The organism is Stenotrophomonas sp. Steno-Z1, assembly GCF_056393175.1.
On the sequence record NZ_JBWJPB010000008.1, the window covers coordinates 1 to 112109 of the forward strand.

The 112109-nt window shown below is 67.8% G+C and carries 103 protein-coding genes and 1 riboswitch (1 of these 104 running past the window's edge); of the genes, 42 read left to right on the forward strand and 61 right to left on the reverse strand.

All coding sequences use genetic code 11. The features are described 5' to 3' along the window. Nucleotides 1-222: 222 nt before the first annotated feature. From rfbD to rfbB, 4 genes are read right to left on the reverse strand one after another with little or no spacing between them, the layout of a single operon-like run. Complete coding sequence (rfbD, locus tag AC06FD_RS16945; protein WP_478078411.1) at nt 223-1116, reverse strand: dTDP-4-dehydrorhamnose reductase; 894 nt, start codon at nt 1114-1116, stop codon at nt 223-225. Further along, entirely contained in the window at nt 1113-1670 is a 558-nt protein-coding gene (gene rfbC, locus AC06FD_RS16950; protein WP_478078412.1) for a dTDP-4-dehydrorhamnose 3,5-epimerase, read from the reverse strand. The genes rfbD and rfbC overlap by 4 nt, the downstream gene beginning before the upstream one ends. Beyond that, on the reverse strand, nt 1667-2554 hold the full coding sequence (gene rfbA / locus AC06FD_RS16955; protein WP_394163806.1) for a glucose-1-phosphate thymidylyltransferase RfbA: 888 nt from the start codon (nt 2552-2554) through the stop codon (nt 1667-1669). Before rfbA ends, rfbC begins: the two co-directional genes overlap by 4 nt. A gap of 32 nt (nt 2555-2586) precedes the next feature. Next, nucleotides 2587-3642 (reverse strand): dTDP-glucose 4,6-dehydratase, encoded by a 1056-nt coding sequence (gene rfbB / locus AC06FD_RS16960; protein WP_478078413.1) that lies wholly within the window; start codon nt 3640-3642, stop codon nt 2587-2589. A 266-nt stretch (nt 3643-3908) separates the two neighbouring features. Between rfbB and AC06FD_RS16965 the strand changes: the two genes are divergently transcribed. From AC06FD_RS16965 to galE, 6 genes are all read left to right on the forward strand, one after another. Next, entirely contained in the window at nt 3909-4655 is a 747-nt protein-coding gene (locus AC06FD_RS16965; RefSeq protein ID WP_312236449.1) for an electron transfer flavoprotein subunit beta/FixA family protein, read from the forward strand. Then, complete coding sequence (locus AC06FD_RS16970) at nt 4655-5593, forward strand: electron transfer flavoprotein subunit alpha/FixB family protein (protein ID WP_394163803.1); 939 nt, start codon at nt 4655-4657, stop codon at nt 5591-5593. The genes AC06FD_RS16965 and AC06FD_RS16970 overlap by 1 nt, the downstream gene beginning before the upstream one ends. A gap of 82 nt (nt 5594-5675) precedes the next feature. Continuing rightward, nucleotides 5676-6065 (forward strand): GtrA family protein, encoded by a 390-nt coding sequence (locus AC06FD_RS16975; protein ID WP_478078414.1) that lies wholly within the window; start codon nt 5676-5678, stop codon nt 6063-6065. Between the two features lie 4 nt (nt 6066-6069). Continuing rightward, on the forward strand, nt 6070-6759 hold the full coding sequence (locus AC06FD_RS16980) for a glycosyltransferase family 2 protein (protein WP_478078415.1): 690 nt from the start codon (nt 6070-6072) through the stop codon (nt 6757-6759). A 2-nt stretch (nt 6760-6761) separates the two neighbouring features. Continuing rightward, a complete protein-coding gene (locus tag AC06FD_RS16985; RefSeq protein ID WP_478078416.1) occupies nt 6762-7130 on the forward strand; it encodes a DUF2304 family protein in 369 nt (122 codons plus the stop codon). Between the two features lie 26 nt (nt 7131-7156). After that, the gene (gene galE, locus AC06FD_RS16990; RefSeq protein WP_478078417.1) at nt 7157-8164 is read left to right on the forward strand and encodes a UDP-glucose 4-epimerase GalE; all 1008 of its coding nucleotides are present in this window, start codon (nt 7157-7159) and stop codon (nt 8162-8164) included. Nucleotides 8165-8229: 65 nt separating this feature from the next. Here galE and AC06FD_RS16995 read toward each other — a convergent pair whose 3' ends face one another. The 12 genes from AC06FD_RS16995 to AC06FD_RS17050 all read right to left on the reverse strand — a co-directional run bounded on the left by AC06FD_RS16995 (nt 8230) and on the right by AC06FD_RS17050 (nt 22178). After that, nucleotides 8230-9705 carry a hypothetical protein gene (locus AC06FD_RS16995; protein WP_478078418.1) on the reverse strand — a complete coding sequence of 492 codons (1476 nt, stop codon included), beginning with the start codon at nt 9703-9705 and terminating at the stop codon, nt 8230-8232. 5 nt (nt 9706-9710) lie between these two features. Next, the gene (locus tag AC06FD_RS17000) at nt 9711-10781 is read right to left on the reverse strand and encodes a glycosyltransferase (RefSeq protein WP_478078419.1); all 1071 of its coding nucleotides are present in this window, start codon (nt 10779-10781) and stop codon (nt 9711-9713) included. Beyond that, on the reverse strand, nt 10778-13531 hold the full coding sequence (locus tag AC06FD_RS17005) for a glycosyltransferase (protein ID WP_478078420.1): 2754 nt from the start codon (nt 13529-13531) through the stop codon (nt 10778-10780). Before AC06FD_RS17005 ends, AC06FD_RS17000 begins: the two co-directional genes overlap by 4 nt. A gap of 26 nt (nt 13532-13557) precedes the next feature. Then, nucleotides 13558-14595, reverse strand: coding sequence for a class I SAM-dependent methyltransferase (locus AC06FD_RS17010; protein ID WP_478078421.1), 1038 nt, complete (start codon nt 14593-14595; stop codon nt 13558-13560). 11 nt (nt 14596-14606) lie between these two features. Further along, nucleotides 14607-15188 carry a CatB-related O-acetyltransferase gene (locus tag AC06FD_RS17015; protein WP_478078422.1) on the reverse strand — a complete coding sequence of 194 codons (582 nt, stop codon included), beginning with the start codon at nt 15186-15188 and terminating at the stop codon, nt 14607-14609. Further along, complete coding sequence (locus AC06FD_RS17020; protein ID WP_478078423.1) at nt 15185-16543, reverse strand: ABC transporter ATP-binding protein; 1359 nt, start codon at nt 16541-16543, stop codon at nt 15185-15187. Before AC06FD_RS17020 ends, AC06FD_RS17015 begins: the two co-directional genes overlap by 4 nt. After that, nucleotides 16533-17363 carry an ABC transporter permease gene (locus AC06FD_RS17025; protein WP_478078424.1) on the reverse strand — a complete coding sequence of 277 codons (831 nt, stop codon included), beginning with the start codon at nt 17361-17363 and terminating at the stop codon, nt 16533-16535. Before AC06FD_RS17025 ends, AC06FD_RS17020 begins: the two co-directional genes overlap by 11 nt. Next, complete coding sequence (locus AC06FD_RS17030; protein WP_478078425.1) at nt 17360-18553, reverse strand: cystathionine gamma-synthase; 1194 nt, start codon at nt 18551-18553, stop codon at nt 17360-17362. Before AC06FD_RS17030 ends, AC06FD_RS17025 begins: the two co-directional genes overlap by 4 nt. Before the next feature lie 131 nt (nt 18554-18684). After that, a complete protein-coding gene (locus tag AC06FD_RS17035; RefSeq protein ID WP_394163782.1) occupies nt 18685-20055 on the reverse strand; it encodes a pyridoxal-phosphate dependent enzyme in 1371 nt (456 codons plus the stop codon). Between the two features lie 222 nt (nt 20056-20277). Beyond that, nucleotides 20278-20496 (reverse strand): HP1242/YdcH family protein, encoded by a 219-nt coding sequence (locus tag AC06FD_RS17040; RefSeq protein WP_259207122.1) that lies wholly within the window; start codon nt 20494-20496, stop codon nt 20278-20280. Nucleotides 20497-20865: 369 nt separating this feature from the next. Continuing rightward, entirely contained in the window at nt 20866-21750 is an 885-nt protein-coding gene (locus AC06FD_RS17045; RefSeq protein WP_259207416.1) for a hypothetical protein, read from the reverse strand. Between the two features lie 26 nt (nt 21751-21776). Further along, the gene (locus AC06FD_RS17050; protein WP_394163781.1) at nt 21777-22178 is read right to left on the reverse strand and encodes a DUF4398 domain-containing protein; all 402 of its coding nucleotides are present in this window, start codon (nt 22176-22178) and stop codon (nt 21777-21779) included. 97 nt (nt 22179-22275) lie between these two features. On the opposite strand from AC06FD_RS17050, the gene AC06FD_RS17055 reads away from it, so the two are divergent. Further along, nucleotides 22276-23409, forward strand: a complete 1134-nt coding sequence (locus tag AC06FD_RS17055; RefSeq protein WP_478078426.1) for a PilT/PilU family type 4a pilus ATPase — start codon at nt 22276-22278, stop codon at nt 23407-23409. Between the two features lie 104 nt (nt 23410-23513). On the opposite strand, the gene maiA is transcribed toward AC06FD_RS17055, so the two are convergent. Together maiA and AC06FD_RS17065 are read right to left on the reverse strand one after the other, a co-directional pair. Beyond that, entirely contained in the window at nt 23514-24191 is a 678-nt protein-coding gene (gene maiA / locus AC06FD_RS17060) for a maleylacetoacetate isomerase (RefSeq protein WP_478078518.1), read from the reverse strand. Further along, complete coding sequence (locus AC06FD_RS17065; protein ID WP_394163780.1) at nt 24188-25177, reverse strand: fumarylacetoacetate hydrolase family protein; 990 nt, start codon at nt 25175-25177, stop codon at nt 24188-24190. Before AC06FD_RS17065 ends, maiA begins: the two co-directional genes overlap by 4 nt. A 485-nt stretch (nt 25178-25662) precedes the next feature. Here AC06FD_RS17065 and AC06FD_RS17070 point away from each other — a divergent pair, with 485 nt between their 5' ends. Continuing rightward, nucleotides 25663-27063 (forward strand): DEAD/DEAH box helicase, encoded by a 1401-nt coding sequence (locus AC06FD_RS17070; protein ID WP_394163779.1) that lies wholly within the window; start codon nt 25663-25665, stop codon nt 27061-27063. A 232-nt stretch (nt 27064-27295) separates the two neighbouring features. Here the strand turns inward: AC06FD_RS17070 and AC06FD_RS17075 are convergent, their stop codons facing one another. Both AC06FD_RS17075 and AC06FD_RS17080 read right to left on the reverse strand, forming a co-directional pair. Next, nucleotides 27296-29878: a M14 family zinc carboxypeptidase gene (locus tag AC06FD_RS17075; protein WP_394163778.1), complete on the reverse strand. Its 2583-nt coding sequence runs from the start codon at nt 29876-29878 to the stop codon at nt 27296-27298. A gap of 59 nt (nt 29879-29937) precedes the next feature. Beyond that, nucleotides 29938-32589 (reverse strand): TonB-dependent receptor, encoded by a 2652-nt coding sequence (locus AC06FD_RS17080; RefSeq protein ID WP_478078427.1) that lies wholly within the window; start codon nt 32587-32589, stop codon nt 29938-29940. Nucleotides 32590-32776: 187 nt separating this feature from the next. On the opposite strand from AC06FD_RS17080, the gene queD reads away from it, so the two are divergent. Next, nucleotides 32777-33130: a 6-carboxytetrahydropterin synthase QueD gene (queD, locus tag AC06FD_RS17085; RefSeq protein WP_394163777.1), complete on the forward strand. Its 354-nt coding sequence runs from the start codon at nt 32777-32779 to the stop codon at nt 33128-33130. Nucleotides 33131-33332: 202 nt separating this feature from the next. Next, a complete protein-coding gene (locus AC06FD_RS17090) occupies nt 33333-33698 on the forward strand; it encodes a phasin family protein (protein ID WP_478078428.1) in 366 nt (121 codons plus the stop codon). A gap of 94 nt (nt 33699-33792) precedes the next feature. Here AC06FD_RS17090 and AC06FD_RS17095 read toward each other — a convergent pair whose 3' ends face one another. Together AC06FD_RS17095 and AC06FD_RS17100 are read right to left on the reverse strand one after the other, a co-directional pair. Further along, nucleotides 33793-35637 carry an asparagine synthetase B family protein gene (locus tag AC06FD_RS17095; RefSeq protein WP_478078429.1) on the reverse strand — a complete coding sequence of 615 codons (1845 nt, stop codon included), beginning with the start codon at nt 35635-35637 and terminating at the stop codon, nt 33793-33795. A 155-nt stretch (nt 35638-35792) separates the two neighbouring features. Then, nucleotides 35793-36398 carry a porin family protein gene (locus AC06FD_RS17100; RefSeq protein ID WP_259207143.1) on the reverse strand — a complete coding sequence of 202 codons (606 nt, stop codon included), beginning with the start codon at nt 36396-36398 and terminating at the stop codon, nt 35793-35795. Nucleotides 36399-36738: 340 nt separating this feature from the next. Between AC06FD_RS17100 and AC06FD_RS17105 the strand changes: the two genes are divergently transcribed. Both AC06FD_RS17105 and AC06FD_RS17110 read left to right on the forward strand, forming a co-directional pair. Beyond that, the gene (locus AC06FD_RS17105) at nt 36739-37428 is read left to right on the forward strand and encodes a winged helix-turn-helix domain-containing protein (RefSeq protein ID WP_478078430.1); all 690 of its coding nucleotides are present in this window, start codon (nt 36739-36741) and stop codon (nt 37426-37428) included. Nucleotides 37429-37433: 5 nt separating this feature from the next. Then, entirely contained in the window at nt 37434-38765 is a 1332-nt protein-coding gene (locus tag AC06FD_RS17110) for an ATP-binding protein (RefSeq protein WP_478078431.1), read from the forward strand. Nucleotides 38766-38780: 15 nt separating this feature from the next. Here AC06FD_RS17110 and AC06FD_RS17115 read toward each other — a convergent pair whose 3' ends face one another. Further along, entirely contained in the window at nt 38781-40247 is a 1467-nt protein-coding gene (locus AC06FD_RS17115) for a sensor histidine kinase (RefSeq protein WP_259207147.1), read from the reverse strand. Then, complete coding sequence (locus AC06FD_RS17120; protein ID WP_259207149.1) at nt 40244-40963, reverse strand: response regulator transcription factor; 720 nt, start codon at nt 40961-40963, stop codon at nt 40244-40246. The genes AC06FD_RS17115 and AC06FD_RS17120 overlap by 4 nt, the downstream gene beginning before the upstream one ends. Before the next feature lie 148 nt (nt 40964-41111). Between AC06FD_RS17120 and msrB (AC06FD_RS17125) the strand changes: the two genes are divergently transcribed. From msrB (AC06FD_RS17125) to AC06FD_RS17140, 4 genes are all read left to right on the forward strand, one after another. Then, nucleotides 41112-41618, forward strand: a complete 507-nt coding sequence (gene msrB / locus AC06FD_RS17125) for a peptide-methionine (R)-S-oxide reductase MsrB (RefSeq protein ID WP_259207151.1) — start codon at nt 41112-41114, stop codon at nt 41616-41618. Nucleotides 41619-41654: 36 nt separating this feature from the next. Beyond that, on the forward strand, nt 41655-43430 hold the full coding sequence (locus AC06FD_RS17130) for a cytochrome c biogenesis protein DipZ (protein ID WP_478078432.1): 1776 nt from the start codon (nt 41655-41657) through the stop codon (nt 43428-43430). Nucleotides 43431-43446: 16 nt separating this feature from the next. After that, on the forward strand, nt 43447-44187 hold the full coding sequence (gene msrA, locus AC06FD_RS17135) for a peptide-methionine (S)-S-oxide reductase MsrA (protein WP_478078433.1): 741 nt from the start codon (nt 43447-43449) through the stop codon (nt 44185-44187). Between the two features lie 602 nt (nt 44188-44789). After that, nucleotides 44790-46208 (forward strand): aminotransferase-like domain-containing protein, encoded by a 1419-nt coding sequence (locus AC06FD_RS17140; RefSeq protein ID WP_449336247.1) that lies wholly within the window; start codon nt 44790-44792, stop codon nt 46206-46208. A 203-nt stretch (nt 46209-46411) separates the two neighbouring features. On the opposite strand, the gene bioD is transcribed toward AC06FD_RS17140, so the two are convergent. Continuing rightward, nucleotides 46412-47098 (reverse strand): dethiobiotin synthase, encoded by a 687-nt coding sequence (gene bioD, locus AC06FD_RS17145; protein WP_478078519.1) that lies wholly within the window; start codon nt 47096-47098, stop codon nt 46412-46414. Between the two features lie 74 nt (nt 47099-47172). On the opposite strand from bioD, the gene AC06FD_RS17150 reads away from it, so the two are divergent. Together AC06FD_RS17150 and AC06FD_RS17155 are read left to right on the forward strand one after the other, a co-directional pair. Next, nucleotides 47173-47655 carry a GAF domain-containing protein gene (locus AC06FD_RS17150; protein ID WP_449336248.1) on the forward strand — a complete coding sequence of 161 codons (483 nt, stop codon included), beginning with the start codon at nt 47173-47175 and terminating at the stop codon, nt 47653-47655. Next, entirely contained in the window at nt 47652-48023 is a 372-nt protein-coding gene (locus tag AC06FD_RS17155; RefSeq protein ID WP_259207161.1) for a TfoX/Sxy family protein, read from the forward strand. The genes AC06FD_RS17150 and AC06FD_RS17155 overlap by 4 nt, the downstream gene beginning before the upstream one ends. Here the strand turns inward: AC06FD_RS17155 and AC06FD_RS17160 are convergent, their stop codons facing one another. Then, nucleotides 48024-48602 (reverse strand): histidine phosphatase family protein, encoded by a 579-nt coding sequence (locus AC06FD_RS17160; protein ID WP_478078434.1) that lies wholly within the window; start codon nt 48600-48602, stop codon nt 48024-48026. Between the two features lie 152 nt (nt 48603-48754). Further along, nucleotides 48755-48986, forward strand: a riboswitch (cobalamin riboswitch). A gap of 122 nt (nt 48987-49108) precedes the next feature. Here AC06FD_RS17160 and btuB point away from each other — a divergent pair. Further along, nucleotides 49109-50950: a TonB-dependent vitamin B12 receptor gene (btuB, locus tag AC06FD_RS17165; RefSeq protein ID WP_478078435.1), complete on the forward strand. Its 1842-nt coding sequence runs from the start codon at nt 49109-49111 to the stop codon at nt 50948-50950. Between the two features lie 254 nt (nt 50951-51204). Here btuB and gph read toward each other — a convergent pair whose 3' ends face one another. Together gph and AC06FD_RS17175 are read right to left on the reverse strand one after the other, a co-directional pair. Beyond that, nucleotides 51205-51855: a phosphoglycolate phosphatase gene (gph, locus tag AC06FD_RS17170; protein WP_478078436.1), complete on the reverse strand. Its 651-nt coding sequence runs from the start codon at nt 51853-51855 to the stop codon at nt 51205-51207. Nucleotides 51856-51965: 110 nt separating this feature from the next. Beyond that, nucleotides 51966-52868 (reverse strand): LysR family transcriptional regulator, encoded by a 903-nt coding sequence (locus AC06FD_RS17175; RefSeq protein ID WP_478078437.1) that lies wholly within the window; start codon nt 52866-52868, stop codon nt 51966-51968. A 97-nt stretch (nt 52869-52965) separates the two neighbouring features. Here AC06FD_RS17175 and AC06FD_RS17180 point away from each other — a divergent pair, with 97 nt between their 5' ends. Both AC06FD_RS17180 and AC06FD_RS17185 read left to right on the forward strand, forming a co-directional pair. Continuing rightward, the gene (locus AC06FD_RS17180) at nt 52966-53604 is read left to right on the forward strand and encodes an NAD(P)-dependent oxidoreductase (protein ID WP_259207171.1); all 639 of its coding nucleotides are present in this window, start codon (nt 52966-52968) and stop codon (nt 53602-53604) included. Nucleotides 53605-53967: 363 nt separating this feature from the next. Next, nucleotides 53968-54882, forward strand: a complete 915-nt coding sequence (locus AC06FD_RS17185) for an MBL fold metallo-hydrolase (protein ID WP_478078438.1) — start codon at nt 53968-53970, stop codon at nt 54880-54882. 588 nt (nt 54883-55470) lie between these two features. On the opposite strand, the gene dinB is transcribed toward AC06FD_RS17185, so the two are convergent. Continuing rightward, nucleotides 55471-56553: a DNA polymerase IV gene (gene dinB / locus AC06FD_RS17190; RefSeq protein WP_394164932.1), complete on the reverse strand. Its 1083-nt coding sequence runs from the start codon at nt 56551-56553 to the stop codon at nt 55471-55473. Nucleotides 56554-56796: 243 nt separating this feature from the next. On the opposite strand from dinB, the gene fabA reads away from it, so the two are divergent. Then, nucleotides 56797-57312, forward strand: a complete 516-nt coding sequence (gene fabA, locus AC06FD_RS17195; RefSeq protein ID WP_038690696.1) for a 3-hydroxyacyl-[acyl-carrier-protein] dehydratase FabA — start codon at nt 56797-56799, stop codon at nt 57310-57312. Next, entirely contained in the window at nt 57312-58520 is a 1209-nt protein-coding gene (fabB, locus tag AC06FD_RS17200; protein ID WP_259207179.1) for a beta-ketoacyl-ACP synthase I, read from the forward strand. Before fabA ends, fabB begins: the two co-directional genes overlap by 1 nt. A 176-nt stretch (nt 58521-58696) precedes the next feature. Here fabB and AC06FD_RS17205 read toward each other — a convergent pair whose 3' ends face one another. From AC06FD_RS17205 to AC06FD_RS17220, 4 genes are all read right to left on the reverse strand, one after another. After that, a complete protein-coding gene (locus AC06FD_RS17205; protein ID WP_478078439.1) occupies nt 58697-58936 on the reverse strand; it encodes a hypothetical protein in 240 nt (79 codons plus the stop codon). A 1173-nt stretch (nt 58937-60109) separates the two neighbouring features. Then, nucleotides 60110-60787 (reverse strand): HAD family hydrolase, encoded by a 678-nt coding sequence (locus tag AC06FD_RS17210; RefSeq protein WP_478078440.1) that lies wholly within the window; start codon nt 60785-60787, stop codon nt 60110-60112. Next, a complete protein-coding gene (locus AC06FD_RS17215; protein ID WP_259207186.1) occupies nt 60784-61488 on the reverse strand; it encodes a pseudouridine synthase in 705 nt (234 codons plus the stop codon). Before AC06FD_RS17215 ends, AC06FD_RS17210 begins: the two co-directional genes overlap by 4 nt. Next, complete coding sequence (locus tag AC06FD_RS17220; RefSeq protein WP_478078441.1) at nt 61485-62606, reverse strand: class I SAM-dependent methyltransferase; 1122 nt, start codon at nt 62604-62606, stop codon at nt 61485-61487. The genes AC06FD_RS17215 and AC06FD_RS17220 overlap by 4 nt, the downstream gene beginning before the upstream one ends. A 152-nt stretch (nt 62607-62758) precedes the next feature. On the opposite strand from AC06FD_RS17220, the gene AC06FD_RS17225 reads away from it, so the two are divergent. Next, a complete protein-coding gene (locus AC06FD_RS17225; protein WP_259207190.1) occupies nt 62759-63022 on the forward strand; it encodes a hypothetical protein in 264 nt (87 codons plus the stop codon). Nucleotides 63023-63072: 50 nt separating this feature from the next. Here the strand turns inward: AC06FD_RS17225 and AC06FD_RS17230 are convergent, their stop codons facing one another. Together AC06FD_RS17230 and AC06FD_RS17235 are read right to left on the reverse strand one after the other, a co-directional pair. Further along, nucleotides 63073-63363, reverse strand: coding sequence for a DUF3247 family protein (locus AC06FD_RS17230; RefSeq protein WP_259207191.1), 291 nt, complete (start codon nt 63361-63363; stop codon nt 63073-63075). A 78-nt stretch (nt 63364-63441) separates the two neighbouring features. Next, nucleotides 63442-65493, reverse strand: coding sequence for an ATP-binding protein (locus AC06FD_RS17235; protein ID WP_478078442.1), 2052 nt, complete (start codon nt 65491-65493; stop codon nt 63442-63444). A 164-nt stretch (nt 65494-65657) separates the two neighbouring features. Here AC06FD_RS17235 and AC06FD_RS17240 point away from each other — a divergent pair, with 164 nt between their 5' ends. Next, complete coding sequence (locus AC06FD_RS17240; protein WP_259207194.1) at nt 65658-66227, forward strand: DUF3016 domain-containing protein; 570 nt, start codon at nt 65658-65660, stop codon at nt 66225-66227. 96 nt (nt 66228-66323) lie between these two features. Here the strand turns inward: AC06FD_RS17240 and alr are convergent, their stop codons facing one another. Together alr and AC06FD_RS17250 are read right to left on the reverse strand one after the other, a co-directional pair. Continuing rightward, nucleotides 66324-67400: an alanine racemase gene (alr, locus tag AC06FD_RS17245; protein WP_259207197.1), complete on the reverse strand. Its 1077-nt coding sequence runs from the start codon at nt 67398-67400 to the stop codon at nt 66324-66326. Further along, nucleotides 67379-68689 (reverse strand): D-amino acid dehydrogenase, encoded by a 1311-nt coding sequence (locus AC06FD_RS17250; protein ID WP_259207198.1) that lies wholly within the window; start codon nt 68687-68689, stop codon nt 67379-67381. Before AC06FD_RS17250 ends, alr begins: the two co-directional genes overlap by 22 nt. A 149-nt stretch (nt 68690-68838) precedes the next feature. Here AC06FD_RS17250 and AC06FD_RS17255 point away from each other — a divergent pair, with 149 nt between their 5' ends. After that, nucleotides 68839-69318, forward strand: coding sequence for an Lrp/AsnC ligand binding domain-containing protein (locus AC06FD_RS17255; RefSeq protein ID WP_259207200.1), 480 nt, complete (start codon nt 68839-68841; stop codon nt 69316-69318). 60 nt (nt 69319-69378) lie between these two features. On the opposite strand, the gene AC06FD_RS17260 is transcribed toward AC06FD_RS17255, so the two are convergent. Together AC06FD_RS17260 and AC06FD_RS17265 are read right to left on the reverse strand one after the other, a co-directional pair. After that, nucleotides 69379-69651: a hypothetical protein gene (locus AC06FD_RS17260; protein ID WP_259207202.1), complete on the reverse strand. Its 273-nt coding sequence runs from the start codon at nt 69649-69651 to the stop codon at nt 69379-69381. 369 nt (nt 69652-70020) lie between these two features. Further along, nucleotides 70021-70443 (reverse strand): classical arabinogalactan protein 4, encoded by a 423-nt coding sequence (locus AC06FD_RS17265; RefSeq protein WP_478078443.1) that lies wholly within the window; start codon nt 70441-70443, stop codon nt 70021-70023. 138 nt (nt 70444-70581) lie between these two features. Between AC06FD_RS17265 and msrB (AC06FD_RS17270) the strand changes: the two genes are divergently transcribed. From msrB (AC06FD_RS17270) to AC06FD_RS17290, 5 genes are all read left to right on the forward strand, one after another. Continuing rightward, the gene (gene msrB / locus AC06FD_RS17270; protein WP_478078444.1) at nt 70582-71049 is read left to right on the forward strand and encodes a peptide-methionine (R)-S-oxide reductase MsrB; all 468 of its coding nucleotides are present in this window, start codon (nt 70582-70584) and stop codon (nt 71047-71049) included. A 163-nt stretch (nt 71050-71212) separates the two neighbouring features. Continuing rightward, nucleotides 71213-72067 carry a flagellar motor stator protein MotA gene (gene motA / locus AC06FD_RS17275; RefSeq protein ID WP_259207208.1) on the forward strand — a complete coding sequence of 285 codons (855 nt, stop codon included), beginning with the start codon at nt 71213-71215 and terminating at the stop codon, nt 72065-72067. A 9-nt stretch (nt 72068-72076) separates the two neighbouring features. Further along, the gene (motB, locus tag AC06FD_RS17280; protein ID WP_259207209.1) at nt 72077-73021 is read left to right on the forward strand and encodes a flagellar motor protein MotB; all 945 of its coding nucleotides are present in this window, start codon (nt 72077-72079) and stop codon (nt 73019-73021) included. Nucleotides 73022-73364: 343 nt separating this feature from the next. After that, nucleotides 73365-73874 (forward strand): hypothetical protein, encoded by a 510-nt coding sequence (locus AC06FD_RS17285; RefSeq protein WP_449335226.1) that lies wholly within the window; start codon nt 73365-73367, stop codon nt 73872-73874. A 14-nt stretch (nt 73875-73888) separates the two neighbouring features. Next, nucleotides 73889-74164, forward strand: a complete 276-nt coding sequence (locus AC06FD_RS17290; protein ID WP_312237700.1) for a DUF4031 domain-containing protein — start codon at nt 73889-73891, stop codon at nt 74162-74164. Between the two features lie 187 nt (nt 74165-74351). Here the strand turns inward: AC06FD_RS17290 and AC06FD_RS17295 are convergent, their stop codons facing one another. Further along, complete coding sequence (locus AC06FD_RS17295; protein ID WP_259207215.1) at nt 74352-74894, reverse strand: DUF6630 family protein; 543 nt, start codon at nt 74892-74894, stop codon at nt 74352-74354. A 138-nt stretch (nt 74895-75032) separates the two neighbouring features. On the opposite strand from AC06FD_RS17295, the gene AC06FD_RS17300 reads away from it, so the two are divergent. After that, nucleotides 75033-75284, forward strand: a complete 252-nt coding sequence (locus AC06FD_RS17300) for a DUF3297 family protein (protein ID WP_259207218.1) — start codon at nt 75033-75035, stop codon at nt 75282-75284. Nucleotides 75285-75434: 150 nt separating this feature from the next. On the opposite strand, the gene AC06FD_RS17305 is transcribed toward AC06FD_RS17300, so the two are convergent. The 4 genes from AC06FD_RS17305 to AC06FD_RS17320 all read right to left on the reverse strand — a co-directional run bounded on the left by AC06FD_RS17305 (nt 75435) and on the right by AC06FD_RS17320 (nt 79075). After that, on the reverse strand, nt 75435-77078 hold the full coding sequence (locus AC06FD_RS17305; protein ID WP_259207221.1) for a Na+/H+ antiporter: 1644 nt from the start codon (nt 77076-77078) through the stop codon (nt 75435-75437). Nucleotides 77079-77185: 107 nt separating this feature from the next. Continuing rightward, entirely contained in the window at nt 77186-77836 is a 651-nt protein-coding gene (locus AC06FD_RS17310; protein ID WP_478078445.1) for an alpha/beta hydrolase, read from the reverse strand. Beyond that, a complete protein-coding gene (locus AC06FD_RS17315) occupies nt 77833-78627 on the reverse strand; it encodes a dioxygenase family protein (RefSeq protein ID WP_478078446.1) in 795 nt (264 codons plus the stop codon). Before AC06FD_RS17315 ends, AC06FD_RS17310 begins: the two co-directional genes overlap by 4 nt. Before the next feature lie 37 nt (nt 78628-78664). Further along, nucleotides 78665-79075, reverse strand: a complete 411-nt coding sequence (locus AC06FD_RS17320; protein ID WP_478078447.1) for a DoxX family protein — start codon at nt 79073-79075, stop codon at nt 78665-78667. A gap of 96 nt (nt 79076-79171) precedes the next feature. On the opposite strand from AC06FD_RS17320, the gene AC06FD_RS17325 reads away from it, so the two are divergent. Next, nucleotides 79172-80053: a LysR family transcriptional regulator gene (locus AC06FD_RS17325; RefSeq protein WP_259207229.1), complete on the forward strand. Its 882-nt coding sequence runs from the start codon at nt 79172-79174 to the stop codon at nt 80051-80053. A gap of 22 nt (nt 80054-80075) precedes the next feature. On the opposite strand, the gene AC06FD_RS17330 is transcribed toward AC06FD_RS17325, so the two are convergent. Then, nucleotides 80076-83027 carry a bifunctional diguanylate cyclase/phosphodiesterase gene (locus AC06FD_RS17330; RefSeq protein ID WP_394164272.1) on the reverse strand — a complete coding sequence of 984 codons (2952 nt, stop codon included), beginning with the start codon at nt 83025-83027 and terminating at the stop codon, nt 80076-80078. 285 nt (nt 83028-83312) lie between these two features. On the opposite strand from AC06FD_RS17330, the gene AC06FD_RS17335 reads away from it, so the two are divergent. Beyond that, the gene (locus tag AC06FD_RS17335) at nt 83313-85433 is read left to right on the forward strand and encodes a M13 family metallopeptidase (protein ID WP_449335232.1); all 2121 of its coding nucleotides are present in this window, start codon (nt 83313-83315) and stop codon (nt 85431-85433) included. 500 nt (nt 85434-85933) lie between these two features. Here AC06FD_RS17335 and AC06FD_RS17340 read toward each other — a convergent pair whose 3' ends face one another. Then, complete coding sequence (locus AC06FD_RS17340) at nt 85934-86842, reverse strand: oxygenase MpaB family protein (protein WP_478078448.1); 909 nt, start codon at nt 86840-86842, stop codon at nt 85934-85936. A 319-nt stretch (nt 86843-87161) separates the two neighbouring features. Between AC06FD_RS17340 and AC06FD_RS17345 the strand changes: the two genes are divergently transcribed. Further along, a complete protein-coding gene (locus AC06FD_RS17345; protein WP_478078449.1) occupies nt 87162-87776 on the forward strand; it encodes a hypothetical protein in 615 nt (204 codons plus the stop codon). Between the two features lie 39 nt (nt 87777-87815). On the opposite strand, the gene AC06FD_RS17350 is transcribed toward AC06FD_RS17345, so the two are convergent. The 8 genes from AC06FD_RS17350 to AC06FD_RS17385 form a co-directional block, all read right to left on the reverse strand. Next, on the reverse strand, nt 87816-88160 hold the full coding sequence (locus tag AC06FD_RS17350; RefSeq protein WP_394164275.1) for a hypothetical protein: 345 nt from the start codon (nt 88158-88160) through the stop codon (nt 87816-87818). A 30-nt stretch (nt 88161-88190) separates the two neighbouring features. Beyond that, entirely contained in the window at nt 88191-88964 is a 774-nt protein-coding gene (locus tag AC06FD_RS17355) for a LytR/AlgR family response regulator transcription factor (protein WP_478078450.1), read from the reverse strand. Further along, nucleotides 88954-90216: a sensor histidine kinase gene (locus AC06FD_RS17360; RefSeq protein WP_478078451.1), complete on the reverse strand. Its 1263-nt coding sequence runs from the start codon at nt 90214-90216 to the stop codon at nt 88954-88956. Before AC06FD_RS17360 ends, AC06FD_RS17355 begins: the two co-directional genes overlap by 11 nt. Before the next feature lie 196 nt (nt 90217-90412). Next, a complete protein-coding gene (locus AC06FD_RS17365; RefSeq protein ID WP_478078452.1) occupies nt 90413-92062 on the reverse strand; it encodes a M28 family metallopeptidase in 1650 nt (549 codons plus the stop codon). Between the two features lie 69 nt (nt 92063-92131). Beyond that, nucleotides 92132-93385 carry an RNA polymerase sigma factor gene (locus AC06FD_RS17370; RefSeq protein ID WP_478078453.1) on the reverse strand — a complete coding sequence of 418 codons (1254 nt, stop codon included), beginning with the start codon at nt 93383-93385 and terminating at the stop codon, nt 92132-92134. Between the two features lie 60 nt (nt 93386-93445). Next, nucleotides 93446-93853 carry a VOC family protein gene (locus tag AC06FD_RS17375; protein WP_259207243.1) on the reverse strand — a complete coding sequence of 136 codons (408 nt, stop codon included), beginning with the start codon at nt 93851-93853 and terminating at the stop codon, nt 93446-93448. Between the two features lie 21 nt (nt 93854-93874). After that, a complete protein-coding gene (locus AC06FD_RS17380; RefSeq protein ID WP_259207245.1) occupies nt 93875-94297 on the reverse strand; it encodes a VOC family protein in 423 nt (140 codons plus the stop codon). A gap of 24 nt (nt 94298-94321) precedes the next feature. Then, a complete protein-coding gene (locus AC06FD_RS17385; RefSeq protein WP_259207246.1) occupies nt 94322-94741 on the reverse strand; it encodes a YciI family protein in 420 nt (139 codons plus the stop codon). A 214-nt stretch (nt 94742-94955) separates the two neighbouring features. Between AC06FD_RS17385 and AC06FD_RS17390 the strand changes: the two genes are divergently transcribed. Then, nucleotides 94956-95354, forward strand: a complete 399-nt coding sequence (locus AC06FD_RS17390) for a YciI family protein (protein WP_449335238.1) — start codon at nt 94956-94958, stop codon at nt 95352-95354. On the opposite strand, the gene AC06FD_RS17395 is transcribed toward AC06FD_RS17390, so the two are convergent. Beyond that, nucleotides 95338-97419: a gluconolaconase gene (locus tag AC06FD_RS17395; RefSeq protein WP_478078454.1), complete on the reverse strand. Its 2082-nt coding sequence runs from the start codon at nt 97417-97419 to the stop codon at nt 95338-95340. The genes AC06FD_RS17390 and AC06FD_RS17395 overlap by 17 nt on opposite strands. 124 nt (nt 97420-97543) lie before the next feature. Here AC06FD_RS17395 and AC06FD_RS17400 point away from each other — a divergent pair, with 124 nt between their 5' ends. Together AC06FD_RS17400 and AC06FD_RS17405 are read left to right on the forward strand one after the other, a co-directional pair. Then, complete coding sequence (locus AC06FD_RS17400) at nt 97544-99067, forward strand: tetratricopeptide repeat protein (RefSeq protein ID WP_478078455.1); 1524 nt, start codon at nt 97544-97546, stop codon at nt 99065-99067. Between the two features lie 77 nt (nt 99068-99144). Beyond that, on the forward strand, nt 99145-100671 hold the full coding sequence (locus tag AC06FD_RS17405) for a tetratricopeptide repeat protein (protein ID WP_478078456.1): 1527 nt from the start codon (nt 99145-99147) through the stop codon (nt 100669-100671). Nucleotides 100672-100689: 18 nt separating this feature from the next. Here AC06FD_RS17405 and AC06FD_RS17410 read toward each other — a convergent pair whose 3' ends face one another. Next, nucleotides 100690-101463: a lytic transglycosylase domain-containing protein gene (locus AC06FD_RS17410; RefSeq protein ID WP_259207254.1), complete on the reverse strand. Its 774-nt coding sequence runs from the start codon at nt 101461-101463 to the stop codon at nt 100690-100692. A gap of 104 nt (nt 101464-101567) precedes the next feature. Next, the gene (gene cycA / locus AC06FD_RS17415; RefSeq protein ID WP_259207255.1) at nt 101568-102947 is read right to left on the reverse strand and encodes a D-serine/D-alanine/glycine transporter; all 1380 of its coding nucleotides are present in this window, start codon (nt 102945-102947) and stop codon (nt 101568-101570) included. Nucleotides 102948-103205: 258 nt separating this feature from the next. Here cycA and AC06FD_RS17420 point away from each other — a divergent pair, with 258 nt between their 5' ends. Beyond that, nucleotides 103206-104807, forward strand: coding sequence for an EAL domain-containing protein (locus tag AC06FD_RS17420; protein ID WP_259207256.1), 1602 nt, complete (start codon nt 103206-103208; stop codon nt 104805-104807). Between the two features lie 12 nt (nt 104808-104819). On the opposite strand, the gene AC06FD_RS17425 is transcribed toward AC06FD_RS17420, so the two are convergent. The 3 genes from AC06FD_RS17425 to AC06FD_RS17435 all read right to left on the reverse strand — a co-directional run bounded on the left by AC06FD_RS17425 (nt 104820) and on the right by AC06FD_RS17435 (nt 108305). After that, the gene (locus AC06FD_RS17425) at nt 104820-105776 is read right to left on the reverse strand and encodes a polysaccharide deacetylase family protein (RefSeq protein WP_478078520.1); all 957 of its coding nucleotides are present in this window, start codon (nt 105774-105776) and stop codon (nt 104820-104822) included. A 121-nt stretch (nt 105777-105897) separates the two neighbouring features. After that, nucleotides 105898-107100 (reverse strand): MFS transporter, encoded by a 1203-nt coding sequence (locus AC06FD_RS17430; protein WP_478078457.1) that lies wholly within the window; start codon nt 107098-107100, stop codon nt 105898-105900. Between the two features lie 11 nt (nt 107101-107111). Then, nucleotides 107112-108305 carry a serine hydrolase domain-containing protein gene (locus AC06FD_RS17435; protein ID WP_478078458.1) on the reverse strand — a complete coding sequence of 398 codons (1194 nt, stop codon included), beginning with the start codon at nt 108303-108305 and terminating at the stop codon, nt 107112-107114. Between the two features lie 229 nt (nt 108306-108534). Here AC06FD_RS17435 and AC06FD_RS17440 point away from each other — a divergent pair, with 229 nt between their 5' ends. Both AC06FD_RS17440 and AC06FD_RS17445 read left to right on the forward strand, forming a co-directional pair. Continuing rightward, nucleotides 108535-109437: a LysR family transcriptional regulator gene (locus AC06FD_RS17440; protein WP_259207260.1), complete on the forward strand. Its 903-nt coding sequence runs from the start codon at nt 108535-108537 to the stop codon at nt 109435-109437. 171 nt (nt 109438-109608) lie between these two features. Continuing rightward, nucleotides 109609-111219: an ABC-F family ATP-binding cassette domain-containing protein gene (locus AC06FD_RS17445; RefSeq protein WP_478078459.1), complete on the forward strand. Its 1611-nt coding sequence runs from the start codon at nt 109609-109611 to the stop codon at nt 111217-111219. A 22-nt stretch (nt 111220-111241) separates the two neighbouring features. Here AC06FD_RS17445 and AC06FD_RS17450 read toward each other — a convergent pair whose 3' ends face one another. Further along, nucleotides 111242-111559 carry a hypothetical protein gene (locus tag AC06FD_RS17450; RefSeq protein WP_478078460.1) on the reverse strand — a complete coding sequence of 106 codons (318 nt, stop codon included), beginning with the start codon at nt 111557-111559 and terminating at the stop codon, nt 111242-111244. A 179-nt stretch (nt 111560-111738) separates the two neighbouring features. Here AC06FD_RS17450 and AC06FD_RS17455 point away from each other — a divergent pair, with 179 nt between their 5' ends. After that, nucleotides 111739-112109: the 5' portion of a MerC domain-containing protein gene (locus tag AC06FD_RS17455; protein ID WP_478078461.1), read on the forward strand. The gene runs 1 nt beyond the window's last position; 371 of the gene's 372 nt are visible here — the first part of the coding sequence; the start codon lies at nt 111739-111741; the stop codon is cut by the window's right edge — 2 of its three bases fall inside, at nt 112108-112109.

Genomic DNA, 112109 nt, shown 5'->3' on the forward strand with positions numbered 1-112109 from the left:
TCCGCGATATTCCAGTCGCTTCAGGCCTTCGATGAGGACCGGTACCACGTCGCGATCGGCGATCGCTCCTACGATTCCACACATGCGCGCTGTTCCATTCCAATCAAGAAAAAGAGATAACAATTTGCTTCAAGCGAACAGGGACCTCGGAATCGCGTGCCGGAGACACTTCCGCCGCATGGGCTTGTGCATCACGCAACAGGCCAATCGAGGCGAAGGCTGTCAGATCACGTCGGCAATAACACGCTCAAGCCCTTCCTGCCAGCTGGGTAGCATCAGCCCGAATTCACGCTCAAGCTTGCTCACATCCAAATGCGAATACGCCGGACGCCTGGCCGGGGTCGGGTAATCGGCGGTGGTGATCGCCTCTACCTTCGGCGCGCGCGCCAGCTTCCCAGCCGACACCGCCTCGGCGAAGATCGCTTCGGCAAACCCATGCCAGCTGGTTTCGCCCGTAGCGGTCAGGTGCCAGGTCCCCGACAGGCCACCGGCATGCTGCAAGGCCTGCGCGGTGACATCGGCAATCAGCGCCGCCGGGGTTGGCGTGCCGACCTGGTCGGCCACCACGCGCAGCACATCACGTTCGGCGCCCACGCGCAGCATGGTGCGCAGGAAGTTGGCGCTGTGCGAGGCATATACCCACGCGGTGCGGAAGATCAGGTGCCGGCCACCGGCGGCCCGGATCGCCTCTTCACCGGCCAGCTTGCTGGCGCCATACACGCCCAGCGGCGCGGTAGCGTCGTCCTCGCGGTACGGGCGGGTGCCCTGGCCGTCGAACACGTAATCGGTGGAGTAATGCACCAGCGGCACGCCCGCTGCCGCGCACCAGCGTGCGATCACGCCCGGTGCCTCGGCGTTGGCGCGCCAGGCCGCATCGCGGTCGTCCTCGGCGCGGTCCACCGCGGTGTAGGCGGCCGCGTTGACCACCACCTCCGGGCGCACGCGATCAAGCAGCGCTGCCAGCGACTCGGGCTGGTTGAAATCGGCCGTTTCGCAGGCGCTGCCATCGGGCAGGGTGCCACTGCGGGTGGTCGCCACGAGCGTCCCCAGCGGCGCCAGCGCGCGCTGCAGTTCCTGGCCGAGCTGGCCGTTGCCACCGAACAGCAGCACGGTCACGGCTGGTAGACCGGCAGGCGATCATCGGCGATGTCATCCAGGAGCGGCGCCGCCTCGTCCTTGCCCGACAGCGTCGGTGCGCTGATCGGCCAATCCACGGCGATGTCGGCATCGTTCCAGCGCACGCCGGCGTCGAAGTCCTTCAGGTACACCTCGGTGCACAGATAGCTGAAGACCGCTCGTTCGGAGAGCACCGCAAAGCCATGCGCGAAGCCTTCCGGGATCCAGAACTGCTTCTTGTTCTCCGCGCTCAGCACCACCGCCTCCCACTGGCCGAACGTCGGCGAACCACGGCGGATGTCCACCGCCACGTCATACACCTCGCCTTCCAGCACGCTGACCAGCTTGCCCTGCGGCCGCGGCCACTGGTAATGCAGGCCACGCAGCACGCCCTTGGCCGAGGTGGACACGTTGCTCTGCACGAACTTCGTCGGCAGCCCGTGCTGGCCAAAACGCTCGGCGTTCCAGGTCTCAAAGAAGAAGCCGCGCTCGTCGCCGAATACCGCCGGCTCGATCACCACGCAGCCCGGCAGCTTGGTCTCAATAATTTTCACGGCACCACTCCTCGTACAGCCAGTTTATGCAGGTACTGGCCGTAGCCATTCTTGATCAGCGGGGCGGCCAGCGCCTCCAGCTGCTCGGCGCTGATCCAGCCCTGGCCGAAGGCGATTTCCTCCGGGCAGCAGACCTGCAGGCCCTGGCGGGTCTGGATGGTCTCGATGAAGTTGGACGCTTCCAGCAACGACTGATGGGTGCCGGTATCCAGCCATGCATAACCGCGTCCCAGCGCTTCCAGATGCAGGTTGCCCTCGCGCAGGTAACGCTGGTTGAGATCGGTGATCTCCAGCTCGCCGCGCGGTGACGGCTTCAGCTCGGCCGCATGATGGCTGGCATTGCCATCGTAGAAATACAGCCCGGTCACCGCATAGTTGGACCGCGGGTTGGCCGGCTTCTCGACCAGGTCGATCACCTTGCCGGCCTTGTCGAACTCGGCCACGCCGTAACGCTCCGGATCGTTGACCCAGTAGCCGAACACGGTGGCGCCGGTATCGCGCTGGTCAGCATTGCGCAGCACTTCGCGCAGGCCGTGGCCGTGGAAGATGTTGTCGCCCAGTACCAGGCAGCTCGGCTTGCCGTCGATGAAGTCTTTGCCGATCAGGTACGCCTGCGCCAGCCCGTCCGGGCTCGGCTGCACCGCGTACTCGATGTTCATGCCCCACTGCGAGCCATCGCCCAGCAGGCTCTGGAACAGCGCCTGCTCGTGCGGCGTGTTGATGATCAGCACGTCGCGGATCCCGGCCAGCATCAGCACGCTGAGCGGGTAATAGATCATCGGCTTGTCGTACACCGGCAGCAGCTGCTTGCTGACGCCCTTGGTGATCGGATACAGGCGCGTGCCCGAACCGCCCGCGAGGATGATGCCCTTGCGTTGAGTCATGCGTTATTCCTCTGTCTGGTGATCACCGCCACTCAGGCGGTGTTGCCGATGCGCTGCAGGCGGTAGCTGCCGTCGAGCACGCCGTTGACCCATTCCTGGTTGTCCAGGTACCAGTCCACGGTGAAGCCGATGCCCTGCTCGAAGCTGTACTTCGGCTCCCAGCCCAGCTGGTCCTTGAGCTTGGAGGCATCGATCGCGTAGCGGCGGTCATGGCCGGGGCGGTCGGTGACGTACGTGATCTGGCTGCTGCGCGGCTGGCCGTCCTCGCGCGGGCGGCGCGCGTCGAGCAGCGCGCAGATGGCGTGCACCACCTCGATGTTCTGCTTTTCCGAGTTGCCGCCCACGTTGTAGGTCTCGCCGACCTGGCCCTTGGCCAGCACGGTGCGGATCGCTTCGCAGTGGTCGCTGACGAACAGCCAGTCGCGCACCTGCTTGCCGTCGCCATAGACCGGCAGCGGCTCGCCGGCCAGCGCCTTGGCGATCACCAGCGGAATGAGCTTCTCCGGGAAGTGGTACGGGCCGTAGTTGTTCGAGCAGTTGGTGGTCAGCACCGGCAACCCGTAGGTGTGGTGGAACGCACGCACCAGGTGGTCGGAGGCGGCCTTGGACGCCGAATACGGCGAATTGGGCGCGAACGGGGTGGTTTCAGTGAACTTGCCGGTCTCGCCCAGGGTGCCGTAGACCTCGTCGGTGGACACGTGCAGGAAACGGAACGCCGCGCCCTTGTCGGCCGGCAGCGCCTTCCAGTAATCGCGCACGGCCTCGAGCAGGGCCAGGGTGCCGACCACGTTGGTCTGGATGAAGGCACCCGGGCCATCGATGGAACGGTCCACGTGGCTCTCGGCGGCGAAGTTGAGCACCGCATCGGGCTGGTGTTCGGCCAGCAGGCGCGCCACCAGCGACGGGTCGCCGATGTCGCCGTGCACGAACACGTGGTCCGGGTTGCCGTCCAACGGCGCCAGGGTCTTCAGGTTGCCGGCATAGGTCAGCGCATCAAGGTTGACCACCTTGACGCCCTTGGCGACCGCTTCCAGGACAAAGTTTCCGCCGATGAATCCGGCTCCGCCGGTGACAAGCCATGTGGGCACTACCCGTTCTCCTGTTCGGTTCTAGAGTCTCCGGCCGCCAATGCAGCGCGCCGGATGAAGCGCTACAGGATACATGCGGGCCGTCTTCACGACTGCCTGCTGGACGTGAACGAAGACGACGGAATGCGCAGATTATGCCGCACCGCAGCATAACCATACGCATTCGCATGGTTGCCTCCGGCCAGTTAGAATCGCGGTCCCACCCCCGAACCGGTTGCTGTGAACAGAACCGGACGTTCCCCCGTTATTGAAGGATCCAGCACCAGATGAAAATCCTCGTCGCGTACAAGCGCGTGGTGGACTACAACGTCCGCATTCAGGTCAAGCCGGACGGTTCCGGCGTGGTCACCGACGGCGTCAAGCTGTCCCCCAACCCGTTCGATGAGATCGCCCTGGAAGAAGCGCTGCGTCTGCGCGACCAGGGCATCGCCACCGAAGTCGTGGTGGCCACCATCGCCCCCGCCGACGCCCAGGCCCACCTGCGCAACGGCCTGGCCATGGGCGCCAACCGCGCCATCCACGTGGTCACCGACCAGGCCATCCAGCCGCTGACCGCCGCGCGCACCCTGCTCAAGCTGGTCGAGAAGGAACAGCCGGACCTGGTCATCCTCGGCAAGCAGGCCATCGACGACGACGCCAACCAGACCGGCCAGATGCTGGCCACGCTGTGGGGCCGCCCGCAGGCGACCTTCGCCAGCAAGCTGCAGATCGAAGGCGGCAAGGCCACGGTCACCCGTGAAGTCGATGCCGGCCTGGAAACGCTGGAAGTGGACCTGCCGGCCGTGGTCACCACCGACCTGCGCCTGAACGAGCCGCGCTTCATCAAGCTGCCGGACATCATGAAGGCCAAAGCCAAGCCGATGGAAACCCTGCAGCTGGCCGACCTCGGCGTGGACGCCGCCGATACCTTCAAGACCACCCAGTACGCCGCGCCGGTCAAGCGCAGCAAGGGCGTAATGGTCAAGGACGCGGCCGAACTGGTCGCCGCACTCAAGCAGAAGGGGTTGCTGTAATGACCAAGATCCTCGTTGTCGCCGAGCACCACGACGGCAAGCTCAACGCCGCCACCGCCAAGACCGTCAGCGCCGCCGCCGCCATCAGCGGTGCCAGCATCGACGTGCTGGTGCTGGCTGCCGACCCGGCCGCCGCGGCCGCGGAAGCCGCCCAGCTGGCCGGCGTGGCCAAGGTGCTGACCGTGGCCAACCCCGCCAACGCGCAGGCGCTGGCCCAGGTGCTGGCCCCGCAGATCGCGCAGTTGGCCAAGGGCTACACCCACGTGTTCGGCCCGTCGACCACCTTCGGCAAGGACCTGATGCCGTGCGTGGCTGCCCTGCTGGGCGTCAACCAGGTCTCGGACCTGATGACAGTCGAAGGCAGCCACAGCTTCAAGCGCCCGATCTACGCCGGCAACGCCATCATCACCGTCGAGGTGCCGGCCGACCAGATCGTGGTCGCCACGGTGCGCGCGGCGTCCTGGCCGGAAGCGGCCAAGGGCGGCAGCGCCGCGGTGGAAGCGGCCAGCGTCGATGCGGCCCTGCCGACCCACACGCGTTTCGTCGGCCTGGCCGCCGGTGCGACCGACCGCCCCGACCTGCAGAGCGCCAAGCGCGTGGTCTCCGGTGGCCGTGGCGTGGGCTCGGAAGAGAACTTCAAGGTGATCTTCCAGCTCGCCGACAAGCTCGGTGCCGCCGTCGGTGCCTCGCGCGCCGCCGTGGACGCCGGCTATGTGCCCAGCGACCTGCAGGTCGGCCAGACCGGCAAGATCATCTCCCCGGAGCTGTATGTGGCCGTGGGCATCAGCGGCGCGATCCAGCACCTGACCGGGATCAAGGATGCCGGCACGATCGTGGCGATCAACAAGGACCCGGACTCGCCGATCTTCGAGATCGCCGATATCGGGTTGGTGGGTGATCTGTTCACATTGTTGCCGGAGCTGGAAGCGGCGCTGTAAGGGGCGCAACCTGCTGCAGACAACACCCAGACGGGGCGCCCATACTGGCGCCCCTTTCCTTTCCAATACCTGTGATCCCTACATGAGTGAACGTTTTCTCAGATTTCTGGTTTCGGGCGGCACTGCTGCTGTAGCGGAGTATCTGGTGTTCATCCTGTTGCAGGTGGCGCTGGGAGACCGCTGGTTGGTCCTCAGCCAGACGGCCAGCTTCGCCTGCGGTTTCCTTGCCAGCTTCCTTCTCAACCGCGGCTGGGTCTTCCGCAGCAGCGGCGCCGTGAAGACGGAACTGCTAAAGTACGGCCTGATCGCTGCGGTCAATCTCGTGGCGGGCAACGTTGCGATGCTGCTCTTGACCGGCCCTGCCGAACTGAACCAGTACGCATCCAAGCTGCTGGTGATGGTCTGTATCGCCGGCTGGAACTATCTGATTTTCTCAAAGCTGGTTTTCAAGCAGCGCACCGGCAAGGCGTGATCCCATGTCACTCGAATATACCAATGTCGCCATCGTGATCCCTGCCTATAACGAGGGCAGTGCGATCAAGGACACGATCCAGGCGATACCGCGCACCTTTCCGAATGTCATCGTCGTCGACGATGGCAGCCGTGACGACACGCGCGAGCGTGTGCTCGAAACGCGCGCGCGCCTGATCAAGCATCCCATCAACCTGGGCCAGGGTGCGGGACTGCAGACCGGCATCGACGCAGCGCTGCTTGATCCAACGATCGAGTACATCGTTACCTTCGACGCCGATGGCCAACACCGGATCGAGGACGTGCAGGACATGCTCGCTTATGCCGAGCAGCATCGGGTGCAGATCGTGATGGGCTCGCGCTTCCTCGGCAAGGCCATCAACATGCCAAAGATGAAGCGGGTGATCCTCAAGGCGGCCGTGTGGTTTTCCAACATCACCTCCGGTGTGCACCTCACCGATACCCACAATGGCTTGCGAGTGATCCACCGTTCGGCGGCGGAGCGCCTGAGGCTGGAACTTCCGGACTTCTCTCATGCGTCGGAGATCGTGGAGCGCATCGGCCAAGAGAAATTCAGCTATGCCGAGGTCCCGGTCACGATCATCTACAGTGAATACTCCCGCAGCAAGGGCCAGTCGATGATCAACGCCATCAATATCGCGTTCGATGCCATCCTCAGAAAAGTGATCAAATAACCATGCTCATTCGATTCCTGCTGATCGCATCGACAGTAACCATCGCCTGGCATTTCCTCTCCGCACGTGGCACGAGCCGGACGAATGCGTTCAAGAAGGTGCTGCTGATTGGATTCGTGGTAGCGGCGATCATCGCGATCCTGGTACCCGACAGTCTCACGACCCTGGCGCATCTGGTCGGTGTCGGCCGCGGTACCGACCTGCTGGTCTATGCCCTGGTGCAGGTGGTGGCGTTCCAGATGTTCAATACCTACGCCAAGGACAAACAGAACCAGCGGCAGATCGTGCACCTCGCCCGACGCATTGCCATCCTTGAGGAATTGAACGCGAAGCCCGGAGCAGTGGAAGCGATGCCCGATCGCGGCGAGTGAATTTACCTGCTTCAGGAGACAAAGCGTTGAGCAAGAAAATCCTGGTCACCGGTGGTGCCGGCTACATTGGTTCCCACACCTCGATTGCCTTGCTTGAAGCAGGGTACGAGGTAGTCATCGTGGACAACTTCAGCAACAGCGAGCGTTGGATTCCAGATCGAATCCGGCAGTTGTCCGGTAGCACAGTGCAGTGCATCGAACTGGATCTCAGGGACAGGGAAGCCACTTCCGCGTGTCTGCGCGAGATCGCCCCGAATGCGGTCATCCATTTCGGCGCGTTGAAATCGGTCGGCGAGAGCGTCGCCAATCCCCTGTCCTATTACCAGAACAACATCACCGGTACATTGAACCTCCTGCAGGCGATGCTCGCAGTCGAGTGTCATCGACTGGTCTTCAGTTCATCAGCCACGGTGTACGGCCATCCGGATCATTGCCCGATCCGTGAGGATGCGCCGCGCCACGCGATCAATCCGTACGGCCGCACCAAGCTGATGATGGAAGAGATCATTGCAGACGTAACCCATTCGGCCCCCGCCTTCCGCGCCGCGGTCCTGCGCTACTTCAATCCAGCCGGCGCTCATCCCAGTGGGCAGCTGGGTGAGCTCCCCAAAGGCGCCCCCAACAACCTCGTCCCGTTTATCGCCCAGGTTGCGGCAGGGTTGCGGCCGGAGGTCAGGATCTTCGGTAACGATTACGCTACCCGTGACGGCACCGGCGTGCGTGACTACATTCATGTGATGGACCTGGCTGCAGCGCATGTGTGCGCGGTCGACCGGCTGGAGCAGCATCCACAGGGAATCACGGTCAATCTGGGCACCGGAGCCGGCTACTCGGTCCTGGAGATCATCCACGCCTTCGCCGAGGCGTCCGGCGGCCCGATCCCGTATCAGTTCGTCGAGCGCCGTCCCGGCGATGCGGACGAATGCTATGCCGATCCAGAACTTGCACATCGGGTGCTCGGATGGGAAGCCCGGCATGGCCTTGCGCGCATTTGCGAGGATGCTTGGCGCTGGCAGCAGCACCAAGCGGGCTGAGCGCGGAAAGAAAGGCGGTTTCCGCCTCCCTTCCTGCAACTGCTTGGCAACGCAAAGCGGCTTACCTACGGTGCCGCCGCTGGCGGACTACCCCGCTCGTCAGCTGCTGCCGGCCGCCAGAAGCTGCTCCCCACCAGCAGGCGGCCCAACACCAGCATGACCAGCACCGCGCCCATCGGGGCGAGGAAGTAGTAGTAGCGGAAATCGTTGGCGACCGAGGTGGCGAATGGCAAGGCCATTTCCAGCAACAGGAGCATCGATACCACCCAGAGAGGGCGCATCGGCGGCGAGAACACCAGCACCAGCAGGATCAGCGCCAGCACCGGGATCAGATTCCACACCAGCAGGTTCTGCAGCGTCCCGCGCGTGTCCGACAGGCCGGTCACCACGGTCTTCTGCATCCGGGCAGTCCAGCTGGCCTTCTCGCCGGCTTCAAATGCGTCCAGCACCTGGCACTTGTCCGCATCCATTCCAAAGACCTTCGGGCAATCCTGCATCAGGCCGAGGTCGTAGAAGGTCATACCTCCGAAGTCTGTACTGGGCTGCAGCGTGGCCAGCATCATTTGCACCCTGTCCGAGCCGCATTGGGCGACATTGAGCAGGCAGAGCCGCACCGTCCGCCGGAGGATGGTCCGGTAGGCATCCTTGAGTTCATCCAGATCGGTCAGGATCACCTCATTCATCTGATAATCCGGCCGGTACTTGGCGGCATACTCCGGGCCAAACACATGATCGGCCAGGCGCCGATCAAAGCCGACATCGTTGGACGTGTAGCCACTACGGTTGCTGACCATGCCAAGGAAGGGATGCGACACGACACTGATCTTCAGTCGCATCATGTGCACGTCGTCATTTTTCATCAACGGACTTGACGCGACCGCAGACAAGCCAATGAAGCCAAGCAGCGCGAACAGGTAGGCACGCTTCAACAAGCGCGCGGCCCACAGCCGCCGAACACCGAACGCGAGTGGTACCAGCAGGAAGTTGATCGACATGCCATGACGGGTACCGACCAGCAGGAACAACGACAAGCCGAACAGGATTGCGTCCCCCCAACCTCCCGCTTGCTCCTCACGGTCCAGCCGGAACAACAGGCTAAGCGTGGCAATGAACAGCAGCGAGTAGGCTGACAGTACATCTTTCCAAATCACGCCGAGGTAGAGATAGGTACTGGGCAATGCGGCCCACAGCACCACCGCCGCCACGATCCATGACGGACGGGTGACGGCACGGCTGAGCAGGACCGCACTTCGCAGAAGCAATCCGCAGCAGAGGAGGATCTGCAGCGTGGTGTACACGCTGTACGACTCGAATGGCACCGCCAGCACACGGATCAGGAACGCATTCAGTGGCGGATGATAGGACGTGTATTCACCGCGCAGGGCTTCCTGCGTAATGAACAGCGTGTCATGCGTCGCAAAGCCCGGCCAGCTGAAGAAGCGCGCTACCACCGCGACCAGAAGCACGATCAGCACCAGCGCAAGTTCCACCCGCCGCTGGCCAGCATCCGAAAAAGCAACGGATGCGAGCCGGTTGTTCAAGGCAATCATTCTTTCCCCGGCCCGTACAGGGCACTGTTCCAACGAAGATCCACGCCTGACGCGAATCGAGAGACCATCACCTCACGGCTGCCTAGAGTGTTCGGCACGACAATACTGGTCTCGCCCTGGATCAGGGCGCCAAGCGCCTCTGCCCAACTTCCAGGATCATTATCCACCAGCAGGCGGTCGTTTTCCGCATCATCGACGTATGCCGGCACCGCGGACGCAAGGGTAGGAATGCCCAACGCGCGATAATCGAGCACCTTGATCGAACTCTTGAAGCGATTGAACTCGCTGTCGATCAACGGCGCAACGCCCAGATCGAAGTCGCGTTGATCGACCAACCACCGCACGAATGCTGGATAAGAAGCACCCACATGTCCGGGGATCTGCAGTACGTCCATCCAAGCGTGCGCCGCGGCAGCCTTGGCGTTTACCCCAATGAGGCTGAGCCTGACCTTGCCCGGATGCCGTCGATGGACCAGCTCGATGGCAGAAGCCAACAGGGCGAAGTCTTCATCGTGTGTCCGGGTCCCCATGTAGAGCACACGCAACACGCCATCGTTCATCCAGTCCCGCCTCGCCGATCCGGAGGACGCCCAGAGCACCGGATCCAGTGCGTTGGGCATCCACGTCGCTCCGGGATTGATGTCCTGCAACGCACGCTGCAGCCGCTGGGTGGAACACCAGATGACATCAGCCACCTCGACCGAACGGCGCACTGCGCGAATCATCCCCTGATAGCTGTCGCGTTCCGGGTGTTCATCCATCGCAAGAAGATTGTCGTCAAGATCGTAGACAAGTCGCGCCCCCACCGATGCAGCGATCGCCTTCAATGCGTCAACATCTTCGGCCGTAGGCACAGCGGTGCGACTCCACAGGATCACTCCCGGCTTGAACGCAGCCAACTCCTCCAGCAGCAGATAACGTACGTCGGCCGGGAACTGCTCGGTAAATGCGTGCAGGCGGATGCTTGCACAGGGCGACATGACAGTGCCGTATCGCTCCAACAGCACGGCGACTCGCTCGCTGTGTCCAGCCTGTCCCCGGACCACTCGCAGGTGCGATGCGCTCATGCCCCCTCTCCGTGGTAGATCGAATCGAGCCAGCCGCTCAACTTCGCCGCATTCTCCGCTGCGGTCGCCGACGGCGACAGCAGCAGCCCCTGCGAGTATGCCTCCAACCGCTCCGTGAACGCGCCCAGACGGTTGGCCGCGATCGGCAGCCCACTTCGGATCGCATGGGAAAGCGTATAGGAATAGGTTTCCGGCGCCTGGGAAAGGAACAGGAACGCATCCGGTGCGTACGCTGCGATCAATTCGTCCAGCGCTGATTCCTCGTAGGCGCCGCTGTAGCTGAAAGGCAGACGTCGATCGGTACCGCCCTGCGGATAGCCGATCAGGTGGAACTGCAGTGGATGATTCTCCGCCTGAGCCTCGGTGGCCAGCTGGATGAGCGAATGAAGGCCCTTGTGCGCCGCCATCACGCCCAGCAGGAGCACGCGATAGGGACGCTTGCCTTCGCCACGCGTCGGTTGCACCACCGCACCAAAAAGTTCCGGTTCGTGATAGCGCACGCCGACTGGCACGCGGGTATACCGCTGCATGCGCGCTGCCGCATCGCGGCTGGGCGCGATCACATCGGATGCTCCGAGTGCAGCCCATTCGTGGCCGGCCCGCCAGTTGCGGATATCCGACGCGCCGTTTGATGGGCGCTCGGCAATGCAGGCGTCACACCCGTTTGCATCGGGTTCGCCGCAGTAATTTCCCTGTGCATCGGTCAACGTGATCTGCGGGCAGATCGTGTAGTTGTCGTGTACATGGAACGAGTAGGCGATATCGGCAAGCGCGATCGCGCGCCGCACGGACGCACCGAAACCAACCAGATGGTGCAGCTGCATCGCCTGGGTTCCGGCCAGCAGCAGCAGGTTGGCCAGCTCCTGCGGGGTCCGGTAGCGGAAAGTGAACTCAAACGGGTCGAACAAAGATGGATGCACCACGCGCACCGTGCCGCCCTCGCCCTGCTCTTCGACCGGCCGCAGGATCAGTACTTCGCCGCTGTCGGCCAGCGCCGCTGCCGCCGCCTGCACTGCGCGCTCGGTACCGCCTCCCCAGGTATGGGTCATCAGCACGGTGACCGGGCGCCCACGCGCCCTCCAGGCATCGAACGACAGGCGGACGCGGCCGGCGAATCCCGGGTCCATCAGACAGAAGCGACTGACGCGTTGGCCGTAGTCGGGATAGCGCTCATCGATGATCTTCTGCGCGATGATCTTTCCAGGCTTGCTGTCATCGGCAAAGCTGACCTCACCGACGTGTTCGACGAACACGTCCATCGCCAGGCGATGACGGAAACCGGCCTGTGCCGAGCGCATGCAGAAATCATTCTCCTCACCGTAACCCTTGCCAAACGCTTCCGCATCGAACAGGCCGGCTTTCTCGAGTGCGGCCCGTGAGATGAGCATGCAGAAGCCGACACCGGTGGGGATATCGACCGACAGTCCCGCATTGGCCACGCGTGTGAGCGCATCGAGTGCAGGGGCATCCAGGCCTTCCGGCAACGCATTGGCGCCCAATACGGGGTAGCTGCAGATCGTCGCATTGTTGGAGAGCGCGGTGACCGAGCCGATCATCGCCTCCAGGTGGTTGACCATGCGGTCGACCCAATCGCCGCTGACGATGGTGTCGCTGTTAAGCAGCAGCGCACCCATACTGTCCTGCTGTGCCAGCGCATGCGCCATACCCGCGTTGACGGTGCGGACGAAGCCAAGGTTTTCCACGTTCTCGACCAGGCGGATATCCGTCTCGACCGCGGCGAGTTCACGCAGATACACGGTAACCTCGCGCTCGGGCGAGCAATCGTTGTAAATATGCAGGCGTATGCGCGTGCGGTTGTGCGAGCGCAGTACCGACTCGATGCAATTTCGTGTTTCCGCCAGGCCTCGATAGACCGGAAGGACGATATCCACCGTGCCCTCGCCTACCAACAGCGAACGTGCGGCAGGCGCCTCCAGGTCGGCCAGCGACAGCGGACGCTTCCCGAGCTCGCGCCCGTCTTGCCGCCCGATCGCGAGATAATGGGCCAGTGCGCTCATGCCCGAAGCGGCAACATCCGGGTTGGCATCCAGATACTGCCTCGCGTTGAATTCCGGACCCGGGCTGCGTCCCTCTGCAGCGCCATGCATCACAAAGTGCGAGAGGGGATCGGCACTGCCGATATCCGGATAGGTTTCGGCATACCACTCGGCCGCAAAATAGGGATTAGGCAGCCTGGCCTCGACGATGCCGTCATAGAGGAAATGCACCAACGGATTGGCGCCACTTGCCCGAACGTCCGGGTACTGCGCCAGATACCATTCCTGGTCGAACAACGGGTGGGGCGCGCCAGCAGCCCTGTAATCGGCCAGGTAGTATCCAAGCGCAGGAAGCAGGACGCGGTTGGATCGGTCGCTGCGCCTGCAATGACGCGGGTCGAACCACGGGCATGGCGCGAGCCCGATCCGATCACCGATCAGCACGTACTGGACAAGAGCATCGAGCGGAGGCGCTTTCAGGCCGAAGCGCGCGCAATACCAGACCGGGTCGAATAGCGGGCTGGGCGACTTTCCTTCGTCATTTCCGTAGGAAAGAAAATGGCTCGGCCCCTCTGCAGCGCGGTCGGGAGTGCGCATGATGAACCGCGCATACCAATGCCAGTCGCAGACGCGTGCGCGCCGGACGATCATCAGCTTGATGCGATCCGGGACGTGCGCGAACCAGTTGATGGACAGCACCTTGGCCGCCACCCGTTTCAGGCCACGCTTGAGTAAGCTCTTGTCGATTGCCATGTAGGTGCCTTCGCTGTACGTATCGATCAGCGGCCGGCCAGACGACGCCACCAGGGGCGCATCAAGTGGCCTAGCTTGCGATCCTGCTCATCCAGGCGGGGAGCAACGGACGCCACCATGTGGGCCACGGATGCTTCCCGTGACTGCTCCAGCGATTGCCGCATGCTGTTCACTTCCTCCACGACACGACGCTCCAGCAACGAAAGACCCTGGGCGAGCGCGGGAAGCTGGGACTCAACGACGGCGTAGTGCTCCTCGGTGGCATCATTGCTCCTGTCGAGCAAAGCGCGCAGGCGTTCCTGTTCCGCATTGAGCCGGCCGATCTCGCCGTGGGCGGCGGCCAGTCCACTGTTGACGCGCTCGATCTCCTCGACGTTCTTGATATTGCGGCCTAGCGCGTCGAACAATCCGTTTATCGGCGCGAAGCCCCGTTCGCGGGAAGCTTCGGCCAGCTGCAGCAGCGCTTGCGGCTGCTCCTCGCCGACCAGCAGTACGCCCAGCCCGTGGGTGTGGCTGAATTCGAAAGACGGGAACTGGGTGGATATTTCGCTCCAGTACTGCCAGACACCGAAGCCACGCTCGCGCACGCAGCTGTCGTGGAAGAGAACCACCGCACGCGGGGACAACTTGCTGCGCCAGGTTTCGAAATCCTCGCGCACCGCTTCGTAGGTATGAAGGCCGTCAACATGCAGCAGGTCGATCGAGCCATCGGCGAAATACTCCAGCGCCTGATCGAAGCGCATGCGCATCATCTCGGAAATACCAGCGTAGTGCCGCTGCTGGTAATCACGCAGTTCGGCATAGATCTCATCGCCGTAGAAGCCGGCGTGTTCGTCGCCCTGCCAAGTGTCGACCGCGAAGACACGTGCACTGATCTGTTGAGCCTCAACCGCCTGGCAGAATGCCAGGAACGACGCGCCGTTATGCGTGCCCAACTCGACGATACGTTGAGGACGCAGGACTTCCAGCAACCAGCTGGCAAACGGAATGTGCCCCAGCCATGCACTGTGGGGCAGCTTTCTGGGCGTCATCAGCATGCTGGGCGACAACGAAAAATCGATCATCTTGGTCTCTATCACGAAAGCGACGCCGAAACGTCCGGATCGGCCAATGCGGCCGCAATGAAGGCGTCGATATTGGGGCTGCACAGCAGTGCCTCATATCGCTTTATCCTGTCCACTGGCCAGTTCCACCAGGAAATGCGCAGCAGCTGATGGATCTGTGTCTCGCTGAATCGCATGCGTACCACCCGGCCGGGGTTTCCAGCGACGATACTGTAAGCAGGAACGTCCTTGCTGACCACGGCGCCAGCGCCGATGCACGCACCATCGCCGACGGTGACGCCAGACAGCACCAGCGCACCGTGGCCAATCCATACGTCGTTGCCGATACGCGTGGCGCCCTTGCTGTGCGGGTGTCCGTCCTGCCCCGCCCCCGGCGAGTTGAATGCGATCCGCACCGGGTGGGTCGTCACCCAATCCACCCGGTGCTCGCCTCCACCAAAGATCAGCACGGACTCGGCGAACGAGCAGAATGCCCCCACTTCGACCCGCTCACCGGCGCTCCACAGCTTGAACGTGGCACCGCCATAGCTGAAACGACCAATGGTGACCCTTGGATCATCCGTGGTCAGCGGCGGGATGAAGCCGTGGTTCATTCGATGCTCCCCACCCGCTTCATGGTGACCTCGTCAAAGGGAATGCCAACCAGGCCATAGCGGAGTTTGGGTGACGCGACCTTGATAAGCACCGCGTCATGCAACCAGGCGTGCTGGGTATTGGCAAACGGGTCGCCATCCGCGATGGAGACTGTCATGGAGTAATCGCCGTTGGGCAGCATGGGCAGCGTGAAGCGAAAGCTGGCTTCCAGAGTCGTGCCGGCTTCGACCTGCATGGGCGGCTGCACATAGGTGAATGTGTGCTCGCCAAACAAAGACTGGCCGAGGCGATCCTTAACAAAGAAGCCGATAAGCGGACTGGAAAGCGGCTGGTGCGCAGTTGCGCGCACCCTGAGGAGGACGTCCTCACCACCAGCAAAGGATGAAAGTGGTTCGCCATCCAGCGTGCTGAGGACGACCGAATCGATACTGGCCACACCGGATTGCCACCCCGCCGCGTTGGCGACGTTATCGAACATCTCCAGCCGGGTGTCCTTCTCCACCTTCGGCTTGGGCTTACCCACCGGCGGCGACGCCTCGCGCGACGCTTGGCGCGAGGTGAGCTTCACCGAATCGCCATAGACTTCTTGCGAGCAGTACTCGATGTATGCATTGCAGGTTTCTTCCGCCGAGCCATGCATCAGCATGTCACCGCGATTGAGCCATACCGCGCTCTGGCAGAAATTCAGCACCGACGAAGTATCGTGACTGACGAAAAGCAGCGTGCCGTTCTCGCGGAACTTGCGCAGGAAACGCATGCACTTCTGCACGAAGATGGCATCGCCGACGGCCAGCGCTTCGTCAATCACCAGAATGTCCGCATCGACATGGGCGATGACTGCGAACGCCAGGCGTACATACATACCGCTGGAGTACGTCTTGACGGGCCGTTCGACGAATTCGCCGATATCGGCGAAAGCTACGATGTCGTTGAAACGCGCGTCGATCTCCTCACGGGTCAAGCCAAGAATCGACGCACTGAGATAGACGTTTTCCCGGCCCGTGAACTCGGGATTGAAGCCCGCGCCAAGTTCCAGCAGTGCCGCCACGCGGCCATTGACCTCCACCGTGCCGGAGGTGGCCTGCAAGGTGCCGCAGATGATCTGCAGCAGGGTTGATTTTCCTGAGCCGTTGCGGCCGATGATCCCAACCGTGTCGCCCCGACGCACTTCAAAGTCAACACCCTTGAGCGCCCAGAACTCCTGGAAATACGAGCACGGTGCCAATCCGATTGCGCGGCGAAGGCGTGGCATGATCGCCTGACGGAGGCGCTGGTGGGGTTGATCGTAGATCTGAAAGCACTTGGTGACCCCGGAAACCCGGATAGCCACATCGTGCGGGGCATCAGAGGACATCGGCAAACCCCCTACGCATTTTCTGGAAGGCGGCAAACCCCATCCACGCCACAAGCATCGCACCTAAGGCGTACTTGCCCAATCCGATCAAGTTTGGCGCATGTCCCCACAGGAGAACCTCACGCGATTGTTCGATAATGAAGGTCAACGGATTCAGGTAAATATATGGACGCAGGCGCTCGGGAAGTGCTTGGACCGGGTACAGAACCGGCGCCATGAAGAGCATCACTGTTGTCAAAATGCCGGTCACCTGGCCGATATCGCGCAGATACACCCCAAAGGCAGCAAGCAGCCACGACACCCCTACAGTGCCGACCACCAGAGGCAGTATCACGACCGGCAGCCACAATGCCGTGACCGGTATGGAACCACGGAGGAGCACCTGCGCAATCAGCAGCACCAGGATGGAGACCGAGGAATGGAACAGCGTTGCTCCCATGGCCACCCAAGGAAGAGTTTCCAACGGGAAGATCACCCGTTTTACGTAACTGCTGTTGTTGAGTACCAGCCCAGGTGCGCGATTTACGCACTCTGCAAATACGCCGTGGACAATGATTCCGACGAACAGGATGACGGCGAAATCACCGTGTCCCGTCGTGTCCAGGCCCCAGCGCGCCTTGAACACCACCGAAAATACAAACGTGTACACCGCCAACATCAGCAAGGGATTGAAGAAGGACCACGCCAGCCCAAATACGGAGCCACGATATCGGCTCACTACGTCACGCCGGGTCAACTGCCAGACAAGCATGCGATTGGAGATCAGGCTTCTCGCCAGCGCCATCGGCGAGCTGCCAAATTCAGTGTGAATGCCACTCATCCGGCTGCTTCCGCCAGCGCCTGCTCCAGATCCACCTGCAGATCCCCCAACTCCTCAACCCCCACGCTCAGCCGCACCAGCGCATCGCTGATGCCCAGCTGCGCGCGGCGCTCCACCGGGATCGACGCATGCGTCATCACCGCCGGGTGGTTGACCAGGCTTTCCACCCCGCCCAGCGATTCGGCCAGGGTGAACAGCTCGGTCTTCTCGCAGAAGCGCTTGGCCGCCTCGTAGCCGCCCTTGAGCACGATCGAGACGATGCCGCCGTAGCCGTTCATCTGGCGCGTGGCCAGCTCGTGCTGCGGGTGGCTGGTCAGGCCCGGGTAGATCACCTTTTCCACTGCCGGGTGGGTGTCCAGCCACTGGGCCAGGGCCAGCGCGTTGGCGCAATGGGCCTTCATGCGCAGCGGCAGGGTCTTCAGGCCGCGCAGGGCCAGGAAGCTGTCGAACGGGCCCTGCACGCCCCCGATGGAGTTCTGCAGGAAGGCCATCTGCTCGGCCAGCTCGGCGTTGTCGCCGACCACCACCATGCCGCCGACCATGTCCGAGTGCCCGTTGAGGTACTTGGTGGCCGAGTGCAGGACCAGGTCGGCGCCCAGTTCCAGCGGGCGCTGCAGCATCGGCGAGGCGAACGTGTTGTCGACCACCACGATCAGGCCATGGCGCTTGGCGATGGCGGCCACCGCGGCGATGTCCACGATCTTCAGCATCGGGTTGGTCGGGGTTTCGATCCAGACCATCTTCGTCTGCGGGGTGATCGAGGCCTCGAAGGCGGCCAGGTCGGTCAGGTCGACGAAGCTGAACTGCAGGTTGGCGGTGCGCTTACGCACGCGCTCGAACAGGCGGAAGGTGCCGCCGTAGATGTCGTCCATCGCCACCACGTGGCTGCCGGCATCCAGCAGTTCCATCACCGTGGCGCTGGCGGCCATGCCCGAGGCGAACGCGAAGCCGCGGCTGCCGCCTTCCAGGGAGGCCACGCAGCGCTCGTAGGCGAAGCGGGTGGGGTTGTGGGTGCGCGAGTACTCGAAGCCCTGGTGCTGGCCGGGGCTGGACTGGGCGTAGGTGGAGGTCGCGTAGATCGGCGGCATCACCGCGCCGGTGCTCGGATCCGGCGACTGCCCGCCGTGGATGGCCAGGGTAGCCAGGGCAAGCGCACGGTTGCCGTGCCCGGAGGAAGCGTGGTCGGACATGTTGTTTCCCAGCAATGGAGGGCCCCGGAAGGGGCTCCCGCAAAAGGAGCGGAAGTCTATCAGCGGCGGCTTAATCGGCCGTTGACGCGGATAAACGCTGATTCACGGCGGCGCCGGCCGGCGCCGGGCGGTTACTGAACCCGGCGCCGCAGGTAGTTCAGCAGGTCGATCCGGGTGATCAGGCCCAGGAAGGTGCCGCCGTCCATGACGATGGCGACCTGGCCGCGGTCGAACACCGGCAGCAGGGCCTCGATCGGCGACTTCACGTCCAGCCGGTCCAGCTTGCTGACCATCGCGGTGGCGACCGGGTCGCGGAAGCGGGCTTCGTCCCCGTAGACATGCAACAGCACGTCGCTTTCGTCCACGATGCCGACCAGCTGGTCGCCGTCCATCACCGGCAGCTGCGACACGTCATACAGCTTCATGCGCTGGTAGGCGGTGGTCAGCAGGTCGTTCGGCCCGATCACGACGGTGTCGCGCTGGCCGTACGGACGCAGGATGAGGTCGCGCAGGTCGCCCGACTGCGGGCGCTCCAGGAAGCCGTTGTCCAGCATCCAGTAGTCGTTGTACATCTTGGACAGGTACTTGTTGCCGGTGTCGCAGACCAGCACCAGCACCTTCTTCGGGGTGGTCTGCTCCTTGCAGTACTTCAGCGCGGCGGCCAGCAGGGTGCCGGTGGACGAGCCACCGAGGATGCCTTCCTTGCCCAGCAGCTCGCGCGCGGTATGGAAGCTCTCGGCGTCGCTGATTGCGTAGGCCTTGGTGACCCGGCTGAAGTCGGCGATCGAGGGCAGGAAGTCCTCGCCGATGCCTTCCACCAGCCAGCTGCCGGACTTGTCGTTGAGCACGCCGTCGTTGATGTACTCGGCCAGGATCGAGCCGACCGGGTCGGCCAGCACCAGCTCGGTCTTGGGCGAGGCGGTGGCGAAGGCGCGCGACAGGCCGGTCATGGTGCCCGAGCTGCCGCAGCCGAACACGATCGCGTCCAGGTCGCCGTCCATCTGGGCCAGGATTTCCGGGCCGGTGCCGAATTCATGCGCGGCCGGGTTGTCCGGGTTGCCGAACTGGTTGATGAAGTAGGCGCCCGGGGTTTCCTCGGCCACGCGCTTGGCCATGTCCTGGTAGTACTCCGGATGGCCCTTGGCCACGTCCGACCGGGTCAGGCGCACTTCGGCACCCATCGCCTTGAGGTTGAAGATCTTCTCGCGGCTCATCTTGTCCGGCACGACCAGGATCAGCTTGTAGCCCTTCTGCTGGGCGACCAGCGCCAGGCCCAGGCCGGTGTTGCCGGCGGTGCCCTCGACCAGGGTCGCGCCCGGCGCGAGCTCGCCCCGCTTTTCAGCCGCTTCGATCATCGACAGGCCGATGCGGTCCTTGATCGACCCTCCGGGATTGGCGCTTTCGAGCTTGAGGTAAAGCTCGCAGACGCCGGTGTCCAGGCGCTGGGCCTTGACGATCGGGGTCTGGCCAATGAGGTCGAGTACGGAGGAGTGGATTGCCATCGGTTCACATCGATTCGCGCCGCAAGGCGGCCGGACCGGTGATTATCCGACGGTTGGCGTCGAAAGTCAGGTTGCCGCGCTCCAGAGCCGGTGCCCGGCGGGAAACGCACGCACGTGCCGGCCCGGAAAGAGCGACGCGGACGGCGCCCGTCGACGAGGAGACGGACGCCGCCCGCGGCGGTCGGTGGCGGGTGCCGGCGGCAGGCCGGCACCCTTGAGGCGTCAATGCGTGGGGGAGTTGTACATCCTTTCCAGCTTCTGCTTGGCCAGCAGCTTCTCACGCTTCATCTGGCCCAAGGTGAGATCGTCTATCGGAAGTACACCCAGCTGGGCATCCGTGCACTTTTTATTCAACTTCTGGTGCCGCTCGTAAAGTGCCTTGAATTCCGGGTCACGCTTGCGGCGTGCATCGATCTCGCTCTGGGGCTGACCTTCGAACATGATGAACCTCCTATCGCTGTCTTGCAGAAACAAGAACGCCCCGGCCTTACGGCACGGGGCGTTGCTTTTGGGCGGAGCGCCAGACGATGACCGCGACCGAACCCGCGTGCGCAACCGGGACTGCCCGGACTGCAGACTGCTGTGGTTCGTGCCCTCGGTTCATCGGCCCGGCCCTCCAATCGTCCGGGTCGCGGAAGGCAACCCGGACAACTGACCCTACGCTTGGTCGGGAGGGTCTTCAAGCGTTTCATTTGAAATGGTCGACGCGTGCCAGCAAAGGTTCAGGCTGAACACGCAGAACAACGAAAATTAAACGAAAACAAGAAGTTGCGTCACAACCATCGGTCATGACCGATCCCTCGTCCGGCATCAGGGCGCGATGATCACCTCGGCCGAGCGGGCCTTGGTGGCCGCGGCCTTCTTGCCGCTCACCTGCAACCGGCTGGCGCTGACGCCTGCGGCCACCAGCGCATCGCGCAGCGCCTGGGCGCGCTGTTCGCCGACCCCGGCCGCGGCGTCGTAGGCCTCGATCCGGACCCGGCCCTTCTTGCCGATGTTCAGGTATTCGGCCAGCGCCTTGGCCTGGCCCTTGGCGCCACCGGACAGGCTGCCCTTGCCGGCCGCGAAGGCATCGCCATTGAAGGTGAAGACTTCGCCACGGGTGTCGAACTTCGAGCCCGGCAGCTTGCTGCCCGCCACCAGTTCGGCTTCCTCGCGGGCCAGCTTGGCCGCGCTCTGCTGGGCTGCGCTGAGCCGGGCGGTCTGCTTGCCGGCCACGCTGGTCAGCGCGGTCTCGGCGTCCTGGCGGGCCAGCGCCTCCTGCTCGGCGGCCAGGCGCAGGCGCTCGCTTTCCTCGGCCTGGATCTGCGCCTGCACGCGCAGGCGCTCGGCCTCCTGGCGGGCGCGCTGGGCGTCGCGGCGGCTGGCCTCGATCAGCAGCTCGCTGCGGGTGCGCTCAAGCTGGTCGACCTCGCGCTGGGCCAGGGCGGCGCGCACGCTGGTTTCGGCGATTTCGACCCGGCGCTCGGCCAGGTAGCGGGCCTGGTCCAGGTCGCGGCGCTTGGCCTTGGCCAGCTCGGCCACGGCCTGCTGGGCCTGCAGGCGCTCGAAGGCGGCCAACTGCGACGCATCCGGGTTGGCCTGGATGGCCATCAGGCGCTGGGTGAGCTGGGCCACGGCCGGGTCTTCGGCGGCCTGGGCGAGCAGCGGCAGGGCCAGGCCGGCGGCCAGCACCAGGGTGGACGCGCGCAGCATGCGCGACTTCTTCGGTGCGACGGTCATCAACGGTTCTCCCCGGTGGCGAGCTGGCGTTGCAGCTGGGTCACCTCATTGCGGCGCAGTTGCAGCTGGGCGGTGGCGGTGGCTTCTTCGCTGCGGGCGCGGGCCAGGTCGGCATCCACCGTGGCGCGAACGGCCAGGGCCGGGGCGTTCTTGCGCTCGCGGCGGTCACCGGCGGCGCGCTGCGCCTGTTCCAGCCCTTGCCGGGCCACGGCGATCAGGTCCGGGGCGTACTGGTCGGCATCGGCCTGGGTGGCCTTGTCGACCGCTTGCCGGGCCTGCATCAGCTCCAGCGCGCCCTCCTGGGCCTGGGCGGTACCGGCGAACGCGAGTGTGCACACCGTCACGCATATCAGCAGGGTGAGGTACGGGACACGTCGTATTTGTGCGAAGCTAGGATTCATTGGGGGTGCCGTCGCCAGAAGTAGGAGCGCGGCCATTGTCGGAAGCCTGCGGCGTGCTTGCAATGGCACGCGGCCGATTGTTGGGGAAACATTTCGCATGGATATCGGCTATTTCCTGAAGCTGATGACCGAAAAGAACGCGTCGGACATGTTCTTGACCACCGGAGCCCCGGTCTACATCAAGATCGAGGGCAAGCTGTACCCGTTGGGCAACACCGGCCTGCCGCCGGGCATGGTCAAGAAGATCGCCTACTCGCTGATGGACGAGGGCCAGGTGCCCGAGTTCGAGCGCGAGCTGGAGCTCAACATGGCCATCGCCCTGCCCGACGCCGGGCGCTTCCGCGTGAACGTCTTCAAGCAGCGTGGCGAGGTCGGCATGGTGATCCGTGCGATCCGCAGCAAGATCCCCAGCATCGAAGAGCTCAACCTGCCGCAGGTGCTCAAGGACGTCATCATGACGCCGCGCGGGCTGGTGCTGGTGGTCGGCTCGACCGGTTCGGGCAAGTCGACCTCGCTGGCGTCGATGATCGATCACCGCAACAGCACCACGACCGGGCACATCCTCACCATCGAGGACCCGATCGAGTACCTGCACAAGCACAAGATGTCCATCGTCAACCAGCGCGAGGTGGGGCTGGATACGCATGCCTTCCACAATGCGCTGAAGAACGCGATGCGAGAAGCGCCGGACGTGATCCTGATCGGCGAAATCCTGGATGCGGAAACCATGGAGGCGGCCATCGCCTTCGCCGAGACCGGGCACCTGTGCCTGGCCACGCTGCACTCCAACAACGCCGACCAGACGATCGAGCGCATCCTCAACTTCTTCCCGGAAAGCGCGCATCGCAACGTGCTGATGAACCTGTCTTTGAACCTGCGCGCGGTGGTGTCCCAGCGCCTGGTCAAGGGCAAGGACGGGCGCCGCCTGCCGGCCACCGAGGTGTTGATCAACACCCCGATGATCCGCGACCTGCTGCGCCGCGGCCAGGTGCACGAGGTCAAGGCGGCGATGGAAGCCTCGCTGGAAGAAGGCATGGAGAGCTTCGACCAGTGCCTGTTCCGGATGGCCAAGAACGGCATCATCGAGCAGGAGGAAGCGCTGCGCGCGGCCGACTCGCGCGATGGCCTGGCGTTGAAGTTCCGCCTCTCCGAAGGCGGCAGCGGCGATCACGATCCGTACGCGGACTTCTCGGCCAACAGCGCACCGTCGGCGATCACCCACGGCTTCTGAGGGGGGCGCGGAGCCACGCATGGCGTGCCTCTGCCGATACCGGTTTCGAACAATGATGTTGGGAGCCGGCCAACGGCCGGCACGACCGCCTCCGTTGCCGCCGGTCAGGCGGCGTCGGGCTGGTGTTCCGGGCGCGCGGCGTCGAAGGCTGGCAGGGCCAGGCAGGCCGCGTCGATCCGGGCCAGGGTCGGGTACGGCGCCATGTCCACGTTGAAGCGCCGCGCGTTGTACAGCTGCGGCACCAGGCAGCAGTCGGCCAGGCCGGGGCTGTCGCCATGGCAGAAGCGCCCGGTATCGACCGATTCGACCAGCATCCGCTCCATGGCCTCGAAGCCTACCTGCAGCCAGTGCCGGGTCCAGTCGTCGCGCTCGGGCTGCGGCACGCTCCAGGTATCGCTGAAGAACTGCATCACCCGCAGGTTGTTGAGCGGGTGGATGTCGCAGGCCAGCAGTTGCGCCAGCGCACGCACCCGCGCCCGCCCGGCGGCATCGTCGGGCAGCAGCGCCGGCAGCGGGAACACCTCGTCCAGGTAGTCCAAGATCGCCATCGACTGGTGCAGCACCTGGCCGTCATGCCGCAGCGTGGGCACCAGTTCCTGCGGGTTCAGCGCGGCGTAGCCTTCACTGTGCTGCTGGCCACCGTCGCGCAGCAGGTGCACCGGGGTGATCCGGTACGGCAGCTGCTTGAGGTTCAACCCAATCCGCACGCGATAGGCGGCGCTGGACCGCCAGTAGCTGAACAGTTCGATCGCGGTGTCTGCGCTGGCGGCGGTGGCGTTCAGGGCTTGGCGGCCTGTTCGATGCGCTGCTCGATGGCCCCGAAGATGCTCTCGCCGGCGGCGTCGAGCATTTCGATGCGGACCACGTCGCCGAAGGACATGAACGGCGTGCTCGGCTTGCCGTCGCGGAGGGTTTCCACGGTGCGCTGCTCGGCGAAGCACGAGGCCCCCTTGCTGGTGTCCTCGTTGGCGATGGTGCCCGAGCCGACGATCGCACCGGCGCCCAGCGGGCGGGTCTTGGCCGCATGCGCGACCAGCTGGGCGAAGTTGAACTGCATGTCCACGCCGGCTTCCGGGGCGCCAAACCATTCGCCATTGATATGGGTCAGCAGCGGCAGGTGCACCTTGCTGTCCTGCCAGGCCTCGCCCAGCTCATCGGGGGTGACGAATACCGGCGACAGCGCCGAGCGCGGCTTGGACTGCAGGAAGCCGAAGCCCTTGGCCAGCTCGCCCGGGATCAGGTTGCGCAGCGAGACGTCGTTGACCAGGCCGACCAGCTGGATGTGGCCGGCGGCCTGTTCCGGGGTCACCGCCATCGGCACGTCGTCGGTGACCACCACGATCTCAGCCTCCAGGTCGATGCCGTACTCCTCGCTGACCACCTTGACCGCGTCGCGCGGGCCGTAGAACCCGGCGCTGGTGGCCTGGTACATCAGCGGGTCGGTGTAGAAGCTCTCCGGCACCTCGGCGCCACGGGCACGGCGCACGCGCGCCACGTGCGGCAGGTAGGCGCTGCCGTCCACGAACTCATACGCCCGCGGCAGCGGCGCGGCCAGCGCCTGCAGGTCGATGTCGAACACGCCGTCGGCGCTGCCATCGTTGAGCGATTCGTACAGCGCGTTCAGGCGCGGCGCCAGGTGGCTCCAGTCTTCCAGCGCCTGCTGCAGGGTGGTGGCGATGCCGGTGGCGCGCACGCCATGGCGCAGGTCGCGCGAGACCACGATCAGGGTGCCGTCGCGGCCGCCTTCCTTCAAAGAACCAAGCTTCATGGGTGGGTATCCGGGATCGCGAAAATAGGTTTCAAGTGTAATCAAATGCGCGACACGGTCACCAGCTGCACCGCCGCATCGCCCACCCTAAAGCATCCTTGCCGCTGCCGGCGAGCTGCCCCCGTCGCGCCGCGGGACCCTGCCAGGCCCGTCCCGCCATGCATGGCGTGGATCCCGGCGTCTGGCGCCCTCGGCCAAGCTGAACAGGGGCATTTGGTAGGGATCTCAACTATCCGTTAGACTATGCGGGTCTGCAGCGGCCGTCCGTTTCCCTTCGGGATCGCCGGCGATATGGATCAACGATCCGTCGCCCGCCCCCACTCCGACGCCATTCGTCATGCATTCCAGTCTGCGCACCGCGCCGGCTGCACCCAATTCTCGCAGCGCGGTTCACGGGAACGCTCCGAGTCAGCCGATCACATTCTGATCTGCCTCGCGTCTGGCCATTCGGTCTGGCGTTACCTTGTCTTTGGAGCTTCCACCCGATGTCTTTTGAATCCTTGGGCCTTGCCCCGTTCCTGCTGCGCGCGTTGTCCGAGCAGGGCTACGATACCCCCACCCCGATCCAGGAACAGGCGATCCCGCTGGCCCTGGAAGGTCGCGACCTGCTCGCCGGCGCGCAGACCGGTACCGGCAAGACCGCCGCCTTCGGCCTGCCGCTGCTGCAGCACCTGGGCACCAACCCGCAGGCCGTCAACGGCCCGCGCAAGCCGCGTGCGCTGGTGCTGGCCCCGACCCGCGAGTTGGCCACCCAGGTGCATGACAGCCTGCGCGGCTACAGCAAGTACCTGCGCATCCCGAGCGCCTGCATCTACGGCGGCGTCGGCATGGGCAACCAGTTCGACGTGCTGCGCCGTGGCGTGGACCTGCTGGTGGCCTGCCCGGGCCGCCTGATCGATCACATCGAGCGTCGCAGCGTCGACCTGTCCGGCATCGAGATCCTGGTGCTGGACGAAGCCGACCGCATGCTCGACATGGGCTTCCTGCCGTCGATCAAGAAGATCCTGGCCAAGCTGCCGCGCCAGAACCGCCAGACCCTGCTGTTCTCGGCCACTTTCGAAGAGAGCATCAAGCAGCTGGCCCTGGAGTTCATGCGCGATCCGGCGCAGATCCAGGTGACCCCGAAGAACACCGTCGCCGAGACCATCACCCACCGCGTGCATCCGGTCGATGGCGCGCGCAAGCGCGAACTGCTGCTGCACCTGCTGGCCCAGGACAGCCGCGAGCAGACCCTGGTGTTCGGCCGTACCAAGCACGGCTGCGACAAGCTGGCCATGTTCCTGGACAAGTCCGGCATCAAGACCGCGGCGATCCACGGCAACAAGAGCCAGGGCCAGCGCCTGCGCGCCCTGGGCGACTTCAAGGCCGGCCGGGTGACCGTGCTGGTGGCGACCGACATCGCCGCGCGCGGCATCGACATCAACGAGCTGCCGAAGGTCATCAACTACGACCTGCCGATGGTGGCCGAGGATTACGTGCACCGCATCGGCCGTACCGGCCGTAACGGCTCGACCGGCCAGGCGATTTCGCTGGTGGCGCAGGACGAAGCCAAGCTGCTGCGCCAGATCGTGCGCCTGCTCGACAAGGACATGGACATCCGCGACGTGCCGGGCTTCGAGCCGCAGACCCCGATCCGTTGGGGCAACAGCGCGCCGGGCAAGGCCGAGGTGCCGGGCGGCGATCGTTCGCCGCGCAAGCACGCGCGTCGCCCGCACGCCGAGGCCCCGCGCCACGCCCATGCCGGTCCGAAGAAGACCGGCGGCGGCCAGCGTGATGGTGCCGGTCGCGGTGCGCCGCGCGGCGGCCAGCCGCAGGGCCAGCGCCGTGGCGGCGCCAATGCCGGCGGCGGCCGTGGCCAGGGCAGCGGCGGCGGTCGCGCCAGCTGATCCGTTCGCGGACCGGTTGAATTGAAAAGGGCGACGCATCTGCGTCGCCCTTTTTCTTGGGTTTACCTCCGGCCGTAGAGCCGACCGTTGGTCGGCTGCCGTTCGCCTGGGCCGTAGAGCCGACCGTTGGTCGGCTGCCGTTCGTTCGGGTGCTCCGATAGCCGACCAACGGTCGGCTCTACCAGGATCGCGATAGCCGACCAACGGTCGGCTCTACGGGTCCGCCGTTGCCTTATCCGCGCGGCTTGGTCGGGTTGAGCTGGTTGCCGAAGAAGATCGCGTTCAACAACAGGCGTTCGGTGCCATGCCAGTACTTGCGGTGGGCCGGGTCGTCAGCGAACAGCACCACGTTGCCCTGCCCCTGTGGCGACACCAGCAACCAGGCGCTGCCCGCAACGCGGCTGCGGTTGCTCTCGGACAGATAGCCATTGACGCGCGGCGTCTCGTCCACGCGCACCACCGTGGAGAACGGATTGCGACTCGGCTTGAAGCTGATGCCGTTTTCCTTGTTGATCGCCAGTTGCGTGCGCGGCAGGCCGAAGCCGAGCGGGTGGCTGGTGTCCACGTCCGCGCTGAGGATGTTGCCGCTGACCCGCTCGATCGCGGCAATGTCGCGCTGGTCGCCGAAGGCACGGCGTGCGCTGTCCGGTTGCTTCTCCTCTTCACCGAGGCTTTCCTCGGCCAGCTTCTGTTCGATCGCCCAGCGCGCGGCGGTGCCGTAGGTGACCAGCGAGCCGCCGGCGTTGATCCAGCGCTTCAGCGCCGCCACCGCGGTGGCGTCCACCCCGGCGTAGGTGCCGCCGGCCAGCACGATGGTGGTGTAACGATCCAGCGCGACCTTGCCCAGTTGGGCCGGGTCGAGCTTGCTGGCCGGCAGCTGCACCTGCTGGTCGAGCACGAACCAGGCCGAGCCGATCTCGGTGGCGCTGACACCCTCGCCCATCACCAGCGCCACCGCCGGTTTGCGCAGCGACCTCACGCTGTCGCTGCCCAGGTCGATGCCGCTGCGGCTCTGCCCGCTGGCCAGGGCATGCACGCGCACGCCGCTGCTGCGGGCGGCGTCATCCACGGCAGCGAGCAACGCCGCCCCGGCCAGTGGCTGACCGGCTACCGGGATTACCACGCTGCCCCGCGCGAAGGATTGCTCGCCCTCGGCAGTCGCGGCGGTGAACGGCTGGAACGCCGCGCGGGTGAGCAGGCCGCGTGCCTGCAGGGCGTACAGCGCGCGGCTGGCGTTGTAGTCGCGCCAGTCCAGCACATACGCATAGCCGGCCTGGCCCCCCACTACCCCGCCCTGCGCGGGCGCCAGGGCACTGACCCGTGCGCCGCCGGCAATGCGGCTGCGGCTGCCGGCGAAGGCCACGCCGTAGGCCGGTGCGATCGCATAGGAGGTGCTGCCGTAGAACACGTCGCCCTTGATCGGCGGCGTATCGGCGAAGATCGAATGGACCAGCCGGAACTGCGGCTGCGCGGTAGGCACCACGTAGGCGCTGCCCGGCTCGAAGCGCTGGCCATCCACCGTCACCGCAGCGCTCAACGCTTCCACGGTGATCTGGTGCTGCAGCAGCAGGTCCAGCAGCTTGGCAGTGAGCCCGGGATCGTGCGCATCGCCGAACACGAACGCCTTGACCGGCTGCTGGCCCGCCTGCTTCAGCGCGGACTGGAAGAAGTCCTTCTGCAGCTTGAGCAGGCCGCTGCGCTCGGTCACCGCGCCGCGGATCGTCCCCAGGCCGGTGGCGACCTGGTTGCGGATGGTGAACGGGAAGGTCAGCAGGCCATTCACCGATTCCTGCACGCGGCCTCGCGAGCTGGCCTGCTCGACGGTCACCCCGACCGCGCCGTGGAAGTCCGGGTAGGTGGAGCCGTACACCGGCGAGAAATTGTCGAAGTTCTCGCCGGTGTAGTACAGCGAGCCCAGCGCATCCAGCGCCTGCGCGTGGTACTTGGCCAGGGTCTTGTTGAACGCGTACGACGATGCCGGCAGCAGCGGGCTGTGCATGCTCGCCGGCGACGGTTCGAAGTAATAGGTGCTGTCCTTGCCCATCTCGTGGAAGTCGATCTGGACGTTGGGATACCAGCGGTGGAAGTAGGCGATCTTCGGCCGCGTGTCCTGCTGGGTGAGGGCCAGCCAGTCGCGGTTGAGGTCGGTGAAATAGTGATTGGTGCGGCCCTGCGGGAACGGCTCGACATGTTCCTTGTCGGCCGGATCGGCCGAGGCCGGTGAGGAGGCATACGCGTTGTGCCAGCTCGCCGCGCGATCGCGCCCGTCCGGGTTCTGTGCCGGGTCGAACAGCACCACCGCCTGCTGCAGCCACTGCGCGGTATCGGCGCTGCGGCTGGCCACCAGGTAGTAGGCGGTCAGCAGCGCGGCTTCGCCGCTGGAAGTTTCGTTGCCGTGCACGCTGTAGCCCAGCCACACCACCACCGGGCTGCTGCCGGCCGCGCTCAGCGGTTGCGCCGGGTCGGCCAGGGTGACGTGCTGGCGGCGCAGGGTCTCCAGCTGCTGCTGGTTCTGCGCCGAGGTGATGGTGGCGATCAGCAGCGGGCGACCTTCGTAGCTGCTGCCGATACGCTCGACCTTGATCTTGTCCGAGTGTCTGGCCAGTTCGTCGAAGTAGGCCACGAGCTGGTCATGCCGGGTATAGCGGCTGCCGATCTCGTAGCCGAGAAACTGCTGTGGGGTGGGAATGGACGGATCGAAATCGCCGCCCTGCGGAAAGAAATACGCGCTCTGCGCGAACGCCGGCGCTGCCAGCAACCACAACGACCCCACCAGCCAGCGGATGGGACGTGACACGAGACGATGCAAGGACACAGCAATTCCCCATGGAACGGGGGCCGGCATCGCGGCCGGCCCCGTTGGATACAAAGGCGTTAGAAGCGGTAGTCGAAACCGACGGTGAAGTAGCGCCCGCGCAGGTCGTACTGGCTGAAGTCGTACGGCGCGCGGATGCCCGGGAAGGACGCGTCGTACGGCGGTTCCTCGTCGGCCAGGTTCTGGATCTTGGCGTACACGGTCAGCTTGTCGATGCCGGTGTAGCCCAGGTACAGATCGAACTGGCTGTAGGAATCCACGCGGTCCTGCACGGCGGTAGCGGCCGCGCTGGCCTTCTGGTCGTAACCGCTGGTGTAGTACCAGGTGAGCGCGGTGCGGAAGTCGCCGTAGCTCCAGTCCAGGCTGGTGGTGGCCTTGTTCTTGGGCAGCGTGGCGCCGAGGTTGCTGCCGGCGTAATCCACCAGCGGGCCGCCGACCACGGTGGGGCGGCTGTAGTTGCGTACGTGGGTGAAGGCGCTGCTGAGCGCGAAGTCGCCGGCGCGCTCGGTCGGGAAGCGCTGGCGCAGTTCCACGTCGATGCCGGAGGTCTTCAGCTCGCTCAGGTTCTGGTAGCGGTTGTAGACGGCCAGCAGCTTGCCACGCTCATCGCGCAGCACCGCGCCGGGGACGTCGTCGGTGACCAGGGTCTGGGTGTTGTTGGTGCCGACCAGGTTCTCCAGCTCGATGCGGTAGTAGTCCACGCTCAGGCTGGTGTTGGACCACGGCGAGAGCACGATGCCCGCGTTGAAGCTCCTGGTGCGCTCGGGCTTGAGGTCGTTGTTGCCGACGGTGAAGAAGGTCGGGTTCTGGCGCGAACCCGGCACGTCCGGATCGCGCGGATCGATCACGCTGCCGTAGGCGATGCTGGTGCTGTTGGAGTTCTCCGACAGCGACGGCGCACGGAAGCCCTTGGAGGCGGCCGCACGCACCAGCAGGATGTCCCACGGCTGCCAGCGCAGGCTCAGCTTGGGCGAGAACGCGTCGCCGAAATCGCTGTAATGGTCGGCGCGCGCGGCGGCCTGCAGTTCCAGGCGCTCGGCCAGCGGCACGTTGACTTCGGCATAGGCGGCGGTGACCTTGCGCTCACCATGCACTTCGGCGATGGCCGGGCGGATCTGCAGGCCGGCGTCGATCTGCCAGGGATTGTTCGAATCGAGCTTCTCGCGGCGCCATTCGGCACCGGCGGCAAAGCCGATCTCACCGGCCCAGGTACGGCCCAGCGCCCCGGAGATCTTCGCATCCACGCCCTGCAGCACCGATTCGGCCGGGCGCAGCGTGCTGATGTTGATCGCGTTGAGCACGTCCGGGGAGGTGGCCGCCGGATTGAGCAGGTTGTAGCTGCCGCTGGCCAACGCATCGGCCAGTGCGTACCGGTTGGCGAAGCCGCCGGACACGGTTTCCCGCTCGCTGCTGCGCGCCCCGAACGCGCCCACTTCCCAATCCCAGTTCTGCAGGCTGCCGCGCAGCCCGACCAGGCCGCGGTAGGCCTGCGACCGGTTGGTCTTGATCGTCGCGCCGAGGTTGAAGAACGTGTACTCGATCGGCACCGCGCGGCCGTACGGATTGTAGGGGCTGCTGGCCGGCAGGTTGGAGGAGACCGGCTCGGCCAGGCCGGTGTCGGCGTTGAGCGCGAAGCGACCGCTTTCCAGGGTGAAGAACGGACTGCTGCCGAACCAGGACACGCCCTTGATGTCGCTGTAGAGCACTTCACCGAAGGCTTCCACGTTGTCGTTCACCTTGAAGGTGCCATTGACGTAGGCCTGGTAGCGCTTGGTCGAGGGAATCAGCGTGGTGTACGGGGCCTGGTTGAAACCGCAGGTGTTGCCGGCCAGGCCATCGATCGGCGCGCTGGCCACCAGCGTGGTGCCTTCCGGGCAGTTGCCGTTGGCATCGAGCATCGGCACCGACGTGCCGTTGACCAGGTAGCGCGCGCCCTTGGCCGACCAGCCGTTCCAGCGCCCGCCGGGTTTGTCGGTGTAGATGCCGGACTTGGTCAGGTCGCGCTGGTCCTGGTCCAGGCGCTCGCGGTTGTAGCCTTCCAGGCTGACCAGGATGTTGTAGCCGTCGGTGTCCAGGTCGCCGATGCCACCGATGAACTTGAGCGTCTGCTCATCCAGCCCGCCCTGGTCGGCGGTGCCCAGGCTGCCACCGAGTTCGGCGCCCTGGAAGTTCTGCCGGGTGATGATGTTGACCACCCCGGCGACCGCGTCGGAGCCGTACACGGCCGAGGCGCCGTCCTTGAGCACTTCGATGCGCTCCACGGCCACCAGCGGCAGTGCATTGAGGTTGACGAAGGTGTCCGACAGGCCGCCGGCCGGGAAGCCATAGTTGGCCAGGCGGCGGCCGTTGAGCAGCACCAGCGTGTTCTTCTGCGACAAGCCGCGCAGGCCGATGCCGGCCGAGCCGGAGGCCCAGCCATTGTTGGTGGTCTCGTTGTTGGCGTTGCCGGTGTTGGCCGAGATCGAGCGCAGCACGTCGGCGACGGTGGCCTTGCCGGTCTCCTCCAGCTGCTGGCGACCGATCACCTGCACCGGGTTGGCCGACTCGGTATCGGTGCGCTTGATGTTGGACCCGGTGACCCGCACGGCGGCGAGGGTCTTGCTGTCGCCGGCGGCATCGGCGGTTGCATCGGGGGCGGCATCGGCAAACGCAGGCAAAGGCGTAGCCAGAGCGGCGGAAAGCGCCGCTACAAGAAGGGTGTGCTTGGGCATGAACTTCAGGGGGGTGGTGGACGACGAGTTCCGCAGTAATCCATGCCTGGCCATGAACCGGCCAATAACATCTCTTCATACGGATATAAGAGAAACTACCATCTCTTCATCCGGATGGAAATGTTTACGTGAAGGCAGCCGGGCTGTTGGCGTCACCGCCGGGCGGGTCCACCAGTACAATGCGCCTATGGAAATCTTCAAAGTCTTTACCCTCGAGGCCGCCCACCTCCTCCCCAACGTGCCGCCGGGCCACAAGTGCGCGCGCCTGCACGGGCACTCGTTCCGGGTGGAACTGAAGGTCGAGGGCGAGCCGGGCGAGCAGTCCGGCTGGATCATGGATTTCGGCGACGTCAAAGCGGCCTTCCAGCCGATCTACGACCGCCTGGACCACCACTACCTCAACGACATCCCCGGGCTGGAAAATCCCACCAGCGAGCGCCTGGCGATCTGGATCTGGAACGAGCTCAAGCCGGCCCTGCCGCAGCTGAGCGAAGTGACCGTGCACGAAACCTGCACCTCCGGCTGCCGCTACCGCGGCTGAGCCGGCGGACCGTCCCCAGTCCGGCCGGCAATGCCGGCCGCTGGCCGGCTCGCGCGCCCGCTGTACGCGGCGGGTCGCCCCACACACTTCGTTGATTTATAACGGGTTTTCCGGAAACCGGACCACAACTGGCAACAAGTTGTTGCAATGCAATATTTTCGGCGTATGCTGCATTGCATCAACGTTCTCGAGCCGTCCTCTCATGGCGTCCGCGTTCACCGATTCCTTCAGCGACTACACCCGCCAGTTGGCCGCAGCGGCCACGCGTGCCCATCGGCTCGCACTGGAAAATGCCGAAAGCATGTTCGGGGTGCAGGTGAAGACGCTGGAGAAGAACATCACCGCCACCAGCGGGTTCTTCGGTGACATCGTGCAGTCACAGGATGCCGGCACGCTGCAGTCGCTGCTGCCCAAAGGCGCGCAACTGGCACGTGACAACCTCGCCCGTTGGACCAGCGCCAGCCAGGAAGTGGCCGGGCTGGGGCTGAAAGCCTCTGAAGCCTTCAGCGAACTCGCCCGGCAGCCGTTCGCGGCCGCCGCGCCCCGCCCGGGCAAGACCCGCCGCTGAGCCGGACAACATCGAATTTGCGTGGGTCCCTCCCCCCACGCAATCCCAGACCCGACAGAACCCTCCCTCTGTCGGGTCTTTTTTTGGGCGGCGTTCAGGCCTCGGCGATCGCCTGCCGGTGCCGTTCCAGCCACGCCTGGAACATCAGGATCGGCCACAGGTGGGTATGCCACTTGCGTCGGCCCGCGCAGAACTCCGTCCATATCCGCGCGACCTTGGCCGCATCGAAGAAGCCTTCGCGGTGCAGCCGGTGCTCATCCAGCAGCGCGTTGGCCCACGGGAACAGCGGGCCCGCCAGCCATGCGGCGACCGGCGGGCCAAAGCCCTTTTTCGGGCGATACACCAGCTTTTCGGGCAGATGCCGCGACAGCAGTTGCTTGAGAATCCACTTGTGTTCGCCGCCGGCGAACGTGAGGTTGCCGGGCAGCGACCAGACAAAGCGCGCCACGGCCGGATCCAGCAATGGCGAACGGGTCTGCAGCCCATGCGCCGCACCGGCGCGATCGATCTTGGTCAGGATGCCGTTGCCCAGGTCCATCAGGAAATCCAGGTACTGCACGCGATCCGCCGGATCGCCCGCCTCCAGCCACCGTGCGCGATCGGTAAACACCGTGCTCGGCTCGCGTGCGTGCAGCACCACGCGCGCCGGATCGCGCCAGCGCGACACCCGCAACAGGTAATGCGCTTCCACACTGTCCGCGCCCAGTTCCGAACGCACTGCAGGCCAGCCACCCAGCCGTGCCCGCTCCGGATCCGCCGCAGGCCATCGCCGCAGCAGGCTGCGCACCGCCGTGGGAACGTGCGCGTTCCACGCCGCATTGCAGATGGCGCGCTGGTACGCACCGTGCCCATGGAACAGCTCGTCCCCACCATCGCCGGTCATCACCACGCGATGGCGATCGGCCACCAGCATGCTGGCCAGCAAGGTCGGCACCTGCGACGCATCCGCGAACGGCTCGCACCAGATGTCCGGCAGCGCCGCCACCAGGCTGCCCGCCTCGCTCCGGCGCAGGATGTGACGGGTGTGCCGGGTGCCGAGCCGGGCCGCCACCTGGTCCGCCCAGTCGGCTTCGTCGTGGCGCGGATCGTCGAATCCCACCGTGAAGGTGTCGACCGGCAGCGTGGACTGCGATTGCAGGACAGCGGTGACTATTGAGGAATCCGTGCCTCCGGACAGGAATGCCGCCGCGCCGCCCCCTCCTGGCGTCCGCCGCGCCACCGCCTGGTGCAGGAGCATCTCCAACCGCTCCAGCGCATCGTCGCTGGACACCGGCATGTGCGCACGCTCATCGATGGCCGTGCGGATGTCCTCACGGGCGTCCCAGTAGCGGCGACCGCCCGCGTGCACGTCGTGGGCCTGCGCCCCCGCGGCGCGCATGGCCGGGGTGAGCCGGACCACGCAGCCCGCAGCGACCTTGAAGATGCCCTGCTGGATGCTGTGCGGCGCGGGAATGTAGCCAAAGCGCAGCAACAGCGGCAGCGCGTCGCGATTGATCGGCGCCTGGAAGCCGGGATAGCCGTGCAGCGAGGCCAGCCCCATGCCGAACAGCAGATCGCCGTGGCACCAGCCGTAGTACAGCGGCCGCGCGCCGACCCGGTCGCGGGCCAGCCACAGGACCTGTTCCTGGCGGTCCCATATGGCCAGCGCGAAGTCCCCATCGCACTGGGTCAACGTGCGCTGCAGTCCTCGGGCAGCGATGGAGCGCAGCAGCAGCGTCGCATCGTCCTCGCTGGCTCCCGCCGACGTCGCAAACTCGCGCTGCAGCGCCGCACGGGTATACAGCGTACCGTCCAGGCACAGCACATAGCGCCCGCACGGGGAACGCTGCGGGGACGATGGCGTGCCACCCACCTGATGCAATTGCGCCATCGCCACGCCGTTGCTCTCATCGCACCAGGCCGACGGCGCGCGGCCGCCGTGGCGCGACGCCGCACTCATGGCGTCCACGCGGTGCGGCAGGCCAGCCGAACATTTTCCAGGGCGCACGACGACGCCACAGATACCACTCATACAGAGATTCCTCCCGCCAGGATCGCGAACAGGCCACCGCCGGCCGCAGCGGTCGGCGATGGCGATGGCGATGGCGTTGCCGATCAGAAGGCGTAGGACATGCCCACGTTCCAGCTGTTGAGGCGCATCTTCTCCACGCCGGCGGCCTGTTGAACCTTCTTGTTGGCCGACATCGGGATCGTGTACTCGGCCCGCAACGCGAGTGCGTCGGTCAGATACACGTTGGCACCGAGACTGGGCGTGGCGGCGAATGTGCTCTGCTTCACGCGCTTCTGGTCCGTACCGGCCGGCGCCAGAATGCCCTGCTGACGGCTTCCCACCGCGAGCTTGCCGAACAACTCGACATGCTCGCCAACAGGAATCAGGCCTACGCCGCCCACGTTGAAGGAGCGGCTGGTGAAAACGCCTGATCCGGCCTGCCGGCGGTTGCCGATCGTCGTATCGAAAGAGGTTTCCGCTGCAAGGTACGGCCCGAAGCGGTAGCCGGCGCCGAGGACGTAACCCTTCTGCGAACCGCTCTGCTTCTGCGCCGCACCGGCTGCGCCATCGGCTGCCGGCACCTTCCAGTGGCCGTGGACCTTGCCGACGCCGCCGTAGACATAGGCGCCCTCGCGGTCGGCAGGAGAGGCCTGGGCGGTGGTGGCGACCAGGGCCAACGAAAGGGCAATGAGGGACCGCTTGATGTACATGGGTGACTCCTTGGTTGGGAGTGCACAGCGTGGGTTCGCCGCGGGGACGTGTCAGTGCAGCGCGCGTGTGAGTCGCGCAACCGTTCTCGACCGTTTGTAACCGTCGGTAACAGCGGGTGGAACGCGACACCACGGCACGTCTTCCCCGCGTCCGCACGCATGCCATAAGACCGTCCGATCAAGACATTTACGGACGTGTTCCACTTCGGATCCACCGCGTGTTCTCCCTCACGCGGGTCTTCCGGTTGCACAGGCTGACGGGTACGTTCAGCGCACACCTCGGCTCCCGCTCGTGCTGCCTTAGGATCGCGCCAGGCAGGGAAGACAAGGTAGCGCCGCGATGGTTGATATCGTGCTGGTGGAGGATGACGCGCGTCTTGGCGCCCTGGTCAGCGCCTATCTCGTGCGCCATGGCTACGATGTGGTGCATGTGCTCAGCGGCGAACGCGCGGTGGAGCGCATTCCCGGTCTGGACCCGGCCGTGGTGCTGCTGGATGTGACCCTGCCGGGCATCGATGGCTTTGCCGTCTGCGCCTCGATCCGGCCGCGTTTCAGCGGGGTGATCTGCATGTTGAGCGCTCGCACCGACGATATCGACCAGGTGCTTGGGCTGGAGCTGGGTGCGGACGATTACATCGGCAAGCCGATCGAACCGCGAGTGCTGCTGGCGCGCATACGCGCGCACCTGCGTCGCGACACCGGCCAGCGACGGACGCGTCCGACACTGTGCTTCGGGCAGCTGCGCATCGAACGCGATACGCGCGAGGTCACCCTGCAATCTGCACGTATCGAATTGACGACGGCCGAGTTCGATCTGTTGCTATGCCTGGCCGAAAGTGCCGGGACGATACTCAGCCGGGACGATCTGCTGCGCGACCTGCGCGGCATCGGCTTCGACGGCCTGGATCGCTCGATCGATGCCCGCATTTCACGGCTGCGCCGCAAGCTCGGCGATCTGGGCGAGGTACCCGAGCGCATCAAGACCATCCGGAGCAAGGGCTATCTATTCAATCGAGCCGGCTGGGATTGAATACGATGGCGCCCCGCGATACCGCCATCCACCGCACCGGGCATTTCCGCCTCTTCCTGCGCTATTGCCTGGGTTTCGTACTGGCCTACTTCGTCCTGATCGCGTGCGGGCTGTACCTGTGGGCAACGCTGACCGAGCAGGGCGAGGATCAGCAGGTGCGCACGCAGCTGCAGGGGATCCACCATCTCCTGCATGCACGCTATGCCGACACCCCCAAGGCGGATTGGCCGCAGCTGACCCGGCTGCTGCAGACGCAGTTCGCCTACCCGCTGCGGGTCATGACGCTCGCCGAGGCACCGCACGTATTGGATCTGCCGTCGCTGAAGCATCTGGATCAGGGGGGATTGGTGTTGTCGCCGGACGGTCACTTCAGCTACCAGCGCCTTCCCGGTGCCACACAGGTGCTGGTGCTGGGCGATTTCTCCGAGCCCGAGCAGGCCGATGTTGCCTGGTACGACAGCGAGCGCGTGGATACGGCGGTGATGATCAGCATCTTCATCGTCGCCATCGCGCTACCCCTGTATTTCCTGGTCTATCGGCTGTGGCGCGATGTCTATGCGCTGGGGCACATGGCGCGGGCGATCCAGCAGGGAGAGCTGGCCGTCGCGGCACCTGCCGTCGGTACCCACCTCGTGCGGCCGCTGCGTGAGGCGCTGTCCAGCATGGCCACGCAACTGCAGGACGTGATGGAAGGGCAGCGGATCCTGTCCCAGGCGGTTGCCCATGAAACCCGAACCCCATTGGCACGAATGCGCTTCGCACTGGCCATGATGCAGATCGGCGACGAAGACCCGGAAGGCGCGGAACTGCTGGACGGCCTGAAAACCGATGTGGCGCGGCTGGAGCAATTGGCCGCTGCCGGGGTGACCTACGCACAGTTCGGCCGCAGCCCCCGGGTGGCCACGCACCGGCTGGACGTTGCGCGGCTGTTCGAGGCGCTCGGGCAGCGTTTTCCCGCCGCCGGCGACCGCAGCCCCAAGCTCTGCTTCCAGCCCCCTCATCAGCGCACCCTGGTGGCCAACCGCGATGCGCTGATGCTGGCGCTGGGCAACCTGATCGGCAATGCACGGCGGCACGCAGTCGGTCAGGTGGTCGTGAGCCTGCATGTCGCTGGATCGGGGCTGGTCATCGCCGTGGATGACGACGGCCCGGGCGTGGCCCCGGCCGATCGTGAGCGCATCTTCCAGCCTTACGTGCAGCTGCAGCGACACCCCGACGGTTTCGGACTGGGCCTGGCCCTGGTCCACATCATCGCCACCAAGCACGGTGGCAGCGCGGATGTCTGCGACTCGGTACTCGGTGGCGCGCGCTTCCGGCTGCTGCTGCCAGAGGCCTGAGCCCCCGCGCGCTGCTCAGCGCGCGGCGGGCAACGAGAACACGAACAACGCGCCTTCCCGGCTCTCCAGCAGACGGATGTCACGCCCATGCAGCTGCAGGATGCGGTGCACGATCAGCAGGCCCAGCCCGCCACTGTCCGGTCGCTGGCTGCCCAGCGCAGGCATCGCGGTGAACAACGTGTCGCGCCGCTCCGGCGCGATCCCGGGGCCGCTGTCGGCCACGCTGACCTGCACCTCGCCGTCGGCCGCGCGCAGCGTCACGGTGATACGGCCACCTTCGGGGGTATGCCGGATCGCGTTGTCGAGCAGGTTGGTCAGCACCCGCTCGATCAAGGCCAGGTCCGCCACCACCGGCGGCAACCCGGGCGCGATATCGGCGCTCAGTGCCTGCCGGCGCGACTCCGCAGCCAACTCGAATTTCTGGAACACATCCTGGACCAGATCCGGCAGCGAGAACGCCTGCCGGTCCAGCACGACACCGCCGTGTTCCAACCGGGCCAGCTCGAACAGGGCCTGGGCCAGGCGCCCGACCTTGTGGCTCTGCGACAAGGCGATCGACAGATAGCGTTGGCGCTCGTCGGCGCTGAGCGTGGCGTCCTTGAGGGCCAGCGTTTCCAGGTAGCCGTGCAGCGAGGACAGCGGCGTGCGCAGATCGTGCGAGATGTTGGCCACCAGCTCGCGGCGCTGCAGGTCCTGCTCGCGCAGCTGCTGCCACTGCTCGCCCAGGCGCTGGCCCATGTGCCCGAAGCTGTGCTGCAGGATGGCCAGTTCGTCGCGCTCACCGGGACGCAGCGGGGTCGGCGGCAGTGGCGTGCCGGCGCCGGCGGCGTCCACGTCGAAGGCCTGGATGCGCCGGGTCAGCTGGCGCAGCGGCCGGGTGACCCAGCGGAACGCCACCACGCCGGCCAGCAGCCCGACCGCGGCCAGGATCGCCAATGACCACAAGGTGGTGCGCAGGGTCGCGTTGGCGGCGATGTTGGCGGCCAGCACCTCGCGCTGCTCGCCCACCAGCACCACGTAGATGTAGCCGGCCTGGCGCCCCTGCACCCACAGCGGCGCGGCGTTGAAGACCTTGCGCCCGGTCGCGCTGCGCGGGTCGTCGCCGAGGATCGGCAACGGCTCGTCGCGCAGCAGCGCGCGGACCGGCGCCAGGTCCACGCGGTCGCGCCTGAGGTGCCCATCGGGCGCATCGTGGCCGAGGATGCGGCCCTCGTCGTCCAGCAGGTACACCTCGACGCTGGGATTGACCGCCATCAGCTTGCCGAACAGCGCGCGAACCTCGCCACCGCGCATGCCGCGCGCATCCATCAGCTCACCGCTGCGCGCGATGTGCTCGGCCAGCCCGCGCGACAAGCGCTGCACGGTTTCCTGCTCATGCATGGCGGTGCTGCGCATCTGGATCCACATCAGCGCGCCGCAGCACACCAGCAGCAGGGCGCAGAACACCACCGACAGGCGCTGGGACAGGGTCAGCCGGATCACGACGCGTCTCCGTCGCCGCCCACCAGCTTGTAGCCACGGCCCCACACCGTCTGGATGCGCTGCGGGCTGGCCGGGTCGCGCTCGATCTTGTTGCGCAGCCGGTTGATGTGGGTGTTGACGGTGTGCTCGTAGCCATCGTGCTGGTAGCCCCAGACCTGGTTGAGCAGGTCCATCCGCGAATACACCTGGCCGGGATGGCGGGCGAAGAAGTACAGCAGGTCGAACTCGCGCGGGGTCAGTTCCAGCGCTCGACCCTCGACCTGGGCGGTACGTGCGACCGGGTCGATGCGCAGCCCGGCCACCTCGGTTTCACCGGCGTCGATGCGCGCGTTCTGCGCCATCGCCTCCACCCGGCGCAGCAGCGCCTTCACCCGTGCCACCAGCTCCAGCATCGAGAACGGTTTGGCCAGGTAGTCGTCCGCCCCCAGTTCCAGGCCGAGGATGCGGTGCACTTCGCTGGCGCGCGCACTGGTGATGATGATCGGGGTGTAGCGCGTCATCGCCCGGGCCCGCTTGCAGATTTCCAGCCCATCCACGCCGGGCAGCATCAGGTCCAGCACCAGCGCACTCCACGGCTGCGCCTCGAGCAGGGCCAGGCCCTCGTCGCCGGTGGCAGCATGGGTGACCTCATAGCCCTCGTCGCGCAGGTGCATGCGCAGCAGGTTGGCGATGTGGACATCGTCTTCGACGATCAGGACACGCTTGGCGCTGCTCATCGGTACGGGCGGGCCGGTCTGGGGAATGGCCTGCATTGTCGGCCGATCCGCGCCCGGATGTGTCACGGAAAATTTAATCCTGCGTGAGGATTCGTTGACCGGGCCGGGCGCAGCATGGCCGCATCGTATCCAGACCTGGAGATCGGCCATGCGTTACTCCCGTCGCAATGTGCTTGGCATGGGGGCCATGACGGCCGCCGCCGGCCTGTTCGGCCTGGCCGCGTGCAGCGGCCCGGCCCCGGCCGCACCGGCCGCCCCGGCCCGTCGCTTCGAGGTGATGCGCACCGACGCGCAGTGGCGTGAACAGCTCAGCCCGGCGCAGTACGCCGTGCTGCGCCAGCAGAGCACCGAACGGCCGTTCAGCAGCCCGCTCAACAAGGAACACCGGCGGGGCACGTTCAACTGCGCCGGCTGCGCGCTGCCGCTGTTCTCCTCCTCCACCAAGTTCGACAGCGGCACCGGCTGGCCCAGCTTCTGGGCACCGCTGCATGGCGCGGTCGAGGAAGACCGCGACACCACCCTGGGCATGATCCGCATCGAGGCCCATTGCCGGCGTTGCGGCGGCCACCTCGGCCACGTCTTCGATGACGGTCCCCGCCCCACCGGGCTGCGCTACTGCATGAACGGCGTGGCGATGAGCTTCAGCGCGGCCTGAGCGCCGCTTTCCCCTGCATCCTGGAAGGATCTGACCATGTTCCTGCTTGTCCTGGCCTACCTCGGCGGCGTACTCACCATCCTCAGCCCGTGCATCCTGCCGGTGCTGCCCTTCGTGTTCGCCCGTTCGGACCGGCCATTCCTGCGCAGCGGGTTGCCGCTGCTGGTGGGCATGACGCTGATGTTCGCGGTGGTGGCCAGCCTGGCGGCGGTCGGCAGCCAATGGGTGGCGCAGGCCAACCAGATCGGGCGCTGGATCGCGCTGGTGGTGATGGCCGTATTCGCGCTGGCCCTGCTCTGGCCGTCGCTGGCCAACCGGCTGCTGTCGCCGTTCCAGCGCCTGGGCGCGCGGCTGAGCGCATCGGCCGATGCCGCCAGTGACGCCGGCCGCGGCGGGGTGGGCACCTCGCTGCTGATCGGCATCGCCACCGGCCTGCTGTGGGCACCGTGCGCCGGGCCGATCCTCGGCCTGATCCTCACCGGCGCGGCGTTGCATGGCGCCAGCGTCGGCACCAGCGGGCTGCTGCTGGCTTACGCGCTGGGCGCGGCGACCTCGCTGGCCCTGGCGATCTGGATCGGCGGGCGGGTGTTCGCCGCGCTCAAGCAGCGCCTGGGCGTGGGCGAGTGGATCCGCCGCGCGCTGGGCGTGGCCGCGCTGGTGGCGGTGGTGGCGATCGGCATGGGCTGGGACACCGGCGTGCTGACCCGCCTGTCCACGGTGAGCACGGCCAAGCTGGAACAGGGCCTGCTGGATGTGCTGCCCGTCAAGGGGCCGGCGGAAGGCGGATCGATGATGATGGCCGCCGACGCACCGGCGGGTACGCCGTTGCCGGTCGAAGGCACCCTGCCCTCGCTGGCCGGGGCCACCGGCTGGCTCAACAGCCCGCCGCTGAGCGCCGAGGCGTTGCGCGGCAAGGTGGTGCTGGTCGATTTCTGGACCTACTCGTGCATCAACTGCCTGCGCGCGATGCCCTACGTGCGCGAGTGGGCCGAGCGCTACCGCGACCATGGCCTGGTGGTGATCGGCGTGCACGCACCGGAGTTCGCCTTCGAGCGCAGCCTGGGCAACGTGCAGGGCGCGGTGAAGGACCTGAAGGTCACCTACCCGGTGGCCATCGACAATGATTTCGCGATCTGGCGCGGCTTCAACAACCGCTACTGGCCCGCGCACTACTTCATCGATGCACAGGGCCGCATCCGCGCGCACCACTTCGGCGAAGGCAACTACGCCCAGTCCGAGCAGATCATCCGCCAACTGCTGCGCGAGGCCGGCAACACGCTGCCCGGCGAGCCGGCGCAGGCGATGGCGATGGCGGGCGCGGCACCGCGCGATGGGGTGGAACAACAGGCGGACATGCGCAACTTGAAGTCGCCGGAGACCTACCTCGGCCATGCACGCGCGCAGAGCTTCGCCTCGCCCGGCGGGCAGCAGCCGGACCGGGCCACCGACTACACCGTGCCGGCCACGCTGGCGCTGAACCAGTGGGCGCTGGGCGGGCGCTGGACGGTGGGCGATGAAGACGCTCGCCTGGAGGCGCCCGGGGGCCGCATCGCTTTCCGCTTCCATGCCCGCGACCTGCACCTGGTGCTGGCCCCGGCGGTGGATGGCAGGCCGGTGCGCTACCGCGTGCGCATCGACGGCCAGCCGCCGGGTGCCGCCGCCGGCGGCGATGTGTCGGCCGACGGCAGCGGCCAGGTCGGCGGGCACCGGTTGTATCAGTTGATCCGCCAATCCGGCGAGGTGCGCGAACGGACGTTCGAGATCGAGTTCCTCGATCCGGGTGTGCACGCCTACGCCTTTACGTTCGGTTGAGCCCTGGAGGCCTTCGATGAAGATCGCAATGGACAAACTGGTTGCCGGCGGCATCGCCGCGGTGATCGCGGCACTCACGCTCACCGCCGTGCTGAGTGTGGATGGCCCGGTGCATGCCGCGCAGGCACAGGCGCCGGTCACCGTGCCCGCGCCGAGCGGCAGCGCCGATCTCAGACAACCCGGCATCACGCGCGCGCAGGTGGTCTTCGCCGGTGGCTGCTTCTGGGGCGTGCAGGGGGTGTTCCAGCACATCAACGGGGTGGACAACGCGGTGTCGGGCTACATCGGCGGCAGCGCGGGCGATGCCAGCTATCCGCGCGTGGGCAGTGGCCGCACCGGCCATGCCGAGGCGGTGCAGGTGACCTACGATCCGTCGAAGGTCAGCTACGGACAACTGATGCAGGTGTTCTTCTCGGTGGTGCATGATCCGACGCTGCTCAATCGGCAGGGTCCGGATCGCGGCACCCAGTATCGTTCGGCGGTGTACGTCGATGACCCCAAACAACGCGACGCCACGCGCGCTTATATCGACCAGCTGCAGCGCGCCAAGGCGTATGTGGCGCCGGTGGTGACCCAGGTCGACGGCGGCAAGCGTTTCTACCCGGCCGAGGGCTATCACCAGAACTACCTCACCCTGCATCCGGAATCGCAGTACATCCAGATCAACGATGCGCCCAAGGTGGCGGCCCTGAAGCAGCAGTACCCGGCGCTGTACCGCGAGAAGCCGAGGTTGGTGTCGACGCTGTCTGCGCGGTGATGCTTTCCTGTAGATCGTCGATGTCTGCGCTTCTCCCGCGCTGGTCGGGGGTGTGGGGTTCGCGGGACACGCTGCAAGTACCTCTTTGTAAGCTCGCGTACGCCATCCATGGCGTACGACGGTCCCGCGCCCCCCCACACCCCCGCCCCAGACAGTGGGCTGGTAGCCGTCGAAAACCCTGGAAGCGCGAAGCAAAGACGGCAAGGCTGATGCTTGTAGCTGATGCTTCGCTGCGGCTGCCGCTGTAGCTGTGCTTGAGCCTGTTCGCTGCGCACCAGCCAACTGTCTGGGGCGGGTACGGGTGGGCTTGCGGGACCGTCGTACGCCATGGATGGCGTACGCGAGCCTACAGGGACGTACTTGCGGCGTGTCCCGCAAGCCCACCCGTACCCGCCCAAACCAGCGAAAAGCCAGCTCCAACCGGCCGTTGATCTGAAAAAAAACGCACGGCGAACACCGCACCGCCGTGCGCGAGGGAATGACCAGGATGCGCGGCGGCGGTGGCCTGGCGCGCTGACAGGACCATGCTAGGCTGCGCCAGGAAGCGGATACAGAGCCAGTGTTCGGCCATCCGTATGGTTACAGATTCCTGCGGGCACCCGATGGCAGCCAACCTCTACCAGACCCTGGCCGACGAAATGGCCGATGCGATCCACAGCGGCCGGCTTCCGGTGGGCACGCGGCTGCCCTCGTTGCGCGGCCTCGCCGCCCAGCGCCAGCTCAGCCTCAACACGGTCATCGCCGCCTATCGCCAGCTTGAAGACGCCGGGCTGGTGGTGCCGCAGCCGAAGGCCGGCTTCGTGGTCAGCGCGCGCCTGGCCGAGCCCACCCGCTCGCTGCGCCAGGCCCCCTCGCTGGCGACCACCCAGGCCCAGCAGCTGATGATGGCCCGTGTGCTGGCGGCGCAGCAGCAGCCCGGCATCGTCGACCTCGCCTTCGCCGGGCCCCGGGGCCGCCGCTTCTATCCCGGCGACAAGCTCGCCCGCAGCACCGCACAGGTACTGCGCCGCGCCGGCATGGTGGAAACCTACGCGCGCCCCAATGCCGCTACCCGCCTGCTCGAACAGATCGTGCGGCGCGGCCCGCGGCTCGGGCTGCACACCAGCGTCGAACGCCTGGTACTCACCCACGGCGCGATGGAAGCGCTGCAGCTCGCCTTGCGTGCGGTCACCCGGCCGGGCGATGCCGTGGGCATCGAAGCGCCGTCGTATTTCAACCTGTATCCACTGCTCAGCAACCTGGGCCTGAAGGCGATCGAACTGCCCACCGACCCGCGCCTCGGGCTGGACGTGGACGCCGTCGCCGCGCAGCTCGAACAAGGCGCGCTGGCCGCGATCGTGGCCATGCCGAGCGTGCACAACCCGCTTGGCTTCACCATGCCGGTGGCCGAGAAGCAGCGGCTGGCCGCGCTGGTGAACCACCATCGGATTCCGTTGATCGAAGATGCGGTGTACGCCGAACTGCAATTCCAGGAGCCGCTGTCGCCCCTGCTCAAAGCCTTCGATGACGATGGCTGGGTGATGGTGGTCAGCAGCTTCTCCAAGACCCTGGCCCCGGACTACCGGATCGGCTGGCTCGATGCCGGGCGCTTCGCTGCGGACATCCAGCTGCTCAAGTTCCAGTCCACCGGGGCCGAACCGCGCCTGCTCGGCGAAGCGGTCGGCGCGTTCCTGGAGGCGGGCAGTTATGAGCAGCACCTGCGTCGGCTGCGTCGCCTGTACAGCGACCAGGTACGGCGCGTGCGCAGCCTGATCGCCCAGCACTTCCCGGCCGGCACCCTGGCCACCCAGCCCACCGGCGGCTTCCTGTTGTGGGTGGAACTGCCGCCGGGCATCGACACCGGCGAGCTGTTCGAGCAGGCGCTGGCGCACGGCGTGGTGTTCATGCCCGGCCAGGTCTATTCGCGCGGCGCGCGCTACCGGCATTGCCTGCGGCTGTCCTGCTGCCAGGAGCTGGACGAGCGCTATGTGGCGGCGATCAGCACGCTGGGCCGACTGGCCTGCGCCCTGCGCGGCGGATGAACGCCCCCCCTCAACCGCACTCCGCGCCAGCCACCCATGGGGTGGCTCTACCCGGATTGGAACCCTGTCATGGTCGCGCCAGCCACCCATGGGGTGGCTCTACCCGGTTGGGGCCGGCCAGGGTAGCGCCACGGCATGCGTGGCTGCATCTCTGCCACGGTAGTGCCACGGCATGCGTGGCTCCCTCGCCACGCTCGGACGCTTTACGCCTCCTGCAGGCGCAGGCAACCCGCCAACCCGGCCGGGTCCGCCCCGGGCGCGAACGGCAGCCGCCCCAGGCAGGGCATCGCCAGGCGCGCGCGCAGCAAGGCCATGTTGTCGTCGATGCGCGCCATCTGCGGGTCCACCTCGTTGCCGATCCAGCCGATGCAGGTTGCCCCGCTGGCCGCGATCGCCGCGGCGGTCAGGCGCGCGTGGTTGAGGCAGCCCAGGCGCAGGCCGACCACCATCACCACCGGCAGCCGCAACGCCTTGACCAGGTCGGCCTGGTCGAGCGTGCCCGACAACGGTGCCAGCCAGCCGCCCACCCCCTCCACCACCACCATGTCGGCCTGCGCCCGCAACCGCGCGAAGGCGGCCTCGATCGGCGCCAGCGCCAGGCTCACGCCGGCTTCGGCGGCGGCCAGCTCCGGCGCCAGCGGCAGGGGCAAGGCGTACGGGTTGAGGTCGGCATAGGCCGGGCGCGGGTCGCTGGCCGCCAGCAGCGCGGTGGCGTCCTCGTTGCGCAGGCCGTCCGCGGTCAGCTCACAGCCGCTGGCCACCGGCTTCATGCCCACCGCGCGGCCGCCCTGCCGGCGCAAGGCGTGCAGCAGCACGCAGCTGGCGAAGGTCTTGCCGATGCCGGTGTCGGTACCGGTCACATACAGGGCGGGGGGCGGATTGGCGGTCATCGGCGTAGCGGTCGGGAAGGTGCGGTGCATTATCGACGGTCCCGGCGCAGCCCGCTGCTTGCTAGACTCGGCCCATGTTCGATACTTCCACGCTCACCGGCAGCAAGCCGGAACAGTACGGCCAGCTGCTGGCCCAGGCCCGCGCGCTGGTGCATGGCGAGCGCGACCGCATCGCCAATGCCGCCAACCTGTCCGCGCTGGTCTACCACGCGCTGCCGCACCTCAACTGGGTCGGTTTCTATTTCTACGACGGCACCGAGCTGGTGGTCGGCCCGTTCCAGGGCCTGCCCGCCTGCGTGCGCATCCCGCTGGACAAGGGCGTGTGCGGCGCGGCCGCCAGCCAGCGGGTGACCCAGCGCATCGAGGACGTGGACGCCTTCCCCGGCCACATCGCCTGCGATTCGGCCTCGCGCTCGGAACTGGTGGTGCCGCTGGTCAAGGGCGATACGCTGATCGGCGTGTTCGACCTGGACAGCCCGTCACTGGCGCGCTTCGATGCCGAGGACCAGGCCGGGCTGGAAGCGATCGCCGCGGTCTTCGTGGAGGCGCTGGGATGAGCGTCAAGCTGCGCAACATCGGTCCCAAGAGCGCGGCATGGCTGCGCCAGGTCGGTCTGCGCACGCCCGAGGAGCTGACCGCGATCGGCGCGGTCGGCGCCTTCGTCAAGGTTCGCCGGGCCGGCTTCAAGCCGAGCCTCAACCTGCTCTACTCGCTGGAAGGCGCGCTGCAGGACTGCCACTGGCAGGAGCTGCCGGAAGCGCGCCGGATCGAACTGGTCGCCGAGTACGACGCGATCATCGCCGACAAGCCGCTGAAAAAGGCCCCGCCGGCATCCGGCCCGGTCTACGACCGCACCGCCGAGCGCCGCGATGACGACGACAGCGGCGATGCGCCGCCGTTCGACACGGACGACGAGCGCGCCTGATCAGGCTTGCTGCAGTTCCAGCAGTTCGCCCCAGAGGCGGTCGCCTTCGCGCTCCACGCGCAGCTGCAACCGCGTGCCGTGATCGATGCGCAGCGCCCAGCACATCGCCATGGGCATCCCGCAGACCTGCGACAACACCATGCGCAGCGGTCCGCCGTGGCTGACGATCAGCGTGGACGGCGCGTCGGGCTCATCCAGCAGGCGATGCAGGCCGCGCACGATGCGCCGCTCGAAGTGGCCCCAGCTCTCGCCATGCGGCGGCGGGTTGGCATGCGGGTCCAAGTGGAATGCCGACAGCTGCTGCATCGGCAGTGCGTCCAGCGCCTGGCCATCCCAGTCCCCGAAATCGAGTTCTTCCCACTCGTCATCGGCGATCACGGCCAGCCCGCGCGGCAGCGCCAGCGCATCGGCGGTGGCCAGCGCGCGTTGTCGCGGCGAGCTCAGCACGCGTTCCCAGCCAAGCGCGGCATACCGGGCGCACAGGGCATCGGTACTGCCTTCGTCCAGGGCCGGGTCGGTGCGACCGTCCAGGTGGCCATCGCGGCCGGTGCTGGCGTGGCGGATCAGGTCGAGGATCATGCCACGCCCCGCCGGCGACCCGCTGCGACGGGCCGGTGGGGGTCACGGGCGTCGGTGCCGGGGTGCTGCAACCACAGTGGGGTCATGGAGATCACATCGAAAAAGCGAGGCATATTCTAACCGCTGCGCTCCATCCCCCCGGCCGATGGCTTAGACTGCGCGCACTTTCAGGTGACCTGGGGCTGCGATGCCGCCAGGTTGAAACGGGAAGCCGGTGACGCGTCAGGCCCTGTGCCACGCCGCCACTCCGGCGCTGCCCCCGCAACGGTAAGCATGGATACACCAGGCAACACGCCACTGTGCTCTGGCATGGGAAGGCGCCTGGCGCGATGGCACCGCCATCGACATGCGAGCCCGGAGACCGGCCTGGAAGACGACTGGTTGCGATGCGGCGGGCATGGCGGCGGCAAGCGGCGCCGTGTGCCCGCTCTCCGTCGAGTGACTCCCTGCAGCGCGATCATCCCCACCCCTTGCCGCGCGGGCGTGCGCGGTGCATGGAGTCATCGATGAAGCTGCAAACCCGCGTTCTTTCCCTGGCCGTACTGTCGGCCCTGCCGCTGCTGGCATCCGCACAGGACGACACCGCCGCGCTGGACCAGGTGCTGGTCACCGCCACGCGCACCCAGATCGCCCTGCAGGACAGCATCTCGCCAGCGCAGGTGATCGACCGCGCCGAGATCGAGCGCAGCCAGGCGCCCTCGCTGCAGGACCTGCTGCGTGGCCGTGCCGGCATCAACCTCAACAACAGCGGTGGCCTCGGCAAGCAGAGCTCGCTGTTCCTGCGCGGTACCAACTCGGCCCACACCCTGGTGCTGGTCGACGGCGTGCGGATCAATACCGGCGACCTCGGCCTGGCGATGATCCAGGACCTGCCGCTGGCGCAGATCGAACGCATCGAGATCGTGCGCGGCCCGCAGTCCAGCCTGTACGGCGCCGATGCAATCGGCGGCGTGATCCAGATCTTCACCCGCCGCAACACCGGCACCTTCGCTCCGCACCTGCAGCTCGGCGGCGGCAGCAACGGCCTGCGCGAGGCCAGCGGCGGCTTCGGCGGCAGCGGCGAGCGCGGCTGGTTCGGCACCGACATCGCTTACCAGCACACCGACGGCATCAACGCCTGCCGCGGCGATGCGGCCACGTTCGCCGGCTGCGGTGCCGACGAACCCGACCGCGACGGCTACCGCAACCTGTCCATGAGCCTGCGTGGCGGCTACGCGCTGACCGACGCGCTGAGCGTGGAAGGCACCGCGCTGCGCGCCAAGGGCGAGAACCACTACGACGGTTACTACAACTACTCGGAGACGCTGCAGCAGGTGCTCGGCGGCAAGGTCCGCTACAGCCCCGGCGAGCGCTTCAACCTGACCGTCAACGTCGGCCGCGCCGACAACGAGTCGGAGAACTACAACGGCAGCACCTGGCTGGGCGCGGCGCAGACCCACCGCGACAGCGCCTCGGCGCAGGCCGACATCGGCATCGCCGACGGCCAGCTGGTCAGCGCCGGCGTCGACTGGAGCCAGGACAACCTGGACGGCAGCAGCGCCGGCTACCTGGTCGATAGCCGCGACAACACCGGCGTGTTCCTGCAGTACCAGGGCCGCTTCGGCGCGCACCACCTGCAGGCCAGCGTGCGCAACGACGACAACGAACAGTTCGGCAACCACACCACCGGCAGCCTCGGCTGGGGCATGGAACTGGGGAGCGGCTTCCGCCTCAACGCCAGCTACGGCACCGCCTTCAAGGCGCCGACCTTCAGCGACCTCTACGATCCGTGGAGCGGCGTGCCGGGCCTGGATCCGGAGACCTCCAAGAGCGCCAACCTCGGCATCGCCCAGCAGGGCGACGGCTGGCGCTGGGGCCTGGATGTGTACGAAACGCGCATCGATGACCTGATCACCTACGACGCCACCACCTTCATGATGTCGCAGGTGGAGAAGGCGCGTATCCGCGGCGCGGAACTGACCGGCGCGATCGCCTGGGCCGGCTTCGACGTCAATGCCCAGCTCAGCCACACCGATCCGCGCAACCGCACCGATGGCAGCGCGCAGTTCGACAACTGGCTGGCGCGCCGCGCGCAGAACACCGCCCGCCTGGACATCGACCGCAGCTTCGGCGGCTTCCGCGCGGGCATCACGGCCAACGGTGCCGGCAAGCGTTATGACAATGCGGCCAACACGGTGCGCCTGGCCGGCTACGGCACGGTCGATCTGCGCCTGGAATACGCGCTGAGCCGTGACTGGTCGGTGCTGGGTCGGGTCAGCAACGTGTTCGACCGCGAGTACGAAACGGTGGGCTGGTACAACCAGCCCGGCCGCGAGTACCGCCTGAGCGTGCGTTACCAGCCGAGGTAATGCCGAGCCACCCAGGCATCCCGTAGTGCCGAGCCATGCTCGGCAACTCGAATGCCGATCCACCCCAGGCATCCGTAGTGCCGAGCCATGCTCGGCAGCCTTTCCAGCCGTCGCGCCACCAAGGCGCGACGCGCTCCCGCTCCCCCAACAACACCCAAGACAGCGCGCAAGCAGCCTTGGAACAGCAAAACACTCCAACCACCGGCCGTCTCACCAACCCCACGCCTACTCCGTGGACCAGGGCTTCACCCGCGCTATAGCGCCAGCAATTCCTGAAGGTCATCCATCACCGCCACGGCCTGGACGGTGTCCAGGTCCAGCCCGCGCGGATACCCATAGCGCACCAGCGCCACCGGCATGCCCGCATCGACGGCAGCGCGGTAATCGGTGATCGAGTCGCCCACCATCAATGCCGCCTCCGGCGCTACGCCGAAGTGCGCGGCGATATGCCGCAGCGGTGCGCCGCTCGGCTTGCGCTCGGGCAGCGAATCGCCGCCGAGCACCACGGCGAACACCGCCTGCAGGCCGAAATGCTGCAGCAGCGGCGCCACCAGAGCCGACGGCTTGTTGGTGCAGATGGCAAGCCGCACATCACGCGCCTGCAATGCCTCCAAGGCCGGCTCGACGCCGTCGAACAGGCGCGGACTGCGCAGCAGGCAGGCTTCGTAGTGACGCATGAAACCGGGCATCACCGCGTCCAGGTCGGTCTGGCTGCCCGCCGCATCGAAGGCCTGTTCCACGAGCCGCCGCACCCCATCGCCGATCCAGGTCAGCACCGTGGCCTCGGGCACGCGCGGCAACTGCCAGTCCTGCAGGGTGCGGTTCAGCGCCTCGGCAATATCGGCCGCGCTGTCCACCAGCGTGCCATCCAGATCGAACACCACCAACGGATACGGATACGACAAGACGCGACTCGCTTCAACGACGTGGGAAGGCACAGTGTACGCCGCGCGCTGGGCGCGCCCGCTCACCCGCACTTGACTGCACCGCGCGTGCGAGGCGACGCACGTCGTCCTCAGATCCGCGCCAGGAAATCCGGGCTCGCGAAACGCTCCACCAGAAAATCCAGGAAGCTGCGCATGATCGTCGGCAGTTGCCGGCGCGATGCGTACACCGCATGGATGCCCAGGCCTTCCACGTCGTACTCGGGCAGCACTTCAACAAGCTCGCCACTGCGCAGCAGCGGGGCAATCTGGTAGGTCGGCAGCATCGCGATGCCCGCACCGGCACGCACCGCTTCGAGCAGCAGCGAAGCTTCGTTGGCGCTGATGTTGCCGCCTACCGCCACCGCGATCGCACGGCCGTCGCGCTGCAGGTGCCACACGCTTTTGCCGACGTAATGGTGCGTCAGGCAGTTGTGCCCGGCCAGTTCGTCGGCGGTGGTCGGCGTGCCCCGCTCGGACAGGTACGACGGCGCCGCGCACAGCACCGAGCGGCACGGCGCCAGCCAGCGCGCAATCAGCGCCGGGTCGATCGCGCGCGAGATGCGCACGGCGATATCCACGCGCTCTTCGACCAGGTTGACCACCCGATCCACCAGCAGCAGTTCCACCCGGGTCAGCGGGTGGCGCTTGACGAAATCGGCGACCGCCGCGGCCAGGTGGATCTGCCCGAACGACACGCTCGCCGTGACCCGGATCAACCCATGCGGCTCCGGATTGTCGGTGGCCAGCTCGCCGTGCAGCTCGTCGCCGATCGCCAGCATCTGCCGGAACCGCAGCAGCGTCGCCTCGCCCGGCGCGGTCAGGCTGATCCGGCGCGTGGTCCGGTGCAGCAACCGCGCGCCCAGCCAGCGCTCCACCTCGGCCAGGTAGCGGGTGACCATCGCCCGCGACATCTCCAGCGCCTCGGCCGCGGCGGTGAGACTGCCGCGCTCGACCACCTCCACGAACACATGCATCGCGGTTATCCGGTCCATCTGATCGATCCGTGCAACAAATTAGACCGTTATACGCGGTTTTTCGTACGATTCATGGCGCATACGCTGGCCTTCCTTCCTCAACGGATCCGCCCCCATGAAGATTGCCCTCGTTGGTGCCACCGGCAACATCGGTCGTGAAATCGCCCGCCAGGCCCTCGCCCGCGGTCATCAGGTCACCGCCATCGTGCGCCGTGAGAACGACCTGCCGGCCGAACTGGACGGCGCCCAGCTGGCCGTCGCCGCGCTGGACGATACCGATGCCCTGGCGGCGGTGATCGCCGGCCACGATGTGCTGGCCAGCGCCTTCGGCCCGCGTCCGGGCGATGCGCCCGGCACCGTCACCAGCGTCAGCGCGGCGCTGGTCAAGGCAGCGCGCCAGGCCGGCGTGCCGCGCTTCATCATGGTCGGCGGTGCCGGCAGCCTGGAAGTGGCCCCCGGCGTGCAGCTGGTGGATACCGAGGGCTTCCCGGACGCCTACAAGCCGGTCGCCCTGGCCGCGCGCGACACGCTCAGGCAGCTGCAGGCCGTCGATGACCTCGACTGGACCTTCTATTCCCCCGCTGCCGAGATCGGCCCGGGTCCGCAGCGCGGCGGCTTCCGCACCCAGGCAAAAACCTTCCTCGCGGCCGCCGACGGCCACAGCCGGATCAGCTACGCCGACTACGCCGATGCGTTCGTCAGTGAGATCGAGACGCCGCAGTACGTGCGCCAGATCGCGACGGTTGCGTATTGAAGCAGGCGCCGGCCGGTGGTCGGCACCGACAGAACAGCCGAGCGTGGCTCGGCTCTACCCGGTCCCGGTGTGATGCCGGGGCTGTACCGAAGCGCCGGCCGGTGGTCGGCGCCGATAGAGCAGCCGAGCATGGCTCGGCTCTACCCGGTCCCGGCGTGATGGCGGGGCCGTACCGAAACGCCGGCCGGTGGTCGGCGCCGATAGAGCAGCCGAGCATGGCTCGGCTCTACCCGGTCCCGGCGTGATGGCGTGGCCGTACCGAGGCGCCGGCCGGTGGTCGGCGCCGACAGAACAGCCGAGCGTGGCTCGGCTCTACCCGGTCCCGGCGTGATGCCGGGGCCGTACCGCACAGGAAACCTTGAGATGCCGAACTTCTCGCGCACCGCCCTGACGCTCGCACTGTCCGTCGCCACCGCGCTTGGCGTGACCGCCCCCGCCGTCAGCCAGGCCGCTGCCGCCGCCGCCCAGACCCATGCACTGCACGTGCAGCCCTACCATCCCGGCGACACGGCGCTGTTCTCGGTGGCTTCCACCCTGATCACCGGCCAGCACGACGCCGTGCTGATCGACGCCCAGTTCGCTGCCTCCGACGCCGCCCAGCTGGTGCAGCGCATCCGCGACTCCGGCAAGCACCTCACCACCATCTACATCAGCCACGGCGACCCGGACTACTACTTCGGCCTGGCCACCCTGCAGGACGCGTTCCCCGACGCCCGCATCGTCGCCACCGCCCAGACCGTCGCCCACATCACCGCCACCCAGGCCGGCAAACTCGCTTACTGGGGCCCGCAGATGGGCGCCGACAAACCCGCACGCATCGTCATCCCGCAGGTGCTGGACGGCACCGCCCTCACCCTCGACGGCCAGCCGCTGCGCATCATCGGCCTCGACGGCCCGACCCCGGACCGCACCGTCGTCTGGATTCCCTCCCTGCGCACCGTCCTCGGCGGCATTCCCATCGTCGCCGGCGAACACGTCTGGATGGCCGACACCCAGAGCGCGCAGTCGCATGCCGAGTGGCTCGCCACCCTCGCCACCATCAAGGCCCTCAAGCCCACCCGCGTCATCCCTGGCCACTACGCCAGCGGCGCGAAACTGGACAGCAGCGCCCTCGATTTCACAGCGGCCTACATCCGCGCCTTCGACGAAGAAACCGCACGCAGCCGCAACGCCGATGCGTTGATTGCCGCGATGAAGAAACGCTACCCCACCCTCCAGGGCGTCAGCTCGTTGGAGGTGAGTGCGAAGGTCGCCAAGGGTGAAATGCAGTGGCCGTGACATTGGATTGAAGCGAGGTAGAACCGCCGCACTTTTCGCAGCTCGAACCATCACCGCATGTTGAGGCACGATCGGCGATCCATCGGGATGCGACCCGATTGCGGCGCAAACTGCCGCCAGCGATGAGGCACCCTATCGTTCGCAGCTCATGCCACCGCCAGATGATGAAGCACGGTCGGCGATCGATCCCAATGCAACCAACCGCGAAGCAAAATCCCGCGCCGCTAAACAGAGTACTGCTCCCAGCAGTTGCAGTCGCGGTTGCAGTCGCAGTTGCACTTGCCGTTGCACTTGCCGTTGCACTTGCCGTTGCACTTGCCGTTGCACTTGCCGTTGCACTTGCCGTTGCACTTGCAGTTGCACTTCCCAGCCCACCGACACGGTATCAAAGGGTGGCGTGGGTGGGGCTGCGGGACCGTCGTGCGCCATGGATGGCGCACGCGAGCCTCCAGGGATGGATTCACGGCGTGTCCCGCAGCCCCACCCACGCCGCCCAAACCGTCGGCACAAGGACACCACGGCTTTTGACGTTATTGCAGTTGCAGTTGACGTTGACGTTGACGTAGATCTTCAAACGCCACCCAACGCTCAACAGTCATCAAGATGATCGAACAGCCCCGGCTGGCTCACCGCCTCACGCTCCCGGAATCCCCCCAACCCCACCCCCACCAACCGATAGCGCGTCTCCGCCGGCAGATCCACCCGCGCCCGCAACGCCAACGCGATATCGCGCAACTCTTCCAGTGACTCCGGCGGCGACTCCGGCGTAAAGCTCCGCGTAATGATCCGGAACTGCGACGTCTTCAACTTCAGCACCACCGTGTGCCCCACACGCTCCGTCTTCCGCGTCGCCTGCCACGTCTTTCCCGCCAGCTCCACGATTGCCGCGTCCAGTGCATCCAGCGGCAGATCCTCGGCGAACGTATCCTCCGACGAAATCGACTGCACCGGCTGGTCCGGTTCTACCGCACGCTCATCGATCCCCCGCGCGCGGTGGTACAACCGCGCACCGAAACTGCCGAACCGCCCTTCCAGCTGCTCCAGCGGCAACGCGCGCAGATCACCCACCGTCGCGATCCCCAGCTCGGCCAGCTTGGCCTCCATCACCTTGCCCACGCCCGGCACGCGATTGACCGGCAGCGGCGTCAGGAAGCGCTCCACGCGATGCGGCGGCACCACGAACTGACCATCCGGCTTGCGCCAATCCGAGGCGATCTTGGCCAGGAACTTGTTCGGTGCGATCCCCGCCGACGCCGTCAACCGCGTCTCCTCCCGGATCTGCGCGCGGATGATCTCCGCGATCTCCGTCGCCACCGTCATCCCGCCCTTGTGCACCGTCACATCCAGGTACGCCTCGTCCAGCGACAGCGGCTCCACCAGATCGGTATGCCGCAGGAAAATCTCCCGCACCTGCCGCGACACCGCCTTGTAGCGCACGAAGTCCGGCGGCACGAACACCGCGTCCGGGCACAGCCGCTCCGCGCGCAACGCCGGCATCGCCGACCGGATCCCGAACACCCGCGCCTCGTACGATGCCGCGCACACCACCGAGCGTGCGCCCTTCCACGCCACCACCACCGGACGCCCGCGCAGCGACGGATCGTCGCGCTGCTCCACCGACGCGTAGAACGCGTCCATGTCCACGTGAATGATTTTGCGCAGAACGGACACGTCGGGAAGGCTCGGGCCTGGAAGCGGATTGCTAGATGAACAAGATTACAGCCACACGCCTGAGTATGGTCTTTTCATAACAACAACATGCGTTTTTCAAGCTGAAAACACTACGCCAGCGTACGGTTAAAACGTTTGATTGAATCACTTTTCCTCTGCACTCTTGCGCACTTGTAACCCAGCAACACAGCCGCCCCAGGGCCGGCTTCACCCGATGGCAACTTCTTCAGGATTGCGCTTTCCATGACTCGTCTCCACGCGTTCTCGCGCGAACAACTGCTGGCCAGCGCCCGCGGTGAACTGTTCGGCCCGGGCAGCGGTCGCCTGCCCAACGATCCGATGCTGATGTTCGATCGCATCACCGACATCCGCGACGACGGCGGCCCCCACGGCAAGGGACTGGTACGCGCCGAACTGGATATCCGCCCCGACCTGTGGTTCTTCGGCTGCCACTTCATCGGCGACCCGGTCATGCCCGGCTGCCTCGGCCTGGATGCCATGTGGCAGCTCACCGGCTTCTACCTGACCTGGCTCGGCGCCCCCGGCCGCGGCCGCGCCCTGGGCTGTGGCGAAGTGAAGTTCACCGGCCAGGTGCTGCCCGAAGCGAAGCTGGTCAGCTACGAAATCGACATCACCCGCGTCATCAACCGCAAGCTGGTGATGGCCCAGGCCGACGCCCGCATGCTGGTGGACGGCCGCGAGATCTATTCCGCCAAGGACCTCCGCGTAGGTCTGTTCACCTCCACCGAGAACTTCTGATGCGTCGCGTCGTCATTACCGGAATGGGCATTACCTCGTGCCTGGGCAACGATCTGGACACGGTGTCCAGCGCACTGCGTGAAGGCCGTGCCGGCATCCGCACCCTGCCAGACCACGCCGAAGCCGGCCTGCGCAGCCACGTCGGCGGCAATATCGAACTGGACCTGGACGCGCAGATCGACCGCAAGGTGAAGCGCTTCATGAGCGATGCCTCGGCGTACGCCTATATCGCCATGCGCGATGCGATCGCCGATGCCGGCCTGGACGAGAGCCAGGTCGCCAACCCGCGCACCGGCCTGATTGCCGGTTCCGGCGGCGGGTCCAGCCAGTGGCAGGTGGAATCGGCCGACATCCTGCGCGCGCGTGGCGTGCGCAAGGTCGGCCCGTACATGGTGCCGCGCACGATGTGCTCGACCGTGTCGGCGTGCCTGGCCACCGCGTTCCAGATCAAGGGCCTGAGCTACTCGCTGTCCGCCGCCTGCGCGACCTCCGCGCACTGCATCGGCGCGGCCGCCGACCTGATCCGCCACGGCGCCCAGGACGTGATGTTCGCCGGCGGCGGTGAGGACCTGCACTGGTCGATGAGCGTGATGTTCGACGCCATGGGCGCGCTGTCCACCCGCTTCAACGAGACCCCGGCCTCGGCCTCGCGCCCGTATGACAAGGACCGCGACGGCTTCGTCATCGCCGGCGGCGGCGGCATGCTGGTGCTGGAAGACTACGACCATGCCGTGGCCCGTGGCGCGCGCATCTACGCCGAACTGGTCGGCTACGGCGTGACCTCCGACGGCGCCGACATGGTCGCCCCGTCCGGTGAAGGCGCGGTGCGCTGCATGAACATGGCCATGGCCAACCTGTCCGGCCCGATCGACTACCTCAACACGCACGGCACCTCGACCCCGCTGGGCGACGTCACCGAGCTGAAGGCGGTGCGCGAAGTGTTCGGCGAATCGATCCCGCCGTTGTCGTCGACCAAGGCGCTGTCCGGCCACTCGCTGGGCGCGGCAAGCGTGCACGAGGCGATCTACTGCCTGCTGATGATGCGCGACGGCTTCATCGCCGGCTCGGCGAACATCGGCGAACTCGACCCGCTGGTCGAAGGTTTCCCGATCGTGCGCGCCAGCCAGGAGGCGCAGTTGAACACGGTGATGTCCAACAGCTTCGGCTTCGGCGGCACCAACGCGGCGCTGGTGTTCGGCCGGGTGTGATGCGCGGTTGATGCGTGACGAGAAAGCCCGGCCAATGCGCCGGGCTTTTTTCCTTGGGTCTGGCGTTCATGGTGCCGGAACGAAGAGCAGCCGAGCATGGCTCGGCTCTACCGATGTGGCATCAGGCCACGTGACCGGATGCCGTACCGGCGATCCCGCGCCCCCCCATGACCGGATCACGCGCCGGCGATCCCGCATCCACCCATGACCGGATGACGCGCCGGCAATCCCGCATCAAGCATGACCGGATCACGCGCCGGCAATCCCGCATCGCACATGACCGGATCACCCGCCGGCAATCCCGCGTCGCGCATGATCGGATAACGCGCCGGTAATCTCACACCGCGCATGACCGGTAGTGCCGAGCCATGCTCGGCAACCGCGCGCAGCGCGGCATACGTGTCCGAAGGCAACATCCATCAAAGCGCCATTGGGGTTGCCGGCATGGCACCAGCCCGACGCCCTGGGTTCGGCGGTCATGTTGCCGGAACGGAGAGCAGCCGAGCATGGCTCGGCTCTACCGACGTGGCGTCAGGCCACGTGACCGGATGCCGTGCCCGCAATCCCGCATCACGCATGACCGGATCACGTGCCGGCAATCCCGCATCACGCATGACCGGATGACGCGCCGGCAATCCCGCACCGCGCATGGCCGGATCACGTGCCGGCAATCTCACACCGCGCATGACCGGATCACGCGCCGGCGATCCCGCATCGCGCATGACAGGTAGTGCCGAGCCATGCTCGGCAACCGCGCGCAGCGCGGTGTACGGGGCCGAAGGAAATATCCATCAAAGCGCGCTCGCGGTTGCCGGCATGGCACCAGCCCGACGCCCGGGGTTCGGCGGTCATGTTGCCGGAACGGAGAGCAGCCGAGCATGGCTCGGCTCTACCGACGTGGCGTCAGGCCATGTGACCGGATGCCGTGCCGGCAATCCCACATCACGTGTGACCGGATCACCCGCCGGCAATCCCGCACCGCGCATGACCGGATGACGCGCCGGCAATCTCACTTCGCGCATGATCGGATGACGCCCCGGCAATCTCACACCGCGCATGACCGGTAGTGCCGAGACATGCTCGGCAACCGCGCGCAGCGCGGCGTACGCGTCCGAAGGGAACATCCATCAAAGCGCCATTGGCGTTGCCGGCATGACACCAGCCCGACGCCCTGGGTTCGGCGTCATGTTGCCGGAACGGAGAGCAGCCGAGCATGGCTCGGCTCTACCGATGTGGCATCAGGCCACGTGACCGGATGCCGTGCGGGCGATCCCACATCCACCCATGACCGGATCACGTGCACGCAATCCCGCACCACGCATGACCAGATCACGTGCCGGCAATCCCGCATCACGCATGACCGGATGACACCCCTGCAATCTCACACCGCGCATGACCGGTAGTGCCGAGCCATGCTCGGCAACCGCGCGCAGCGCGGCGTACGCGTCCGAAGGGAACATCCATCAAAGCGCCATCGGGGTTGCCGGCATGGCACCAGCCCGACGCCCTTGGTCCGACGCCCTTGGTCCGACGCCGTTGGTCAGGCGGTCATGTTGCCGGCACGAAGAGCAGCCGAGCGTGGCTCGGCTCTACCGTAGGTGCGGCAGCAGCAATGCGTGCGCGTCCACCAGCGAACCGACGATGCGGTGGCCGAGCGCGCGCAGGTCTTCGTCGGGGTGCACCAGGTCGGGGACCTGGATCGCGGTCATGCCCGCGCCGACCGCTGCGCGGATACCCGCCGGCGAATCCTCCAGCGCCAGGCAGCGCGCCGGCTCCTTGCCCAGCTTCCGCGCGGCCAGCAGGTAGATGTCCGGCGCCGGCTTGGGGTGGGCCACGTCGCTGCTGGTCACCACCACGTCGAAGAACGCCAGCAACCCGGACGCCGCCAGCTTGCGCGAGGCGCGCGGCTGCCGGGTCGAGGTGGCCACCGCGCGCGGGATGTCGTGCTCGCGCAACAACTGCAGCAGTTCCAGGATGCCCGGCCGCAACGGCAGCCCGGCATGCGTGCGTGCTTCGTACAGGTCATGGCAGCGCGCGAACAACGCCGCCACCTGCCCGGCCTCGATGTGCTGCAGCAACAGGCGCTCGCAGTCGAGATCACCCAGCCCGACCAGGCGCAGCCAGAAGCCATCCTCGATGGGCAGCCCCAGTTCCTGCGCGGCCTGGCTCCAGCACGCGATCGACACCCGCTCGCTGTCGATCATCAGGCCATCCATGTCGAAGATGACCGCGTCAGGCAGGAACGGCAGCGCCGCGATCGCACTCATGGCACGTTGAACAGTGTGTCCAGGTCGGCCGCGTCGAGCATGCGCCACTGGCCTTCGCCCAGCCCGCCCAGGGTCAGCCCGCCGACGCGGCTGCGGTGCAGCGCCTCGACGTGGTTGCCGACCGCCGCGAACATGCGCCGCACCTGGTGGTAACGCCCTTCGTGCAGCACCAGCTCGGCCTCGCGCGGCGACCGCACCTCCAGCTCGGCCGGCAACAGCGGCTTGTCGTCGGATTCCAGCAGCAGCGTGCCGCTGGCGAAGCGTGCGGCCTCATCGCCGCGCAGGTCCTCGGCCAGGGTCACCTCGTAGGCCTTGTCCAGGCGCGACTTGGGCGACACGATCCGGTGCAGCAGCGCGCCGTCGTCGGTCATCAGCAGCAGGCCGCTGGTGTCGCGGTCCAGGCGGCCCACCGAGGACAGCACCGGCGCGCGGTCGCGGTACCGCGGCGGCAGCAGGTCGTAGATCAACCGGCCCTTGTCCTTGGTCGAACAGGTGTAGCCGCGCGGCTTGTGCAGCATCAGGGTGAGCCCCTGCGGCGGGTCCAGCGGCTCGCCCTCGACCCGGATCGCCTCGTGCGCGACCACGTCGTCGGCGTACAGCACCTCGCCCTCGGCATCGGTGACCAGGCCCTCGCGGAACATGCCCTGCACCTGCTTGCGGCTGCCATAGCCCAGGTTGGCCAACAACTTGACCAGCTTCATGCGCGGCCTCCGCGGCCCCACTTCGGCTCGGTGCTGCGCGGGGCACGGGCCGGGGTGGCGCTCTTGCTGGCCTTGGTCGCTTCGATCAGCTTGAAGCCATCGCGCTCGGCGGCCACGCGGACCTGGCCGAAGCTTTCGTTGAGGATCTGCTCATATGGCAGGTGGCGGTTGGCCACCAGCCACATCCGCCCGCCCGGGCGCAGCGCCTGCGCGGCCACGGCGATGAAGCGCTGGCCGATGTCGGGGCGGTCGGCGCGCGACGGGGTGTGGAACGGCGGATTGGTGACGATGAAGTCGTACTCGGCCTCGATCCCGGCAGTGACATCCTGCCAGTGGTAGGCCAGGGTGGCCGGCTTGTCGAGCCTGGCCAGGTTTTCCCGGGCCAACGCCAGCGCGCGGCCTTCGGCCTCGTACAGGTCCAGCGCGGTCACGCCCGGGCAGCGCGCCAGCACTTCGGCCGACAGGTACCCGAAGCCGGCCCCGAGATCGGCACCGCGCCCGGCCAGATCGGCCGGCAGCTGCTCCACCAGCAGCGCCGAAGCCGGGTCGATGCGATCCCAGGCAAAGATACCCGGCCGGCTCTGGAAGCGCCCGCCAAGGATCGCGCGGGGTGCGTCCAGGGTGGCCCAGCGCTGCGCCAGCGCGGCGTCGTGCTGGCCGTTCAGCGGCGCGGTCCAGTAGGCCCGGCAATGGTTCTTGGTGAGCTTGCCGCCCAGCCCGGTCAGCTGCTGCAGGTCGCCTTCGCCGGAGCGCGCGCCCTCGTTGTTGTGCTGGCAGGCCACCACGATCCCGCCCGGGGCGGCCAGCGCCACGGCGCGGGCGAACAGGGCCTTGGCCTCTTCACGCTGGCGCGGGGGCAGCACCAGCACCACCGCGTAACGGGTGGGGTCATCGGCCAGCTGCTGCTCGTCGCGCACGGTCCAGCCACTGGCCTCCAGGGCATCGGCAAACGGGCGGAAGCTCTGCTCGCAGACCAGTTGGCCCGGCTGCGCGTGCTCGCGCAGCGGCCAGCCATCGCGGGCGCGCAGGAACAACACGGGGCCGGCGGGCCAGGACAGCACGCCACTGGCGAACGGCAGGAACAGGGTTTCCAGGGGAGCGTCGTGCTGGGCAGCCATCGGGGGGCACATCTTGAAAGAGACCGCCATTCTACCGGTTCGCCCGGATCGCCCCCCGCCGTGCCCCGATTTGCGTTTATTCAACGCGGCGTTGATCCCCTGCCAACATCCCAACCGTCAGGGTGGAGGCTCACTTGCGATGGAGATGGCTCATGCGTGCATTGTTTGTCGGTGGCGTGGTGGACAACAGCGAAATGGACATCGAGGGCGCCCAGCCCCCGGTGCACTACCCGCAGGACACCGGCGGCGGGCACTCGCGCTACCGCCTGCACCAGGTGGGCAAGCAGTCCGATGGCAGCGTGGCCTATGCGGTATACGGTGCGCCGGACATGGCCGACGACGAGGTGGCGCGGGTGGCCGATGAACGCGCCTACGCGCGCCGTTTCGAAGCCGAGCCGGAAGTGTTCCAGCACTGAGGGGCCCCGGCAGGTACCGGCCATCGGCCGGTACCCCGCCGGAAAACCGGCTATTCCACCGGCGGCAACTGACGGATCGCGGTGATCCGGTCCAACCAGACCAGATGCTGCTGCACCGGCGCATCCAGGTCGTCCAGCCGCAACTGGCCGTTGCTGCCTTCGTTCTCGTCGGCGTCGCGATACTGCTGGAGGGTCGGCTGCACCGCCACCGTGCCCAGCACGCGGCTGCCGTCGTCGAGGGTGAGTTCCACCCGGGTCTGCCCGTGCAGCTGGGGCAGCAAGGCCTCCAGCGCGGCGATTTCAGCCGGATCGGTGTGGATGTGCGGGGCGTAACGGGACATGAGGGACTCCTCTGGCATGAACATGCGTGGCCACCCACCCGGGGGTGAGCAGCACGCGCGATTCGGATCGGGGGACGGTCAGCGGCGCTGCCCGCCCAGCACGCTGCGCACCGCCGACACCAGCTGCGCCACGGAATAGGGCTTGGCCACGTGCTCCTGGAAGCCGGAGGCCAGCGCGCGCTTGCGGTCATCGGCGCGCGCCAGTGCGGTGACCGCGACGGCCGGCAGTTCCGACGCTTCCACGCCGATATCCTCGCGCAGGGTCCGCACCAGGCCGTAGCCATCCATGCCGGGCATGCCGATGTCGGTAAGCAGTACGTCGATCCCCGCGTGGCCGCCCTGGTCCAGCAGCGCCAGCGCCTCGCCGGCCGACGCGGCCGCGGTGACTTCGGCGCCTTGTTCCTCCAGCAACCGGCGCAGGTACTCCAGCACTTCGGGCTGGTCTTCCACCGCCAGCAGGCGCAGGCCCTTGAGCGGGTACGGCTCGATCACCTGCTCGCTGATCGGGCCGCTGAACACTTCGCGCAGCGGCCGGCCATCGGCATGCGGCTGGTAGCCCGGCAGGCGCACGGTGAAGGTGGCGCCGTGCCCATGGCCATCACTGCTGGCCGACACCACGCCGCCGTGCAGCTCCACCAGTTGCTGGGCGATTGCCAGCCCCAGCCCGAGGCCGCCATGGCGGCGGGTGGTGGTGCCGTCGGCCTGGCGGAACCGGCTGAACAGATGGCGCAGGAATTCCGGGGCGATGCCGTCGCCGGTGTCGGCCACGCTGATCGACCAGTGGCCGCCGTCCTCGCGGAGGGTGACGGCCACGGTGCCTTCGGCCGGGGTGAACTTGATGGCATTGGAGAGCAGGTTCCACAGCACCTGCTGCAGGCGCGTGGCATCGCCGAGCACCAGGGCCGGCGTCTCGGGCAGGTCCAGGCGCATCTGCAGCGCCTTGCCTTCGGCGACCAGTTCCTGGGCGCGCATCGCTTCGGTGAGCTGCACGCGCAGGTCCAGCACTTCCACTTCCAGCTGCACCTTGCCCAGCAGCATGCTGCTCAGGTCGAGCATGTCCGAGATCAACCGCTTCTGCGCCATCGCGCTGTTGGCGATCACGCCCAGGCCCTTGAACAGCGGGCTGGTGTCGTCCACGCGCTGCAGCAGCAGTTCGCTCCAGCCCAGGATGGTGGTGAGCGGGGTGCGCAGCTCGTGCGACAGCGTGGCCAGGAACTCGTCCTTCAGCCGCGCCATGTTTTCGGCGGCACTGCGCGCGGCGCGCTCGGACTGCAACAGTTCCTCGCGCGCCATTTCGATTTCACGGCGTTCGGTCACGTCCGGGCTGCTGCCGGCCAGGCCGATGAACCGCCCCATCCGCGAGAAACGCGGGCGTGCGTTCATTTCCAGCCAGCGCCACTGGCCATCGGCACGACGGCCACGCACCAGCGCATGCATGGAGCGCTGCGCCTTCAGGGCTTCCTGCAGTTCGTAGTCGAACACCGAGGCATCGTCGGGATGCACCAGGCCACGCCAGACGTCTTCGGGCACCCGTTCATCGCCGCCGAAGAATTCGGTGAAGGCGCTGTTGACGAAACGGGCATGGCCGCGCTCGTCGAGCACCCACACCGGCATCGGCAGGCCATCGGCCAGCGCGCTGAAGCGCGCCTCGCTCTCGGCCAGTTCCACTTCGATCTGCTTGCGGCTGGAGATGTCGAAGAACACAACGGCGACGCGGTGTTCGCCCGGCTCGCCCACCCGCACCGCCTCCACCGAATACCAGCGCCCCAGAGCGCGGGCCTCCAGCTCGAACTGCTGCGGGTGGCCGGTCAGGGCGACCTGCCCGTAGAGGCGGAACCAGTCGCTCTCATGCCCCGGCACCATGACGCTCACCTGCTGGCCCGGTGCCCCCACCAGGCCGGTGTTGCGTTCGAAGGCGTCGTTGACCTCCAGGAAGCGGTAGTCCACCGCCTGTTCCTGCTCGAAAAGTACCTCGATCACGCAGAAGCCGGCATTCATCTGCTCCAGCATGCTGCGGTACATGCCAGGATCGGATGCAGGCGCCATGAAGGGAGGTCGTTCAAGCGTGGAAGCGGGCAGGCTGGACAAGGGCGTCAATGGGGCAATCGGCGAAACGGAGAGACACAGCATCTTCCAGAGCGCGTATTCGTAGCGTCAAGCGCCATGGGTGGGATTGACGTGGGTGAATTCGCGCCAACCGGGCCGACCGGCGGCGCCGCCGGCGATTGTCCCGCCGGAGCATCGGGATCACACTCGGCCTCGATCCCATCCGTGATCGCGACCGAGGAATCCCCATGAACCGCACTCCCTGGATGGCCGGTGCCCTGGCCTGCCTGCTGCTGGTCGGTACGACCGCGGCGGCCGGACCGCGCTCGGTAACCGCCGCCGATGCCCCCCGGGCCCTGAGCGGGGAGGGTCCGGTACAGGTCAATTGGACCGATCCGGCCCAGTTCACCGAGATCCGCGCCAGCAACAACCGCTTCGAGGCCGAGCGCGGCAACTGGGTGCAGCAGCTGGCGCAGTACGTGCGCACCTCGGCCGGCAAGCAGCTGCAGCCGGGCCAGCAGCTGGCCGTGACCTTTACCGATATCAAGCGCGCCGGCGATTACGAGCCCTGGCACGGCCCGCGCGGCAACGACATCCGGATCCTGCGCGATGTGTACCCGCCGCGGATCACGCTGACCTACACGCTCAAGGACGCCCAGGGCCGGGTGCTGGGCGAAGGCGAGCGCAAGCTGGTCGACAACGGCTACCTGCACAACATCGGGATGCAGAGCGATACCGATCCGCTTCGCTATGAGAAGCGGCTGCTGGACGACTGGGTCCGCCGCGACCTGCGTGCGCAGGCGACGGCCAGCAACTGAGGCCATCAGGTGCTGGCGTGGGCGCCGACGGGCGGCGCGGATCGGGCGCTTGCTCCGCCCGGGGCTGCCAGGCGCGTCAGGGCCGCGCAGGCGCCCTCAGGCGCCCAGCAGCGCGTGCGGCACCCGCTTCACCGCGCAGGGCAGCTGGTAGGCACTCACCCCGCATAGCGGGGCCAGCACGTCCAGCCGCGGCGCGTCGCCCCACAGGGTGACGCGGCTGCCCAGCCCGGCCTGCGGCAGGTCGGTGAGGTCCACGGTCAGCATGTCCATCGAGACCCGCCCGATCAGGCGGCCCGGCTGCCCATCGATCACCACCGGCGTGCCGTTCGGGGCGAACTGCGGATACCCATCGGCATAGCCCAGCGCCACCACCCCGACCCGGGTGGGACGTTCGGCGACGAAGCGCGCCCCATAGCCGACCGGTTCGCCGACCCCGATCTCACGCACCGCGAAGATCGTCGACTGCATCGTCATCACCGGGCGCAGCCGCGCACTCAGCTCCGGATGCCCGGGCAGCGGGTTGGCGCCATACAGCATCAGGCCCGGACGCACCCAGTCACTGCGCACGTCCGGCCAGCCCAGCAGGGCCGGCGAGTTGCACAGGCTGGTCTCGCCGGCCAGGCCCGCGATCGTGGCGGCGAACAGCTCGGCCTGCTCGCGCGTGCGCGGGCTGTCCAGTTCGTCGGCGCGGGCCATGTGGCTCATCAGCACCATCGGCCCCACCTGCGGCAGCGCGGACAGGCGCGCATGCGCGGCGCGGAAGTCCGCCGGCGACAGCCCCAGCCGGTGCATGCCGCTGTCCAGTTTCAGCCAGATCCGCAGGGTCGCGGTGGTCTGGAACGCCGCCACCGCCTCCACCTGCCACGGCGTGCCCACCGCGAACCATAGATCGTGCTGCACGATCAGGGGCAATTCGTCGGCGTCGAAGAACCCTTCCAGCAGCACGATGGGCGTGGTGATGCCGGCCTGGCGCAGTTCCAGCGCTTCTTCGATGCAGGCCACGCCGAACGCATCGGCCTCGCCCTGCAGCGCGCGCGCGCAGTCGATCGCGCCGTGGCCGTAGGCATCGGCCTTGATCGCGGCCAGGGTCTTGCGACCGCCACCGAGTTCACGGGCGAGGCGGAAATTGGCGCGCAACGCGTCCAGGTCGATCAACGCGCGGGCTGGGCGCATGCTTTGGGCTCACTATGAACAACGGATGCGGCGGCATGGCCGTAACGGAAGATATCCAGGCCTTCGGTGCTGATCTGCGGCTGGCGCGCGCTCATCAGGTCGGCCAGGTAACGGCCCGAACCGCAGGCCATGGTCCAGCCCAGCGTGCCGTGGCCGGTGTTGAGGAACAGGTTGCGGTACGGGGTGGCGCCGATCACCGGCGTGCCATCCGGGGTGGCCGGGCGCAGCCCGGTCCAGAACTCGGCGCGCGACAGGTCGCCGCCATGCGGGTACAGGTCGCCGACCACCTTTTCCAGGGTGGCGCGGCGGCGCGGCGACAGTGACAGGTCGAACCCGCCCACTTCGGCCATGCCACCGACGCGGATGCGGTCGTCGAAGCGGGTCACGGCCACCTTGTAGCTCTCGTCCAGGATGGTCGAGGTCGGGGCCATCGCCGCGTTGGTGATCGGCAGGGTCAGCGAATACCCCTTGAGCGGGTACACCGGCAGGCGCAGGCCGAGCGGGTCCACCAGCGACGGCGAATAGCTGCCGAGTGCGACCACGTAGCGGTCGGCGGTTTCCAGCGTGCCGTCGATGCGCACGCCGGTAATGCGGTCGCCGTCGGTCTGCAGGCCGGCGATGTCCTGGTCGAAGCGGAACTCGACTCCGGCGTCCACGCACATCTGCGCCAGGCGACGGGTGAACAGCTGGCAGTCGCCGGTCTGGTCGCGCGGCAGCCACAGCGCGCCGACGAGCGTGTCGGCCACCCCGGCCAGGGCCGGTTCGTGGGCGATGATGCCCTCGCGGTCGAGCACCTTGTAGGGCACCCCGTACTGCGCCAGCACCTCGATGTCCTGTGCGGACGCATCCAACTGCTGCTGGGTGCGGAACAGCTGGGTGGTGCCCAGGTCGCGCCCTTCGAATTCGATGCCGGTCTCACGGCGCAGTTCGTTCAGGCAGTCGCGGCTGTACTCGGACATCCGCACCATGCGCGCCTTGTTGATCGCGTAGCGCTCGTGGGTGCAGTTGCGCAGCATCTGCGCCAGCCACGCGTACTGGCGCCAATCCAGGCCGGGCCGGATCGCCAGCGGCGCATGTTCGGAGAACAGCCATTTGACCGCCTTCAGCGGGACCCCCGGGGCGGCCCACGGCGAGGTGTAGCCGAAGGACAGCTGGCCGGCGTTGGCGAAACTGGTTTCCAGCGCCGGACCGGGCTGGCGGTCCACGACCGTGACTTCAAACCCGGCCTGCCGCAGGTACCAGGCACTGGTGGTGCCGATGACGCCGCTGCCAAGGACTAGAACGCGCATGCTGCTTCTCCAACCCGATCATTCCCTGCACTGGCGCGTGCCGGGACCATAATTGGGCAAGTATATTCCGGCCAAACCAAGCATTTCTCCTGTTTTTAGGAGTGCTTGCAGGGTATTGTCTCGCCAACCCCCATGCCTGGATGACGCCCATGGCCGTACGCCCCCGCGAACTGGACAAGATCGACCGCAAGATCCTGCGCATCCTGCAGGCCGAGGGCCGCATTTCCTTCACCGAACTGGGCGAGCGGGTGGGGCTGTCGACCACGCCCTGCACCGAGCGCGTGCGCCGGCTGGAGCGCGACGGGGCGATCACCGGCTACTACGCCAAGCTCGATCCGCACTACCTCAAGGCCAGCCTGCTGGTCTTCGTGGAAATCAGCCTGGCCTACAAGTCCGGCGACATCTTCGAGGAGTTCCGGCGCGCCGCGTTGAAGCTGCCCAACGTGCTGGAATGCCACCTGGTCTCGGGCGATTTCGATTACCTGCTCAAGGCGCGCATCAGCGAGATGGCCTCCTACCGCAAGCTGCTCGGCAGCACCCTGCTGACCCTGCCGCATGTGCGCGAATCCAAGAGCTACATCGTGATGGAAGAGGTCAAGGAAACGCTGACCCTGCCGATCCCGGACTGAGCCGGGAATGCAAAAGGCGGCGCGCTTGCGCGCACCGCCTTCGATCATGCCTCGCGCGCGTCAGCGCTGTTGCTTGGAGTCGGGGTGACGCTGCTGGTCGGGCTGTTTGCCTTTCTGGTTCTGCTGGTCCCACTGCTGCTGGTTCTGCTGGCCGGCCTTCTGGTGCTGCTGACTGCCCTGCTGTTCCTGCTGCGGCATTTTGCCGCCCTTCTGGTTCTGCTGGTTGGTCATGATTGCACTCTTCGGAAAAACCTTGGAATACGCCGCGTTCCGGCGCACGAACAGGGTCCGGGAAAAACGGTTAATCGCAGGCGAAAAAACAGTGAGCGGCATCCTTGATGGAGATGACTGCGTGGCCTGGTTGTGGGGCGTTCATGGACGCGGCGCTGTGCTTGTACTCATGCACATGCGGGCATCGCTCGCCGCATGTCCACGTGCAGTCGACCGCGCGTCGCGCCCTGACGCGTCGCGGGACAGAGTCACGCTGCGAGGCAGAGGTGATCGTGCGAGACGCAGGTGATGCCGCGAGACAGGCCTGATGTCGCAAGCCTGGCCAACTGCCGACCGTGTCACGCGTCGACGAATGGGCGAGGCCGAACGAGGTGACGCGCGTGCTGCGCACGGCACCTGCGTTCAAGGTCGCCCTGCCGTCCATCCATGCAGCACCCCGTGTCGTCGACCCGGGATCGACCCCACCAGAATTTACGGCTTGATCTGCTGGCCGTTGCCGCTGGGGATGGCGTCGTAATACTTGCCGGTGCGCGTATCCAGCACGCGGTTGGGGCCGGCCTGCCTGGCGCCGGGAATGATGCGGCCGTGGCGGTCGTACACCTTGGGCTGCAGGGTCGGGCCCTGGATCGGTTGCGCCGGCCCGTCGCCCTGGGCCTGGATGGGGTGGGTGCGCAGCTGCTGCTGGACCTGGCTGTCGGACTTCACCGGCGCCATCTGCCCGGACAGGCTGTCGGCCGGGGCCGGACGCACCGGCGTGGGCAGCGGCGTCGGGGTGGGCTGGGAGACCACCACCGGGCGGGTTTTGGTCGGGCTCGGCGGCGGGCCGATCTGCGCCATGGCCGCCGCCGGCAACAGCACCAGCAGCGCGACGGCGAGGCAGGGGTGGCGGGACATGGCGTGCTCCAGCGGGAATCAAGGCTCCACCTTGCACCCACGCGGGTATCAGCACCATGAACAACGCCGATCCACACCGCCCGGGTTGAAGCACCCGCCGCCGACCCAATCTTGAACCCACCCCCGCGAGGAACCGCCATGACCGCCTTCGATCTCTCCCCCCCCAGCGACGCCCAGCGCCAGGCCCTGGAAGCCGGCCTGAGCGCCGATGAGCGCCGCGTGCTGCTCCAGCACGGCACCGAAGCCCCGTTCTGCGGCGTCTTCCTGGACAACAAGCAGGACGGCGTCTACGGCTGCCGCCTGTGCGGGCTGCCGCTGTTCCGTTCCAGCACCAAGTTCGACTCCGGCACCGGCTGGCCGAGCTTCTTCGCCCCGTTCGATCCGGCCCACGTGCGCGAGATCCGCGACATCAGCCACGGCATGATTCGTACCGAAATCGTTTGCGCGCGGTGTGACAGCCATCTCGGCCATGTGTTTCCCGATGGCCCGCCGCCGACCCACGAGCGGCATTGCCTGAATTCGGTCTCGCTGGCGTTCACCGCCAATGGCCAGGCCTATCCGGACCCGCTGGAGCGCGGCGGCGCCGAGGCCCAACCGGCCGGCTGAGCCCGGCGGTGTGAACCGGCCAGGCCCCCCAGGCGGGCAAGTGCGGGCCGTCGGCCCGCACGGCCCGGGGGCAAAAGTGTGACGTTGAGCGAACGGCCCCCTTCAGAAAACCTGAATCCGGGCCGACAAGGAGAGGTATCCCCTACTCCCTCCGCGTCGGCCCATGCTTATCTTCGTTGGATTCCTCGTCGTCATCATCAGCGTGCTGGGCGGCTATATCGGCGCGCACGGCAAGCTGGCCGCCCTGTGGCAGCCGTACGAACTGGTCATCATCGGGGGTGCGGCACTGGGCGCGTTCCTGGTCGGCACCCCGATCAAGACCGTCAAGCAGACCCTGCAGGCCACCGTGGGCGTGTTCAAGGGCCCGGCCTACAAGCAGCAGGATTACATCGACGTCCTGAGCCTGCTCTACGAACTGCTCAACAAGGCTCGCCGCGAGGGCTTCATGGCGCTGGAAGACCACGTCGAGCGCCCGGCCGAAAGCAGCATCTTCGCCAACTATCCCAAGGTGCAGGCCGACCACCACCTGGTCGACTTCATCACCGACTGCCTGCGCCTGATGATCGGCAGCAACATCGAGCCGCACGAGCTGGAGCCGTTGCTGGAGCTGGAGCTGGAAAAGCACCACGCCGAAGCGATGCAGCCCTCGGCGGTGCTCAATAAGGTGTCCGATGGCCTGCCCGGCTTCGGCATCGTGGCCGCGGTGCTGGGCATCGTGATCACCATGGGCTCGATCGGCGGTGAGATCACCGAAGTCGGCGCCCACGTGGCCGGCGCGCTGGTCGGCACCTTCCTCGGCATCCTGCTGGCCTACGGTTTCGTCAGCCCGCTGGCGGCCGCGGTGGAAGCACGTGCCGAGCAGGACAGCCGCATCTACGAGTCGGTGAAGACGGCGCTGTTGGCCTGCCTGCGCGGCTACAACCCGAAGATCGCCCTCGAATTCGCGCGCAAGACCCTGCCATCCAACGTGCGCCCGGGCTTCAGCGAGTTCGAACAGCACCTCAAGACGGTCAAGTAAGGCACCGCCATGGCCGAGAACAAACCCACCGTCATCGTCCGCCGGGTCCGCAAGGCCGGCCATGCCGCCCACCATGGCGGCGCGTGGAAGGTCGCCTACGCCGACTTCGTGACCGCGATGATGGCCTTCTTCCTGGTGCTGTGGCTGATGGCGGCCACCACCAAGCCCGAGCGCGCGGCCATTTCCGAGTACTTCCGCAACCCCAGCCCGCTGGCCGGGCAGAGTTCGACCCCGGCCCCCGGCATGGCTGGCCCGGGCGGCGCCAGTACGTCGATGATCAAGCTGGGCGGGGCGACCGACATCTCCCGTGGCAACAGCAACGACCCCTTCCAGAACAAGCAGGAAGCGGTGCCGCAGCCGGTGGACCAGCAGGCGCGCGACAAGCAGCAGCTGGAAGCGCTGATGAAGGAACTTCAGGAGGCGATCAGCAAGAGCCAGGCCCTGGAACCGTTCAAGGACCAGCTGCTGCTGGACCTCACCCCGGAAGGCCTGCGCATCCAGATCGTGGACAAGCAGAACCGGCCGATGTTCGACATGGGCAGTGCCGCGCTCAAGCCGTATACGCGCGACATCCTGCGCGAGCTGTCGCAGTTCATCAATCACGTGCCGAACCGGATCAGCATCACCGGCCACACCGACACCACCGCCTACAACGCCGTGCACGGCTACAGCAACTGGGAGCTCAGCGCCGACCGCGCCAACGCCGCCCGCCGTGCGCTGCTCGACGGCGGCATGACCGAGGACAAGGTGACCCGCGTGGTCGGCCTGTCTTCCTCGGTGCTGTTCGACAAGGCCCAGCCGGACAACCCGATCAACCGCCGGATCAGCATCGTGGTGATGACCAAGGCCGCCGAAGCCGCCGCGCTGGCCGGTGCCGGCCAGGAGCTGGCGCTGTCGCCCACCGCCGCCGACGCCGACATCCAGGCCGCCCAGGCACCGCCGACCACGCCCTGAGCGGTACGGGGTGGTCGGTGGTCGGCCGTGCGGTTGCGCGGACGCCCGGACGCTCGCCCGACGGGGCGACGCGCACGCCGCCTTGGCAGGGTCGCGCCCAGGCCGACTGCACCTGGATCGTCAGCGCAGCGGCCGCATCCGGGCGCCATGTCGTTGCAGGTCATGCGTTTCCCGGGCGTGGGCGGAACACCGGCGAGCGTCGGGACCCGACCCAACCGCGGCCATCGTTGCCCCGCTTCGTCGGGGCGACCCTGGCCGCGACCGCCCCATTGCCACCCGTGCCGACGGCAATGGCCAACCCCCATTACAATGGCGGTCTTTCCCTGTGTAGATAGACGCCACCATGTCCAAGCAGTCCAAGGCCAAGCGCGACAAGCGCAAGAAGCTGCAGCCCAAGCGCCCGATCAACCGCCTCAACGCCCAGCAGCCGGTGCAGAACCATGCCGTGCTGACCAACGAAGAGGGCCAGGTCGTGGCCGCGATCGGCCTGCAGGGCACCGAATGGCTGCTGGCCATCGGCGGCCAGACCATGGGCAACGCCGACAACCCGGTGCCGATGCTGGCCATGCTCAAGCACCTGTCCAACGTGCAGGAAAAGGAAGGCCGCAAGGTCAACCTGGAATACTCGACCCAGCTGCAGCAGCTGATCGATGACCTGGCCGCCGACGAAGGCAAGACCGCCGACGAATACCTGGCCCAGTTGGTGTCCGAGTTCGAGGGCGTGGAAGGTGAGGACGGCGACGAAGGCGACGCCGATGCCACCGCCGAAGACGCGCAGGTCGTGGAGCCGGCCGAGGCCGCGGACGCTGCCGACGCCACCCCGGCCGCCAGCGACGACAAGCCGCAGGCCTGAGCCACGGCCACCCGGTGACGGTCTATATCGACGATGCGGTCCACCCCTGGCGCGGCGAGCGCTGGGCGCATCTGATGGCCGACACCCTGCCCGAGCTGCACGCCATGGCGGCGCAGCTCGGGATTCCCCGGCGGGCGTTCCAGAACCGCCCCAGTGGGGCCCACTACGACGTGCCCGCGCCGCTGCGTGCGCAGGCGATCGCACTGGGCGCGCACGCCATTTCGCGCCACACCGATCGGGCGCTGGTCAAAGCGGTCATCGCCAACGCGCGCACGCAATACCAAGCGTAGTGCCGGCCGTTGGCCGGCAACCTCATCAGCCTGTCAGCGCACGCTGCCTGCCGGCCGTTGGCCGGCAACCTCAGCAACCTGTCAGCGCACGCTGCCTGCCGGCCGTTGGCCGGCACCTGCCGTCAGGGCTCGTGGCCGCCGGATGCCCGGAGCCGCCGACCAACGGTCGGCGCTACCGGTGGCGTCTTCAGAACGGGTCACTGCCCGGCCGCACTTCCACGCCCAGCAGCGAGCACAGCGCCAACATGGCGTCGTCGTCACGGCTGAGCGCCATCCACCCGGCCAGGCCACCGTTGCCGGTGTCCACGCTCCACAGCGAATAATTGTGCTCGCGCAGGCGGTCGTAGGCGGTCGCCATCAGCACCGGCGCATCCACGCGGGCCGCGAAATCCTCGTCGTCGAGGTCGCCGCCCCAGTCCAGCTGCAGGTTCCAGCGCGCGGACAGCTCGTTGACCGCCGACATCAGGGCATCGGCATCGCCGCGATCCACCTCGAAACCGGACTGCCAGGCGATCGCCGCCATCAGCGGCGGCAGCCAGTCGGCGTCCTCGTCGATCTCCTCGCCCGCCTCCAGCACCGCCTCGCGCCAGCGGTTGAACTGCTGCAGGCCCAGCTCTTCGTCGCCGGGGTTGATCAACACGAACAGATTCCAGATCCGCGCCTCGAAATCGTCTTCGTCGAAATCGCGCTCGTCTTCTTCGAAGTCGAAATAGTCGCTGTTGTCAGGCATGGCGGGTAGTTCCTTGAGGCAGGCGGGCATTCTGCCGTGCAGCGGCGTTGTCAGGAAGCGAAATTCGGCGCCGGGCGCGCCGCGGTTTATCCTGTGCGCCTGGAAGATGGCCGTGTTGGCCATCACAACTGACTGACCATGAGCGATACCCCTCCCGACCACCTGGCGATCAACCCGACCAGTCCCTTCCATGACGCCGCCGCCCTGGAGCGCGGGGTCGGCATCCGCTTCAACGAGGTCGAGCGCGACAACGTCGAAGAGTATTCGGTCAGCGAAGGCTGGATCCGCGTGCAGGCCGGCAAGGCCCGCGACCGCCGCGGCAACCCCATGACCATCAAGATCAAGGGCACCGTGGTGGCGTATTACCTGGACCAGAAGCCGGACGCCTGATCCAAGGCCCCGGCGTGGCGCCACCCCATGGGTGGCTGCCGCGATGCCGGGCGACTGGCGCGATGCCGGATGCGCGGCGCATGCCCGGCCCGGAACGCAGCCACCCGTGGGGTGGCTGTACGCGGTCCATGCGCGGACGCGGGCGCGATCTCAATCGCGCTGGCGCGTTTCCAGCAGGTCCAGGTTGCGGATCAGCTTGCGCGAGACCTCGTCGGAAATCGTGCCGCGCCGGGTCAGCCGGAACAGCTCCTCGCGCTCGGCGGTGAGCCCGGCCCCGCGCAGCTGGCGGTAGCCCTGTTCCATGCGCTGCACCTTCTCCGGATCCGCATCCGGGCCATCGTCCTTTTCAAGATTGCGCTGGTACAGCAGGCTCACCCGCGAGGCGGCGTCGTTGTACAGCTGCACGTTCTCGGTGGTCTGGTTCTGCACCAGCTGCTGGCGCATGCGCTCCACCCCGGCCAGTGCCGCCTTGGAGGCCAGCCGCCGGGCCAGGTCCTCGGCCTTGCGTTCGCCCGAATCGGCCGGCAATTCCAGCCCCTTGAGCAGGCGCGGCAGGGCCACGCTTGCCCCCACCAGCGAGAACAGGATCACCGCCGCCGCCAGGAAGATCACCAGGTCGCGTGCGGGGAACGCGCTGCCATCGGGCAGGAACAACGGCAGCGTGAGCACGCCGGCCAGGGTGATCGCGCCGCGTACGCCGGCCACCGAGGTGGCCACCACGATCCGCCACGAGGTGCCTTGCCGGACCTCGCCGCGATGGCGTGCGCGCAGCACGCTCCAGCGCAGCGACAGCCACACCCAGGCCAGGCGCAGCAGCACCAGCGCCAGGTTGATCACCACCACGTACACCAGCAGCCACCACGCACTGTGGTGCCCGCTCTCGCTGACGGTGGTGATCGCGCGGTCGACGATGCCCGGCAGCTGTTCGCCGAGCAGCACGAACATGATGCCGTTGAAGCTGAACTGCAGCATCCCCCACACCGCCGCGCGCTGCACGCGCATGCTGCCCGACACGCGGCCGGTCAGTTCGACGTAGCTCATGGTGATGCCGGCGGCCACCGCCGAGAGGATGCCCGAGGCATTGGCTTCTTCGGCCAGCAGGTAGGCCGCGAACGGGATCAGCAGGTTGACCAGCAGCGCCGCGCCCGGTTCTTCGCCGAAGCGCCGCCACAGCCAGCGCTGGAAGGTGGACACGCCCAGGGTGACCGCCACGCCGATCGCCAGGCCGGCCAGGGCTACCCACAGGAAGGTCATCGAAGCGGTGGCCAGCGAGAAACTGCCGGTCATCACGGCCGCCACCGCGAAGCGGAAGCAGACCAGGCCGGAGGCATCGTTCAACAACGACTCGCCCTCCAGGATGTGCATCAACCGCTTGGGGATGGGGGCGCGCGAGGCGATCGAACTCACCGCGACCGGGTCGGTCGGGGAGATGATCGCGGCCAGCGCGAAGGCCACCGCCAGCGGCATCACCGGAATCATCCAGTGGATCAGGAAGCCGGCGCCGATCACGGTGAACACCACCAGCCCGAACGCCAGCTCCAGGATCACGCCCTTGTCGCGGAACAGGCCTTGCTTGGGGATGCGCCAACCATCGAGGAACAGCAGCGGCGGCAGGAACAGCAGGAAGAACATCTCCGGCTCGAGTGCGTGGCCACGGTTGAACACCCCGGCAATCACCGCGCCAAGCCCGATCTGCACCAGCGGCAGCGGCAAGGACAGGGGCAACACCCGGACCAGGTAGCCGCTGGCCACCACGGCCACCAGCATCGCCAGTACGACTTCAATGGTATGCATGCATTTTCCAGTGGCGGCGCGAGGGGAGGCTGCAGGCAGCCGGCGCCGGAAACTGCAAAAAAACTACCACACCCTCCCGCCCACGCGAATGCCGGGAACGCGCCGGATCACGCCGCCGCCAGCAGCTGGCGTGCGCTCCAGGCGTGGAAATCGGCCTGCATCGCCGGGGTCAGCGTGTGATCGGCCGGGTAGCCGTGCAACGCATGCGCCACGCCCAGCGCCTGCAGCCGCGCCGATGCCGCGGTGGCCAGCGCGAACGGCAGCTTGCTGTCCTGTTCGCCATGCAGGATCAATCCCTGCACGCCGTGCGCGGCGATGTCGGCCGGAATGTGCGCGGCGATCTCGGGCAGGATGCGGCCGGAGAGGACCGCAAACCGCTGCGCCACCTGCGGTGCGGTGAGGGCCACGCCGGCACTCATGATGCCGCCCTGGCTGAAACCGGCCACCAGCGTGTGCGCGGCATCCACGCCCTGTTGCGCCTGCAGCCGGCGCACGTAGTCGATCAGCAACTGCCGGCTGGCCTCGGCCTGGCCGGGATCGATCACCGGCCCCTGCGCGCCGAACTGCACGCTGAACCAGCCGAACGCATCCGGCCCGAACGCCAGCGGCGCGCGCGGCAGCGCCACCTGCAGGCGCGGGTCCAGCCCCTGTGCAAGCCCGAGCAGCGAACACTCGTTGCTGCCCACGCCGTGCAACAGCACCACCAGCCCCTGCGCCGGGCCGGTGGCCGGCCGCACCACGGCATGCAGCGCGCTCATGCCGCGGCGCCGTCGAAGCGATAGATGTCCATCGCCAGGAACCCGGCGTCGATGCCCGCGTCGATGCGCTGCGCACCCAGCGCGTCGCCACCGGCCGCGCCCATCGCAAAGTGCAGCGGCTGCAGGTGCTCGTCGGTGGGATGGGCCTGCACCGCATGCGGTGCGCGCACCCGGTAATCCAGCAACGCGGCACGGTCGTCGGCCTGCAGGCGCTGCTCCACCCAGTCGATGAAGGGCCGCACGTAGGGCGCGTCCTTGCCGTCCTGGTAGCTGCCCCAGTCGTGCAGGTTGTGGGTGATGCTGCCCGAGCCGACCAGCAGCACGCCCTGCTCGCGCAGCGGCGCCAGCGCACGGCCCAGCGCGAACTGGTGGGCAGGCCCCAGCAGCGGCTGGATGGCCAGCGGCACCGCCGGGATGTCGGCCTGCGGGTACAGGAAGCGCAGCGGCACCCAGGCGCCGTGGTCCAGGCCACGCCGTGCGTCGATGGCGCTGCGCAGCCCGGCAGCGTCCAGGCGCGCGGCGATGTCAGCGGCCAGGGCCGGCTCGCCCGGCGCCGGGTACTGCAGGTCGAACAGCGCCTGCGGGAAACCGCCGAAGTCGTGGATGGTGGGCGGCTGCGGGTGGCCACCCACGGCCGGCTGGTGGGTGAGCCAGTGCGCCGACGCCATCACGATGGCGCGCGGGCGCGGCAACTGCGCCGCCAGCGCCGCCAGGCGTTCACCGACCAGGCCCGGGTTGAGCGCGGTCATCGGCGATCCGTGGGAGATGTACAACGAAGGCAGACGGGACATCACAGGCTCCAGGAGGGGGGCATCGAAAAGGCGGCGCTCAGCGCGAGGCAAGCGTCCACTTGCCATCGCCGATGCAGAACAGCACCAGCAGCGCGAGCGCCCAGAACGCGGGGTATTCCCAACCGCCGCCGGCATTGGCGAAGCTGAAGCCATGGGCGCCGTGCACGCTGACGATGGTGCCCAGCAACAACGGCACGCCCACCAGCCCGACCCAGCGCGCGTAGATGCCGAGCAGCAGGGCCGCGGCCAGGGTCAGTTCCAGCGCGATGGTCAGGTAACCAAGCGCAGCGGGCAGGCCCAGCGACTGGAAATAGGCCGCCGTGCCGGCCGGGGTGAATACCAGCAGCTTGGTCAGGCCGTGGACCAGGAACAGCGTGCCCAGGCTCCAACGCAGCAGGGTCGGACCGAACGCGGCAAGCGCGGGCGCAGGGACGGGGGTCGTTTGCATGGAACACCTCGCGGACTAGGATGGGATCAGCTTATTGCGCGCTGCCGTGGCGATAAATACGATCACCCGACGCTGTTTATTACCGGATTCGAAATAATGGACACTCTCGAGGCGATGCGGGTTTTCGTGGCCGTGGTCGAGCGCAACGGCTTCAGCGCCGCCGCGCAGGCCCTGGACATGTCCACGGCGGGGGTGACCCGGCAGATCGCCGCGCTGGAAAAGCGCCTGTCCACGCGCCTGCTCAACCGCACCACGCGTCGGGTCAGCCCGACCAGCACCGGCGCGGCCTATTACGCGCAGTGCGTGCAGTTGCTGGCCCAGTTCGATGCGCTGGAGGCCAGCATCGGCGCCCAGGCACTGGAGCCCTCCGGCGTGCTGCGGGTCAATGCGCCGGTCAGCTACGGCATCGCCCGGCTTGGCCCGCTGCTGGCCGGCTACCGGGCGCGCTACCCGCAGGTCACGCTGGAGGTGTCGCTGTCCGACCGGCTGGTGGACATGGTGGAGGAAGGTTACGACGTGGCCATCCGGATCACCCGCCAGCCCAACCCCGCCCTGATCGCACGCAAGCTGGCCGACACCCACATCACCCTGTGCGCCGCGCCGGCCTACCTGGACCTGCACGGCCGGCCGCAGCGCCCGGAAGACCTGGCCGCGCACGAATGCCTGGGCTACAGCTACTGGGGTGGCGGCGACGGCTGGCCGCTGCGCGGTCCGGGCGGCGAGGTCACGGTGGCCGTGCACGGCGGCCTGCGCGCCAACAACGGCGACGTACTGCGCGAAGCGGCACTGGCTGGCATGGGCATCATCCTGCAGCCGGATTTCCTGGTCGGCGACGCGCTGGCCGAGGGCCGGCTGGAACGCCTGCTGCCGGACTGGGACGTGGCCCCGATCGGCATCTTCGCCGTCTACACCAGCCGCAGCCACCTGGCGCCGAAGGTGCGCAGCTTCATCGACTACCTGGTGGACGCGCTGGGCTGACGGCGGCCGCCGGCGACGGGCCTCAAGTGGCGTCGGCGGTTTCCAGCCGCGCGATCACCTTCGCCAGCGGCGCGGGCCGCCCCAGCAGGTAGCCCTGCACCTGGTCGCAGCCATGCGCGGCCAGCCACTGGTGCTGGCCCGGCGTTTCCACGCCTTCGGCGATCACGGTCAGGCCCATGCTGTGGCCCAACGACAGCAGGGCGCGGCAGATCGAGGCATTGCGCGGGTTGGTTTCCACGTCGGCCACGAAGCAGCGATCGATCTTCAGGATGTCCAGCGGCAGGTGCTGCAGGTAGGACATGTTCGAGTAGCCGGTGCCGAAATCATCCAGCGAAATGCACACGCCCTGCTCGTGCAGGCGCTGCATGGTCTGCTTGGCCTGGGCCGGCTTGCGCATCAAGCTGCTCTCGGTGAGCTCCACGTGCAGCGCGCCGCGTTCCAGCCCGAATTCCTGGCTGGCACGGGCGAACTCGGCCACCAGGTCGCTGTTGAAGAACTGCACGGCCGACACGTTGACCGCGATCGGCAGCGCCCAGCCGGCATCGGCCAGTTGCCGCTGTGCCTGCGCCGCCGCACGGATCACCCAGCGGCCCAGCGCCAGGATCAGCCCGGTGTCCTCGCACAACTGGATGAACTCGCCCGGCGGAATGAAGCTGCCATCGGCCTGCGGCCAGCGCAGCAAGGCCTCCAGCGCCGCCGGCGTGCCATCGCTGGCATGGCAGATCGGCTGGAAGTACAGCTCGAATTCGCTGTCGATCGCACTGTGGATGCGCCCGGCCAGGCGCAGCCGCTCGGCCAGGCGCGAGGTGACCGTGTTGTCGAACCAGGCGATCACGCTGCCTTCGTCGCGCGCGGCATGCGCGGCCTGCGCGGCCATGCCGATCACCTGTTCGGCCGGCACGTTGTCGCCATCGAACTTCACCGCCACGCCGATCCGCGGCTCGAACTGGTGCAGCCAGTCCTGCCCGCGCACCGGTTCGGACACGGTCTGCACCAGCGTATCCAGCGCGGTCTGGCGCTCGTGGTCGTCGCGGATGGCGAAGATGAAATCCTCCGCCGGCTGGAACGCGAGCAGGCCATAGCGCGTGCCGAGTCCGCCCAGGCGCTTGGCCATCGCCTGCAGCACCACCTCGCCCACTTCACGGCCGAGCGTATCGGCCACCAGCTGCAGCCCGCGGAACTGCACGTAGGCGATGGTGTAACTGCCGCCCTCCTCGTCCAGCTGCGCGGCCAGCGCGCGCGTGTTGAGCAGGCCGGTGGCCGGGTTGTGGGTGGCGTGGTAGGCCAGGTCGCGCTCGTAGGCGAGCCGGTCGCTGATGTCCTCGGCCAGCACCAGGCAGGCCTGGCGCCCGTCGAAATCCAGCCGTGACAGGTGCGCGCGCACTTCGAACAGGGTGCCGTCCTTGCGCCGGTGCATGCGCACCTGCGCATCCTGCGGATCGCCCAGCGTGGCCCGCGAGATCGCCCCGCGGATCTCGTCCCAGCCTTCGCGCGGGCGGATGTCGAGGATGCTCATCGAGAGGAACTCATCGCGGGTATAGCCGTACTGCTGCACCGCGGCCTCGTTGACCTCCATGAAGCGCAGCGTGTCCGGGTCGAACACCCAGAACGGCGCCGGGTTGCGGTCGAACAGCAGGCGGAACTGGCGCTCGGCCTGCTGCACCCGGGCCAGCGCCTGGACGCGCTCGCTGACGTCGGTGAGCGCGCCGATCATGCGCCGCTGGCGGTCCACCACCGCTACGCGCTGGCCGCGTGCCGAGACCCAGCGCACCGCACCGCCGGGAAGGACCACGCGGAACATTTCATCCAGCACGCCGTTGCCGGCGAAGGCATTGTCGAAGGCCAGCTGCATGCGCTCGGCATCCTCGCGATGCACCCGGGCGAAGAACGCGGCCACCGGCAGGCTTTCGATGTCGATGCCGAAGATCTCGCGCGCCAGGGACGACCAGCGCAGCAGCGAGGCATCCTCGTCCACGTACCAGGTGCAGACCTTGCCCACCTGGTGCGCCATCAGCAGTTCGGCGTGGTGGGTGCGCAGCTCCTCGGTCAGCGCATCCTGGCTGCGGGTGGCGCGGCGCAGGCTGACGTACACCAGCGCGAACACGCCCCAGTACAGCAGGTACAGCACCACGGAGGCGTGCAGGTAGGGCCACCACGGCGCCAGCACGTCTTCGCGGCCCAGCCCGGCATACACCGCGATCGGATACTGGCCCAGCGTGGTCAGGGTGGAAATGCGCTCGACGTTGTCGATGGTGCTGGTTTCGATGCCCAGCGGGGTCACCGCGTCGCGGCGCAGCATGTCGCGCCTGCCGAGGTGGAAGCGTTGGCCGGTGAGCCCGACGGTGTCCGGGCTGCGCGCCAGCACATACCCCTGCGAATCGGTGATCGAGATGACCCCGTGCTGCCCGGTATCCAGGCCGCCGATGATCGACTGCAGTTCGCTGGTATGCAGCCGGCTCAGCAGCCAGCGGTCGTCGCCCATGCGCAGCGCCAGCGGCAGCACCCAGCGCTGCGCGTTGCGCTGCTGCGGCGGCCCCAGGTACAGCCGGCTCTCGATGCCGCGGTTGGCATCGACCGCCCACAGCGGCAGGTACAGATCGCCGCTGCCACTGGTCAGTGCGCGCCCGTACTGGTCCACCACCACGATGCTGTCCAGCTCGGCATGGCGCTGCAGCACGCCGCTGATCGCGTCGTCGAGCAGGTCCGGGGCCTGGCCGGGGACGCGCTCGAACAGCAGCGCGCCGTCCTCGGCAATGCCCAGCATGGCCCGTTCCAGGTTGCGCAGCTCCAGCCGCAACAGGCGCTGCGAGCCGGCGGCCAGCGCCGAACTCTGGCGCTGCGCGGCTTCCTGGCGGCGCTGGTAATCGCTGGCCAGCATCATCGCCAGGCCGATCGCCAGCAGTACGCCCAGGCTGGCGCCCAGCCACACGAGCGTACGCAGCGGCCGCGCCAATGCGTGCTTCAACGCGGGCATCGACGACCTCTCCCGCTGCAATGGGCTGACTTCATGCGTAAACGCTTCCTGGTTTCCCCAAACCTGAGCGGCCGAAGCCTGGGATTCTTGATGTCCCGGCGGCAACAAACATACGGTTGGCCGGCCGGGGCGGAATCCTGTGCGGCCAGCATGCACCAGCGCGCGCGACACGGGAAGGGCCGGCGTTGCCGGATCGGGCGGTTGCGGGCCTGGCCTGCGGTGGCGGGGGTAACAAGCCCGGCGGGGAGGATTAGACTTGGGGTTTTCCCGTTGCCTGAGAAGTCCATGTCCAAGCTGCGCCGCCCCACCCTGATGCTTGCCATTGCCGCCAGCCTGTCGCTGGGCCTGAGCGCCTGCGACCGCGAGCCGGCCGCCCCGGCGGCGACCACCCCGGACAAGGCCGCCGCCGCCCCGGCCGCGCCCAAACCGCAGCTGGGCAGCTTCGGCTTCGATGCCGCCGGGATGGACCGCAGCGTCGCCGCCGGTGACGACTTCTTCGGCTTCGCCAACGGCACCTGGGTGAAGAACACCGAGATTCCGGCCGACCGTTCCAGCTATGGCAGCTTCAACGTTATTTCCGAGAAGACCCTGGCCGACACGCGCGCCATCCTGGAAGGCGCCGCGGCCGATACCAAGGCTACCGGCGAGGCCAAGCTGATCGGCGATTACTACGCCGCCTTCATGGACGAGGCCGGGATCGAGTCGCGCGGCGTGGCGGCGGTCAAGCCGGAGCTGGACGCGATCGGCGGGATTGCCGACAAGGCCGCGCTGGCCACCACCCTGGGCGGCACCCTGCGCGCCGACGTGGATCTGCTGAATGCGACCAACTTCTACACCGACCGCCTGTTCGGGGTGTGGGTGTCGGTGGACCTGCTGCAGCCGGACCGCAACGCGCCGTACCTGGTGCAGGGCGGCCTGGGCCTGCCGGACCGTGACTTCTACCTGCAGGGCGGGCGCATGGCCGAGCTGCGCAAGCAGTACCAGGCCTACATCGCGCAGGTGCTGCAGCTGGCCGGGGTGGCCGATCCGGCGGCCAAGGCGCAGCGCATCCTGGCCCTGGAGACCAAGATCGCGCAGGCGCATGCCACCCAGGAAGAAACCAACGATGTGGCCAAGGGTGCCAACGCCTGGAAGCAGGCCGACCTGAGCGCGAAGGCGCCGGGCATGGACTGGGCCGCCTTCCTGGCCGGTGCCAAGCTGGGCGAGCAGCAGGACTTCATCGTGTGGCAGCCCAAGGCGGTGGCCGGGATCTCGCGCCTGGTGGCGACCGAGCCGCTGGAGGTGTGGAAGGACTACCTGGCCTTCCACGCGCTGGACCGCGCCGCACCGTACCTGCCCAAGGCGTTCGCCGACGCGCGCTTCGCCTTCCACGGCACCACCCTCAACGGCACGCCGCAGCAGAGCGAGCGCTGGAAGCGTGCGGTGGATGACAGCAACCACGCGGTGGGCGAGGCGATCGGCAAGCTGTACGTGGAGCGCCACTTCGACCCGGCCACCAAGGCCCGCGCCGATGAGATGGCCAGGAACATCATCGCGGCCTTCGCCAAGCGCATCGATGCGCTGGACTGGATGTCGCCGCAGACCAAGGCGCATGCCAAGGCCAAGGTCGCCGGGCTGACGGTGGGCATGGGCTACCCGGACAAGTGGCGCGACTACACGGGCCTTGAGATCAAGCGCGACGATGCGCTGGGCAACGCGGCGCGCGCCGAGCAGTTCGAATACCAGCGCAATATCGCCAAGCTCGGCCAGCCGGTGGACCACAGCGAGTGGGCGATGCTGCCACAGACGATCAACGCGATGAACGTGCCGCTGGAGAACCGCCTGGTGTTCCCTGCCGCGATCCTGCAGCCGCCGTTCTTCGATGGCGCGGCCGACGATGCGGTCAACTACGGTGCGATCGGTGCGGTGATCGGCCACGAGATCAGCCATGGCTTCGACAATGCCGGCGCGCTGTTCGATGAGACGGGCAAGCTGCACAACTGGTGGACGGCGGACGATCTGAAGAAGTTCAACGCCGCCGGCGATGCGCTGGCCGCGCAGTTCAGCAGCTACCAGCCGTTCCCGGGGGTGTCGGTGAATGGGCGGCTGACGCTGGGTGAGAACATCGCCGACGTGGCGGGCCTGGCGACGGCCTACGATGCCTACCAGTTGTCGCTGCAGGGCAAGCCGGGGCAGACGCTGGAGGGCTTCACGCCGGACCAGCGCTTCTTCCTGGGCTTCGCGCAGGCGTGGCGCAGCAAGGCGCGCGAGCAGGCGCTGCGCAATTCGCTGCTGACCAACGTGCATGCGCCGGGCCAGTTCCGCGCGCTGACGGTGCGCAACCTGGACGCGTGGTACCCGGCGTTCGAGGTGAAGGAAGGCCAGAAGCTGTATCTGGCGCCGGACAAGCGGGTCAAGGTGTGGTGAGGGGTTTTATCGCGTTGCGATGATGCAGAAAAACGGGCGCTTCGGCGCTCGTTTTTTTTGTCTTCCTGCTGGGGCTTTCTGCAGTGAAGAACAGGCGCAACAGCAACAGCGGCGAGTGCCGGGCTTTGCTGGCTGGGGCGGGTACGGGCGGGAGTGCGGGACACGCCGTGAACCCATCCCTGGGGGCTCGACATGCGCCATCCATGGCGCATGACGGTCCCGCACTCCCACCCGTACCCACCCTTTGACAGTGTGCCGGTGCGCAACGAAACAGCCGATGCGCTATCACCACGCAGCCCTGCATTGGACTGTGAGTCTCAAACTGCGCCTATCCACTTCTTCGCTTTGTGCTTCTTCGCTTTGTGCTTCTTCGCTATGTGTTCTTCATGCGACTGACGCCCAGCCCAGCGTCTGGGCCGGGCCGCGGAGCGGGATTTTCGGCGTGCCCCGCGAGCCCCCCCGCCCTGCCCCTGGTGGGCAGGGCAGAAGGCTTTTATGCCTCACCCCCACTCGCCCAACACGCTCACCGGCACGCCCATCCGCGTGCACGCGCGCGTGGCCAGGCCATCCTGCAGTGCGCGCCGGAACAACGGCGCCATCGCGCGCAGCACGTGGGCGGATGTGCGTGCCTGCGCGCGTTGCAGGGGCGTGCGCTCGAGCATCGCCGCGGCCCAGTCCGGGACCAGGGCTGCCCCCGCCCCCAGGAACAGCTCGCGCGACAACCCCGCCATCGGCACCGGCAGGCGGATGCCCGACAACACCCCCAACACCTCGCGCGAGCGCGCATCGAAGCTCAACTGCGGCAGCTGCCGGGCAAAGTAGGCGTCCACCTCCGCTTCGGTGGCCGGCACCTCCGTGGCGCCCAGCGCCTCGGCCACCCGCTTGTACTCGCCGTAGTACTGGTCCGCAACCGCCACCGGCACGTCGCGGCAATAGCGCCGGCAGCCCTGCAGGAAGCCATAGGCCTCGGTGACATGCACCCACGTCAGCAGTGCCGGATCATCGGCCGCGTACACGCGCCCATCGGGCAATTGACCGCGTACCCGCGCATGAATACGCCTGACCTTGGTCACCAGTGCCTCCACCTCGCCGGTCGGCGCATAGCTGGTGCCGGCCACGAATGCCGTGGTCCGGCGCAGCCGCCCGACCAGGTCCTCGCGGAAGTTGGAATGGTCGTACACCCCGGCCAGTGCCAGCGGATGCAGGGTCTGCAGCATCAACGCGCACAGGCCACCGGCCAGCATCCCCGGAAACTCCGAGTGCACCCGCCAGGTTGCGCTGTGCGGGCCGAACCAGCCGGGATCGCCCAGCGGCTGGTCGTAATCGATACCACTCTGCCCTCGCGGGAAGGCGCCCAGGACCCAGCGCCGGATCGGCGCGGTGATCGGGCGGGAAAGACGGTGCAGCAACGGCGGCCTCGCAGGGGGTCCAATCGGTGGGAAACGACCGCAGCCTGCGCGGTCGGCCACGATTCTGGCCGATCCCGGGGTCGCCAGCGAGCCTGCGTGCCCAGCGCCGGTTTCATGTGCGGCCGCAGCATGTTTTTTCCTGCGACATCTTGTCGCAGGCCGCAGGCGCAATGACGCGCTGCAGCACCGGCCGCCCATTCAGAAAACCGGGCGCGGCGGCTTCGCACCGCCCCCATTGCACGGCCCGCTGGAAGTGCTAGAACTGAATCCGCCTCAAGTTCGTCCAATGCGCTGTCGCACGTTCCAGAAGGAGCACGTCATGATCGCTTTGTTCAAGGGTTTGGGTTTGCTGTTGCAGGACAACGAGCTCTACGGGAGTCCGTTCGAAAAACAGGTCGCGCATTGGCGTAACAAGAGCGAGCAGCAGATCCGCGAGGAAGTGGAGGTGCTGGCCAAGGCCAAGGGCCAATGGCTGATGGCCTCGATCATGGGCTGGCAGGCGTCGTCCCTGCTGATCCTCGGGCTGATCAGCAACTACCTCTGGAAAGACGACTTCCATATCACCTTCACCCGCGTGGTGATCGTGTTCGGCTCGTGGATCTCGATCCTCTTCGTGATCTGGTTCATGGCCAACATGTTCGACCATACCGCCGGCTTCGAGCGCTGGATGAAGGCCTTCAACAGCCGTGCCCGGATCACCTCCGACGCTGACAGCGTGGAGTGCGTCGCTGAGGCGCTGGACATGGCCCAGCATTACCCCGAAGTGCTCGACTACAAGCAGGCCGTCACCGCCCGTCGCGAGCTGCGCCATGAGGACATCCGCATCATGCGCGAGATCGGCCGCATGAAGCAGCACTCCGAACTGGTCGGCCAGCTCAACCACGTCGGCGATCAGGACAGCCGCGGCGACCTGCACCTGCAACCAGCCTTCTGACCATCCCGGAAAGCGGGGGGAGCCACAATGCCACCGTGATCACTCACGGTGGCATTGTTCTTTGGGCTGCTCGCTCACGCATTGGCCGAAGCCCTTGGGCAGGTCCGGCACCCGTTCGGTCTTGCCCACCGCCACCGACAGGCGCCGCACGGGCGGCTGTGCGCAGGCCGCATCGGCCTTGCAGCCCGGTGCCAGCACCAGGTAGTGGCACTGGCCGCTGCTGCTGGCGATGCAGGCGAACTGCGCCACCCCGTCCACCACCGTGGAGGTGCTGTACAGCGTGTCCACGCCATTGGCGCGCACGCGGGTGACCGAGGTATTGCTGGACTGCTCGCAACCGGCCAGGGCCAGCAGCATGACGCACAGGATCGGGAGGTGGCGCATGGTCGCTCCAACGTTGCGATGGACGGGGAATCACATACCGCGGAACAGGCTCATGAACGGCTGGCTGACGCTCAGCACCTCGGCACGGTGCTTGAGCTTGAGCTGGCCGCGCCCGCTGTCGTCGCGGCTGACGGCGGCCACCGCCTTCATGTTGACGATGGTGGAACGGTGCACCTGGCGGAAGCGCTGCGGATCGAGCACCTCCAGCAGTTCGCGCAGGGGCGTGCGCAGCAGGCTTTCGCCCTGCTCGGTCACCACCGTGGTGTACTTGCTGTCGGCGCGGAAGTACAGCACATCCTCCAGCATGATCAGTTGGGTGTCGCGACCGTTGCTGGCGGTGATCCAGGCCAGCGGGGGCGTGCCCGCGGCCGCTGCGCCGCCCTGGCCGAGGCGCTGCAGGAGCTGTTCGAGCATGGCGCTGTCCGGCCGGCCCTGCTGCAGGCGCGCCAGGATCCGCTCACGGGTGGCCAGCAGGCGCTCGTCGCTGACCGGCTTGAGCAGGTAGTCCATCGCGCCCTGCTCGAACGCATCGATCGCGTACTGGTCGTAGGCGGTGACGAACACCAGCTGGGTGCGTGGGCTGATCTCCGGCAGCGCGCGGGCCACGTCGATGCCGGTGATGCCGGGCATGCGGATGTCCAGGAAGGCCAGGTCCGGTTTCAGTTCGGCCAGCTTTTCCAGCGCGCAGGCGCCGTCTTCGCACTCGGCCACCAGGCGCAGTTCCGGCCACAGCCGCTGCAACTGGGCGACCAGCGACTGGCGCAGCAGGTCTTCGTCTTCGGCGATCAGGGCATCAAGCTGCATGGATGGCCTCGCGCGCATCGCGCGGCAGGGAGATTGTGGCGGCCACGCCGCTGGGGAAGTTGGACACGATGGCCACGCCGGCGCGCTCGCCGCAGGTCAGGCGCAGGCGCTCGCGCAGGTTCTTCAGGCCGATGCCGGTACCGCTGCTGCCGCCCTGGCCGAAGCCAAGCCCGTCGTCGGCCACGGTGAGGGTGACATGGTCATCGAAGGCGCGCGCGATGATCCACACCGTGCCGCCACCGGGCTTGGGTTCCAGCCCGTGCTTGATCGCATTCTCCACCAGGGTCTGCAGGGCCATCGACGGCAGTGGCAGCCCGAGCAGCGCCGGCGGCACGTCCACCTGCAGCGCCAGCCGCGCCCCCATGCGGATCTTCAGGATTTCCAGGTAGGCCTGGGTGCGTTCCAGTTCCACGCCCAGGGTGGACATCGACTCGTCGACACTGGGCAGCGAGCTGCGCAGGTACTGGATGAGGTGGCCCAGCATCTGGTCAGCACGCGGCGGGTCGGTGCGGGTCAGCACCTGTGCGTTGGCCAAGGTGTTGTAGAGGAAGTGCGGTTCCACCTGGGCGTGCAGCAGGTTGAGTTTGGCCACCGAGAGTTCTTTTTCGGTCGCGGTCTGTTCGGCGGCGGCCTGCTCGTCGCGGCGCTGCTCGGACACCCGGCGGGTGATCGCGCGGGTGACCGCTTCGGCGTTTTCATGGTTGCTGCCCTCGTCCACCGCCAGCAGGTCGGCCCAGACCCCGGCGTCCGGCTCGAACAGCAGGGTGACACTGCTGGTGCCCTGCCCCGGGGTCACCGTGGCCAGCACGCTGTTGCGGCGGATCGCCAGCCGTGCCGGCAGGTTCCAGCGCGATGGCGGGCGGCCGTTGTAGGGGTCCACGCGGCGCACGCAGGCCCGCACCTGCAGGCTGCCGGCGGCGCTTTCGATGTTTTCCACGCGGGGCAGCTCGGCGATGGCTTTTTCCACCAGCGCAAACGCCGGGCCGGCGTCCATCGGCAGTTCGATCTGGCGGCGCTGCCGGCTGGACAGGGTGGTGCCGTCCAGGCGACCGGCGATCAACCAGACCCGGCGGATATGGGTGATGCAGCTGCCGATCGCGGTGACCACCAGGAACATCGCCAGCAGCCCGAAGACCCAACCGGGGCCGTCGTCCATGCCGCTGAAGATGCCACTCCAGACGAAGCCGGCCACGACGATGGCGGCGGCCCAGGCCAACAGGATGCGGAGAATCAGAGCGAGGCTGGCGAACACGGCGGCGTCTTCACATAGGGAGTGAGGCGAGCATAGCCCTGCCGCCAGCGGGAACAAGCGGCATGCGACGAAGGCGGGGAATGCGGGGATGAAGCCGGCCAGCGGCCGGCCGCAGCCGTGTCGATGGCTGCGGCTGGGCACCCGCCCCGCGCCGGGGGGCCGCGCGCCCCGCCGGCGGTACCGGCGGGGCAGTGGGTCAGTTGCGCTCGGCGGCGCTGGCATCGCGCGGGGCGCGGAACTGGGAATCATTGCTCCAGTTCGGCCAGGCCCGCGCGTTGGCCAGCTGGTTGCCCAGCGTGTACAGCACTTCCAGGTCGCGCGAGGCACCGGCGAAGGTCCAGTCCGGCTGCCACTGGTCGCCCTGCTGGTGGTAGCGCTTGGCGGTGTAGTCATCCGAGGCGGCCTTGCCCGCGGCCACGCCGCCGTCCACCCAATCCTGCCCGGCCGAGTAGGACACCGCCGGCACGCCGCGCTTGGCGAACGGGAAGTGGTCCGAGCGGAAGAACAGGCCGGCTTCCGGCTTCGGGTCCGGGGTGTAGCGGATGTCCCAGCCCTTGGCGACGTCCTTGAGCTGGTCCAGCAGTTCCAGCTTGGCCGACCCGTAGATGCCGAAGTCGCGCGACGGGCCGAACGGCGCCATGCCGTCCATGTTGATCACCGCCACGGTCTTGCTCAGCGGGTACAGCGGATGGCTGGCGTAGTACTCCGAGCCGAGCAGGCCCTTTTCCTCGGCGGTGACCGCCAGGAACAGCACCGACCGCTCGGGGCGCTTGCCCTTGGCAAAGCCGCGGGCCAGTTCGACCAGCGAGGCGGTGCCGCTGGCGTTGTCCAGCGCGCCGTTGAAGATGGTGTCGCCGTTGGCGTCGGGCTTGCCCACACCGATGTGGTCCCAGTGCGCGCTGTACACCACGGTCTCGTCCGGATGCCGGCTGCCTTCCAGGCGCGCGGCCACGTTGTGCGAGGTGATCACCTCGGTCTTGACCGCGTATTTGGCCGAGAAGGTCTCGCCCTTGAGCTCGACCGGCTTGAAATCGCGGCGCTGGGCCTGCGCCTTGAGCGCCTCGAAATCCAGCCCCGCGCGCTTGAACAGGTCCACCGCCAGGTCACGCTGGATCCAGCCTTCCAGCAGCGGGTGGGCCTCGGCGGGCTTGTCGCGGACCACATCGAACATGGTGTTGGTGTTGGAACCGGCCACCGTGGCCCAGCCGTAGGAGGCCGGGGCGGTCTCGTGCACGATCAGCACGCCGAGCGCGCCCTGGCGCGCGCCTTCTTCGTACTTGTAGGTCCAGCGCCCGTAATAGGTCATGCCCTTGCCGTCGAAGTCGCCCTGGCCGCTCTCGAAGTCGGGGTCGTTGATCAGCACGACGGCGATCTTGCCCTTCAGGTCCACGCCCTTGAAGTCGTCCCAGTCGCGCTCGCCGGCCTTGACGCCATAGCCGAGGAACACCAGCGGCGCGTTCCTGATGTCCACCTCGCTGGCACCGTTCATCGCGGCGCGCACGGCGATTTCCTTGCCCTGGCTCAGCGCTTGCGGCGTGCCCTTGCTGGTCAGCGACAGGCTCGGCGTGCCGACGATATCGCCCTTGAGCAGCGGCACGGCCTGGGTCCACAGGCGCTTGCCGTCCTTGAGGTCGCCGCCCGGCTGCAGGCCCGCCGCGGCGAACTGCCGGCTCAGGAAGGCGATGGTCTTTTCTTCGCCGGCGGTGGCCGGCGAGCGCCCCTCGTAGGCGTCGGAGGCCAGCTCCTTGACGTCGGCGGAGATCCGCGCGCCATCGAATTTGGGGGTGGCGGCCATCAAGGCCGACGACACCGACAACGCCAACAGGCTGATTACCACACGCTTCACGCTGCACCTCATGACTGACCGACAATCGTACGAGTGTAGGCCAGCGCCGTCGCCCGGTGCAGTGCCCCTCTACACGGCCGCCGCGCGCGCCAGCAGCAGGGCCTTCTCGCGGCCGTTGGCGGTCAGCGCGGCGGCACGTTCGAATGCGGCCCGTGCCTGCTCGGGCCGCCCCAGCTGGGCTAACAAGTCGCCCTGCACCGCCGCCAGTGGCGCGTAGTCGCGCAGGCGGGCATCGGCACCCAACTGCTCGACCAGCGGCCAGGCCGCCGCTGCGCCCTGCGCCCGCGACACCGCGACGGCGCGGTTGAGCTCGACCACCGGCGACGGTTGCCGTTCGGCAAGCCGCGCGTACAACGTCGCCATCCGCGTCCAGTCGGTGTCCTCGCTGCGGCGCGCACGCGCGTGGCACTCGGCGATGGCGGCCTGCAGCACGTAGGGATCATCGCCTCCCCCCAGCGCCACCGCCTGCTGCAGTGCCGCCTGGCCGCGCGCGATCTGCAGCCAGTCCCACCGCGCGCGGTCCTGGTCGGGTAACAGGATCGGGGCACCGCCGGCTTCGGTGCGCGCGGCAAGCCGCGAGGCCTGCAGTTCCATCAGCGCCAGCAGGCCCTGTACCTGTGGCCAGGTCGACAGGCGATGGGCCAGCACGCGGCCCAGCCGCAATGCCTCGTCGCATAACGCCGGGCGCATCCAGTCATCGCCGGCACTGGCCGCGTAGCCCTCGTTGAAGATCAGGTAGACCACCTCCAGCACCGAGGCCAGCCGCTCTGGCAGGGCGGCCTGGCGCGGCACGTCAAACGGCACGTTCTTCTGCGCCAGCGTGCGCTTGGCGCGCACGATGCGCTGGGCGATGGTGGGTTCCGGGGCCAGGAAGGCGCGCGCGATCTCGTCGGTGGTCAGCCCGCCAAGCAGGCGCAGGGTGAGTGCCACGCGCGCATCGGCCGCCAGCACCGGGTGGCAGGCCACGAACATCAGCCGCAGCAGGTCATCGCCGATGTCGTCTTCCAGCACTGCGCTGTCGTCCGGCGCGGGCAGCGGCAGCGGTTCCAGCGCACTGCCGTGCAGCGCATGCTGGCCGGCCACGCGCTGGTGCTGGCGCAGCACGTCGATGGCACGGTTGCGCGCGGTGGTCATCAGCCACGCTCCGGGGTTGTCCGGGATGCCGTGCGCGGGCCAACGCTCCAGCGCGGCCAGCCAGCTGTCCTGGGCCAGTTCTTCGGCACGTCCTACATCGCCGCGCAGCATGCGCGCCAGGCGTGCGATCAGGGCCGGCGATTCCATCCGCCAGAGCGTGTCCAATCGTTGCGAAAGCGCGGTGTCCATGCGCGGATCAGAGCATCGGCGGCGGCCTGGCACAAGCCCGCCGCCATCGCCCCGTAGGCCTTATCCCGGCTCGCCATCCATGTGCGCGATTTCCCACAGGTGTCCATCCAGGTCCTGGAAGCCGCGCTGGTACATGAACCCGTAGTCGCGCGCCGGCATCGGTTCGCTCGCCCCGGCCGTGAGCGCCGCGTCCACCAGCGCGTCGACCGCGTTACGACTCTCCGCCGACAGGCAGGTGATCACCTCGGTGCTGCTGCGTGCATCGCTGATCGGCTTGGGCGTGAACCCGCTGAAGAAGGGCTCCACCAGCAGCATGACGAAGATGCTGTCGCTGATGATCATGCAAGCCGCATTCTCATTGGTGAAGGTGGGGTTGAAGGCGTAACCCAGCGCCGCGAAGAAGGCTTTGGAGGCCTCCAGGTCGCGCACGGGGAGGTTGACGAAGATCATCTGCAGCGGTGCGGTCATGGTGTCGTTCCTTGGCGGGGCTCAGGGCTGTTTCATGCAGTTGACCATCCACGGCTTGCCGTAACGGTCGATCAGGAAGCCCCAGCGATGCGCCCAGAACGTCTCGCCGATCGGCATCTTGACCTCGCCGCCGTCGGCCAAGGCCTTGAACACGCGCTCGGCCTCTTCCACCGTGTCCACATCGATGTTGATGGTGGTGCTGTTCTCGCCACCGCTGGACGGGCCATCGGCGGCCATCAGGATCGCGCCGCCCACCTCCAGCTGGCTGTGGGCCACGTGGTCGAGCGTCTCCGGCGGCATCTCGCCGCAGCCCTCGGCGCCCTCCATGGGCGGCATGTCGCGGTACTTCATCTCCGAGGTGACCTCGCCGCCGAGCACCTGCGCGTAGAAGGCCATCGCCTCGTGGGTCTTGCCGTTGAAGCCAAGGAACGGAATCAGTTTCATGGGTGTGCTCCAGGGAGAAATGGGTCAGTCGGCGGCGCCGATCTGCTCGCGCAGACGCTGTTCCTGCGCCTGTAGTTCCGGGGTGAAGGCGGCGCCGAAATCCTCGGGACTGAGGATCGGGCGCAGTTCGACCACATCGCCGGGGGCGAACGGGGCGCGCTTGAGCCATTCGGTGGCCTCGTCCAGCGACCGCACCTGCCAGAGCCAGAATCCGCAGACCAGCTCGCGGGTCTCGGCGAACGGGCCGTCGATCACCCGTGGCGGCTCGCTGCCGAAGGCCACGCGACGGGCGCGCGAGGTCGGGTGCAGGCCCTCGCCCGCCAGCATGATCCCGGCCTGCACCAGCTGTTCGTTGTAGGCGCCCATGGCGCGGATTTCCTGCTCGGTCGGCATCAGGCCGGCCTCGGTTTCCTCGGTCGCCTTGACCAGGACCATCACTTTCATCGTTGTCTCCTGCCGGACAGGCCCGGGACCCGGGCCCTTCATGGAGTACAACGTTGCACGGGCCCGGAAATCGACGCACCGGCGCAAAAAATATTCCGGCGATGCGGTGGGCGCGGCGGGCCGACAGCCTGAACGGGCAGGTCCTGTCGCGCTGCAACACCGTCGCTGCGGCGCCTGGGGCATGATGATCGCCCCGTCCCCGGAGCGTTCGGCCATGCAATTCCTGCTGCTGATCTACATCGATGAAGGCCTGCTGCAGGCCCTGCCCGCCGAGGAATACGACCGCCTGATGCGCGACTGCCTGCAGCACGCCGACGCACTGCAGGCGGATGGCACGCTGGTGTTGGCCCAGCAACTGGCGCCGGTGGACAGCGCGCGTACGCTGCGCACCCGCCAGGGCCAGGCCCGGGTCACCGACGGCCCGTTCGCCGAAACCCACGAACTGCTGGCCGGCTTCAACCTGATCAACGCGCGCGACCATGCGCAGGCGCTCGCCATCGCCCGGCAGTTCCCGTGGTCGCGCTTCGGCAGCATCGAAGTGCGTCCCCTTGCCGACATGCAGGCCGAGCGCGCGCGCGTCGGCCTGGAACGCGCGCTTACGGCAACAACGTGATCTTCAACTCGCGCGCACCCACGCCTTCATTGCCGCTGTAGTCGCGCACACTGGCGCGGATCACGTAGTCGCCCGCCGGCAGCGCATCCGGCTGCCAGCGACCGGTCTCCACCACGCCATCGCGCACGGTGTTGCTGACCAGGTAGCGGAAGCGGGTGACCGCGCTGCCGTGCACGGTGATGCCGCTGTCCGGCGCATAGGCCACCACGGTGGCGCTGTTTTCCGGCGGCATGCGGTTGAACACGATGTTGAAACGCGGCTGCTCGTAGCCCGGCAGCGGCTGGCCTTGCGCGTCGAGGATCTGGTAGCCCACCTGGTAGGCGCCCAGGCGCCGGCGCGGCAGGTTGCGGTCCACCTGGTCCCACGCTTCCACCACGATCTGCACGCCCGGCCCCTGGCGCGGCACCGGCACGCGTCCGCCGGTGGCGGCCGTGATCGGCTGGTCCAGGTCGTCCAGCAGTTCCACCGCGGTGATGCGCGGGGCGAAGCGGTCGGCATAGCCGGTAAAGCCCAGCGCCACGGCATTGCGTTCGAAGCCACTGGCACCCACGCTCAGGTGCACGTGCGCCATGCGGTTGATGCTGCCCAGCGGTTCGCCCACGCGGAAGCGGGTGCCGCGACGGACGCGGATGCGTTCCAGCTTGCCATCCAGGTCCAGCAGTGGCTGCCAGCGCGCGTCGAAGGGCTGCCCGCGCGGGTCGCGCCCGACCTGCATGTGGATGTACTTCAGCCGCCCCAGCGCCAGGCCCTCGCCCTGCCCGCCCACCGCCCAGCTCGCCGCCGCGCTGTCGACCTTGCCATCGGCGATGGCCAGCACGCGCTGGCCGACATCACCGCGGATGTCGAAGCCGCCGTGCAGGTGGTGGCGGCTCTCGCCGCTGAAGTTGCCGCGCACCTCGCCCAGCGTGCCCACCACTTCATGCCAACCGTCCTGCGGTGCCAGTGGCCAACGGCCTGCGGTGGCCGGAAGGGGCGCGTCCGGCGCCGGGCCGGTCACCGCCGGTGCGGGCGCACTGCCATCGGCGGCGGCACGCAGCCGGTGGATGCGGTAGGCCGCCGCGTCCGCCAGGTACAGCCCGCCCTGCGCGTCCAGGGCCACCCCGCTGGGGCGGGCAAAGCGCGGCTGCGGGGCTACCCCGGCCAGTGCGACCTGGTGGCCCTGCGGGGACACCTGGACCACCTTGCCGTTGATGTCGCCCACGTACAGCACGTCATCGTGGGTGACCGCCACCGAGAGCGGCCCGCTGAGCACCCCACCGCCGACCACCTGGGTGCGCAGCGTGCCATCGGGGGACAGGCGCCGGATCGCATCGTTGTACAGGTCGGCGATGAGCAGGTTGCCGTGCGCATCCAGCGCCAGCGCCACCGGCGTGTCCAGCCGTGTTTCCGCGCCGATGCCGTCCACGTTGCCCGGCGCGTCGCCACCGGCCAGCGTACGCACGTTGCCATCCGGTTCGATCACGCGGATACGGTCGTTGTAGGTGTCGGCCACGTACACGCGGCCGGTCGCATCGACGGCCACGCCCATCGGCCCGTCGAAGCGCGCCTGCAGGGCCGCGCCGTCGGCGAACCCCGGCTGGCCATCACCGGCCACGGTGGTCACGTTGCCGTCGGTGCCGATCCGGCGGATTCGATGGTTGCCGGTATCGGCCACGTAGACGTTGCCCGCCGCATCCAGGGCGATACCCGAGGGCGTGTTGAACTGTGCCTGCAACGCAGGGCCATCGCGCCAGCCTTCGCCGGTGCCAGCCAGCGTGTCCACGCGCCCGTCCGGATGCAGCCGGCGGATGCGGTTGTTGTCGCCCGCGTCGGCAATGTAGGCAACCCCGTTGCCATCCAGGGCCAGCGCATAGGGGTCGGCGAAGCGCGCCTGCGCGCCGGCGCCGTCGCGCAGGCCATCCACGCCGTCGCCAGCCGCGGTCTCGATATGCGCCTGCCAGCCCAGTGGGGTCGGTGCCGGGCCGCGTGCCACCGGCGCCTGCACGGCCGTGGGAAGGAAGGTCCACGCCAGCCCTGCCGCAGTGACCACCACCACCGCCACCACCATCCACTGCCAACGTTTCATTGCGTTCCTTGCATGCATCCGGGCCACGACCTTAAACGTTGCCCGTACGCGTGCAAACCCCTTGCGCTTGTGTCACCCCGGTGTTCCGGGTTCAATCGTCGTTCTCTCCACGGAAGGATGATCCATGCCAAGCCTGCGCCATCGCCTCACCGGCTGTTTGCTGCTGGCGCTGTCTGCTGCCCCGGCGCTGGCCGGCACCGACAGCGTTGCCGCACCCACCGGCACCCTGCGGGAAGACGCGGCGGCGGCGGCCATCGTGGACAGCATCACCCTGGCCGAACGCGGTGACAGCGTCGGCGCGCTGCTCGGCTTCGAACGCGCCTTCGCCGATCCCGATACCGCGCTGCTGTCCGAGCCGCTGCGCCTGGACGGCCTGATCACCGCCGGGCGCACCGCCTTCAACGCACGCCAGGCGGCGCAGGCCCGTACCTACCTGGACGCGGCGCTGCAGCAGGCACCGGACGACCCGCGCGCCCTCTACGTGCTGGGCCGCCTCCTGCTGTGGCAGGAAGACATGCTGGAAGGCACCCGGTTGATCACCCGCGCACTGCGTGCGTCCGATGCGATGCTGGGCGACGTCGACATCCAGATGGCGCATGCGCTGGTCGACGCGCTGCAGGACCAGCCCGATGCACGGCGCGAGCTGCTGCAGGTATTGTTCGACCGCGACTGGAAGGACGAGGGCATCGAGCCGACGTCGCTGTGGCTGCAGCTGGCCGTGCTGCAGGCCGACGCCGGCCAGGGCGAGCGCTTGGCCGCGACCGTGGCGCGCATCGATACGCCGATGGAGGTGGTCGCCCTGCGCACCGACAAGCGCTTCGACGCCGTGGTCGACCGCCGCGACCCACGCTTCGATCCGCTGCAGTCCGCCCGCCGCTACACCGATGCCTTGCGGGTGGAAGGACTGCTGCGGCCCGAGCGCAGTGACCGCGTCGCCGACTTCACCGACACCCTGCTGCTGATCGGCGCGCACGAACAGGTGCTGTCCACCAGCGAGACGCTGTACACGCGCCTGTCCGCACCGAACGCACCGCGCAGCTTCGTCGGCGCCGATTACGCGGCCTGGGTGCTGAGCCATCGCGCGACGGCCGAACACCGCCTGGGCCGCGATGACGCCGCGGAGGCCACGCTGCTGCTGGCCGCGAGCCTTGGCGAGGCGGAGGCCCCCGGCAACCCGCTGCTGCAGCTCTACCTGGCCAGCTGGTACCTGGCACGGGAGCAGCCCGAGCGCGCATTGGAGGCGATCGCCGGCCTGGACCCTGCGCCGATGTTCGGCGAGTACATGCGCCAGTGGATCCGCTTCAGTGCCTACCGCACCCTGGGCGATGCCGACCGCTCGGCGCAGGCGCGCGCCTGGCTGCAGGCCAACCAGGGCGAAGGCCGCGCCGCTTACCTGGACGTGCTGCTCACTGAAGACCGCATCGACGATGCAGCGCGGCAGTTGATCGCCGACCTGCAGACCACGGCGCACCGCCAGGACGCCCTGCTGCTGATGCAGGACTTCCGCATGCTGGCACCGATGGCCGGCGACGTGGCCAACGACAGACGCTGGCAACAGCTGCTGCGGCGCGCGGACGTGCTGGCCGCGGCACGGGCCGTCGGCCGCATCGAAACCCAGCCGATCTACGGTCGCAGCGCCTGGCGGTGAGGCGTAGCGGCGCGGCTTGTGCGCGCCGTGCTTCCGGGGTTCAATCGGGCCACCGCCATGGAGGCAAGGATGCAACGATGACCCGAGGTGCCGGCCTTACCCTCGCCCTTCTGCTTGCGCTGCACGCCGCACCCGGCGTGCACGCCGCGCCGCATGCCCCGGCCCCGGCCAGCGCCGCACGGCCACTGGTGCCGGTACCGGCGGACCTGGCCGCCGCACTGGATGCCGCGGCCGAACAGGGCCAACAGGGCGATGCCCGCGGTGCGGGCGAAGCGTTCGACCGGTTGCTGCAGGACCCGCGCCTGACCTTGCTCGATGACACGCAGCGCAGCGCGGTGTGGATGGCGGCGGCCTGGACGGCCGGCACGCTGGAGCAGTGGACCCTGGCCAGGCAGCGCGTGCAGGAAGCGCTGCGGCTGGACCCGTCCAACAGCCTGGCGCGCTACTTCCTCGGCTCGCTGCAGATCGATGCGGGCGAACTCGACCAGGGCGCGGACAGCATCATCCGGGCGGTCCAGACCGAACCGGGCACGCCCACCCTGCGCACGGCGCTCGCATGGGCGCTGGCCGCGCACCTGCGTGACCAGCCTGCGCGCCTGCGCCCCTTCCTGCAGGCGCTGTTCGACAAGGGCTGGACGTCCGATGGCGTGGAACCGGACGACCTGTGGCTGAGCCTGGCCACCCTGCAGGCCGACGCCGGCGAGGCCGAGGCGCTGGCCACTACGCTGTCCCGCATCGACGGCCCCCGTGAGTTGATCGCGTTGCGCAGCGACAAGCGCTTCGATCCGTACCTGAAGCGCGATGATCCGCGCCTGGACCCGGTCCGCGCCGTGCATGCGCGCATCGCGTCGTTGTCCGACACCCTCCGGCGCACCCCGCAGTTCAACGACCTCACCACCGAGTTCGGCCGGCTGCTGCTGGTCGCCGGGCGGGAGGAGGAGGTGCTGACCCTGACCGAACCGCTGCTCGCCATCGCTGCAGGGCCCGAGGCGCTGCCAGCGGAGCAGCGCCGCAGCGTGGCCTGGCTGCTGGACCAGCGCGCCACCGCGCTGCGCCGGCGTGGCGAGCATGCGCAGGCCGTCGCGTCCCTGCGGCTGGCCGTGCGCGCGGCCGATCCGACCGGCGATACCGTCAGCCAACGGTTGAACCTGGGCGTGTTGCTGGCCGGCCTGGAGCAGCCCAAGCCGGCGCTCGCCGAGGTCAGCGGGCTCGGCGATGTCAGCGCGTATGGCGAAAGCACCCGCGCACTGGTCGAGCTGGTCAGCGCGCTGCAACTGCGTGACGCGGCCAGGGCCGATCGCGCGCGCACGGCCCTGGCCGCGGTGCGTGCGCAGGCGCCGCAGAACCCGCTGGAAGGTCTGCTGGCCGACGACCGCATGGACGACGCGGCGACCGCGCTGTTGGCGATGCTGGCCTCGCCGCGGACGCGCGTCGATGCGCTGCTGTCACTGCAGGACATGCGCACCGTGCCGGCATTGCCAGGCGATGCCGCACGCACCGCGCGCTGGCGCCAGCTCAAGCAGCGCCCCGACGTGCAGGCCGCGGTGCGGCAGGTCGGGCGCATCGAACGCTATGCGTTGTACGGCGACGACGACACGCGCTGAGCCGGCACCGCGCCCCGACTACTTCGCCGGCGTCTCCAGCTTGAACCCCATCGCCTCGCGGTAGCGTTGGTACAACGCGCTCACCTTCTCCACGTAGGCGAGCGTTTCGGCATACGGCGGCACGCCTTTGTAGCGGGTCACCGCGCCGATACCGGCGTTGTAGGCCGCCGCGGCCAGGGTGCGGTCGCCCTTGTAGCGTTTCAGCAGCGCCTTCATGTAGCGCGCCCCGCCGTTGATCGACTGTTCGGCGGAGAGCGGATCGGCCACGCCGAATTCGGTGGCGGTATCGGGCATCAGCTGCATCACACCCTGGGCGCCCTTGGGCGACACCGCGCCGGCATCGAAGCCGCTTTCGGCATGCGCGATCGCGCGCAGCCATGCATCGTCCACGCCGGTGGCCTTGGCCGCGGCCTTGAACTGCCTGGCGTGGCGGTTGAGCTGCGGCGTGCCCACCTTGCCCAGCCCTTCATGGGCCGGCTCGCCCGGCGGGGTGGCCACGGTGAACTTCAGGAACACCCGCGAGCCGGGCAGGTTGCGCGTGGAATACACCATCGCCCCGTCCTGCTCGCGCTCGTACAAGGTGCCGCTGAACACGCCCATGTTGCCCCAGAGGTTGGGGGTCTGCACCGCGTTGTCATCCACCTGCTGGGCGGTGCAGCGCGAGCCGGGTTCCGGCGCGGTCGCCAGGCTGACCGTGTTGTTCTGCACGCAGCGGTACACCGTGCGCGCCGCCACCGGCCAGGGCAGCAGCAACGACAACAGGGCCAACGCGGCAGGCAGGGTCGGTTTCATGGGCTCGGTTCGGGGCACGCAGGTCGTGCGGCGCGATCATCCGGCGGTGGCCGCGAACCGAAGGTGAATACCGGGCCCGCCGCCATGGCGGGCCCGGGGGCGCGTCAGCGACCGCCGCCCGCCAGGCGCTTGCCGGCGTAGCCCAGGCCCAGCAGCAGGAACCACAGCGGGCTGATCGCCAGCGCGTACAGGGTGTCCGGCTGCAGGGTCAGCAGCACCAGCACGAAGCCGAAGAACGCCAGGCAGACCACGCACATGGCGATGCCGCCGGGCATCTTGAACCGCGAGGCCGCATGCAGGTCCGGGCGCCGGCGGCGGTACACGATGTACGAGCACAGGATCAGCGACCATACGAACATGAACAGCACCGCCGCCAGCGTGGTGACCAGGGTGAAGGCGGTGACCAGGTTGGGGATCAGGTAGATCAGCATCGCCCCCAGCAGCAGGCAGACGCAGGAGAACAAGAGCCCGCGCGCCGGCACCGCCGCCCGCGACAGGCGCGCGAACATGCCCGGGGCGTGCCCCTCCTCGGCCAGGCCGTACATCATGCGGCTGGTCGAGAAGATGCCGCTGTTGGCCGACGAGGTGGCCGAGGTGAGCACCACGAAGTTGATCAGGCTGGCCGCGGCCGGGATGCCGGCCAGCACGAACAGCTCCACGAACGGGCTCTTGCCCGGCACCACCTCGCGCCACGGGGTGACCGCCATGATCGCGATCAGCGCCAGCACGTAGAACACGATGATGCGGATCGGGATCGAGTTGATGGCCTTGGGCAGGTTGCGCTCGGGGTCGGCGGTTTCGGCGGCCGTGGTGCCCACCAGCTCGATGCCGACGAAGGCGAAGACCGCGATCTGGAACCCGGCGAAGAAGCCGGCCAGGCCCATCGGGAACATGCCACCGTCATTCCACAGGTTGGCGAACGAGGCCTGGTGGCCCGACGGCGCGGTGAAGCCCCACGCCACCAGCCCGAAGCCGGTGATGATCAGCGCGCAGATGGCGATGATCTTGATCAGCGCGAACCAGAACTCCATTTCGCCGAACAGCTTGACCGTCACCAGGTTCAGGCTCAGCAGCAGGATCACGCACAGCAGTGCCGGTATCCAGGGCGCCAGGTCGGGAAACCAGAACTGCGCGTAGGCGGCGATGGCGATCACATCGGCGATAGCGGTGATGATCCAGCAGAACCAGTAGGTCCATCCACAGAAGAACCCGGCCCAGGGGCCCAGCAGGTCGGTGGAGAAGTCGATGAAGGACTTGTACGCCAGGTTGGACAGCAGCAGCTCGCCCATCGCGCGCATCACGAAGAACAGCATCGCGCCGATGATCAGGTAGACCAGGATGATCGACGGGCCGGCCAGGCTGATGGTCTTGCCCGATCCCATGAACAGCCCGGTGCCGATGGCCCCGCCAATGGCGATCAGCTGCAGGTGGCGGTTGGAGAGGCTGCGCCGGAGGTGGTCGGGGGGAACGGTCGGATCGGACATGGATGCGGGCCAGCAGGGCGATGGCTAGGAACATAGAAGAGCGCCGCCGGTTTGACCACTGCCGCGTGCAAGCAGCGTCGGCTTTGCCCCGGCGCCCGGCACCGGCCGGCCCGGCCGGACCTGCCCGGGCGGACGCGTGCGGGGTATTCCGATTCCCATCGCCGCCCGCAAATGGTGATATAGCGCACCGGGGGCATCGATCAGCCGCCGCCGGCCATGGCGTTCGACGTCCCCCACCCTCCCGGCATCGAGGTCTGCTTGAACCGCCCCAGGATCATCGCCGCCACCGTGCTGTTCGCCCTGCTCGGCGCGCTCGTGCCGATCGCCTCGGTGGCCTATGCCACCTGGAGCCGGGCCACCGATGCCGAGCACGACCGCCTGCAGGTCACCGCCGAACGCACCCTGCTGCGCGCCCACCGCGCGTACGAGACCGGGCTGGTGGCGCTGCGCCGGCTCAACCAGAGCACCCTGCCGCCGTGTTCGCCCGAGCACCTGCAGCTCATGCGCAGCCTGACCCTGGGCACCCGCTCGGCCGAGCAGATCGGCTACTTCGAGGACGGGCGGCTGCGCTGCACCTCGTGGGGGATGATGGACAACCACGTGCCCGAGCCGACCCCGGACCACATCACCGCCGATGGCGCCGGCATCACCCTGGACGTGCACCCGATCGCCGGCGATGGCACCGCCCTGATTGCGGTCAAGCTGGACCGGTACGACATCCTGATGGATCCCGAACGCTTCGTGGATGTCATCACCGACCCGAACGTCCGCCTGGCCGTTGCCAGCCCGGACGGGCGCCTGATCGCCCAGCAGGCCATCCTCGACCAGCAGCTTCTGCAGCGCCTGCTGCGCGAACCGCACAGCGGCATGGACGGCCACACCCTGTACGCCACCGCCCAGGACCAGGAGTGGCTGGCCATCGCCACCGCGCCGCGTACCGACCTGATCGCCAGCTTCCGCCAGCAGTTCCGCCAGTTCATCCCGCTGGGCGTGCTGGGCGCGCTGGCAGCGGTGGGCGGGGTGGTCTGGCTGTCGCGCCGACGGTTGTCGCTGCCGGCCGAGCTGGCCACCGCGGTGCGCCGGCGCGAGTTCTTCATGCATTACCAACCCATCATCGAGCTGGACACCGGCATCTGCATCGGCGCCGAGTCGCTGGTGCGCTGGGCCCGCCCCGATGGCACCCAGGTGCGCCCGGACCTGTTCATCCCGCTGGCCGAAGAACACGGCCTGATCGACGCGCTCACCGACCAGGTGATCGAGCGGGTGATCGAGGACATGCGCGATCTGCTGGTCCAGGACCGCAGCGTGCACATCGCCATCAACCTGTCCGCCAGCGATGTCAGCAGCGGGCGGGCGCTGAAGGTGCTCACGCGCCAGTTGGCCGGCACCGACATCCATCCCCAGCAGATCTGGCTGGAAGCCACCGAGCGGGGCTTCATCGATGTGCAGCGCGCGCGCAACACCCTGGCGGTCGCGCGCCGCGCCGGGCACTGCGTGGCCATCGATGACTTCGGCGTGGGCTATTCCAGCCTGCAGTACCTGCAGCAGTTGCCGCTGGACGCGCTGAAGATCGACAAGTCCTTCATCGATGCCATCGGCACCGACAGCGCCACCAGCCCGGTCACCTCGCACATCATCGACATGGCCAAGACGCTGGGCCTGTCCATCGTCGCCGAAGGCATCGAAACCCCGGCCCAGCTGGCCTACCTGCAGGCGCGCCAGGTCGACTTCGGCCAAGGCTGGCTGTTCTCCCGGCCCTTGCCACCGGACGCCTTCATCGCCTTCCACCACCAGCGCCTGCAGCAGTACGGCAAGGCGCCGGAAAACATGCAGAACCCCAACAACGCCGTCGAGGACTGAGCGCGCGCGCCTTCATTCGTCGGCGATGCCCGCCAACGCCAATACCCAGCGTGGCACCTTGGGTTCGCCGGCATAGAAACTGCGCGGCTTGCCCTCGGCCATCGCCCAGCGGTGGATCCAGCTGATGCCGCCGGCGCCGTTGTAGCCGTCGGCGTGCGCGTAGACCGGGTCCTGCAGCGCCTGTTCGAGGGCGATGAACGTATAGCCGCGGCGCCGGGTGGCCGCGATCAGCTCGCCGATGCTGTCGGCGTTCAACGCATTGGCGTGCATCAGCCATACCTGGGCCGGCAAGCGCCCGAACAGCTGCCGCGACTGATCCTCGTAGTAGTCGAGTTTGTTGAGCATGTAGGGCACGTAGCCACGCCGCAGCTGCCGCAGGCGCGCCTCGCGCAGCGCCGGATCGGTCTCGGTATCGCGCACGTGGTCGTAGGCGAACGCCCAGATCCATTCGCTGTTGTCCACCGTGACCGGCGCGATCCGGTAACCGTGCTGGTCCAGGAAGGTCGCCAGCGCGGCGCGTTGCTGTGGCGTGCGCCCCGCGCGCAGGTAAGGATGGCGGAACCAGCGCGGCGCCTGGCCGCGCTCGGCCAACAACGGGCGCAGGGTCTTCTCCCCGTCGAGGATGTCCCGCTCGTAGGCCTCCAGCCCGATCGCGTGCAGGTCGACATGGCCACGCGTGTGGTTGCCCAGTTCCAACCCGGCATCGCGCCAGTCGCGCAGCATCTGCACGCGTGCCGGCTGCACCTGGCCGCCCTGCTCCAGTTTGACCTCGTTGACGAAGCCCACCACCGGCACCTGCGCGGCGGTCAGCGCGGCCAGCAGCTGCGCATAGCGCTGCGCCAGTTCCGGGTCGTTGCGCTCATCCAACCGCTGCCAGGGCAGATCGTCGATGGTCAGCGCGATGCGCTGGTCCGGCGCTGCCTGCACCACGCCGGCCACGGCCAGCATGCCCATTCCCATCCATCGCAACACGGTACGGCGCACGCCAGACTCCAACCCCTCATCCAGATCCCAGCATAGCGCCCCATCCCGACCCGTTGTTTTCAACGCAAGGCGATAGCGCCGGGCCATGCCCGGCGGCCTTTCCCTGTCAGTGCACGGGGGGCGCCCAGGCACGCGGCCGCCGCACCAGCACCATCAGCGTCATCACTAGCAACACCAGCAGCACGCCCGGCAGCCAGCGTTCGCCCAAGGTTTCCAGCATCACCCCGCCCACCACGCCACCGATGGCGATGGCCAGGTTCCAACCGGTCACCACGAACGACTGCGCGATGTCGCCCGCCGCCCCGGCGCGGCGTGCCACGGCGGTCTGGAACTGGGTCGCCACGCCACCAAAGGCCACGCCCCACAGCACCGTGCCCAGCACCAGCACCCACGGCGAGGTCGGCCACAGCGCGAACGCCGTGGCGGCCAGGGCGAAGGCCACCGTACTGGCGATCACCAGCACGCGCAGCCAGCGGTCCACCCAGATCCCGGTGATCCAGATGCCCAGCAGCGCGGCCACGCCGAACACCAGCAGCAGGCGGTCCAGCCACGGCGCGGCACCGGCCAGCGCGGCGAACGGTTCGATGTAGGTGTACAGCACGTTGTGCGCCAGGACGTACAGGAACATCGTCAGCAGCGCCGCGCGCATGCCCGGCAGCCGCAACACATCCCCCAGCCGCTGCCGCGCCCCCGCGCCCGGTGCCGACAACGCCGGCAATGCCAACCGCGCCCACAGCAGCAGGCCCACGCTGAGCAGCGACATCAACCCGAATGCCCAGCGCCAGCCGATGGTCTGGCCCAGCAACGTGCCGGCCGGGATGCCCAACGACAACGCCAGCGGCGTGCCCACCATCGCCACCGCGATGGCGCGGCCCTGCAGCCGCGGCACCACCATGCGGCTGGCATAGCCGGCCACCAGCGACCACAGCAGGCCCGCGCTGATCCCGGCGATGAAGCGCGCCACCAGCATCACCGCGTAGTGGTGGGTGAAGGCGGTGAGGGTGTTGACCACCACGAAGCCGGCGATCGCGGCCAGCAGCAACGGGCGACGCGGCAGGCGCTGGGTCAGCGCGGTCATCGGCAGGGCCGCCACCAGCGAGCCGATCGCATAGATGGTCACCAACTGGCCCACCAGCGCGCGGCTCACGCCCAGGTCGGCGCTCATCGGCGACAGCAGGCCGGCCGGCAACGCCTCGGTCAGGATGGTCACAAAGCCCGCGCAGGCCAGGGCCAGCAATCCCGCCAGCGGCAGGCGCGCGGACGCGGCCGACTCGACCGCCAGTGCGGCGGTGCCAGCGTCTCCATGCATGCCTGCGCCACTCATGCCGACACCTCCAGCGCGGCGTACACCGCATCGCGCAGTTGCTCGACGAACGCGCCGTGCATGCCTTCGTACAAGGTATTGGTGAGGGCCACCACGCTCAGCCCGCGCGCCGGGTCCACGAACCAGCTGTGCCCGTACGCGCCCCCCCAGCGCCAGCTGCCGGGCGCCTGCGGCGTAGCCGTCGGACCGGCGGCGTCCAGTACCGCAAAGCCCAGTCCGAAGCCCCAGCCCGGCGCATCCGGCGGTCCCTGCTCGCCCACCTGCGCGCGCGCCATCGCCGCCACGGCCGTCGCCGGCAACCAATCGCGGCGCGACTCCCCACGCAACGCCTCGAGCAGACGCATCACGTCGTCGGCCGTACCGACCATGCCGCCGCCCGCCGAGGCGAACGCCGCCGGATCGCTTGCACGGGCCAGGCTGTAACGGATGCCGGCGCTGCCCTCGAACGGCGCCACCACCTCGCCCTCGGCCAGCCGGTGCGGCTGCGGCGTGTCGGTGACATAAGGCGTGACCAACCGCGCCGGGCTGTCGGTATGGAAGCCGGTGTCCTGCATCCCCAGCGGCAGGCTCACCTGCTCGCGCACCACCTGCGCCAGCGGCGCGCCGGTGGCCGCCTCCAGCAGCGCGCCAGCCACGTCCACGCCCAGCGAGTACCGCCACGCCGTACCCGGCGCGAACAGCAGCGGCACCCGTGCGATCCGCTGCAGGTTCTCGCGCAGGCTGACCGGGCTGTCATCCATGCCGTCGCTGACGCCCTCCCGTGCATGCGGGCCGTCGGCGTCGGCATCCAGGAAGCGGTAGCCCAGCCCCGCGCTGTGGCTGAGCAGATGGCGCAGGGTGATGTCCGGGCGGCGGCCGTCGGCCAGCGCCGGGCGGAAGTCGGGCAGCCAGTCGGTGATCGGCGCATCCAGCGACAGCAGGCCCTGCGCCACCAACCGCATCGCCGCGGCGGTCACGATCGGCTTGCTGACCGAGGCCAGCCGGAACAGCGCATCGCGCGGCATTGACCGCTGCCGCTCGCGATCGGCCCAACCGCTGGCGCTGGCGTGGACGAGCTGGCCGTGCCGGCGCACCAGCACCACCGCGCCCACGATCTGGTGGCGGGCATGGGCGGCAGACAGCACGGCATCGACCGGCGCCAGGCGTGGATCGGCAGCGGCAACGGCAGGGAGGTCCAGGACGGAGGACATGGGGGACGGTCCAGCAGGAGGGGAGCGCCATCCTCGGCCTTCACTGCCCCGGCAAACACCCAGGCAGTGCTCCAGACATTCCGGACACCAGATTCCGCAATGATGGAGAACCCCATACCAGCAAGGGATCCGGCCGAGGGCCGTCCCGACGCACCACTGCGTCCCATCTCGAGGGGCGCCAGTGGCCCCAGGGCGGCTAAAGTGGCCGCTTTCCCCCCTTGGTACGGCCATGTCCGCGCTGGAAAACCTGGGCAACCTGCAAACCTTCGTGCACGTGGCCGACACCCGCAGCTTCGTCGAGACCGGGCGCCTGCTCGGTGTGTCCGCCTCGGCCACGGGCAAGACCGTCACCCGGCTGGAACAGGCCTTGGGCGTGCGCCTGTTCCACCGCAGCACGCGCAGCGTCACTCTCACCGCCGAGGGCGAGCGCTTCCTGCTGCGCTGCCGGCGCATCCTCGACGAGCTCGACGCCGGCCGGACCGAACTGGCCCAGCAGGCGGCTGCGCCCTGCGGCACGCTGCGGTTGAGCCTGCCGCTGGTCGGCGACCTGTCGCTGCCGATCCTGTCCGACTTCATGGCCGCCTATCCGGGCATCCGCCTGGAGCTGGATTTCGACGACCGCATGGTCGATGTGATCGAAGAGGGGTTCGACGCCGTGCTGCGGGTCGGCGAGCCCTCCGACTCACGGCTCAGCGCACGCCGGCTCGGGGTATTTCCGCGTTATCTGGTCGCCTCGCCGGATTACCTGGCGCGGCGCGGCGTCCCGCAGACACCGTCGGACCTGCTGCAGCACGACTGCCTGCACTACCGCTTTCCCACCAGCGGCAAACTGGAACCGTGGCCGCTCCCGCGCGAACCCGGCGCGCCCGCGCTGGAGCTGCCGGTGGCGATGGTCTCCAACACCATCGAAGCGCGCCTGGCGTTCGCCCTGGCCGGGCGCGGCATCGGCTACATCCCCGAGCACTCGGTGCGCGAGGCGTTGGCCGACGGCCGCCTGGTGCGGGTGCTGCCCGAGCAGATCCATGCCTGTGGCACCTTCCACCTGCTGTGGCCCTCGGGCCGCCACGTGCTGCCCAAGCTGCGGGTGTTCATCGATTTCGTCAGCGCCCGGCTCACCGGCGTGAGCTGCTGAACAGCCGGCATTCACCGCCCGCGGCCACGGCAAACCTATACTGGCCGCGCGACAGCCAGTCGCCTGTGTAATGAGGTATGCCCGCATGCGCCATTGATGCCCCGCCGTCGCCAGACGGCCTGTGACCTTCCCGCCTTCGCGGGGAGCATCCACGGCATCCATGGAGGTCGCATGACCGCATTCTCGCTCACGCTCGACCGCGTGACCTGCACCCTGCCCGATGGGCGGGTCCTGTTTTCCGATATCAGCACCCAGTTCGATACCACCCCGACCGGCCTGGTCGGCCGCAACGGTGTGGGCAAGAGCGTGCTCGCTGGCCTGCTCGCGGGCCAGCGCACCCCCAGCAGCGGGCAGGTCCAACGCCAGGGCCGGGTCCACCTGCTGGCGCAGCACGCCGGGCCGCCGGCCGGCAGCATTGCCGCCCTCGCCGGGGTCGCCCCGCTGCTGCACGCCCTGGCCCGCATCGAGGCCGGCAGCGTCGATCCGGACGATTTCGCCACGGTCGGCGAGCGCTGGGACATCCGCGACCAACTGCAGGCGCAGTGGACGCGGCTGGGCCTGCCCGCGCTGGATCCGGCACGCCCGGCGGCCTCGCTCAGCGGTGGCCAGGCCATGCAGGTGGCGCTGGCCGGTGCGCTGTTGTCCAACGCCGATGCGCTCATCCTGGACGAGCCCAGCAACCACCTCGACAGCACCCACCGCACCCGCCTGCTCGACGCCCTGGCCGGGTGGCGCGGTGGCCTGATCGTGATCAGCCACGACCGCAGCGTGCTCGGCGCGATGCGCCGCATCGTCGAACTCTCCCCGGCCGGGCTGCGCAGCTATGGCGGCAACTACGACTTGTATGCAGGCCAGAAACAGGACGAACGCGCCGCTGCCGATGCGGTGCTTGCGCTGCGCCGGCGCGAGCGTCGCCAACTGCAGGACGATCAGCGCGAACAACGCGAGCGCATCGAGCACCGCCAGTCACGCGCGCAGCGCACGGCCCGCACCGCCAACCAGGCACCGATCCTGCTCGGTGGCATGAAAAACCGCAGCGAGAACAGCACCGGGCGCTGGCAGGCCCGGCAGGTAGAGCGCGCTGCCAGCGTGGACGCGCGCGTGCGCGACGCTGCCGCACAGGTGGAGGAGGCGGTGGAGATCGCGCTGCTGGCGCCCACCCTGGCCGATCCCGGTCCGCAGCGCGTGGCCGAACTGGTCGACGTACAGCTGCCGTGGGTGGCGCCGCCGTGGCAGCGCATCAGCGTGTGCGTGCAGCGCGGCCAGCGCATCGGCGTGCGGGGCCGCAACGGCAGCGGCAAGTCGACGCTGCTGCGGCTGCTTGCCGGGCAGCTCGGCGCCGAGCCCGGCCAGTGCACGGTGGCTGCGCGCACGGCGCTGCTCGACCAGTCGCTGTCCGCGTTGCCGGCCCAGGCCACGGCCCTGGCACTGCTGCAGGACGCGCATCCCGACGCCAGCGAGGCAACCCTGCGCACCCAACTCGCCCTGCTCGGCCTGGCGGGCGATCGCTGCCTGCGTCCGCTGTCCACCCTCAGCGGCGGCGAGCGCCTGAAGACCGCGCTGGCCGCCGTGCTGTATGCACGCGATCCCCCACAGTTGCTGCTGCTGGATGAGCCGGGCAACCACCTCGACCTGCCTTCGCTGGCCGCGCTGGAGCAGATGCTCACCCGGTACCCGGGCACGCTGATGATCGTGTCCCACGACCCGGCGCTGCTCGATGCGGTCGGCGTGAGCCATTACCTGGACGCGGCCGATGCAGGCTGGGCGCTGACGGCGGTGTAGGCAGTGCCTCGGCGTGGTCGGGCTACCCGCACGACCACGCCGGGCCGGCATCGGGCAGCAACTGCCACAACATCGGCCCGGCCCGCATCTCCGCATTGGTCAGCAGACAGGCGCCGAACGCCGCACGCACCGTGCGCTCATCCATCTCCACCCCGATCAACGGGCGGCGATCGCCCCACCACGGGTGCCACATCCGGCGCATCGCCTGGTCCTGGCCGGCGTCGTCGATCTTCTCCATGCCCGGCATCGGCGCGGTCCAGCAATCTGCCGGTTGGCGTACCCAGCCCACCTCGGTATACGGCACCCGCGGCACCGGCAGCAGCGGGGAGGTGTCTTCCAACCCGGCCGCCAACCGCGTGCGTGCGGCATGCCAGACGCCGGCCGGTGCGGTCCGGGGGCCGCGTCCACGCCGGACAGCGCGCCACCCGGTCTACGCGGTTGGCCAGCATGGCAAGGCGGGCATCGGACACGCATTGGAAATGTTACTATATAACATTCACTGATCCCGGGTCCCCACCCATGAAGCGTGCGTCCACCCTGCTCGATGCGAGCGCCATCGCCCTTTCCAGCCTATGCCTGCTGCATTGCCTGGCCCTGCCGCTGTTGGCCGCGGCGCTACCGCTGTTGGGCGTGTGGGCAGAGGCCGAGTGGGTGCACGTGCTGTTCGTGATCATCGCCGCGCCCATGACCGGCTTCGCCCTGTGGCGCGCGCATCGCCAGCAGCGCCTGCCCGCGGCCGCGGTCACCAGCGCCGCAGTGGGGCTGTCGCTGTTACTGGCCGGCGCTGCCGGCTGGCCCAGCCACGACAGCGAAACCCCGATGACCGTCGCCGGCAGCCTGCTGCTGGCCGCCACCCATGCGTGGAATGCGTGGCGCCGTCATCGCCACTG

What these genes read in the sequence shown, in the direction of transcription:
- AC06FD_RS17430 (WP_478078457.1), bottom strand. Translation starts at nt 107,100, where the DNA reads ATGCATGGAGACGCTGGCACCGCCGCACTGGCGGTCGAGTCGGCCGCG.
- fabA (WP_038690696.1), top strand. Translation starts at nt 56,797, where the DNA reads ATGACTCGTCTCCACGCGTTCTCGCGCGAACAACTGCTGGCCAGCGCC.
- AC06FD_RS16970 (WP_394163803.1), top strand. Translation starts at nt 4,655, where the DNA reads ATGACCAAGATCCTCGTTGTCGCCGAGCACCACGACGGCAAGCTCAAC.
- AC06FD_RS17000 (WP_478078419.1), bottom strand. Translation starts at nt 10,781, where the DNA reads ATGAGCGCATCGCACCTGCGAGTGGTCCGGGGACAGGCTGGACACAGC.
- AC06FD_RS17345 (WP_478078449.1), top strand. Translation starts at nt 87,162, where the DNA reads ATGATCGCTTTGTTCAAGGGTTTGGGTTTGCTGTTGCAGGACAACGAG.
- AC06FD_RS17155 (WP_259207161.1), top strand. Translation starts at nt 47,652, where the DNA reads ATGAGCGTCAAGCTGCGCAACATCGGTCCCAAGAGCGCGGCATGGCTG.
- AC06FD_RS17055 (WP_478078426.1), top strand. Translation starts at nt 22,276, where the DNA reads ATGGATATCGGCTATTTCCTGAAGCTGATGACCGAAAAGAACGCGTCG.
- AC06FD_RS17375 (WP_259207243.1), bottom strand. Translation starts at nt 93,853, where the DNA reads ATGACCGCACCGCTGCAGATGATCTTCGTCAACCTCCCCGTGCGCGAC.
- AC06FD_RS17110 (WP_478078431.1), top strand. Translation starts at nt 37,434, where the DNA reads ATGGCGCCCCGCGATACCGCCATCCACCGCACCGGGCATTTCCGCCTC.
- AC06FD_RS17250 (WP_259207198.1), bottom strand. Translation starts at nt 68,689, where the DNA reads ATGCGCGTTCTAGTCCTTGGCAGCGGCGTCATCGGCACCACCAGTGCC.
- AC06FD_RS17220 (WP_478078441.1), bottom strand. Translation starts at nt 62,606, where the DNA reads ATGGCTGCCCAGCACGACGCTCCCCTGGAAACCCTGTTCCTGCCGTTC.
- AC06FD_RS17005 (WP_478078420.1), bottom strand. Translation starts at nt 13,531, where the DNA reads ATGGCAATCGACAAGAGCTTACTCAAGCGTGGCCTGAAACGGGTGGCG.
- AC06FD_RS17300 (WP_259207218.1), top strand. Translation starts at nt 75,033, where the DNA reads ATGAGCGATACCCCTCCCGACCACCTGGCGATCAACCCGACCAGTCCC.
- AC06FD_RS17325 (WP_259207229.1), top strand. Translation starts at nt 79,172, where the DNA reads ATGGACACTCTCGAGGCGATGCGGGTTTTCGTGGCCGTGGTCGAGCGC.
- AC06FD_RS17310 (WP_478078445.1), bottom strand. Translation starts at nt 77,836, where the DNA reads ATGAGCGCGCTGCATGCCGTGGTGCGGCCGGCCACCGGCCCGGCGCAG.
- AC06FD_RS17105 (WP_478078430.1), top strand. Translation starts at nt 36,739, where the DNA reads ATGGTTGATATCGTGCTGGTGGAGGATGACGCGCGTCTTGGCGCCCTG.
- fabB (WP_259207179.1), top strand. Translation starts at nt 57,312, where the DNA reads ATGCGTCGCGTCGTCATTACCGGAATGGGCATTACCTCGTGCCTGGGC.
- AC06FD_RS17130 (WP_478078432.1), top strand. Translation starts at nt 41,655, where the DNA reads ATGTTCCTGCTTGTCCTGGCCTACCTCGGCGGCGTACTCACCATCCTC.
- AC06FD_RS17305 (WP_259207221.1), bottom strand. Translation starts at nt 77,078, where the DNA reads ATGCATACCATTGAAGTCGTACTGGCGATGCTGGTGGCCGTGGTGGCC.
- AC06FD_RS17065 (WP_394163780.1), bottom strand. Translation starts at nt 25,177, where the DNA reads ATGAAGCTTGGTTCTTTGAAGGAAGGCGGCCGCGACGGCACCCTGATC.
- AC06FD_RS17370 (WP_478078453.1), bottom strand. Translation starts at nt 93,385, where the DNA reads ATGGACACCGCGCTTTCGCAACGATTGGACACGCTCTGGCGGATGGAA.
- AC06FD_RS17210 (WP_478078440.1), bottom strand. Translation starts at nt 60,787, where the DNA reads ATGAGTGCGATCGCGGCGCTGCCGTTCCTGCCTGACGCGGTCATCTTC.
- motB (WP_259207209.1), top strand. Translation starts at nt 72,077, where the DNA reads ATGGCCGAGAACAAACCCACCGTCATCGTCCGCCGGGTCCGCAAGGCC.
- AC06FD_RS17230 (WP_259207191.1), bottom strand. Translation starts at nt 63,363, where the DNA reads ATGTCCCGTTACGCCCCGCACATCCACACCGATCCGGCTGAAATCGCC.
- AC06FD_RS17050 (WP_394163781.1), bottom strand. Translation starts at nt 22,178, where the DNA reads ATGAATCCTAGCTTCGCACAAATACGACGTGTCCCGTACCTCACCCTG.
- cycA (WP_259207255.1), bottom strand. Translation starts at nt 102,947, where the DNA reads ATGTCCGATCCGACCGTTCCCCCCGACCACCTCCGGCGCAGCCTCTCC.
- AC06FD_RS17320 (WP_478078447.1), bottom strand. Translation starts at nt 79,075, where the DNA reads ATGCAAACGACCCCCGTCCCTGCGCCCGCGCTTGCCGCGTTCGGTCCG.
- AC06FD_RS17260 (WP_259207202.1), bottom strand. Translation starts at nt 69,651, where the DNA reads ATGCCGCTCACTGTTTTTTCGCCTGCGATTAACCGTTTTTCCCGGACC.
- AC06FD_RS17185 (WP_478078438.1), top strand. Translation starts at nt 53,968, where the DNA reads ATGCCGAACTTCTCGCGCACCGCCCTGACGCTCGCACTGTCCGTCGCC.
- AC06FD_RS17255 (WP_259207200.1), top strand. Translation starts at nt 68,839, where the DNA reads ATGGCCGTACGCCCCCGCGAACTGGACAAGATCGACCGCAAGATCCTG.
- msrA (WP_478078433.1), top strand. Translation starts at nt 43,447, where the DNA reads ATGAAGATCGCAATGGACAAACTGGTTGCCGGCGGCATCGCCGCGGTG.
- AC06FD_RS17045 (WP_259207416.1), bottom strand. Translation starts at nt 21,750, where the DNA reads ATGCTGCGCGCGTCCACCCTGGTGCTGGCCGCCGGCCTGGCCCTGCCG.
- AC06FD_RS17090 (WP_478078428.1), top strand. Translation starts at nt 33,333, where the DNA reads ATGGCGTCCGCGTTCACCGATTCCTTCAGCGACTACACCCGCCAGTTG.
- AC06FD_RS17100 (WP_259207143.1), bottom strand. Translation starts at nt 36,398, where the DNA reads ATGTACATCAAGCGGTCCCTCATTGCCCTTTCGTTGGCCCTGGTCGCC.
- AC06FD_RS17040 (WP_259207122.1), bottom strand. Translation starts at nt 20,496, where the DNA reads ATGTTCGAAGGTCAGCCCCAGAGCGAGATCGATGCACGCCGCAAGCGT.
- AC06FD_RS17030 (WP_478078425.1), bottom strand. Translation starts at nt 18,553, where the DNA reads ATGTCCGACCACGCTTCCTCCGGGCACGGCAACCGTGCGCTTGCCCTG.
- msrB (WP_478078444.1), top strand. Translation starts at nt 70,582, where the DNA reads ATGACCGCCTTCGATCTCTCCCCCCCCAGCGACGCCCAGCGCCAGGCC.
- AC06FD_RS17405 (WP_478078456.1), top strand. Translation starts at nt 99,145, where the DNA reads ATGACCCGAGGTGCCGGCCTTACCCTCGCCCTTCTGCTTGCGCTGCAC.
- AC06FD_RS17390 (WP_449335238.1), top strand. Translation starts at nt 94,956, where the DNA reads ATGCAATTCCTGCTGCTGATCTACATCGATGAAGGCCTGCTGCAGGCC.
- AC06FD_RS17120 (WP_259207149.1), bottom strand. Translation starts at nt 40,963, where the DNA reads ATGAGCAGCGCCAAGCGTGTCCTGATCGTCGAAGACGATGTCCACATC.
- AC06FD_RS17355 (WP_478078450.1), bottom strand. Translation starts at nt 88,964, where the DNA reads ATGCAGCTTGATGCCCTGATCGCCGAAGACGAAGACCTGCTGCGCCAG.
- AC06FD_RS17400 (WP_478078455.1), top strand. Translation starts at nt 97,544, where the DNA reads ATGCCAAGCCTGCGCCATCGCCTCACCGGCTGTTTGCTGCTGGCGCTG.
- AC06FD_RS17435 (WP_478078458.1), bottom strand. Translation starts at nt 108,305, where the DNA reads ATGTCCTCCGTCCTGGACCTCCCTGCCGTTGCCGCTGCCGATCCACGC.
- AC06FD_RS17265 (WP_478078443.1), bottom strand. Translation starts at nt 70,443, where the DNA reads ATGTCCCGCCACCCCTGCCTCGCCGTCGCGCTGCTGGTGCTGTTGCCG.
- AC06FD_RS17080 (WP_478078427.1), bottom strand. Translation starts at nt 32,589, where the DNA reads ATGCCCAAGCACACCCTTCTTGTAGCGGCGCTTTCCGCCGCTCTGGCT.
- AC06FD_RS17445 (WP_478078459.1), top strand. Translation starts at nt 109,609, where the DNA reads ATGACCGCATTCTCGCTCACGCTCGACCGCGTGACCTGCACCCTGCCC.
- AC06FD_RS16965 (WP_312236449.1), top strand. Translation starts at nt 3,909, where the DNA reads ATGAAAATCCTCGTCGCGTACAAGCGCGTGGTGGACTACAACGTCCGC.
- msrB (WP_259207151.1), top strand. Translation starts at nt 41,112, where the DNA reads ATGCGTTACTCCCGTCGCAATGTGCTTGGCATGGGGGCCATGACGGCC.
- alr (WP_259207197.1), bottom strand. Translation starts at nt 67,400, where the DNA reads ATGCGCCCAGCCCGCGCGTTGATCGACCTGGACGCGTTGCGCGCCAAT.
- motA (WP_259207208.1), top strand. Translation starts at nt 71,213, where the DNA reads ATGCTTATCTTCGTTGGATTCCTCGTCGTCATCATCAGCGTGCTGGGC.
- AC06FD_RS17440 (WP_259207260.1), top strand. Translation starts at nt 108,535, where the DNA reads ATGTCCGCGCTGGAAAACCTGGGCAACCTGCAAACCTTCGTGCACGTG.
- bioD (WP_478078519.1), bottom strand. Translation starts at nt 47,098, where the DNA reads ATGACCGCCAATCCGCCCCCCGCCCTGTATGTGACCGGTACCGACACC.
- AC06FD_RS17225 (WP_259207190.1), top strand. Translation starts at nt 62,759, where the DNA reads ATGCGTGCATTGTTTGTCGGTGGCGTGGTGGACAACAGCGAAATGGAC.
- AC06FD_RS16975 (WP_478078414.1), top strand. Translation starts at nt 5,676, where the DNA reads ATGAGTGAACGTTTTCTCAGATTTCTGGTTTCGGGCGGCACTGCTGCT.
- AC06FD_RS17380 (WP_259207245.1), bottom strand. Translation starts at nt 94,297, where the DNA reads ATGAAACTGATTCCGTTCCTTGGCTTCAACGGCAAGACCCACGAGGCG.
- AC06FD_RS17385 (WP_259207246.1), bottom strand. Translation starts at nt 94,741, where the DNA reads ATGAAAGTGATGGTCCTGGTCAAGGCGACCGAGGAAACCGAGGCCGGC.
- AC06FD_RS17315 (WP_478078446.1), bottom strand. Translation starts at nt 78,627, where the DNA reads ATGTCCCGTCTGCCTTCGTTGTACATCTCCCACGGATCGCCGATGACC.
- AC06FD_RS17395 (WP_478078454.1), bottom strand. Translation starts at nt 97,419, where the DNA reads ATGAAACGTTGGCAGTGGATGGTGGTGGCGGTGGTGGTGGTCACTGCG.
- AC06FD_RS17020 (WP_478078423.1), bottom strand. Translation starts at nt 16,543, where the DNA reads ATGTCCTCTGATGCCCCGCACGATGTGGCTATCCGGGTTTCCGGGGTC.
- AC06FD_RS17010 (WP_478078421.1), bottom strand. Translation starts at nt 14,595, where the DNA reads ATGATCGATTTTTCGTTGTCGCCCAGCATGCTGATGACGCCCAGAAAG.
- AC06FD_RS16985 (WP_478078416.1), top strand. Translation starts at nt 6,762, where the DNA reads ATGCTCATTCGATTCCTGCTGATCGCATCGACAGTAACCATCGCCTGG.
- AC06FD_RS17330 (WP_394164272.1), bottom strand. Translation starts at nt 83,027, where the DNA reads ATGCCCGCGTTGAAGCACGCATTGGCGCGGCCGCTGCGTACGCTCGTG.
- AC06FD_RS17160 (WP_478078434.1), bottom strand. Translation starts at nt 48,602, where the DNA reads ATGATCCTCGACCTGATCCGCCACGCCAGCACCGGCCGCGATGGCCAC.
- AC06FD_RS17350 (WP_394164275.1), bottom strand. Translation starts at nt 88,160, where the DNA reads ATGCGCCACCTCCCGATCCTGTGCGTCATGCTGCTGGCCCTGGCCGGT.
- AC06FD_RS17035 (WP_394163782.1), bottom strand. Translation starts at nt 20,055, where the DNA reads ATGGCAATCCACTCCTCCGTACTCGACCTCATTGGCCAGACCCCGATC.
- AC06FD_RS17095 (WP_478078429.1), bottom strand. Translation starts at nt 35,637, where the DNA reads ATGAGTGCGGCGTCGCGCCACGGCGGCCGCGCGCCGTCGGCCTGGTGC.
- AC06FD_RS17175 (WP_478078437.1), bottom strand. Translation starts at nt 52,868, where the DNA reads ATGGACCGGATAACCGCGATGCATGTGTTCGTGGAGGTGGTCGAGCGC.
- btuB (WP_478078435.1), top strand. Translation starts at nt 49,109, where the DNA reads ATGAAGCTGCAAACCCGCGTTCTTTCCCTGGCCGTACTGTCGGCCCTG.
- AC06FD_RS17410 (WP_259207254.1), bottom strand. Translation starts at nt 101,463, where the DNA reads ATGAAACCGACCCTGCCTGCCGCGTTGGCCCTGTTGTCGTTGCTGCTG.
- rfbA (WP_394163806.1), bottom strand. Translation starts at nt 2,554, where the DNA reads ATGACTCAACGCAAGGGCATCATCCTCGCGGGCGGTTCGGGCACGCGC.
- AC06FD_RS17150 (WP_449336248.1), top strand. Translation starts at nt 47,173, where the DNA reads ATGTTCGATACTTCCACGCTCACCGGCAGCAAGCCGGAACAGTACGGC.
- AC06FD_RS17140 (WP_449336247.1), top strand. Translation starts at nt 44,790, where the DNA reads ATGGCAGCCAACCTCTACCAGACCCTGGCCGACGAAATGGCCGATGCG.
- AC06FD_RS17285 (WP_449335226.1), top strand. Translation starts at nt 73,365, where the DNA reads ATGTCCAAGCAGTCCAAGGCCAAGCGCGACAAGCGCAAGAAGCTGCAG.
- AC06FD_RS17015 (WP_478078422.1), bottom strand. Translation starts at nt 15,188, where the DNA reads ATGAACCACGGCTTCATCCCGCCGCTGACCACGGATGATCCAAGGGTC.
- queD (WP_394163777.1), top strand. Translation starts at nt 32,777, where the DNA reads ATGGAAATCTTCAAAGTCTTTACCCTCGAGGCCGCCCACCTCCTCCCC.
- AC06FD_RS17240 (WP_259207194.1), top strand. Translation starts at nt 65,658, where the DNA reads ATGAACCGCACTCCCTGGATGGCCGGTGCCCTGGCCTGCCTGCTGCTG.
- AC06FD_RS17205 (WP_478078439.1), bottom strand. Translation starts at nt 58,936, where the DNA reads ATGTTGCCTTCGGACACGTATGCCGCGCTGCGCGCGGTTGCCGAGCAT.
- AC06FD_RS17215 (WP_259207186.1), bottom strand. Translation starts at nt 61,488, where the DNA reads ATGAAGCTGGTCAAGTTGTTGGCCAACCTGGGCTATGGCAGCCGCAAG.
- AC06FD_RS17295 (WP_259207215.1), bottom strand. Translation starts at nt 74,894, where the DNA reads ATGCCTGACAACAGCGACTATTTCGACTTCGAAGAAGACGAGCGCGAT.
- AC06FD_RS17070 (WP_394163779.1), top strand. Translation starts at nt 25,663, where the DNA reads ATGTCTTTTGAATCCTTGGGCCTTGCCCCGTTCCTGCTGCGCGCGTTG.
- AC06FD_RS16980 (WP_478078415.1), top strand. Translation starts at nt 6,070, where the DNA reads ATGTCACTCGAATATACCAATGTCGCCATCGTGATCCCTGCCTATAAC.
- AC06FD_RS17025 (WP_478078424.1), bottom strand. Translation starts at nt 17,363, where the DNA reads ATGAGTGGCATTCACACTGAATTTGGCAGCTCGCCGATGGCGCTGGCG.
- AC06FD_RS17335 (WP_449335232.1), top strand. Translation starts at nt 83,313, where the DNA reads ATGTCCAAGCTGCGCCGCCCCACCCTGATGCTTGCCATTGCCGCCAGC.
- AC06FD_RS17235 (WP_478078442.1), bottom strand. Translation starts at nt 65,493, where the DNA reads ATGCTGTGTCTCTCCGTTTCGCCGATTGCCCCATTGACGCCCTTGTCC.
- AC06FD_RS17180 (WP_259207171.1), top strand. Translation starts at nt 52,966, where the DNA reads ATGAAGATTGCCCTCGTTGGTGCCACCGGCAACATCGGTCGTGAAATC.